102 protein-coding genes (2 of these 102 only partly in view) are annotated in these 115,343 nt (G+C 45.2%); 27 read left to right on the forward strand and 75 right to left on the reverse strand.

Translation table 11 applies throughout. The annotated features are described in order from the left end of the window. The 7 genes from NST38_RS18375 to NST38_RS18405 all read right to left on the reverse strand — a co-directional run. Nucleotides 1-1,905 carry the 5' portion of a chemotaxis protein CheA gene (locus NST38_RS18375; RefSeq protein ID WP_076250087.1) on the reverse strand. The gene continues 111 nt to the left of window position 1, outside the view, so 1,905 of the gene's 2,016 nt are visible here — the first part of the coding sequence; it begins with the start codon at nt 1,903-1,905; its stop codon lies beyond the left edge, outside the window. Nucleotides 1,906-1,919: 14 nt separating this feature from the next. After that, on the reverse strand, nt 1,920-2,345 hold the full coding sequence (locus NST38_RS18380; protein WP_017687852.1) for a chemotaxis protein CheW: 426 nt from the start codon (nt 2,343-2,345) through the stop codon (nt 1,920-1,922). A 24-nt stretch (nt 2,346-2,369) separates the two neighbouring features. Continuing rightward, a complete protein-coding gene (locus NST38_RS18385; RefSeq protein WP_076250086.1) occupies nt 2,370-3,959 on the reverse strand; it encodes a methyl-accepting chemotaxis protein in 1,590 nt (529 codons plus the stop codon). A gap of 548 nt (nt 3,960-4,507) precedes the next feature. Then, the gene (locus NST38_RS18390) at nt 4,508-5,188 is read right to left on the reverse strand and encodes a hypothetical protein (protein ID WP_076250085.1); all 681 of its coding nucleotides are present in this window, start codon (nt 5,186-5,188) and stop codon (nt 4,508-4,510) included. A gap of 207 nt (nt 5,189-5,395) precedes the next feature. After that, nucleotides 5,396-5,992 (reverse strand): cupin domain-containing protein, encoded by a 597-nt coding sequence (locus tag NST38_RS18395; protein WP_076250084.1) that lies wholly within the window; start codon nt 5,990-5,992, stop codon nt 5,396-5,398. 138 nt (nt 5,993-6,130) lie between these two features. Further along, on the reverse strand, nt 6,131-7,087 hold the full coding sequence (locus tag NST38_RS18400) for an aldo/keto reductase (RefSeq protein ID WP_076250083.1): 957 nt from the start codon (nt 7,085-7,087) through the stop codon (nt 6,131-6,133). A gap of 135 nt (nt 7,088-7,222) precedes the next feature. Beyond that, entirely contained in the window at nt 7,223-8,029 is an 807-nt protein-coding gene (locus NST38_RS18405) for a helix-turn-helix transcriptional regulator (RefSeq protein ID WP_076250082.1), read from the reverse strand. Between the two features lie 162 nt (nt 8,030-8,191). Here NST38_RS18405 and NST38_RS18410 point away from each other — a divergent pair, with 162 nt between their 5' ends. After that, nucleotides 8,192-9,730 (forward strand): hypothetical protein, encoded by a 1,539-nt coding sequence (locus tag NST38_RS18410; RefSeq protein WP_076250081.1) that lies wholly within the window; start codon nt 8,192-8,194, stop codon nt 9,728-9,730. A gap of 121 nt (nt 9,731-9,851) precedes the next feature. On the opposite strand, the gene NST38_RS18415 is transcribed toward NST38_RS18410, so the two are convergent. Next, entirely contained in the window at nt 9,852-11,414 is a 1,563-nt protein-coding gene (locus NST38_RS18415; RefSeq protein WP_076250080.1) for an FAD-dependent monooxygenase, read from the reverse strand. Between the two features lie 126 nt (nt 11,415-11,540). On the opposite strand from NST38_RS18415, the gene NST38_RS18420 reads away from it, so the two are divergent. Further along, the gene (locus NST38_RS18420) at nt 11,541-12,179 is read left to right on the forward strand and encodes a TetR/AcrR family transcriptional regulator (protein WP_076250079.1); all 639 of its coding nucleotides are present in this window, start codon (nt 11,541-11,543) and stop codon (nt 12,177-12,179) included. A 184-nt stretch (nt 12,180-12,363) separates the two neighbouring features. Here the strand turns inward: NST38_RS18420 and NST38_RS18425 are convergent, their stop codons facing one another. From NST38_RS18425 to NST38_RS18450, 6 genes are all read right to left on the reverse strand, one after another. Beyond that, the gene (locus NST38_RS18425) at nt 12,364-13,716 is read right to left on the reverse strand and encodes a glucoamylase family protein (RefSeq protein WP_076250078.1); all 1,353 of its coding nucleotides are present in this window, start codon (nt 13,714-13,716) and stop codon (nt 12,364-12,366) included. Nucleotides 13,717-14,007: 291 nt separating this feature from the next. Then, on the reverse strand, nt 14,008-14,499 hold the full coding sequence (locus NST38_RS18430; RefSeq protein WP_076250077.1) for a hypothetical protein: 492 nt from the start codon (nt 14,497-14,499) through the stop codon (nt 14,008-14,010). Between the two features lie 92 nt (nt 14,500-14,591). Next, the gene (locus NST38_RS18435; protein WP_076250076.1) at nt 14,592-14,966 is read right to left on the reverse strand and encodes a hypothetical protein; all 375 of its coding nucleotides are present in this window, start codon (nt 14,964-14,966) and stop codon (nt 14,592-14,594) included. Nucleotides 14,967-14,984: 18 nt separating this feature from the next. Further along, on the reverse strand, nt 14,985-15,674 hold the full coding sequence (locus NST38_RS18440) for a hypothetical protein (RefSeq protein WP_179087836.1): 690 nt from the start codon (nt 15,672-15,674) through the stop codon (nt 14,985-14,987). 53 nt (nt 15,675-15,727) lie between these two features. Continuing rightward, complete coding sequence (locus NST38_RS18445; RefSeq protein ID WP_047843479.1) at nt 15,728-17,035, reverse strand: SPFH domain-containing protein; 1,308 nt, start codon at nt 17,033-17,035, stop codon at nt 15,728-15,730. A gap of 195 nt (nt 17,036-17,230) precedes the next feature. Then, nucleotides 17,231-17,500 (reverse strand): DUF6809 family protein, encoded by a 270-nt coding sequence (locus tag NST38_RS18450; protein ID WP_076250074.1) that lies wholly within the window; start codon nt 17,498-17,500, stop codon nt 17,231-17,233. A gap of 253 nt (nt 17,501-17,753) precedes the next feature. On the opposite strand from NST38_RS18450, the gene NST38_RS18455 reads away from it, so the two are divergent. Then, nucleotides 17,754-18,734, forward strand: coding sequence for a serine hydrolase domain-containing protein (locus NST38_RS18455; RefSeq protein WP_076250073.1), 981 nt, complete (start codon nt 17,754-17,756; stop codon nt 18,732-18,734). Between the two features lie 84 nt (nt 18,735-18,818). Here the strand turns inward: NST38_RS18455 and NST38_RS18460 are convergent, their stop codons facing one another. Both NST38_RS18460 and NST38_RS18465 read right to left on the reverse strand, forming a co-directional pair. After that, on the reverse strand, nt 18,819-19,841 hold the full coding sequence (locus NST38_RS18460) for a serine hydrolase domain-containing protein (protein WP_076250072.1): 1,023 nt from the start codon (nt 19,839-19,841) through the stop codon (nt 18,819-18,821). Nucleotides 19,842-19,984: 143 nt separating this feature from the next. Then, nucleotides 19,985-20,578 carry a TetR/AcrR family transcriptional regulator gene (locus NST38_RS18465; RefSeq protein WP_076250609.1) on the reverse strand — a complete coding sequence of 198 codons (594 nt, stop codon included), beginning with the start codon at nt 20,576-20,578 and terminating at the stop codon, nt 19,985-19,987. Nucleotides 20,579-20,687: 109 nt separating this feature from the next. Here NST38_RS18465 and NST38_RS18470 point away from each other — a divergent pair, with 109 nt between their 5' ends. After that, on the forward strand, nt 20,688-21,701 hold the full coding sequence (locus NST38_RS18470) for an alpha/beta fold hydrolase (protein WP_076250071.1): 1,014 nt from the start codon (nt 20,688-20,690) through the stop codon (nt 21,699-21,701). 141 nt (nt 21,702-21,842) lie between these two features. Here the strand turns inward: NST38_RS18470 and NST38_RS18475 are convergent, their stop codons facing one another. Together NST38_RS18475 and NST38_RS18480 are read right to left on the reverse strand one after the other, a co-directional pair. Next, a complete protein-coding gene (locus NST38_RS18475) occupies nt 21,843-22,571 on the reverse strand; it encodes a DUF1361 domain-containing protein (RefSeq protein WP_076250070.1) in 729 nt (242 codons plus the stop codon). Nucleotides 22,572-22,600: 29 nt separating this feature from the next. Then, the gene (locus NST38_RS18480; RefSeq protein ID WP_076250069.1) at nt 22,601-23,137 is read right to left on the reverse strand and encodes a hypothetical protein; all 537 of its coding nucleotides are present in this window, start codon (nt 23,135-23,137) and stop codon (nt 22,601-22,603) included. 362 nt (nt 23,138-23,499) lie between these two features. Here NST38_RS18480 and NST38_RS18485 point away from each other — a divergent pair, with 362 nt between their 5' ends. Next, nucleotides 23,500-24,141 (forward strand): spore coat protein, encoded by a 642-nt coding sequence (locus NST38_RS18485; protein ID WP_076250607.1) that lies wholly within the window; start codon nt 23,500-23,502, stop codon nt 24,139-24,141. Between the two features lie 242 nt (nt 24,142-24,383). Beyond that, complete coding sequence (locus NST38_RS18490; protein WP_076250068.1) at nt 24,384-25,337, forward strand: hypothetical protein; 954 nt, start codon at nt 24,384-24,386, stop codon at nt 25,335-25,337. 99 nt (nt 25,338-25,436) lie between these two features. Here the strand turns inward: NST38_RS18490 and NST38_RS18495 are convergent, their stop codons facing one another. Further along, nucleotides 25,437-26,372, reverse strand: coding sequence for a sigma-70 family RNA polymerase sigma factor (locus NST38_RS18495; RefSeq protein ID WP_036613388.1), 936 nt, complete (start codon nt 26,370-26,372; stop codon nt 25,437-25,439). Nucleotides 26,373-26,404: 32 nt separating this feature from the next. Continuing rightward, nucleotides 26,405-26,851, reverse strand: coding sequence for a carboxymuconolactone decarboxylase family protein (locus NST38_RS18500; RefSeq protein ID WP_036613386.1), 447 nt, complete (start codon nt 26,849-26,851; stop codon nt 26,405-26,407). Nucleotides 26,852-27,258: 407 nt separating this feature from the next. Here NST38_RS18500 and NST38_RS18505 point away from each other — a divergent pair, with 407 nt between their 5' ends. Further along, nucleotides 27,259-28,305 (forward strand): aromatic ring-hydroxylating oxygenase subunit alpha, encoded by a 1,047-nt coding sequence (locus NST38_RS18505; protein ID WP_047843487.1) that lies wholly within the window; start codon nt 27,259-27,261, stop codon nt 28,303-28,305. Nucleotides 28,306-28,999: 694 nt separating this feature from the next. Here the strand turns inward: NST38_RS18505 and NST38_RS18510 are convergent. Further along, complete coding sequence (locus tag NST38_RS18510) at nt 29,000-29,797, reverse strand: cupin domain-containing protein (protein WP_076250067.1); 798 nt, start codon at nt 29,795-29,797, stop codon at nt 29,000-29,002. Nucleotides 29,798-29,946: 149 nt separating this feature from the next. Then, entirely contained in the window at nt 29,947-31,020 is a 1,074-nt protein-coding gene (locus NST38_RS18515; protein ID WP_143781228.1) for a leucine-rich repeat domain-containing protein, read from the reverse strand. An 80-nt stretch (nt 31,021-31,100) separates the two neighbouring features. Between NST38_RS18515 and NST38_RS18520 the strand changes: the two genes are divergently transcribed. Next, entirely contained in the window at nt 31,101-31,421 is a 321-nt protein-coding gene (locus NST38_RS18520) for a hypothetical protein (protein WP_076250065.1), read from the forward strand. A gap of 91 nt (nt 31,422-31,512) precedes the next feature. On the opposite strand, the gene NST38_RS18525 is transcribed toward NST38_RS18520, so the two are convergent. From NST38_RS18525 to NST38_RS18555, 7 genes are read right to left on the reverse strand one after another with little or no spacing between them, the layout of a single operon-like run. After that, nucleotides 31,513-32,118 (reverse strand): SMI1/KNR4 family protein, encoded by a 606-nt coding sequence (locus NST38_RS18525; protein WP_256719982.1) that lies wholly within the window; start codon nt 32,116-32,118, stop codon nt 31,513-31,515. 21 nt (nt 32,119-32,139) lie between these two features. After that, nucleotides 32,140-32,562: a hypothetical protein gene (locus tag NST38_RS18530; RefSeq protein ID WP_076250064.1), complete on the reverse strand. Its 423-nt coding sequence runs from the start codon at nt 32,560-32,562 to the stop codon at nt 32,140-32,142. Nucleotides 32,563-32,594: 32 nt separating this feature from the next. Continuing rightward, nucleotides 32,595-33,896, reverse strand: a complete 1,302-nt coding sequence (locus NST38_RS18535; protein WP_076250063.1) for a hypothetical protein — start codon at nt 33,894-33,896, stop codon at nt 32,595-32,597. A gap of 21 nt (nt 33,897-33,917) precedes the next feature. Next, complete coding sequence (locus NST38_RS18540) at nt 33,918-34,652, reverse strand: SMI1/KNR4 family protein (protein WP_076250062.1); 735 nt, start codon at nt 34,650-34,652, stop codon at nt 33,918-33,920. A gap of 45 nt (nt 34,653-34,697) precedes the next feature. After that, entirely contained in the window at nt 34,698-35,255 is a 558-nt protein-coding gene (locus NST38_RS18545) for a hypothetical protein (RefSeq protein ID WP_083684306.1), read from the reverse strand. Further along, complete coding sequence (locus tag NST38_RS18550) at nt 35,255-35,905, reverse strand: hypothetical protein (RefSeq protein WP_036672890.1); 651 nt, start codon at nt 35,903-35,905, stop codon at nt 35,255-35,257. Before NST38_RS18550 ends, NST38_RS18545 begins: the two co-directional genes overlap by 1 nt. 39 nt (nt 35,906-35,944) lie before the next feature. Further along, nucleotides 35,945-36,553: a hypothetical protein gene (locus tag NST38_RS18555; protein ID WP_076250060.1), complete on the reverse strand. Its 609-nt coding sequence runs from the start codon at nt 36,551-36,553 to the stop codon at nt 35,945-35,947. A 279-nt stretch (nt 36,554-36,832) separates the two neighbouring features. Here NST38_RS18555 and NST38_RS18560 point away from each other — a divergent pair, with 279 nt between their 5' ends. Continuing rightward, complete coding sequence (locus NST38_RS18560) at nt 36,833-37,822, forward strand: multicopper oxidase domain-containing protein (protein WP_076250059.1); 990 nt, start codon at nt 36,833-36,835, stop codon at nt 37,820-37,822. Between the two features lie 56 nt (nt 37,823-37,878). After that, nucleotides 37,879-38,580: a Crp/Fnr family transcriptional regulator gene (locus tag NST38_RS18565; protein ID WP_076250058.1), complete on the forward strand. Its 702-nt coding sequence runs from the start codon at nt 37,879-37,881 to the stop codon at nt 38,578-38,580. A 131-nt stretch (nt 38,581-38,711) separates the two neighbouring features. Here the strand turns inward: NST38_RS18565 and NST38_RS18570 are convergent, their stop codons facing one another. After that, on the reverse strand, nt 38,712-39,434 hold the full coding sequence (locus NST38_RS18570) for a ZIP family metal transporter (RefSeq protein ID WP_076250057.1): 723 nt from the start codon (nt 39,432-39,434) through the stop codon (nt 38,712-38,714). A gap of 177 nt (nt 39,435-39,611) precedes the next feature. On the opposite strand from NST38_RS18570, the gene NST38_RS18575 reads away from it, so the two are divergent. The 6 genes from NST38_RS18575 (at nt 39,612) to NST38_RS18600 (ending at nt 43,409) form a co-directional block, all read left to right on the forward strand. Further along, complete coding sequence (locus tag NST38_RS18575) at nt 39,612-40,313, forward strand: Crp/Fnr family transcriptional regulator (protein WP_076250056.1); 702 nt, start codon at nt 39,612-39,614, stop codon at nt 40,311-40,313. Nucleotides 40,314-40,614: 301 nt separating this feature from the next. Continuing rightward, nucleotides 40,615-40,848, forward strand: coding sequence for a DUF2249 domain-containing protein (locus tag NST38_RS18580; RefSeq protein ID WP_036613358.1), 234 nt, complete (start codon nt 40,615-40,617; stop codon nt 40,846-40,848). Between the two features lie 17 nt (nt 40,849-40,865). Continuing rightward, nucleotides 40,866-41,240, forward strand: coding sequence for a hypothetical protein (locus tag NST38_RS18585; protein ID WP_051447303.1), 375 nt, complete (start codon nt 40,866-40,868; stop codon nt 41,238-41,240). Continuing rightward, nucleotides 41,227-41,832 carry a DUF2249 domain-containing protein gene (locus tag NST38_RS18590; RefSeq protein ID WP_036613355.1) on the forward strand — a complete coding sequence of 202 codons (606 nt, stop codon included), beginning with the start codon at nt 41,227-41,229 and terminating at the stop codon, nt 41,830-41,832. Before NST38_RS18585 ends, NST38_RS18590 begins: the two co-directional genes overlap by 14 nt. A gap of 13 nt (nt 41,833-41,845) precedes the next feature. Beyond that, on the forward strand, nt 41,846-43,078 hold the full coding sequence (locus NST38_RS18595) for a hypothetical protein (protein WP_076250055.1): 1,233 nt from the start codon (nt 41,846-41,848) through the stop codon (nt 43,076-43,078). Between the two features lie 31 nt (nt 43,079-43,109). Then, the gene (locus tag NST38_RS18600) at nt 43,110-43,409 is read left to right on the forward strand and encodes a metal-sulfur cluster assembly factor (RefSeq protein WP_076250604.1); all 300 of its coding nucleotides are present in this window, start codon (nt 43,110-43,112) and stop codon (nt 43,407-43,409) included. 258 nt (nt 43,410-43,667) lie between these two features. Here the strand turns inward: NST38_RS18600 and NST38_RS18605 are convergent, their stop codons facing one another. The 9 genes from NST38_RS18605 to NST38_RS18645 form a co-directional block, all read right to left on the reverse strand. Then, on the reverse strand, nt 43,668-44,009 hold the full coding sequence (locus NST38_RS18605) for a cupin domain-containing protein (RefSeq protein WP_076250054.1): 342 nt from the start codon (nt 44,007-44,009) through the stop codon (nt 43,668-43,670). Nucleotides 44,010-44,152: 143 nt separating this feature from the next. Beyond that, complete coding sequence (locus NST38_RS18610; RefSeq protein ID WP_076250053.1) at nt 44,153-46,111, reverse strand: ABC transporter permease; 1,959 nt, start codon at nt 46,109-46,111, stop codon at nt 44,153-44,155. Further along, the gene (locus NST38_RS18615) at nt 46,086-46,856 is read right to left on the reverse strand and encodes an ABC transporter ATP-binding protein (protein ID WP_017687815.1); all 771 of its coding nucleotides are present in this window, start codon (nt 46,854-46,856) and stop codon (nt 46,086-46,088) included. The genes NST38_RS18610 and NST38_RS18615 overlap by 26 nt, the downstream gene beginning before the upstream one ends. 189 nt (nt 46,857-47,045) lie before the next feature. Then, on the reverse strand, nt 47,046-48,044 hold the full coding sequence (locus NST38_RS18620; RefSeq protein WP_076250052.1) for a sensor histidine kinase: 999 nt from the start codon (nt 48,042-48,044) through the stop codon (nt 47,046-47,048). Then, nucleotides 48,041-48,754, reverse strand: a complete 714-nt coding sequence (locus NST38_RS18625) for a response regulator transcription factor (RefSeq protein ID WP_076250051.1) — start codon at nt 48,752-48,754, stop codon at nt 48,041-48,043. The genes NST38_RS18620 and NST38_RS18625 overlap by 4 nt, the downstream gene beginning before the upstream one ends. 83 nt (nt 48,755-48,837) lie before the next feature. Continuing rightward, nucleotides 48,838-49,812, reverse strand: a complete 975-nt coding sequence (locus NST38_RS18630) for a sugar kinase (protein ID WP_076250602.1) — start codon at nt 49,810-49,812, stop codon at nt 48,838-48,840. A gap of 71 nt (nt 49,813-49,883) precedes the next feature. After that, nucleotides 49,884-50,927: an SPFH domain-containing protein gene (locus NST38_RS18635; RefSeq protein WP_036672907.1), complete on the reverse strand. Its 1,044-nt coding sequence runs from the start codon at nt 50,925-50,927 to the stop codon at nt 49,884-49,886. A gap of 266 nt (nt 50,928-51,193) precedes the next feature. After that, nucleotides 51,194-55,570: a glycosyl hydrolase 53 family protein gene (locus tag NST38_RS18640; protein WP_076250050.1), complete on the reverse strand. Its 4,377-nt coding sequence runs from the start codon at nt 55,568-55,570 to the stop codon at nt 51,194-51,196. Between the two features lie 254 nt (nt 55,571-55,824). Beyond that, a complete protein-coding gene (locus tag NST38_RS18645) occupies nt 55,825-56,541 on the reverse strand; it encodes a YceI family protein (protein WP_076250049.1) in 717 nt (238 codons plus the stop codon). 192 nt (nt 56,542-56,733) lie between these two features. Between NST38_RS18645 and NST38_RS18650 the strand changes: the two genes are divergently transcribed. Together NST38_RS18650 and NST38_RS18655 are read left to right on the forward strand one after the other, a co-directional pair. Further along, nucleotides 56,734-57,420 (forward strand): response regulator transcription factor, encoded by a 687-nt coding sequence (locus NST38_RS18650; protein WP_076250048.1) that lies wholly within the window; start codon nt 56,734-56,736, stop codon nt 57,418-57,420. Beyond that, nucleotides 57,405-58,871: a HAMP domain-containing sensor histidine kinase gene (locus NST38_RS18655; protein WP_076250047.1), complete on the forward strand. Its 1,467-nt coding sequence runs from the start codon at nt 57,405-57,407 to the stop codon at nt 58,869-58,871. The genes NST38_RS18650 and NST38_RS18655 overlap by 16 nt, the downstream gene beginning before the upstream one ends. Before the next feature lie 96 nt (nt 58,872-58,967). Here NST38_RS18655 and NST38_RS18660 read toward each other — a convergent pair whose 3' ends face one another. Further along, on the reverse strand, nt 58,968-59,780 hold the full coding sequence (locus tag NST38_RS18660; RefSeq protein WP_036672911.1) for an AAA family ATPase: 813 nt from the start codon (nt 59,778-59,780) through the stop codon (nt 58,968-58,970). 343 nt (nt 59,781-60,123) lie between these two features. Between NST38_RS18660 and NST38_RS18665 the strand changes: the two genes are divergently transcribed. Then, nucleotides 60,124-60,276, forward strand: coding sequence for a DUF1540 domain-containing protein (locus tag NST38_RS18665; RefSeq protein ID WP_076209985.1), 153 nt, complete (start codon nt 60,124-60,126; stop codon nt 60,274-60,276). A 202-nt stretch (nt 60,277-60,478) separates the two neighbouring features. Further along, nucleotides 60,479-61,936, forward strand: coding sequence for a 4-hydroxyphenylacetate 3-hydroxylase family protein (locus tag NST38_RS18670; RefSeq protein WP_076250046.1), 1,458 nt, complete (start codon nt 60,479-60,481; stop codon nt 61,934-61,936). 21 nt (nt 61,937-61,957) lie between these two features. On the opposite strand, the gene NST38_RS18675 is transcribed toward NST38_RS18670, so the two are convergent. From NST38_RS18675 to NST38_RS18685, 3 genes are read right to left on the reverse strand one after another with little or no spacing between them, the layout of a single operon-like run. Then, complete coding sequence (locus tag NST38_RS18675) at nt 61,958-62,524, reverse strand: nitroreductase family protein (RefSeq protein ID WP_074095588.1); 567 nt, start codon at nt 62,522-62,524, stop codon at nt 61,958-61,960. 52 nt (nt 62,525-62,576) lie between these two features. Then, nucleotides 62,577-63,383 carry a hypothetical protein gene (locus NST38_RS18680; protein ID WP_076250045.1) on the reverse strand — a complete coding sequence of 269 codons (807 nt, stop codon included), beginning with the start codon at nt 63,381-63,383 and terminating at the stop codon, nt 62,577-62,579. 5 nt (nt 63,384-63,388) lie between these two features. After that, nucleotides 63,389-63,841, reverse strand: a complete 453-nt coding sequence (locus NST38_RS18685) for a flavodoxin (protein WP_017687802.1) — start codon at nt 63,839-63,841, stop codon at nt 63,389-63,391. Between the two features lie 292 nt (nt 63,842-64,133). On the opposite strand from NST38_RS18685, the gene NST38_RS18690 reads away from it, so the two are divergent. The 3 genes from NST38_RS18690 to NST38_RS18700 all read left to right on the forward strand — a co-directional run bounded on the left by NST38_RS18690 (nt 64,134) and on the right by NST38_RS18700 (nt 66,269). Further along, nucleotides 64,134-64,997 (forward strand): class I SAM-dependent methyltransferase, encoded by an 864-nt coding sequence (locus NST38_RS18690; RefSeq protein WP_017687801.1) that lies wholly within the window; start codon nt 64,134-64,136, stop codon nt 64,995-64,997. A gap of 2 nt (nt 64,998-64,999) precedes the next feature. Then, on the forward strand, nt 65,000-65,731 hold the full coding sequence (locus tag NST38_RS18695; RefSeq protein ID WP_076250044.1) for an RluA family pseudouridine synthase: 732 nt from the start codon (nt 65,000-65,002) through the stop codon (nt 65,729-65,731). A 193-nt stretch (nt 65,732-65,924) separates the two neighbouring features. Next, nucleotides 65,925-66,269, forward strand: a complete 345-nt coding sequence (locus NST38_RS18700) for an MGMT family protein (RefSeq protein WP_036613313.1) — start codon at nt 65,925-65,927, stop codon at nt 66,267-66,269. A gap of 107 nt (nt 66,270-66,376) precedes the next feature. On the opposite strand, the gene NST38_RS18705 is transcribed toward NST38_RS18700, so the two are convergent. The 23 genes from NST38_RS18705 to NST38_RS18815 all read right to left on the reverse strand — a co-directional run bounded on the left by NST38_RS18705 (nt 66,377) and on the right by NST38_RS18815 (nt 99,662). After that, nucleotides 66,377-67,888 (reverse strand): DHA2 family efflux MFS transporter permease subunit, encoded by a 1,512-nt coding sequence (locus NST38_RS18705; protein ID WP_076250043.1) that lies wholly within the window; start codon nt 67,886-67,888, stop codon nt 66,377-66,379. Continuing rightward, nucleotides 67,885-68,331: a MarR family winged helix-turn-helix transcriptional regulator gene (locus NST38_RS18710; RefSeq protein WP_036613308.1), complete on the reverse strand. Its 447-nt coding sequence runs from the start codon at nt 68,329-68,331 to the stop codon at nt 67,885-67,887. The genes NST38_RS18705 and NST38_RS18710 overlap by 4 nt, the downstream gene beginning before the upstream one ends. Before the next feature lie 275 nt (nt 68,332-68,606). Further along, complete coding sequence (locus NST38_RS18715) at nt 68,607-69,047, reverse strand: MarR family winged helix-turn-helix transcriptional regulator (protein WP_036613306.1); 441 nt, start codon at nt 69,045-69,047, stop codon at nt 68,607-68,609. 228 nt (nt 69,048-69,275) lie between these two features. Then, entirely contained in the window at nt 69,276-71,738 is a 2,463-nt protein-coding gene (gene gyrA / locus NST38_RS18720) for a DNA gyrase subunit A (RefSeq protein WP_076250042.1), read from the reverse strand. A gap of 12 nt (nt 71,739-71,750) precedes the next feature. Next, on the reverse strand, nt 71,751-73,730 hold the full coding sequence (parE, locus tag NST38_RS18725) for a DNA topoisomerase IV subunit B (protein WP_036613300.1): 1,980 nt from the start codon (nt 73,728-73,730) through the stop codon (nt 71,751-71,753). Between the two features lie 76 nt (nt 73,731-73,806). Then, nucleotides 73,807-74,796 carry an ABC transporter permease gene (locus tag NST38_RS18730; RefSeq protein WP_036613298.1) on the reverse strand — a complete coding sequence of 330 codons (990 nt, stop codon included), beginning with the start codon at nt 74,794-74,796 and terminating at the stop codon, nt 73,807-73,809. Further along, a complete protein-coding gene (locus NST38_RS18735) occupies nt 74,789-75,754 on the reverse strand; it encodes an ABC transporter ATP-binding protein (RefSeq protein WP_036613296.1) in 966 nt (321 codons plus the stop codon). Before NST38_RS18735 ends, NST38_RS18730 begins: the two co-directional genes overlap by 8 nt. Continuing rightward, entirely contained in the window at nt 75,755-76,624 is an 870-nt protein-coding gene (locus NST38_RS18740) for a GDSL-type esterase/lipase family protein (RefSeq protein WP_036672919.1), read from the reverse strand. 295 nt (nt 76,625-76,919) lie between these two features. Beyond that, nucleotides 76,920-77,744: a CAP domain-containing protein gene (locus NST38_RS18745; protein ID WP_083669591.1), complete on the reverse strand. Its 825-nt coding sequence runs from the start codon at nt 77,742-77,744 to the stop codon at nt 76,920-76,922. A gap of 279 nt (nt 77,745-78,023) precedes the next feature. Then, complete coding sequence (locus tag NST38_RS18750; protein ID WP_017687788.1) at nt 78,024-78,482, reverse strand: GNAT family N-acetyltransferase; 459 nt, start codon at nt 78,480-78,482, stop codon at nt 78,024-78,026. After that, a complete protein-coding gene (purT, locus tag NST38_RS18755; RefSeq protein ID WP_076250040.1) occupies nt 78,472-79,659 on the reverse strand; it encodes a formate-dependent phosphoribosylglycinamide formyltransferase in 1,188 nt (395 codons plus the stop codon). Before purT ends, NST38_RS18750 begins: the two co-directional genes overlap by 11 nt. A gap of 252 nt (nt 79,660-79,911) precedes the next feature. Continuing rightward, nucleotides 79,912-80,934: an NAD(P)/FAD-dependent oxidoreductase gene (locus NST38_RS18760; protein WP_076250039.1), complete on the reverse strand. Its 1,023-nt coding sequence runs from the start codon at nt 80,932-80,934 to the stop codon at nt 79,912-79,914. Nucleotides 80,935-80,996: 62 nt separating this feature from the next. Further along, on the reverse strand, nt 80,997-81,986 hold the full coding sequence (locus NST38_RS18765) for an ABC transporter substrate-binding protein (protein ID WP_076250038.1): 990 nt from the start codon (nt 81,984-81,986) through the stop codon (nt 80,997-80,999). 131 nt (nt 81,987-82,117) lie between these two features. Then, nucleotides 82,118-83,620, reverse strand: a complete 1,503-nt coding sequence (locus NST38_RS18770) for an AraC family transcriptional regulator (RefSeq protein WP_179086515.1) — start codon at nt 83,618-83,620, stop codon at nt 82,118-82,120. Between the two features lie 348 nt (nt 83,621-83,968). Further along, the gene (locus tag NST38_RS18775) at nt 83,969-85,819 is read right to left on the reverse strand and encodes an ABC transporter ATP-binding protein (RefSeq protein ID WP_036613270.1); all 1,851 of its coding nucleotides are present in this window, start codon (nt 85,817-85,819) and stop codon (nt 83,969-83,971) included. Continuing rightward, on the reverse strand, nt 85,816-87,588 hold the full coding sequence (locus tag NST38_RS18780; RefSeq protein WP_036613268.1) for an ABC transporter ATP-binding protein: 1,773 nt from the start codon (nt 87,586-87,588) through the stop codon (nt 85,816-85,818). The genes NST38_RS18775 and NST38_RS18780 overlap by 4 nt, the downstream gene beginning before the upstream one ends. A 325-nt stretch (nt 87,589-87,913) precedes the next feature. Continuing rightward, entirely contained in the window at nt 87,914-91,600 is a 3,687-nt protein-coding gene (locus tag NST38_RS18785) for a dynamin family protein (protein WP_076250036.1), read from the reverse strand. Nucleotides 91,601-91,908: 308 nt separating this feature from the next. After that, nucleotides 91,909-92,181 (reverse strand): hypothetical protein, encoded by a 273-nt coding sequence (locus tag NST38_RS18790; protein ID WP_017687779.1) that lies wholly within the window; start codon nt 92,179-92,181, stop codon nt 91,909-91,911. A 23-nt stretch (nt 92,182-92,204) separates the two neighbouring features. Then, the gene (gene nth / locus NST38_RS18795; protein ID WP_036607558.1) at nt 92,205-92,900 is read right to left on the reverse strand and encodes an endonuclease III; all 696 of its coding nucleotides are present in this window, start codon (nt 92,898-92,900) and stop codon (nt 92,205-92,207) included. 163 nt (nt 92,901-93,063) lie between these two features. After that, nucleotides 93,064-95,802 carry an S-layer homology domain-containing protein gene (locus NST38_RS18800; RefSeq protein WP_036607560.1) on the reverse strand — a complete coding sequence of 913 codons (2,739 nt, stop codon included), beginning with the start codon at nt 95,800-95,802 and terminating at the stop codon, nt 93,064-93,066. A 72-nt stretch (nt 95,803-95,874) separates the two neighbouring features. Next, complete coding sequence (locus NST38_RS18805) at nt 95,875-96,552, reverse strand: GerMN domain-containing protein (protein ID WP_076250035.1); 678 nt, start codon at nt 96,550-96,552, stop codon at nt 95,875-95,877. Between the two features lie 35 nt (nt 96,553-96,587). Further along, entirely contained in the window at nt 96,588-97,997 is a 1,410-nt protein-coding gene (locus NST38_RS18810) for an N-acetylmuramoyl-L-alanine amidase family protein (RefSeq protein WP_341344032.1), read from the reverse strand. 258 nt (nt 97,998-98,255) lie between these two features. Further along, nucleotides 98,256-99,662, reverse strand: a complete 1,407-nt coding sequence (locus NST38_RS18815; protein ID WP_076250033.1) for an N-acetylmuramoyl-L-alanine amidase family protein — start codon at nt 99,660-99,662, stop codon at nt 98,256-98,258. Nucleotides 99,663-99,938: 276 nt separating this feature from the next. On the opposite strand from NST38_RS18815, the gene NST38_RS18820 reads away from it, so the two are divergent. Genes NST38_RS18820 through NST38_RS18830 form a run of 3 tightly spaced genes read left to right on the forward strand, consistent with a single transcriptional unit; the run spans nt 99,939 to nt 103,219 of the window. Continuing rightward, nucleotides 99,939-100,613 (forward strand): response regulator transcription factor, encoded by a 675-nt coding sequence (locus NST38_RS18820; protein ID WP_036607568.1) that lies wholly within the window; start codon nt 99,939-99,941, stop codon nt 100,611-100,613. Next, on the forward strand, nt 100,610-101,695 hold the full coding sequence (locus NST38_RS18825) for a HAMP domain-containing sensor histidine kinase (RefSeq protein WP_341344033.1): 1,086 nt from the start codon (nt 100,610-100,612) through the stop codon (nt 101,693-101,695). The genes NST38_RS18820 and NST38_RS18825 overlap by 4 nt, the downstream gene beginning before the upstream one ends. 51 nt (nt 101,696-101,746) lie before the next feature. After that, nucleotides 101,747-103,219: a serine hydrolase domain-containing protein gene (locus NST38_RS18830; RefSeq protein ID WP_076250031.1), complete on the forward strand. Its 1,473-nt coding sequence runs from the start codon at nt 101,747-101,749 to the stop codon at nt 103,217-103,219. Between the two features lie 199 nt (nt 103,220-103,418). Here NST38_RS18830 and leuD read toward each other — a convergent pair whose 3' ends face one another. The 5 genes from leuD to NST38_RS18855 all read right to left on the reverse strand — a co-directional run bounded on the left by leuD (nt 103,419) and on the right by NST38_RS18855 (nt 110,125). Then, nucleotides 103,419-104,021 carry a 3-isopropylmalate dehydratase small subunit gene (leuD, locus tag NST38_RS18835; protein WP_036607574.1) on the reverse strand — a complete coding sequence of 201 codons (603 nt, stop codon included), beginning with the start codon at nt 104,019-104,021 and terminating at the stop codon, nt 103,419-103,421. A gap of 31 nt (nt 104,022-104,052) precedes the next feature. Beyond that, the gene (leuC, locus tag NST38_RS18840) at nt 104,053-105,474 is read right to left on the reverse strand and encodes a 3-isopropylmalate dehydratase large subunit (RefSeq protein WP_076250030.1); all 1,422 of its coding nucleotides are present in this window, start codon (nt 105,472-105,474) and stop codon (nt 104,053-104,055) included. Between the two features lie 373 nt (nt 105,475-105,847). Continuing rightward, on the reverse strand, nt 105,848-107,305 hold the full coding sequence (locus NST38_RS18845; protein WP_076250029.1) for a glycoside hydrolase family 1 protein: 1,458 nt from the start codon (nt 107,303-107,305) through the stop codon (nt 105,848-105,850). 45 nt (nt 107,306-107,350) lie between these two features. After that, nucleotides 107,351-108,190 (reverse strand): BglG family transcription antiterminator LicT, encoded by an 840-nt coding sequence (gene licT, locus NST38_RS18850; RefSeq protein WP_074095604.1) that lies wholly within the window; start codon nt 108,188-108,190, stop codon nt 107,351-107,353. 36 nt (nt 108,191-108,226) lie between these two features. Then, entirely contained in the window at nt 108,227-110,125 is a 1,899-nt protein-coding gene (locus NST38_RS18855; protein ID WP_076250028.1) for a beta-glucoside-specific PTS transporter subunit IIABC, read from the reverse strand. Nucleotides 110,126-110,486: 361 nt separating this feature from the next. Between NST38_RS18855 and NST38_RS18860 the strand changes: the two genes are divergently transcribed. Further along, entirely contained in the window at nt 110,487-111,407 is a 921-nt protein-coding gene (locus tag NST38_RS18860; RefSeq protein ID WP_036607891.1) for a LysR family transcriptional regulator, read from the forward strand. A 233-nt stretch (nt 111,408-111,640) separates the two neighbouring features. Here the strand turns inward: NST38_RS18860 and NST38_RS18865 are convergent, their stop codons facing one another. From NST38_RS18865 to NST38_RS18880, 4 genes are all read right to left on the reverse strand, one after another. Then, nucleotides 111,641-111,826 (reverse strand): hypothetical protein, encoded by a 186-nt coding sequence (locus NST38_RS18865; RefSeq protein ID WP_017687767.1) that lies wholly within the window; start codon nt 111,824-111,826, stop codon nt 111,641-111,643. 91 nt (nt 111,827-111,917) lie between these two features. Next, nucleotides 111,918-112,739, reverse strand: a complete 822-nt coding sequence (locus NST38_RS18870; protein ID WP_076250027.1) for a carbon-nitrogen family hydrolase — start codon at nt 112,737-112,739, stop codon at nt 111,918-111,920. Between the two features lie 73 nt (nt 112,740-112,812). After that, nucleotides 112,813-114,435 carry an AraC family transcriptional regulator gene (locus tag NST38_RS18875; protein WP_341344034.1) on the reverse strand — a complete coding sequence of 541 codons (1,623 nt, stop codon included), beginning with the start codon at nt 114,433-114,435 and terminating at the stop codon, nt 112,813-112,815. A 203-nt stretch (nt 114,436-114,638) separates the two neighbouring features. Next, nucleotides 114,639-115,343, reverse strand: partial view of an ABC transporter substrate-binding protein gene (locus NST38_RS18880; RefSeq protein ID WP_076250025.1) — the 3' portion only. It continues 291 nt past the right edge of the window; 705 of the gene's 996 nt are visible here — the last part of the coding sequence; the start codon falls outside the window, past its right edge; the stop codon is at nt 114,639-114,641.

A 115,343-nucleotide genomic window follows, 5' to 3' on the forward strand; every position in this document is an offset into this window, starting at 1 on the left:
AATAACGACTTCCTGATTTCCTATAATCTCATCTACTGCGTAAGCTGCAATTTTATCAACGGAACGCACGATCACCAGTGGAATGGTCTTGGATTTGCGGTCTGTTCGTGGATAGTTGAGCCTGTCACACAGTCGGTGAAAAGGTACAATTCGTCCATGATTCAGGATCGCTTGTTGCCCCTGGATCATCTGAATATCTTCAGGTGAAATTCGAACAATCTCAGCAACATTATACATCGGCAAGATCAGCACACGACCCGATACTTTGACTAACAGACCTTTAATAATCGCCAGTGTGAGCGGTAGACGAATCGTAAACGTGGTACCCACACCAACCTCCGTATCAATATCAATGATGCCGTTGAGTCGCCCGATCTGACTACGCACGATGTCCATTCCAACACCGCGTCCTGATACTTCACTGACAGAAGAGGCCGTCGAGAAGCCAGGTTCAAATATGAGGTGGACAGCTTCCTGTGTTGTTAGGCGTGCAGCCTGTTCCTCACTAATGATGCCCTTGCCCAAGGCGGAAGCTTTAATCTTCTCACCATCGATACCTTTGCCATCATCCGAATAACGAATGACAACATGATTTTCTTCATGAAACGAAGTTAATGTAATACGTCCTTTGGACGGCTTACCGTTCTCCGCCCGAATCTCTGCACTTTCAATGCCATGATCTGCACTGTTGCGGATGAGATGGATCAGCGGGTCACTCAGTTCTTCAATAATCATCCGGTCAAGCTCAGTCTCTCCACCTTGAATAACCAGTTCCAGATCCTTACCCAGCTTCTGTGATAGGTCACGAACCAATCTCGGGAAGCGACTGAATAGTTGATCAATGGGTAACATCCGTGTCTTCATTACACCTTCTTGGAGTTCCTTGATTACCCTGCCCATATGATCGGATACACCACTAATACTCCGGATGAGTGGTGAAGACTCCTTACGCGCACCCGATCCACTCAGATCTGCAAGGGATGTCTGATCAATTAACAGTTCACCGACCAAATTCATCAAATGGTCCAGACGTTCAACACTCACACGAACTGTAGGTTGAGCAGCTTTCACTTTCTCATCCGGCCCAGTTGTATTTACGGTAGGAAAGCTTTGTTTCGTTTGCTCTGTTTCAGAGATTAATTCAAGTGGTGCAGACGTCGCTGCAACCTCATTGGATTCCAGCAGATATGGATTAATCTCCAGCATATGAATATCCGAGTCTGAAGACAGCTCTGCCTTAAGCTGCTGTTGGTCATTCGACGTTGCTACGATGATGATGAACTGACCATAATGATCATCTTCATTCTGCGCGCCCGGTTGACTCTCCATGAGCGAAGTAGCGACAACCGTACCACAGATGTCCTCAATGCGTTGTCGTAAAATATGATATCTGGCCGCTTTCATCATGCACTTCTGCTCCAGCACAACATGAATGGACAATAACTGCTTCCCTGACACAATAGCTACCTGTGCCATAATCGATTCTGCTGGTTGCAATTGAGGTATTATAAGTTTTCCGACTACTGCCGGAGTCTGAATTAAATCCTTTATTTCTCTTACTACTGCTCGAAAATCTGCATAGGCTTCCCCACGAATGTACTGATCCCGAAGTACCTTCATGGCGTCCAAAGAGCGGAACAATGTATCAATTAGCTCCGAAGTCATCTCTGGCTTTCTCTCCCGGACCCATTCTAGAGCATACTCCACTTCATGCGTGAGGTCGCTTAATTCACGGAAATCCATAGTGGATGCCGATCCCTTGATGGTATGAGCTGCCCGAAACAGCGTCTGAACCAGTTCTACAGAAGGCGAAAGCTCCAATGCCAGCAAAGACTGATCCATACGTTCCAGTTGATCATTCAGTTCTTCGATAAAGATGTCACGGTAGGCAGACAAATCCATCATTCATATATACCTCCCTAACCGCCCAATATTTCGTCCAGTTTCAAAATGCCCACAAGCTTGTCTTCCTGTTGACCCACACCATGGAATAAACCTTCACGGTTACGACCATATCCGCCGGTTGGCGGATGAATTTCGGAATATGTGGTTACCTTGTTCACCCGATCCACGATCAAGCCAATATATTCTTCCTGATGTCGAACTACGATAATACGCGTTGCTCTGGTGTCCGGTTCATCCGGCATACCCAGCAGGTTCCGCAGACTCATCACACATACAACCTTGCCACGCAGATTAACTACCCCTTTGATCTCTGGGCGGCTAAATGGAATATCTGTAATGCTAAGCATTTTAATAATTTCGTGAATTTCTTCGATTCGAATGGCGCAAGTCTCTGCACCTACAGACAGTTCAATATATTGTTCCTTCTGAAGTGAAGACATCGATTCACCCTCAATTCAATTTTATTAATTTGTTTTGAAGGCAGCTGCCGAATTCGCCAGTTCTTCCGCCAGACGTGCCAGAGATTGGCATGTTGCCGCTGTCTCTTCAGACGCTGCAGCGGATTCCTCACTGGAAGCCGAGATGGATTCAACAGAGCTCATCACCTCTGCGGCTTGGGCTGCTTCTTCTTCACATGCAGCAGCAATTTCGTTTACTTTCTGTGAGGAGTTATTGACCATATCAATGATCTGATCAAACGCCTGTCCAGTCATGGAAGACTGCTCAACACTGGCTACTACAGCCTGTACACTTTGTCTCGTATTTTCCTGCATTGCTTTGATGATGGCTGTAATTTCTTTGGTCGCCTCGCCACTTCGTTCGGCAAGCTTCCGGACTTCATCTGCTACTACGGCGAATCCTCGTCCTTGTTCTCCGGCACGTGCCGCTTCAATTGCAGCATTCAGCGCTAGCAGATTGGTCTGCTCAGCAATATCGTCAATCACTTCAATGATGTCACCGATTTTACGAGAATCATCTTCAAGTTTAGTCATTTTTGTATTAACAGCTTGCATACCTTCCAATGAAGTCTGTACAACAAGTCCACCTTCACGAGCAGTCTTCACCGTATCGTTGGACAGTTCAGCCGCTTCTTCCGCACTTGCAGCGACGGAGTTAATGGCAAGTGAAAGCTCCTTGAACAATTCGGAGATATTTCCCGCCTCACTGGATTGGCTTGTGCTGGTGCTCGCAATTTCCTGTGTGCTGGCTGAGATCTGTTCCGAAGAAGCAGCAACACTTTGGGAGTTCATCACGATATTGTTAATTAACTCTTTCAGATTATCGACCATCCGATTCAGTGCCGCGGCTAGTTGACCCACTTCATCTTTGCTGGAGATGTCTGACTTAAGTGTCAGATTTCCGTTGGCAACTTCTGTAGCTAGACCCAGCATGGCCATGAGTGGCTTCGAAATGGAGCGAGAGATGATATATCCAATGAGAATACTGAAGAGTACGGACAGAACCACAAGAATTATCGTTACTTTAAATGCTTGTGAATAGGCAGCCTGAGATTGTATATTCGCCTGTTCAGCCATACTTTCATTAAGGTCGATCAAATTGGTAAGGAGTTCTACAATCCTGTCTCCTTGTGGTTTAAGCTCAGATTTAAGGAAGGTATTAAAGGCACTTTGATCATCTGCGACAGCCAGATTAGTTGCTCGTTCAAACATTGTTAAATATCCTGGATATTCCGCATCAAAATTACGGAGTAACTCTATTTCTTCAGGGGTTGTTGCAAGCGGACGATAGATGGTCAGGCGATCATTCACACTCTGACGGATCGAAGCGATGTTCTCCGTGATCCGAGTTTTTTCGGTTTCAACGGTTTCGAAGCTCAAATCACGCACGTTCACACGCATTCTTTGATAATCAATCTGAGCAGATGATAATTCTTTGACAGAGATTAGATTGTTGTTATACATCTCTTGCATTCGTTCATTCGTACTTCTCAATGTTACTACAGAGTAGACGCCAAGCGCCGCAAGGATTATCGACACAACTAAAAACGCTGAGATAATCTTTGTTGCTGTTTTCAAATTTCCAAACCACTTCATGTAATCTCCTCCTAGGCATCGTAGTGTCCAGTTATGTATATAACGCTTGGTAAACCCTTCTCTTGGTCGCGCTCCAGACAACTTACGATCTATTTCGACATAAATATATTAAAACTGAATAGGAGATTTTTATTTCTATAAATTTGCACTATTATGAATTTTTATTTCAGATATAAAGAATCTTCTTTTTAATATAAATTATACTTTTTACCTATTAAATTGTTTTTTTCATTTACATATATACGTATAATCAACATTCTGCATTGACTTACACATACATCTCCATACAAAATTTCATGTGACATGATCTTCTTTTATTTATACAAGAAGTTATATAGTTCTTACGTCTAACAAATATCATTTTCCACACAAAAAATTATGTATTTTTTCTGTACACACTCAACATTTCAAGACCTAAGTCTAATAAATGATTACTTATACTGAGTCCATTTTCCCATAAAAAAAACCAAACCCGAATCAACAAAGTTTGGTTCTGAAGCGAAAAAACACACTTTAAATTAACATAAAACCCGTTTAAAACTAATTATTTATGTGTTATATAGCTGCTCCAGTTCCATTAGGCGGTCCTTAATCCTGTGCGGAATAATTCCAAACAGATTATCCCACGTCATGAACATCTCCGGTTTTAGTAAATATTCTTCGAACTCCATGGTAGGTACAAACGCTTTGGCCTGGAGATAACGCTCTACCTGATCATCGATCTGTTCATTTGTTTCAAAATAATCTTGAAACAACTCATTCACAAGTAGCCCATCACATCCAGCTTCGGCACCTGCTGCACTATACAGGTTTGGCAATAACTCAAATACAACCGGAAGTGGTGAGAAAGCATGTTTGCCAGGCTGTGAGTACAGACATACATGATGTCCAACCACATTGACCCGTTCCTTCAATAATCCGCGTAGCACCTTCCCATGAAAGCTGGCTTCACAGTCTACTACCTCTCCGTCATGACCCACATAAACCCATACATGCTCCATTTCATACAGATGTCCAATCTCATAATCCCACCAGATTGCATATTCAATTACATATTGTACTACCTCGGTCGGAAACTTAATGTCCCTTCTGAACGATGGTGAAGGCCCAGATTGATGCAACACAGAAATGCCAACAAAATCAGGATAAAAGGGTTCGGCTCTGTCAAACATCAAAATAGGTGCATAACTCATTGCAGTTTCAAGCGTATCCATTTCTGACATGTTCATTTATGAGTCCTCCGTTTTTGTTGGATGTTCATACTATACTAACAGAGAACGTAACACACTGACTCAGGCATTATGAATTTTCTCTAATATAATACCAACCCCCTCCGTGACTTCTTACGATTATTACATCGACACATAAAAAAAACCTGCAACTGTTATTCTCCAGTTACAGGCTGTGTACTTTGATAATGAATAAGGAATCTTGACTTAAGATTTCAGCTTATTGGATGGTGACACGGACGTCTTGGAAGGTGAGGTCGATTGATCAGAAACCTGCGTATCACACCCTATTGGAGGGCCAAGAATCGCATCATTTTTAATGGAAGCAACAGCTCTCGTATATGCCTCTTCATCCAAACAGTACGCGCGGTGAGCCACCTCCGGCGGTGTAGCTGCCAAGAAATCCGCTCCAAACACAATATCAGGCGTTGGTTGATCAAAGATTGTTAAGACATATACATCATCTGTCTCAGCGACAAACCAGTGAAACCAGCCTTTCGGAAATACAACAACCTGACCTGGTTTCAGACGATATGTCAATCGTTCACGCGTAAACGGATTAAAGACTGACGCTGTAATTTCACCGGTGATGACCACAACCATCTCCGTGACATTGGTGTGCCAGTGTGGCTGCACAATGATTCCTTTGCTTAAGTACACGTTGAAGAACCCATTTGCAATGGTCGGCAGCTGTTCTCCAAACAACTGGGTTACATAGTTGCGTGAATCCCTCTGATAATTGACAACCGCATTGGAATCGGCTGCCAGCGGAACATTCGGGGCTTGTAAAATCGGATTCATCATACGATCATTTCTCCTCCTTGGGCATACATCTCATTGTTGTACTGTATGCCGGAGAATAGAAAGATAATACCGTTGACACATGTTATATATTGTTTTTAATCCTGAACTTTAGGTTTCTTAGAATCTTGTATAAACAAACTAGACTTTACCAGGGAATCTGCCTCCGGCTGCAATGCCTTGGGGAGATATGTGATCTATCTGGTTCATCTCATCATCCGTAAGCGAAACCTGTAGCGCCCCTAAGTTCTCGTGAACTCTTTCCAGGTTGCGAGTCCCCGGGATCGGAACGATATGTTCTCCCTTTCCAAGTAACCAGGCCAGAGCAAGTTGAGAGACCGTGCATCCTTTTTGCTTAGCCATCTCTTGGATCAATCCAACAACCTCCAGATTTTTCTGAAAGTTCTCACCTTGGAAACGCGGATAGTGACGACGATAATCATCTTCCGGGAGATCGTCTATAGAACGGATCTGACCTGTCAGGAAACCACGTCCCAATGGGCTGTATGGAACCAAGCCTATGTTCAATTCATGCAGGACAGGCATAATCTCATCCTCAAGCTCTCGACTCCATAATGAATATTCGGTCTGCAACGCTGTAATCGGATGAACAGCATGTGCACGCCGAATGATCTCTACTGGCGCTTCGGACAGACCAATATATCGAATCTTCCCCTGTTGAACCAGATCGGCAAGTGTGCCTACCGTCTCTTCAATAGGTGTATTCGGATCAGGACGATGTTGATAATACAGATCGATATAATCCATTCCCAAGTTGTAAAGACTCGCATCTACTGATTTTTTGATGTAGGCTGGATCTCCCTTGGGGCCCTGCGTGTGTGTTATACCAAATTTGGTGGCAACGATTGCCTTGGATCTTCGACCTTGAAGCGCGCGTCCAAGCAGTTTTTCATTCCCTCCAAATCGCTGTTTTTCATACTCTCCGTATAGATCCGCCGTATCAAACATGGTAACTCCTGCATCCAGCGCACCCTGAATGGTATGTACCGCTTCGTCATTATCCGGCATCATCATCACACCCAGGCCGAGCGCAGATATTCGTAATTTATCATTTCCCAGTGTTCTTGTTTTGAGCATGAGGCTCCCTCTTTTCATCTTGAAATAGAAACGTTAACTAGAAACGTATGAACTTGAGTTCATTCTATTTCACTCCCGAGACCCCAACCACACTCTGTTTATGCTAGTAAAGAAATTACCAGTTTGATTAACTTTCTATATGGCAACAGGAACGTAAATACAACAATGAATGCCTGATTGGCTGTTCAGATTATTCATGGAAAAGATATCGTATGCATGCACAACGCCATCTGCCCGATCCGTCGTTTCAAGCAGGACACAATTGACTTGTTTTAACTCAACTTGGTGCAGGTTCCAGATCGTTCGGAAGTCTACACTTTCGTCAATCAATTGTTTCACGATTCTGCTAAATTCGGGGTCACTCGGATACTTGTCATAATACGTACGGAATACGGCTACCGAGTGCCGCGCGAATTCATCCCAGTTGTGCATACGCTCCCTGAGCGCTGTATCCAGAAATAAAATCCGCATCATTAAACGCTCATTCACATTCATCGACGAGAAGTTGAAAAGGTTCGTATCTGCAGCTTCATTCCAGGCAAGTACCTCAGAACGTTCATTGGTAATAAAGGAAGGATGAGTCAACTGGCCAATAATACTATGCCACCCTGGCTCCAGTTGCGAATACGAAGCAAGGAATTCATGTTCCGTATTAGGGTCCCATAAGTCAAACAAATGACTCTTCTCTTCCAGGGTTAAACGGAGCGCATCCGCTATACTCTGCATCACTTCTCGTGAAGCCGCCAACTCCCTACCCTGTTCGAGCCACGTGTAATACGTCGCACTGACACCAGCCAATACCGCTACTTCTTCCCGCCGTAGACCGGGTGTTCTTCGCTGTCCATAAGATCCTGACAATCCAACCTGTTCCGGTTGAATGCGGCTTCTCCGTGATTTCAAAAACTCACCCAGTTTTTTGTTACGGCTCATACTTGTATCCATAAACATCGTTCCTTTTTATAAAAGTATTCAAGCCTATTCGGCTCTATCCCAAAATGGTAGTCTCTGAATGACTTTGATATAATTCATCTATTATTAGTTCTGTAGAATACTTGGTTTACAAGTAGCTTAGCATCGATTGATGCAGAACGAAAGGAGCATAACATGATCCCCAATGTTGGAGATGTGTACTGCGTGTATGTCGAAAAATTACAACAATATACAGCCTGCCAGGTAACTGGACTGAACGAAACGGAGGGTAAAACTTCCAACACGCTTGCCTCGGTCCTTCAGTTGGATTGGACTGGTGATCAACTGCCTAATGAAATGCAGCTTCATCAGATGAAACCGTTGATCTGTAACTTCTATTTCTGGCATGATCGACTTGCCCATAGTTTCGTGAGTGCTAATGTTCCTTCACAGTATGTGCTTGCAGGCAATATCCCTCCTCTCTACACCGAGGAAACAAATACGTATGGCGGAGGCTGGCCGATCGGAGAAAGTCTCTATCTCCAGCGTGAATGGGAAGGTATCGATGCGATCCGAAGAGCGCAGTTCAAACAAGCTGCGGATGATGACAAAGAAGTGATGGTTGGCGATCGTGTAATGCGGCGCAGTACGAGTACACTCCGCGATTTCAGCCCTACATCTGCGGAAGATGTAGCCGAACTCGCAAAGCTACCTTGTCTGACACATATTGAAATGGATGGATGTACGGAATCAATCTTTCCATTTATAGAGGACAACCCGTTCATTAATGAACTTCATATCATACATCATGGTCAAACGATGCTCGATATCAGCAACAGTCACCTGACCAAACTTATTGTGGATGTCAGCGGGTTGAAGGAGTTAATTTTGAACACAAAGATGAAAAGTCTGAATTTCACAGGTGAGCTGTCTCCTGATCTGCGTATCGCGGCTTATGAAGACGGTAAATGCATCACTCTCAATGTTCCATCGGACCTGCCGCAGGTTACGGGTATCTCACGACTTGAAGCTCTGTATATCAGAGATATCACGGAACTCAATCTGGAGCCACTTGTGCAGTATTATCCTGAGCTTTCAGAGTTACGATTGTGGGGTAAACCCGGCAATGTATCCCATATAGAGTCGATTCAGCATTTGGCAAATTTGCAAACCTTCACTACATATGACCTGTTCGGCTTCAATGGTGAAGAATTCCCTGGTCCAGAGCAACTTCCAAAATTGGCTACGCTGTGGCTAACCAGCCTGCCTGCCGATGCAGCCAAATCGATCAAAACAAGATATAAAAAATTCGCTGCCGCCGGACTTGATATGGACATCACCAAAGCACGCAAACCGGAATGGCTTGCGGAGAACCTGAACAATCCGTTTCGGGATTGGGATGGGCGGGACCACATCAAGGCAGCTCACGCAAAAAAAGCAGCTCAATTGTACAAGCAGTGTTTGAAGGAAATACGTCAGTTAAGTCAAGATTTTAACAATCAGGAAGCTATGCACAAACAACTCGTCTCCATGGTTGAGAACTACACACAGACCTTCAACAAGATGGATGCCAAGACCGGCTTTATTGAAACTGTTGAGCGGGAAGAGATTTATGTTGTTCTAACGGAGTTGCTGGATCAATTACAGGAGCATTTGGAACTGCGTCAAGATGATTTGGTTAAGGTTAATCACGAGGAATTATATGAGGTATTTGATCGTTTGAGGGATTTTTAGTTTACGCAAAAAGGGTCCTGTTATGAAAATGGCAAGACCTTTTTTTTGCATGAATAGAATTTCTTGCACTCTATTTTCAAAAAGACGACGTGACTCGGGCAGAACCTTGGGTCGCTCGATCCTATGATAAGCCACACAAATTCAAGTAATTCAGGATCGATGCGGTATCATCAATGGAGGTGCGCAGGGCGATGTAACCGTCAGGACGAATCAATACAAGTTCTTTACTTGCGACATCGTAAACTCGATAGGCATTCCCTGCAGTGTCTATTATGCCTTCCGCCCCCTCCACCTTAAATGGAAGGATATAATGCAAATGGAGTGCATCGTTGGTGAAGTTCTTCAGAGAAGGATCAATGTAGTTTGCAAAAGCCAAAAGCGTCCAGTGTGGGCCGCGCAAGAGGTCAAAGACACTTCCTGCAAACCCGACGCCTTGCAGTCCCGTAGCATTAGGAGCACGATCTCCAGGAAGTAAACGGGTAGCATTTGTTCGAGCAGACGGACGGGTAAGCGAACTTGAACGATAGGAAATGAGAAGCCCGCTCGTCAGATCGTCGGATATGGTGCTCAAGGATTGGGACAACCCTCCGCCTTCTGTCGCCGTTCCTATGACGCCTCCCATTTTCTTTGTGCTGTCTTTGAGCACGGCTTGAGCCACTGGGCGGCGCTCTTCATCGTACGTGTCAAGTAAGGCGGTGTCCGCTCCGCGTATGACAGCCGCCAGCTTCCAGCCGAGGTTGTATGCGTCCTGTATTCCCGTATTCATGCCTTGACCGCCGGCCGGCGAATGAACATGAGCCGCATCACCGGCAAGGAAAACCCGGTTGTTTCGGTAACATTCAACCATACGAACGTTGACCCGGTAGATGGACAACCAAGAAGCATCCGTAAGCCGAACACGTCCGGACCCGGCGCGACGGTCAAACATGGCTTGATACGCCTCTAGCGACGGCTGCTCTGGTTCATCGATGTCTGCCGGAATTGTAGCCTGCAGTTGCCAAATATCGGTTTTTGGCAGCGGCGTCACCCCGACCATCCCCTCCGAAGAAGTCCAGATATGGATATGGTCACGATCTAACCCTTCCAATCGTACATCGCCAAGATACCATCGCTCATGATCATGTGTTTCCCCAACCAGCGGTAAGTGAATAAATTTGCGGATATTGCTTTTGCCCCCGTCAGCGCCGACTACATAACGAGCACGAATTTGCTCTTCTCCTTGTGGTGTTTTCACGGTTATCGATACACCATCCACATCCTGAACAAGCCCTACAGCTTCCATGCCCAACTCAACTTGACCGCCAAATACTGCATATCGGTCGCGCAACGCTTTTTCCACATCAAATTGAGCAATCCAGACCGGATCACGATAGGGTGTCTCAAGTTCGGCGCTGGCTGCAACGGTAATACTCGGCTTGTCCACACTTCTGCCATCTGCGGTATAATAACGAACAGGCAAGTCCACAACACCTGTATCAACAATGTAGTGAACGGCTTCCAAATCATCGATGACTTCAAGCGAGCGAGGCTGGATTCCTTTGGCGCGAGATGCAACGTTATACACGGTGCTTCGTTCAATAATACGATGGTTGACGTTTCGACGGGCAAGGTCGCAGGCAAGTGTAAGCCCTGTGGGTCCGGCCCCGACGATAAGAACATCAACAACAGACGGTATGGTATTCATGGACAAAAACCTCCTTGAGCATTGATTTGATACGCTACATTTGTTACACTACACCGTACAGTATAGTTTGTAAAGCAGGACTCTAATCCATTTCTTAAATATACATATAAGGGGGGAAACGTAAGAATGGATCATACGGAAAACAAGAAAATCCGCAAAGGCTCTTCAGACAAACGAGCTAAAATAATTACGGCGGCACGAGAGCTGTTTCTTTCAGACGGGTTTGATCGTTCCAGCGTCGATGCGGTCGCAACTAAAGCGGGAGTTTCCAAACGGACAGTTTATGATTATTATGGCGACAAACAGAATCTACTACTTGCCGTTGTGGAAGAATCCAGTTCGGCGGTTCTGGTCATGATTGAGCAAGGGATATCAGACCACCTCTGGAAATTCGAAGATCTTGAGCAGGCGCTCATCTTATTTTGTGAGCAAATCGTAGCTTCTGCAAACGGTTCGGCAGATTACAAGGCTTTGATCCGTCTGGTTATGGTGGAAGCTGCCAACCTGCCAGACTCGTTTTTTGAAAGGCTCGATAACGCAACTGAAGAGGGGATTATCAGGAGGTTTACAGCGTTTGGACAAAACGGACTGCTCGATGTGATTGATCCTAAAATGGCTGCAAAGCACTTCGCTGCATTAACGTTTTTATTGGTATTCAATCAACCGGGAAAAATCGGGACATTAGATGAGGAACAAAATAAACATATCATCACTGAAGGCGTACGCGTCTTTCTTTGCGCTTATGCCCCACAACGTAAGTCTTAAAATCGCCATTGTAAATGCCTTGTCTTTTTCCGGATAAATTCAATAATCTAATCGATCTGCGACTTCATTATCAGTGGTAAACGCAAAAACGGAACGAAGCATGCTGATACCCTGCTTCGTTCCGCCCATCTTTGTATCTTCGTCCCATTTCGTTAGTGATCTTGCTCTAATCTAAAGCAGCCCTTCATTGAATGGAAAACACTTCTTTTTTCAATAATTCTTCTGGCTTCTGCCCTATCACATCACTGTGAAAATAATCGCGGATAACGCCATCTTGAAGATAGTTGGCGATCGACACCATAATCATCCCTTGATCCAGTGCCAGATAAGCTTTTGCAAGTTCTCCCGTTTCAACATTGACTGAGTCATAGAACCCATATTTGCCAAACATTTTGAAGTTCTTTAAAGCTTTAATGTTCTTTCGAACTGCTTCAGGGGCATAATCCAGAGCAAGGAATGTTGCGTGTGCTGTTACCGTTGCTCCATCTTTGTAACCTGAGGTACCTAACGGTGTTGCTGCAAACTCAGTGTAACCTGTCGGAGTGGCAGAAGGTGAGAAGCCCCATGCGGCATACCCTTTTTCTTTGGCATATTCGATTTGCAATTCGACATGACGCTGGTTGTTCAATCCCAAAGCTTGAGTACCCAGGTCTTTTTCCTTTATGACCATACCGGGCATAAGAGCTTCAAACATACTACCTCCCCAGCTTGGTACGAACTTTTTATCCTTGTATACATAACTTCCTTCAAACACATCCACTCCATCGTACTTAACGGATTTGCCTTGAGGAATCTGAGCTTGCCAATCCCATTCTTGAGGTAATGTGCGATACATCTTCCACCAATGATCTTGAGGAACGTCACCTTTCCCAATAGCAATATAGCTGCCTACACGTGGTTCCGTATAAAACATCCCATAATGGTGGTCCGTCAGCGCGCCTTTAGCCACATCATAACCGCCGCGGAATTGGCCGACTTCAGGATCATATAGCGGAGTATAATTCATATTTGTAACCAACTTGCTTGTTTCCCCATGAAGTTCTTCATAGGCTTGCCCAACAACAATTAAACCAGCGGATAACCAGCCATTATCGACTTGGGAAATAAATTGGCCCCAATCTTTCTTCACCGAACCGTCATCCGTGTTATACCAGTTATAAAATAGGCCGTTCCACTTTTCTAACTTCTCGAGGGAATTTATAGTTGTTTGCAGGCGATGTACAGCTTCTTTCTTTGAAATAATGCCCAATTGTTGCGCTGAAACGGTACTCATCATATACATTGCGATGTTTGTGGGCGAGGTACGTTTAGCTTCTTCTATCCCGTTTTCACTGTGTCGCACTTCATCGTAAGTCAAGCCCGTGTTCTGATCCGTATAGTCCTCAAAAAACGTGTAGGTCTTATATGCAACCGCTTTCAATTCTGCTCGAAATCCAATTAAATTGCTTGAGTCACCTGCTGAAGCCATAGGAGTTAAAGCTAGATTAGCTAACAGACAAAAAGTTAAAATGAAGCTGAATTGTTTTACTTTTTTCATGATTTTCTCCCTTCAAATGGATTCGAAACGTTTCGTGTATATGTTATCATAAATTTCCCATTTTCGTAAACAATAAAATAGAACGCTTACAAATACTGATTATTATGCGGTTTATTAATAAATGTAAATTCGAAACGTTTCATTAAAGGGACTACATTAAGGCAACTCACGTGGAATTATATGACGATTTGATCGTTTGAGGGTCTTTTAGAGATTCTAAATTGAAGAGGTAAAAAGCCTGACTCCATAGGAATCAGGCTTAACCCTTTCTCGTATCCATTCTGAACCGTTCTAATTTGCTACAACTGTTGTTCCGCAATACTCGCAGTCCGTTGATTGCTTAGGAAGCACTTTTGCCTTCGCCCCACACCCCGGGCAACTCACTGAAACAGGCCTTTGTGGCTCTTCAACTTTTTCATCGGCTTTCTCTTCAGTGTTTTCCTTATTTGAAAAATTGATCTCTGTATAGTTAATTGTATTATGACTACTGTAACTCACGGTGTTGCTATTGTAACTTGAATAAGTATGTGGATTTGCATTTTCGCGATCAAGAGAACCTCCATAGTCTCCCCCATAAAAATTTCGTTCAGGGCCACGCTTTTTCTTAACACGTTTTTTCCTAAGCAATTTAATACCAAAAAACAAAAATAAAAATTCAACGATAATAATTTCAACTACAAGAACTATATTCAATTGATCTAAGAAATTCTCTTCCATAAGTAATCGTATGGGTATAGCAATGGCATAAAACATAAAAAAGAGTCCAAATAACTTCCTTAACAACACGATTCCTCCCAGAAACAACACTCTATACCTAGCGGTATACACTACAGGTATCTGTAAAAGCTGTTAAAGTGTATTTATGTTAGCTACAACTACGAAATCCTCATTGTCGTTCCGCAATACTCACAATCCGCAGACAAAGCAGGATATACCTTTACCTTGGCTCCACACCCTGAACAATTCACGGATACAGATTCTTGAGGTTCATCTTTCTCTTCATATTTCTCATTATGCTGATCTTCGTAATATTGATTATCATTAGAATTGTGATGGTATTGATCAGTGTTAGAACGAGATTTAGGTCGACCACACATTTTAATGCCCGTAACAAGTACGATAACCCCAGGGATAAAAAGAATTATCGTACTGATAATGGCTGTTTCTGTTCCCTCGGATATTAATATTAAAGATAACAAGATCGTCAGAGACGAAAGGATAATGAATATAATTCCAAAAAATCTTTTCACCGCGTTTCCTCCTGCAATTTATGATTTGCTTGTCATGATCTGTTGATTGCGCTCTTTCAAACGGAACTTTAACTGGGATAGTTGCGAAGCAAAACGTTCACTATTTACCAATTCCCCTGCTTCGCACTGATTTGCAAGCTCACTGTTCATCAATTCAATGTCCAGCAAGATCTGGCGGTCATTTTTCTCAAGGGAATCCGGAGTGATTGGGTCACTATACTTTACAAGTTCAATTAATGACTGAACGGTTTTGCGCTCCTCTTCCACAGTTAGGACGGGTTGTTGCACCATGGTATGAAGCAACTGCTGTAAGGCTTTTTCGATTAATTGTAAGTTTGCGATTTTTGTATGTTCATCTATTTCATGACGGCGCGCACTCTGAATATAGATCATAATGATTCCGCACAAAATAATTGCGATCGCAATCGTTAACGTGTGTAACAATACGAACCAGCGAAGCGCATGATCTGCTGAACCTGTTAACAACGTGTAGATCATCACACAAATCAGATAAATACCTAATACTACACCTAAAGCTGTGTAACCTGGAACAAACCGTTTAAACCGATCCATATTTTGCATGATGAACCGCGCGTAGATCCAAATAGCCGTAATCGCTACATAAGAAGCAACGAGATTCATCCAAAAAGAAAACGACAGAAGCGCATGATTAAACAGCGTAAAAGAAACGATTGATGATACTAACATGCATATTAAATAGACGACATCCAAAATCAAGAGATTGCTCCGTTTTACCATCACTATGCCTGTCCTCCTTCTTGCAGATTGTTTCCGCAATCGAGACAGAACTTCTGGCCGGGTTTTACTTCATGTTGGCACCGACTACATTTCAAGCTTAAACTTGTGCCACAGTTGCCACAGAATTTTGTATGACCGGAATTCATATGGTTACAATTTGGGCATGGGCTAGGCATCGGTTGATGACATTGGATGCATTCCAATGCGTTCTCCGCATTATCCGCCCCACATGAAGGACATGCATGGTATTTGTCACCACAGTTAGGACAGAATTTGGTTCCCTTTGGCAAGGCATGTCCACAATTGTTGCAATCTGTTGTTGCTACCGATTTTTCGGCTAATGAATTGCCACATTTGCTGCAAAAAGAGCTGTTCTCCTGATTCGGATGATGGCACTGCTTACATATACTTACTGCAGGCGTTTCCTTCGTAGACATCACTTTAGACATCTGGGACATCTCGCCACTGAAAGAACCACCCAGACCAACCCCCATGCCCATACCAAGCCCTGCGCCCATGATGTCTGACTGCATGCTTCCTTCATTCTTCGCTGCACCTTCAAGCGTATCAAACGAACGTTCTTGCTGATATGTGTAGCCAATGATATCCATCTCAGCTTTGCGTGCCAACGCTTCTCTTAATCGAATGACGGAAGGGTCTTCTTCGGGCAGATTGACATTGTGAATATACAGGTTGATTAACTCAATACCAAATTCTTCAAAAGTAGAAGCTACCGTATCTGCAAAATGTCGTGATATCTCGGCGATATATGCATTGATCTCCAAAACACTTACTTTTCTATGTATTAGATATGATGACAACATGGAGTTAATATTCATGATAATCAACCCACGGAAGTAATTAATCATATTAGCTTGGTTAAACTCAGGCAGTGTTCCCACAAGCTTGACCAAAAATTTTCGTGAATCCGAAATTTTAATTCCCATTTGTCCAAATGTTCTTACGGGAACAATAATATTATACTTGGGATCCTGGATCTGAATCGGATTCGCCGTTCCCCATTTAACGTCCAATGCGCTCACTTGATTGACATACCATACTTCTGCTGCAAAAGGTGACTTTCCTCCGAACGGAAGGTTAACGAGACGGTTCAAGATTGGGATATTCGCTGTACTCAGCGTATGCCTTCCGGGTCCAAACATATCAAGCGCTCTTCCATCCTTGAAAAGAATTGCTTGTTGAGATTGATTCACAATTAACTGAGTCCATGTTCCCAATTCAGTCTCGGGATGTTTCCAAGCAAATACATCAGGTGAGCCATCATACTTAATTACGTCAATAATCGCCATGTTTAATTCCTCAATTCAGTATTAGATTACTATAATTTACTATAAAGTTTTTTTGCTAAAACACTGATTCTACACTATTTCCTATATTTAATTATCTTTCATCTACTTGTTCCATGTTTAGGCATTGATATTTTACCATTTCTAACCTTAATACGCACTAACATAGTTCATTTTTCATATGATATTTTTCCTATATTAGCTTGTGAAACCACTCTCGATCATAATCAACGTCCCAATTTTGAAACCACTCGCAAAAGCCTCTTTTGAATGCATGGAGTGAACTTGATCCATCATATCAAACAATACCTCCAACTGTTTAAAGTCATCCTCCGAAAGCTTTTCCTGAAATTTTTCGATATAAGCTGTAATCTCCTTATTAATAGATCGATACTCCGAATCTTGAGGAACAATATTCTCCTCTGGTCTCAGGTTACCATAATATAATTCTTCTATTATATTTCCCACATCACAGACCCCTTTCTCTTATACATGTCTGGTACTCTTCTCATGACAATTATATAAGATTGACAGACAATGCTGGGAATTTATGCGATATTCGCATGTGATTCTTATAGCTTTCATAGGATATCGCATTTTGCATGCTTGCTTTGACATAATAATGTAGCGCTTGTTGAGCCCTACCTCGGGAGTATGCTAAGATAATGGACACCTATTTCTACAAAATCCTATAACAAATCAACCGTACAGAAAGGACACTATGAATCCTTCATCACTGTCACCCAAATTACAACAGATCGTTCCGCAACTGGATCTGCGAAGCTGCCTCGTCAGCATACGCGGTGAGATTATGTACGAACACTACCGCAACCACGAGGCTGCGACTGATATTGCAAAAATCAATTCATGTACCAAGAGTGTGCTATCCGCCCTCATCTGTATAGCGATGGATAAAGGCTTGTTGCCAGAGGCATCAGCCCCAATCTCTACTTTTTTCCCACAGTTGACATCCGATCCTGACCCGCGCAAACCAGCGATCACACTGGAACAACTGCTCACGATGACAGCCGGATTCAACTGGGACGAGTTCGGCGGGCAGAATTCATTCCCTCGCATGACCCGCACCGATCATTGGGTGGATTTTGCGTTGGAACAACGCTTAAGCCATGTACCGGGTACATATATGGAGTACAACTCAGGAGTATCACAGATCCTATCCGCCATCCTGATGCAAAATGCAGGTATGAACGTAGCCGAGTTCGCAGAGCGTTATCTTTTTGACCCGCTCGGAATTAAGCATTACGAATGGGAAAGTGACCCTCAAGGTGTTCATACAGGCGGATTCGGTCTTAAGATGTTACCCGTAGATCTGCTCAAATTCGGTCAGCTGTTTCTACAGCAAGGTATGTGGGAGGGTGAGTCTCTCATTTCAAGTGATCTCGTATCTCGTTCGACGCAGCCTTTTATTACAGTCACTCCACCGAATCACGGCAGCTATGCTTGGCATTGGTGGGTGGATGTCTATCCGAACGAAAGGTCTGACTCCGAAGGTATTGCTGCTGAAGACGACCAACCCAATCTCCATTATTATTACGCACGAGGATTTGGTGGTCAGTATGTATATATTGTCCCTGAGCTAGAGCTCGTTACCGTGTTAACCAATGACAAACGAAAGAAAGAGAAACCTCCGCTGGATGTTTTCCCTCGATTAATCGCCCCTGAGCTATGGAAAATGTTATAAACGGAGAACAATCCTTCTATCCTGTTCAACAATGAACCCCCAACCTTTTGGCCATAACCTGACCATTGGTTGAGGGTTTATTTGTCATGCCAAAGCTTCTTCGATAGCAATTGTTATTGGATAAGGACCAGACTCTTGATTAGAGACCACAACCAGTTGTAGATCATAGTCCCGATACACGGAAGACATGAACGACACTCCTGGATCAAACCCCATGACATGAAATTTGAAAATGTCTTCCTCTTTACGGTCGATCCAGATACCCTGCCCATAATACTCTTCATCCTCTTGATGAGCATGTGGAGTTAATAACTGCTGTGTCGCCTCTTCATTCAACAATTGGTGACCCAGCAAAGCACCCCAAAATCGAATCATATCCGGTGCCGTAACATAGGCTCCACCATCTGATCCACCTTTGACAGGAATGGAGAACATATTAGTATTCCAAGAGCCATCTTCATGATCGATATACCCTAAAGCTGTGTTACGCGGGAGCTGATCTGTTACGAAATAACCGGATTCCTTCATGCCACACCTTTTGAAAATGTGCTCTTCCACATAATCTGTAAATGACAGTCCTGAATGTTGTTCCACGATAAGTCCCAGCACAATAAAACCCGCATTGTTATAATGAAAACGTTCACCCGGAGCAGACTTCATTGGCAGATGCTGAAACATGGGCAGAAAGTCACTTAAACGCCGCATCGCGTAGACGGGTCTGTCTTTCCATAATTCTGAAAAGTCATCCATCACTTCTTCATCGAAATAATCAGGAATGCCTGACGTGTGTGTTAACAACTGCTGGATGGTGATCCCTTTGTCCCACAGTGGAAACTCCACATCCAATACATCCGTAAGCTTGGAATCCGCAGACAACTTGCCCGCTTCAATTAGTTGGCATATACTCACTGCCGTGAAAATCTTACATCCTGATGCAATCCCAAAGCGTGTGTCCACCTGATTGGCTAGCTCTTCGCTACGATTTGCATAACCACGTTTCATATTCAAAAGGGTTTTCCCGGCTTGCTGGAGTAATACAACACCCGAAAAATTCACGCGTTCCATGACTTCTTCTACTTTTGTTGTCAGCTCTACTGCATTCAACATTTTGTTGTTCACCTACTTGTCTATGTATTCATTACATTCTCATTCTTAATTCTTCGTCATATCCTGCATACCTGCCATATTTTCATAAAAAGAAGGATTACTCCCTTATAAAAGGAAATAACCCTTCTTCAGACAACGTAAGATTAAGTTTGACAAAGCATGCTAAAGTGCTGTTCAATCACTTGTTCCACTCGTTTTACCGTAAGTCTATCTGGCTGCATTAACATATGTATTGCGAGCCCATCCACCAGAGCATATAACTTCTCTATCTCCATCTCGGCATCCAGTTCAGGATGTGTCATCCCCCGCTTGTGCAACTCCTGTATTACCCATTGAACCGATCGATACATCCCTTGATGCATCTGATCACTTAACTTTTTTAATTCGGGGTACACCAATAATTTGGCTGTAAACGAAAACCAGACCTCCATTTCCATCATTCTGTCTTCGTCCAACGGGAGAAATTGCAAGAGCAGATTCTTCATATCCAGCAGTACAGATCCACTCATCTGTAATGCCTCCACCCTTTTCTGTACCCGTTCTGCAAAAAGATTCATGCAAAAGGTGAACAATTCAGCCTGTGTGGCAAAATAATGACGCATGGAACCTACAGATAGTCCCGCTTCCTTTGCTATATTCCGAACGGTAGCATGCTCAAGTCCATGCTCTTGAATGACCCGGATGGCTGCATCAGCAACGATTTTCCTTTGAGCTTCATGATCTACGATTTTTGGCATGACAACATTATACAACAAACTTCTCTTTTTGTAATACACTGTGCTATAATCTTTTTAATACATTGTACTAAAATATAAAAACAGCTGTAGGAGAGGAATTCATAAGATCATGCATACAACTACCCCAGCCTCAACACGCAAGAATTTCAGAGTTTTCACCTTCATAGTAAGGTTATTCTGCACAATACTACTACTGATAGGTGCCGCATTCCTCTATGAGTGGTTTGCTTCCTCGCAGGCCAAAAAGGACTTTCCACCTCCAGGTACGTTAGTTCAAGTCGGCGGTTACCAACTACACATTCATAAACAAGGCAATGGTTCACCGACCATACTTATGGAGGCTGGAAGTGGTGAAACCAGTTTGTCGTGGAGAGACATTCCTGTGGAACTAGCCCAACATGCAACGGTGGTCACGTATGATCGCGCAGGATATGCCTGGAGTGAATCTGCACCCACAGAACGTACAGGTGCAAATATCGTCAAAGATTTACATGCTGCTCTGGAGAAGGAGAACATACGCGGCCCTTACGTTATGGTAGGTCATTCTCTTGGGGGTATGTATGCTAGACTCTTTGCACAGACCTATTCAAATGAGGTTCAGAGCCTTGTCCTCATTGATGCGCGACCTGAGGATGATGAACGGAACACAAAGGTTTTGTTGGAACAGGCTCAGTTTCAGGGAAACCCGCCTGCCTCCTTGTTATCTTTACTGAAGGTATCTGGAGCTTTCAGATTATTTCCAGACTTTATGCTTGATGGTCTGGTTGCCAAGCAAGATCGGGATACTTTTGTTAATGTGATTGCTACCCCTTCCTATTTTCACGCCAAAGAAGAAGAAGCCCTCCACGCCCATTCAACAGAAGATGCCATTCGTGGCCAAAGTCTTGGATTAATCCCTGTACGTATCATTGCACGCGGACGTCCTCAAGACTATGCTAGTGCAGGGATTCCGGTTGACATTGGGCAGAAGCTCGAATCCATATGGCAATCGGGGCAACGGAACATGTTGAATATATCGAAGGATAGTCAGCTCATTGTGGCCACCCGCAGTGGGCATATGATTATTCACGATGAACCTGAACTGGTTGTGAAAACAATCCTTGAGTTAATCACTGATAAGTAGAGGTATTTTTATTCAGAACATCCTCCGCTGGATCCAATGTTAAAGGGCTGTTCCAATAGCCATGGGTATGACTTGGAACAGCCCTTTAAGCAATATACATTAAGATTAGATCTAATGAGTTCGGCCTTAAGAAAACATGAGTTAGCGTAACGCTTGCAGGTCCGATTCGGGACTTCCTGCACTCTTCTTCTTTTCCCGTGGAGCCCTCGTATTGATCAGATAATACAATGTGGCATAGATTGTAGTGATAAACGTGCCAAAAAACAGGCAAAACGCCAGAGACGGACGGCTTACACTTTCGTGCATCAGTTCAATCAGCATCTCGCGATTCGTCAGTGCATCCCAGCTATTCAGTCGATATACACGTCCAAGCAATACCCCGTAACTTCCCAAAGCACAACCTGCCAGTACAAAGATCCAGGATGCCCAGCGTCCAATTCGGTGATAAATCACTTCCTGAAGCTGATACATCGACAGGAATCCAAGCAGGAGTCCAGTCCAGACAAACATTAATACAACACTTAAGTCGTACCAATACGTATAGTCCACCCCATTCCCACCATAATACCGGGAACTTCTCGCTGTCAGATGAACCAGATCCGTAACAATGTAAGAAGAGTTCGGGAAAAATAACAACCATAGCAGACCACTTGCGACTGCAAGCCATGCGGCACCTTTCCATTTCACATCACTTAGAAGATAGGCTGCATAAGAGAACACAAAAGGAATCCAGCCCAAGAACAGATTCCAGATCAGGAAGCGGAAATAACGCTGATCCAGCCTATCAGCAGCTACATAGTACAATCCAAGCGTTACTATGGTGACCACACTAAGGAAAATAAATATGCGAATATAATTCAGTTTTCTCAATGATTCTGACCTCACTTGATAAAATTCAATTAGTTTCGAAAATAGCGGATGATTTCTTCCTTATTCTTTTCCACACGCAAATTCAATCCTCGTTTATCCTTTAATCCATACTGCTGTAATTCATGCCCTGGATCAAGCACCAACGGTTTAGTCGCCACATCAACCAGCAAATCCATCGTCAGTTGATAGGTTTCCCGTAACTTGTCCATCGGCAGAGAGGATTCATACCGTTTGATCAGCTCAATCAGACGTTCAGCATACACGAGACGAACCATACTGTCCGCACTCTTCAATTGTCTTGAAGCAAATGCTGTAATAGCCTTAATTATACTTGGTTCTGTTCGATGTTTGGCAATCAACGCAAGTTCATCCACCGCATCCCAATTCATGATAGACAGCTCGGAACTTAATTGTTGAATTCGCTCCCCTATCCATTGTTCCTCTAACTCTTGGGGTACGTCCCATCGCTTATAGTCGGCATACACGCCTTCTCGATGCATCTGTATAGCGCTCCCATAATGTTTGACGAACAAATCCTTTGCTACACCCCAATCGGTCTCTTCCATCCTTAACCACCACCATGCCTGTTCCTATTTGTGCGTATACTCCTAACACTTTACATAAGTTTACTACTTTCCAAGCATACTATAGAAGTTGAACTATACATTTGCACGAGAACGCAGAGGACAGAAAGAACCTGAAGAAGTGAAGCGTTCGCTAAAAGCTTTCTACAAGAAAGCTACTTCGGAAGCATAAGCTTATCACCGGATTTTCACCTTTGTAAAATCGAATTAAAAATCTGGGGATAACAGCGATCGGAAGGTTGTTCTGTCATCGGAGTGGCAAGTGTAAATATTCTTTCGTTCAACTTATATAGAATCATACCATTTACCAAAGGAGAATCAAATTTACAATGAATCCAAATTCCATGAACCCTCAGAATGTAGTACAACCCACATTGAACACCAATCCAAATGTCACCCCTAACATGAATCATGGCGGCCATGAGATGTTCGATGTGCATGAGATTCTGTCCTCCACCATTAACGTGCTGGATCAATACATGATCTTTCGTACTTTTGTGCAGAGCCAGGAACTGATTGGCATTCTGGACCGGCAGTACAACTTCATATTATCCCAGTACAATCTGACAGCAGAGTGTTTTGCATCCGGACAGAAGCCTCATCAAGAGACAGCTACCTATATGATCCCCAACATGGTACCACCGGTATATGGCCTTAAGCCATCAGCACCGAAAAAACCAAACCAGAGCTTAGCTGATGTAAAGGATGCCGGGATTAGCGGTCATATGCTGGGACTGATCAAGTCACATGCGAGTCTGCTCGGCATGTCCTGTAGCGAGATCACAAATGGAACGGTTCGCCGAGTCATCGCTTCGCAGATCCAGCATTTTATTGAGATGGCCTATGAAATTTTCATGTTCCAGAATAAAAACGCCTATTATCAAGTACCTCAACTCACTCCAAGTGATACACAACAGATGCTTCAAGCATACATTCCAGCAACCGGAGCACCTCAGATGCCTATTAACAATAAACCACTTCATTAATTAGAAAATAAAGTCCGATTCCCCAGAACAGTCTCTTCAACCCATGCGGGCTATAGGGGCTGTTCTTTCATTATTTGTAATCATTTTCCTACTGAAGACACTTGATTCGCTTACCAGAAACTGGTTTAATCAAAGACAAACCCGTACATATTCAACTTACGGATCATACATATAAAATAGGGTGAAATGCCGTTATACGAGAATTCAAATGGCTTTTTCTTCATTAATGGGGAGGTATACAAATGAGATGGAAGCAACCTGCTAAACTTGGTTTACTGGCTATGGCTCTTGGCTGTACTGCCATTGGCGCAACACTCACACCTTCAACAACACTAGCTGCACCTGTCCCCGCTTCCAAAGCGGTGTATCATCAATTCCAAACCTATCGAACAGAAGCAGTAAAGTCCACAGAAAGTCTGGTTAAAGCGCGTAAATACCTGATGAATCATATCGATAAAGTCGACCCTTGGCAGGCCACACTAATGACGCTGCAACTGGAGAACATGCAGAACGTGAAATTGGCTAATATGGACTACCAAATGTATACGGAACAATTTCAACAGGCCATATCTCAAGCCCATGAACAACTTGGTTACGAACAGAAGCTTACATATAGTCGTCTGCTCAAAGAAATTAAAGATCCGACCGTGAAGAAGCTTCTGCAGGAAGCATCAGATCTCGGGTTCAAACTGGAAACCAGTGAAGGCTTGTATTACCCCATCATCAATTATGAGATATACCAAAAGTTCAAGCCTTTTGTAAAGGCTGATATTGCTGCGTACATTGATATTATGGCTACCGAGTCCAACCAAATGACAACTTCAGATGGTGGCATTATCATCTCTTGGAACGAATTAATCCAGCGTGCATTGGAGAAAGAAGCCTTTTTGAACAACTTCCCGAATTCCAATCGTACATCAGCAGTGAAGCAAGGGTTATTTGTGGATTATCTGTTTTACGGAAGTGACAACACGCCTGCTTATGATTGGTACACGGATGAAGAAATTCGCACCATGGACCCTGTGGTGAAACAGGCTTACGAGAAAGCTTTGGCTTACCGGGAGCCCGATACGCAGAGTGTTCTTCTGGACACTATGGAAAAGATTTTACTGGTTCTCAATCAGAATAATGATGAGCTTACACCTGAAGTCAGAGCAATCATTGAACCTGTTCAACAACAATTTGCCCGTGAATAATCGGATGCTGAATCGCAAAATGTGAATGCCAAAAAAGCGGCAATCCTCGTGACAGAGGTTGTCGCTTTTAAGTTTATATATCAAGTCGTTACGTTTGGATCAAAGAGTTGAAGTGTCTATTGATGTAAGTTTGTTCGGATTTACAACGAGATACACGCCCTCAATCCGCTCTCCGGAAGCGTCCAACTCCAAACAGAGTACCTCGGACAACTGCCCTTCTTTCATCAACGCGAGTTGAAGTTCGCCATTGATCCACATCGGTACCCATTCCCTTTCACGCAATCGCGTAAGGACTCGCCGTGAGGTCAGGAGTGCAAGCACACCTTTGTGAACGTTCATTGTTCTCATAACCGTATGCACAACGCCACCGCCATCTGCTGTAAATACAGGCTGATCTGCCAGTAATTCCAGCATGGCAGAGACGTCATAACGAAGGAATGCCGTTGTAAAACGGCTCAGCAATTCACCTTTGGCTATCATATCCGCATCACTCTGCTCGATCGGCGGAAGTCTTTCGGGCAGATTTCGTCTGGCGCGGCTAAAGATTTGACGGCAGTTACTCTCCGTTTTGCCCAGCCAATCCGCTATTTCGGAATAATCATATCGGAACGCTTCACGAAGTACAAAAACAGCCCGTTCCATGGGCGATAGACGCTCCAACATGACCAGATAGGCGTAGGAGATCAACTCTTTTTTCTCCATCGTTTCCTCTGGCATGTTCGCCTCTTCACTGCCACCCATAGGCTCCGGCAGCCACTCACCAACATAACTTTCCCGCTGATTACGGGCGGAATTTAGCAGATTCAAACTTCGATTCACAACCAATTTGGCGATGTAGGATTTGGGATTACGAATATCCTGAGCAGACGTGCTCTGAATCCCCGCAAAACAATCCTGCACAATATCTTCAGCTTCTACCACACTGCCCAACATGCGGTAAGCTATTGAAAATGCATATTTTTTATAACGAATATACAACTCACCAACATCCAGAGAAGACACTTCTGGCTCATTGGCGTGGAAATTAGAATTCATAAGAAGCCTCCTCTGGCATGGTGCGTGTATTTTTAGTTAAAGCAACCCGGATACATCCCAGTTGTGATCGCAATCCGGTTCCAGTTATTAATCGTGTTAATGGCCAGGATCAGATCCACCAGTTCGGATTCACTGAAATGTTCACGGACCTTATCGTACAACGCAAGTGGTACACCATGTTCCGAGATTCGGGTCACCGCCTCAGCCAGCTCCAGCATAACACGTTCTTGATCCGTGAAGAAAGGCACTTCACGCCATACACTCAGCAATAAAATATGATCCGCATAATCTCCCAGTTTCATCAGATCTTTGGCATGCATATCAAGACAAAAGGCGCAGCCATTAATTTGGGACACTCGGATTTTTAACAGCTCATACAATACTTTATTTTCAAATTGCCCAGAAATATATTGCTCCATTGCCATCATCGCTTTAAATGCGCCTGGATTCGCTACTCTGTAATTCGTTCTTAAATTCATTTTTCATTCGCCTCCGTCATTTGGTTTACATACTGTAGACAAATGACGGCCGAGATCTGTGACATTCTTTGCGAAAATCTTTTTATGCCCACAAGAATGGTTGCTCAACTAACGAATATTCACACTGCAAATTCTAAACAGTAAACCTCCATAAAGCCATCAATCAGTAGAAGAAATAACATACTGAATGTCTGTCCTCATTCTATAAAATTAACATCTAATGTAAGAAAAATCCGCGTTTTTCCGTATTCATGTACGGTTTTTGCTGTAGCGTTTGTGCTTTCAACCAAAAGTAGGTTGGATATATTGATATTTTGACCAAAAGAGTAGTAACATACGGCTAATTAAGTTAACTTTTCTAACATAAAAAGAGAATCGTTTATTCATATCGGCAAGGAGTGTTTCCTATGATAACTTCCAATGCAAACCGTAATGTGACGTCCGAATTGCCTAGAGGCTGTACGTTCACCGCCGAAGACTGGCATGTATTATCCCAATATTGGTACCCGGTAGCCCAAGCAACCGAAGTAACAGACAAACCCCTGGCTGCTCAATTACTCGATGTGAAGCTGGTTCTCTACCGCAGTAATGATCAGGTTGTGGTAGCCAAGGATCTTTGTTTTCACCGCGGGGCTCCACTTAGTAAAGGCTGGGTAGAAAATGGCGAGATTGTCTGCCCTTATCATGGTTTCCGTTATAATTGTGAAGGAAAATGTACCGCAGTACCTGCGCACCCAAGCTCCAAGATCTCGCCTAAGCTCAAACTTATCGTGTACCCGGCAGTCGAACGTTATGGCTTGATCTGGACCACTTTGGCGGGAACGGAAGAACAGATCCCCTCCTTCCCTGGATGGGATGATCCGGATTATATCAATATTTTGCCACCCAACTTTGACATTGCTGGTTCCTCTGGACGACAAATGGAGGGATTCCTGGATGTATCCCATTTTGCCTATGTGCATACCGAAACGTTTGGTGACCGAAACAACACAGAAGTCCCCCAATACAAAGTGAAACGCGAAGGTAATGAGTTACTGGCGGAGTACTGGAGTACTGTAAGTAACTATGGCAAAGGGCAAGATCTTGTTGCACCTGAAGGTTTCCAATGGCTGCGCGAGTTTCGAGTGTTCCCACCTTTTGCGGCTTCTCTTACGGTACATTTCCCAGGAGACGACAAGCTGAATATTCTGAATTGTGCTTCGCCAATCTCTGCCCGTTATACACGTTTATTCTGTCCAATCACACGCAACTTTGACAAAGACGCTCCGATTGAAGACACAATCAAGTTCAACTTGCAGGTATTTGAAGAAGACCGCGAGATGGTCGAGTCACAGAAACCGGAGGATCTGCCCCTTGATCTGCATGCCGAGGCCCATATTCCCGCAGACCGTACTTCGATTGCTTATCGTCAATTATTGACGGAGCTTGGCTTGGGACGAAATTACACATCGTAAATAGATAGAATATAAGTTCAACTAATGAATATATTTACACTGACACTCCGATGGCAGAATAACTTTACGATCGCTGTTATCCCCAGATTTTTTTATTCCATTTTTTCATAGGGAGCATCCGGTGATAGCGTATGCTTTCGATGTAGCTTTCTTTTAGAAAGCTTTTAGGCGAACGCTCCGCTTCTTCAAGTTATTTCTGCCCTCTCCGCTATTGTGTAAATGTTTAGTTGAACTTATATAGGTGTTCTTCAATCTCAGGCAAGCTATCGATGATGGATGTCGCGCCTAAAAAGTCTTGAAGTACTATCCTGCGGTCTCTGGGGAATGGGTTGAAAATTTTCTTAGGAACTCAGGACATCTTATTTGGCCTCTAGGTCCTCAGTTAAAATTGTAAGGAACCTCAGACTCGTTATTTCCCAAAATCCCCGATAAAAACACTTCATACGGCTGTTTATTCTGATATAACGTGTCTCAGATTCTTTAGATTTTTGGGCACGCCTTAAATCCTTGATTAAGACGCCTACGATTCGTTAGCACTCCATGCTCCGGACACGTTCAGGTATGCATCGGCTTTCAGCAGGTTTGAAGACAACTTTAATCAACAAAAGAAGCGTTCCTTTGCGGACGCTTCTTTTGTTATACCTAATTTAACTGAAATACTTATGTGTATTAGATAAACCTCGCCTCAGGAACGTCATCTTTCCTCTTGATTATTCGTATTCATAGGAAGCTCTCTATAATACGGACAGCCCGGCTCATGAATAATACGTGGATCAACCCAAGTGCCCCAGTACGGAAGACGGTTTACGTAAGGTTGCATGTTTGGTTGTACATTGGGTTGTGTGTTTGGTTGTGTGTTGGGTTGCATGTTTGGCTGTACATTGGGTTGTACATTAGGCATTACGTAAGGCTGATGATTCACATTTGGAGCACTGTTAGAGGCAGGAGCAATTGAAGGCTGGCAATCTGCCGGCGGGCCAATAATCACTGTTTTTTGAATGGGAGCAAGTGCTTCTTGAACTTTTTTCTCATCCAGACAGTACGTATAAGCCAAAAGTTTTGCAGGTGTAAGACGTAAGGTGTCTGAGCCAAATATCGCTTCAGGAACCGGAGCATCAAAGATTGCGAGTAAGTGCGTGTGATCTGCAGTGGCCACTTCATAGTGCCACCAGCCTTGAGGAACGTTAGCCACCTGCCCCGGAGTAATCGGGAAATGAAGAAGCTCGTTGGTAAATGGATTAATGAGGGAAACAACTGCCGCACCGCTGATGCAGTATACCAACTCCGTTGCATTCTGATGCGTATGTGGTTCAACCACATTGCCCGTGTTGAGGAAAATATCCAGTAAAGAAACATTGCCCAGTGTGTTTAACTGCTTGATGGAAAGAGCGTTAATATAGTTGTTCTCATCCTTCTTGAATAACGGGTTATTGCTCAAATCGTAAGTAAATTCGGTGGTTGGTAAAGTGTAATCCATGTATGAGGTTGCCAAAATAAAACGCCTGCCCTTCGCTCTCGGTTTAGGTCATAACCTATATGCCAGCTTATGCCCAGCGCCCAGATACGTGAGCCCATTTCCGCCAAGTTTTCCTCGCATAACAAATATCCCTGACTCGGACATCCCGAGCAGGGCTCTATTTGTTACATGTTCTTTTTCATTTCCCAGACTTCTTCCCAATGGGTTCCAAATGGAATATTCATTAAGTCTACATACTTCAGCCAATGCATTCTTGTGACAACATCCGGAGTTCCCTCAATCAGTGCATTTGTCACCAGTAAAGCACGCAGATTCTTCAGTTTTTCCAACTCCGGGGGGAGCTCACGTATACCAGAATATACGATCTCCAAATACTTCAGCTCACTTAATTCACCAATCTCAGGCGGGATACAATTTAATCCCAACTCAGTTTGTGGTTTGGGCCTCCAACCAGGTGCAGATTCAAAAGGACTGCCACAATAAATTCTTAACTCTTGAAGTTGCTTCAATTTCCCGATTTCTGCCGGAATACACTCCAGATCCAACGTTGTAATGACCAATCTTTCCAATGAAGTAAGTTCAAACAGACTTGCAGGAAGTGAGTACAGATTCTGCTCAAAAATCGTCAACTCCTTCAAGTGCTTCAACTCCCGAATTCGTTCGGGAAGCTCACTTAAACCATGTAAGCTGATATCCAGCTTATCGGTCTGATGCCTGATCGCATCGTCCAGAAGATGATCAATTTCCTTATGACGGTCCAATTCAAAGAACAACCCTGGAATCCGCTCCATAAGTTCACTCGCTTCTTTGTATGTAATCCTCATGCCATACATATGCTCATGGGCAACCGAGAAAAAATAATCATTTCCGTCTTCTGTCATAAAGCAAAGATCGTCCGGCAATGACGGGTAACACCAATCATGAAAACGATTGGCTTCTTCTTTGAGCACTTGACCCGATTCCGGCGTACAGCGATATGTATAATAGGTGCCTTCGGAATAATAGGCTCCGCTTTTCAGCATCATCTCTTCCATCGTAGCACGTTCCACAAGATAGGGCTGCAATCTCTCTAACACACGAACTACTTCCGGTATCTCATTCTCTTCGTACCTTTGTCTGTCTACAAGCATAAAACGATCTGCCTTCTCGATCAATTCGTCAATCAACAGTTCATAGGCAGTTCCTCTTGGATCAGTGTGAAAAGCTACGGCTACCATATGTTCCCCCTCATTACTCATTAATCTTCAATCTGCTGTATCATCTGAAACCACTGTGGCATAGGCTGATATCATCAATCCAGTCATTGGAGGCTTATTACATGGCATACGGCCCTGGTTCAGTTTCATCCCCGCAATCTGCTGGTTATCCTTACCCTTATTATCCGTCACCCCCACCGTATCCTTACCCTTATCCCTATCCCTATCCATACCCGCCCATCGTTCCTGTTCCACTATATCCGATCGGTGGTCCTTGGTGGCATGGTGGATATTCCGGCGGTGGTTACCCCGGTGGACACCCTGGTCATTTCCCAGGAGGTGGCTATCCAGGCGGACCTCATGGAGGCGGGCCGGGTGGTCCAGGTGGACACGGAGGACCTCCAGGCGGAGGATTTCACGGACATCGTTTCTTCCAGTGGTAATCATTAGACTCATTCAAAGTACTTGTTCAGATAAAGGAGCTGCTTCGGCAGCTTCTTTATTATTGAAGGAATTGTCTAATCGTGCAGGATTTTAATAGGTGATCTCATCCATCATCTTCAGATTACGGTTCGACATGCTGAGGAGATCCGTGAAGGTAGGTGTAAGGTAATAAACAAAGTCCGGATCGTGCACGTACATAATAATCTGCCCATACGTGCCTTCCGCCGTTGGATCAAAATCGAGCATCAGATACAGCGAACCTCCCGCAATTGTTGCAAAAGGAATCCATGTTTTATGGAACAAATATGGTTTGATCTCCGGGTCCAGCTGGCTGATCTCTTCGGCAGAATAATACTCTTCAAGCTTCTCATCCACTTCACAGAAGTATTGTTTGGTCTCTCGAATCTCTTCCAATGACATCAGATAAAAGGGGGTACATCTGCCCGTCTCGGCATCACCCGAGTACAGCACATGCAACCCGTAGCCACTGCCGTCTTTCCTTTGGTAAAAGGCACGAAAATCGCCAGGCAGCCGGACGCCATACTCCTTTTCGAATAGATCCAGACTTTCCTCGGATGCACCTTCCCGCTGTTGATATTCTTCAAACAATTGCCGAATCTCTTGATCCTGTATTCTCTCATCTAACAAGTGATTCAGCTCGTCCATTAGCACGTTTAATGATACATTCGGCTCCAATCTCACCACACCTCCCCTACCTCAGTTCTTCTCTTCTTGTAGATACTGATGATATTCCCAAAACGCTTCTTCCTCTCCGCCGCCTTCAATTAGAATCATGACTGCGTAAGATAACAAATTAAGCCATTGTTCCATCAACGCCACCTGTTCGTCGGAAATGAGGTTGTTGCTGCGAAGCATGCCTTCGGGTTCAACGGCCCAAGCACGGGCCATATGAGTAATTCCCCATAGACATGCCATGACTTCCCGATCCAGTGAAGGCCGTGCAAGTTCGGACGCCAGAACACGCAGTATCTCCATCAACTCATGAAAATTCTCCTTAATCAAATGTCCACGGAAAGGCCGCAGACTGCCAATAAAACCGTTCTCCATCTTGGGATGACTCAGATCATCATAAAAAAAGGAGTGACATTTTAATAACATTACTGCCTCTTCACGTTCCATCCCTTCACCCCTAACTAGGTCAAAATGCTACCTCACCAGCGCAGAGGTTCTTCTCCACGCCACAACACATACCGCTCCAACTCACGAAGAGTGCCTGTACCGATCCCGTACTCGTCCATTTCTGTGGAACGAAGATCCATCACATGCAGCATGCCACCATAGGTACCCACTGCCAGCTTGGACTGCTCTGGCGATACGGCGAGAGAATAGATCGTACTGCCCACAAAATGACGCCACACTTCCTTCCCCTCGCCATTCACACAATACAGATAACCGTATGCATCTCCAAGCACCATGCCTGCCTCTATTTCAACCGCTGCATACACACGTGCATTCTCATCCATCACTGGCCAATCTTCCTTTGTTTCGTTGCCTGCAATTGATTCCAGCGGAACCTGTATGGTGACCCCGTTATAGAAATGACATGCGTTAAACCAGACAGTCTGGTTATCACTGGTGAATGCTGCATAATGAGGGTAGCTCGATTCTGGATAGAGAGAGTATGTCTTGTTCAGTTGGCGGTCCATCACCATATGATTGCTTCCTTGGCTACCATAGGCAATCCATCGACCATCCCGAGATACCGCTGCATGCCCCATATCTATCTGTGTATCCTCTAGCTCATATTCTTCGATCTCTGCCAGATCGGGATGAAGCAAGGTCAATTTATCTTGCGTTACAAGATATATCCCGTATCTTGAATGTATAAGTAGTGCTTTGCCTTCATCTATAGGTATAAGTCCTTCAAGTGTCCGTTCGGGATGCTCACAGTCCGCAAGTGATTCAATCCGAGGTAATGCCGACTGTATCCGGGCTTGAATATCTTCCCATCGATATGTCGCTATCTCCTGTCCTTCCAACTTGCGATCTGGCTGACGAATAATACGAATCCCATCCCGTCCTGCAAGCGCAAAGTCAAGTCCATCCGATGAACAACCTGCAAAAGTATATGGAGTGATCAACTGCCATCCGTGCTGATCCATCGTATATATCTGACTATTCTCCGTGAAAATTCCCGTATTACATACAATCGTTTCCTCGTTCAGATAACCTACAACTTTGACCGCTTGCATGGAAGCCTGAAACGCCTCGTTCAATGGCCACGTCGCTGCGGGTAGCTCACGTCGAAGCATCTCCAAGTCACCGTGGAGATTGGCCTGTCTCACCATCTGGAATACTTCAGTACTCATTCCGCTTCTGGAGTCTCCCTCCAGCTCGGATTCATCCGGTTGCTCTCCACACATACTTCTCCGGACAAATGCATTAACATCCCTTGCATAACGCTTGCCTTCATTGCGCCATTGTTCCGCAATGTCTTCCTTTAACCAACTCATAGGTTTCCCTCCACTCAAGCCCTATTCATATGCCGTACAATGATGTGCTTGCAAAAACAAACTGATTTCGTTATCCGTCGCCTCCTCCGCACCATTCTTTTCTTCATAGAACAGGGCAACTTCTCTCCCAGCAGCATAGTTAAATCGTAAATATCCTCCCATCGACACCATGAACATCTTGCACATGTACTCATTCTCCAACACAGCGTCCCACTTAAATTCTGTTTTGCATGTATCGGCGAGTTCCTTCATGGAGCTTCCATGTTCCGTCCCTGAAAAATGGTAAAACGTATGTTTCCGCAGCTCATTCCACGGCTCAAAGTAAAGTGGCGTTATTGGTTTATCCTGATGGTAATACCCACAATAGATCCGGTCCAGCGTTTCGCCAAATTCAGTCTCCGAGCATGTCCATAAGGTGATATTTTCATCATGACGCGGTAGCCACAACAGCCCCTCAACTTCCGGATGAACAGCAAGGAAATCTCCATCTACAGAACTGCCGATGGAGATGCACTGCTCAAGTTGATGCTGACTTATAGGCGAATCATCCGTATGTATCCAAAAATCATATTCAACAAAAGGCTTCAACACTTCTGGGTCCGGTCTCTGCACATTCATCCACCCCGTATATGTACCTTCCCCGTAGTGCTCAATCCAGGTGCGGTATGATAAAGGCAGCGAGATGCCGTGCTGTTGTTCAAAGTGATCCAGTTCCTCTGTTGGAACCGGCTTAAGTACACGGGATACAATATACATTTGTCGACATCTCCCATCTCAGTTTGGTTCATTCGTTTTCAGGATCTAAGCCAGTTCTTCCTGTACAATTTCAGTCCATACTCCTTTACGATTCAGAATGCGAACGGCAAAGGCATCATATCCATCACGCTTGACCTGATCAAAATGCATGCGCTCTCCCGTAATCAGTTCATATGCACCATTTTCATCTACATCTTCGCCAAACTCTTCATCCCAAGGCACATTGTAGTAAGCCGTCAACTCTACTTCAAATATGTCCTCACCTTCAACATCCAGGTAAGGACGAAGGGGTCTGTCATGTAGTGCGTCTTCCGAATAGGTCTCACATAACATAGCATCATAGCCGTGCTTGGCGGTATCAATGAGCAGATAGCGCTCACCCGTGACCGTATGCTCCGCATATACAAGAAGAGGTGTCGAATCATGCCAGGTAATCAGATCATCTTCAGTCAAGTCACCATAATAAAAAATATGGAATTTATCATGACCATCACTCATTTGAAGTTTGCCTTTCCACTCCACTTCATCGGACTTTATGTTCTCTTCCTTCCTAATTAATCCTTCCAGATAAGCAGGTCCCTGTTGTACACCATACTCATTCATCATCTCGCCTCCGATTTGTTCATTCGAATGGTAACCACTTTGTGTTCCTCATCCACCGTCAGTTTCACATCGATGTTCAGCTTGTCACGGAATAACGCCGTAATATTGATATACGGATCGCGGGCAGCTTCGCTACTACCGCCACTATTACGGCTCATTCCCTGATGAATGATGGATTCTACCAGCTGTTTATCTCCCTTGCCGGTGTTATTGTAGGTGTAGATCACCTGCCCATCCTGATCATACAGATTCAAAACCGTTGTGAAATCATTGGCGTTCTCATACTGTCTCTCGGTCTGTACATAGTTGTGATCTGTACGTTGATAGTTTACAGTACCAGCCAGATACGGATTGTCCCCGCCTGGCTTCACATCATACTCCTTATAAGCCAGATTAAACAGGTATTGGATATGATTCATATCAATCCGGTAATAAAACTGACGGTTATCTTCCTCTTTGTCCATCGCTGCAAAACTGTTAATCAGCGGCCAGGCCCCATAGGACTTCCCATTAACATCAACGGCGAGAGCATAGTCAGATAATACTGTCTCTTTTTGAAATACACCAAATGTCTGTAAAATAAAATAAGCCGGAATCATCAACATACCCAGAATGACTGCAAAAATAGTAAGTTTAACTCGTAGTTTCATTTCTTCTCTCCTTGCGGCTTTAACTCTTCAATTTCAGTCTCATCCAGTCTTGTGCTGAAGCTTCGACAGTGTACGAACAACCACATCCCTGTTCTTCGCATCCTTGATATAAGCCGGAATACTATGTGAAGCCGTTCGTATAGGCATATTTCCGTATTTTACACGCAGATCTGCGGAGACATAAGCGATGAGATAATTCAGATGCTCCCGATTCACAGCCCATATTATTTTTCCTCTGAAATTATCCAGGAAGTATAATTCCAGCCCAAACACAGGATCTTTCCCTGCACAAATCTCGGAAAAACACCTTTGGTATGTCGGCTTGGCGTGTAATTCAACCTGATTAACAGAACTACAATGCGGACATTCCACATGCGTCGATCGGTGAGACGTCTTCTTCTCGTCCATGACTTCCACGTTAAACCAACGTTCACATACAGCACAATTCCCCTTGGCTTTATATTGATATACTGGTTCTTCAAAAGCTTGAGCGTAACATTCGTAACACTTCCATCCCAGTTGACCATTCCGTTGATCAATCGAAGCGTGCCCACCGCATTTGGGACATTTCACATCAATCCGCTCTCCCCGTCGAAGGACCGAATAGAAACTATACTTATACGCACCTTCATCTTCGAAACGTTTCATCCTGTATCCACCTTTCTTCTGAAACTACGACATACACAGCGTCAAAATACTCAACATTTACCAATCCATCTCTCTAAAATTATATGAAACTCCGTTGCTCAGCACAACAATTGAAGACAGATTGTTGGAAATGCCTCTAATACGACATACCCAAGTGTGTGCCTCATCACACCCGTCTACACCTCAATAACGTAATCTATAACTAAATAACTACTGAAATGAAAGAAAACCTGCTTTTTAGATTGTGAAAAATATCACTTGAGTAAAGGTTGTGCAACTATGTTCTCCTTACTGAATGTATATAAATGGTCTCTCGTATTCGCTATATTCACAGCAACTCTCTCTCACTGTAGTTCAACCGATACGGTTAAACCTGTTCACCACGATGAAGTCTCCTCCTCTGCGGTCAGTCAACCCCCGGTGGACCCGATCATTCGCAGAGAAGGTACTAAGGTATATATTGAAATGACGGCCCAGGTTACAGATGTCGAAATCTCCGAAGGAGTGATATACAACGCTTGGACATTTAATGGTACCGTTCCTGGACCCGTCCTCCGAGTGACCGAAGGAGACACCTTGGTTTTCACGTTAAGAAATAAAGATTCCAGCCTGCCTCACTCCATGGATTTTCACGCTGTACATGCTGCTCCCAGCAGCAAATTTATTGATGTGATGCCAGGCGAGGAAGGCACGTTCACCTATCCCACCTCCTCACCCGGTGTATTCATGTATCACTGTGGAACCAAACCGGTTCTTGCCCATATCGCCAACGGGATGTACGGCATGATTATTGTGGAACCCAAAGCTGGATACCCTTCCGATCACTTGGTTGATCGTGAGTATACCCTTGTTCAGAGTGAATGGTACAAAGAACATGATTATGAAGCTTTTTTGAACGGGGAACCGAATTATGTCGTATTTAACGGCAATGATTATGGATTAATAAAACATCCCCTGTTAGCCAAAGGAGGAGATACGGTGCGAATCTATGTCAGTAATGCAGGACCCAATGAAGTCTCATCCTTCCACGTTGTGGGTACCATTATGGACCGTGTGTATACCGATGGGAATCCACGCAACATCCAGTATGGAATACAGACGGTTATGCTTCCCGCAAGTGGTGGAGCTGTCGTAGAGTTCACCGTGACCGAAGAAGGTGATTATGCGATTGTAACCCATCAGTTCAACCATGTAGCCAAAGGCGCTGCCGCTGTTCTGCGTGTGACCAAGGATGGAACTGATCATGGTGGACCCGCGATGTCTCACTGAGACATGACAATAGATAATGGCTATACCTATCCTGAACCATTCGAGGTGATTAAACGATGATCTGTACACACGAAGCGAAGGATGCCTGTTTCTCCAAAGTATCTCTGTTCCAGCATCTTGATCCATCCGAAGCTGCCTTGTTGATTTCCCTTCTGCATACCCGCAAATATAACAAAGGCGAAGTTGTCGTCCAGGAGGGAGAACGCTCCGATACGCTTTATGTGGTTCATCAGGGATGTGTGAAGTTATCCAAATACAATGAAAATGGCAAGGAACATATTATTCGGTTTCTGTTTCCCGGTGATTTCTTCGGACAAGATTCCCTATTACACCAAAAACCACATGTCGCAAACGCCGAAGTTCTGGAGCCTTCGGCCATCTGCTCTATCAGCAAGCATGACTTTGACCAGTTACTCGAACACGATCCGAAGCTTGCTTATCATTTCCTGCTTGCCATTACCAAGTTGCTCCGTGAAACAGATGAATGGAACAGCTCGCTAAGTGCGATGACAACGGAACAGAAGATTGCCAAGTTGCTTTTGTATTTTCATACCCGCAATCATGCAAAACATGAGATCCGCTTGCCTGTTTTCAAAAAAGATATGGCTCTGCTACTCGGGATTACACCCGAAACACTAAGTCGCAAACTTACTATGATGCAATCTCAGGGACTGCTTCAGGTTACAGGAAACTGCATCCTTATTCTTCAACTGGAGCAGCTTAGGGAAAGAATTGAACCGCCTGCCCGAAGCCAATGAATTAGGTAAGAAAACTTGCGAATGCGGAGGAAGCTGTTTTGGCAAAAAAAGAGTATCCGATCAGAAACCACTCTTTTCGGATACTCTTTTTATATAAATTCAACTCAGCGATCGGAAGCTTGTTCTGTCATCTACAGATCCAACAACAGCGACACAAGCAATCCCATGGATGCAATCAAACCCACTACAGGTCCGCCTTCTTCAAATGCCTCCGGCATCATCGTCGAGCAGATCATGGCAATGATTCCGCCACCTGCAAATGCACCAATCGCTGCACCCATCTCCTCTGGAAGCTGCTCCAGAAACAGATATCCACCCAGTGCTGCAATCGCGGAGATCAATAGTACACTAAGCCACATTAATATGATTTTGCCACGACTGTATTTGCCCTGTAGTCCAACCGTACTGGACAGACCTTCAGGAATGTTGCTGACAAAGATCGATACTACCAGGACCACACTGACACCGTTACCGTCCAGCAAGCTGGCACCAAGCATGATGGATTCCGGGATAGCATCCATTACTGTTCCTGCAAAGATCCCAAGCCCGCTTTGGTTCGAGTCTCCCGACTTTGCCGAACGTTTACGCCCCGCCCCTCCCTTTGCAGAAACGAGCAAGTCAAACAGCGTGTACACGACGGCACCCGCCGTAAATCCAATGGCGGTAGGTATTATTCCTCCATCATTCAGCGCATCTCCGAGAAGTTCAAAGGTCGCTGCACCAATTAATGTTCCTGTCCCAAAAGCCATGATCCATCCAATGACTCGTTTGGGAATCTTCAGAAACAAGGCTGCGAGTGCGCCAATGACAACCGCTGAGGCAGAGATGCCGCCCCACATGAATGCAGTCCACATCCGGGCCGACCCCTCTCTTGTTTAATCATATTCTATCATTCCATTAACCCAGGTTGAGTAATCAAAAACAGTGATGTGGCTTTACGGTGATCTATATCACCTGATGTGTTCAAAAATCACGTTATGATAAAATGATGTCGTCGTTCAGAACTATGAACACAGAGAGGAGAGATTCTCATGAGTAGGGTAAACAAAGATACAGCAGGGGAGTTTCTACAACAGTTTCCCATCTTCCAGGACCTTAGCCCCGAGGAATTAAAGCAAGTCGAAGATATCGCCATTTCCAGAAGCATTCAGAAGAAATCGGTTATTTTCAGCGAAGGAAGCGAAAAAGAAGCTGTCTTTTTTATCCGTACCGGCATTGTAAAGGCTTATAAAACCGATGAGAACGGGCATGAACAGATTGTCTCTTTCCTCAAAACAGGAGATATGTTCCCACACACCGGCTTTTTTAATGCGCACCCTTACCCGGCTACGGCAGAAGCCATTACCCCTACCGAACTACTAGCCATACCTGTCCGACTTTTCGAACGATTAATGCTGAGCACACCTTCAATTGCGATCAAAATTATGCGTGTGCTCGGTGACAAAATAAGAGAATTACAGGATAAATTGCAGGTGCTTTCTGGTCAGGATGTACGCAATCGTGTACTTTCCTTCCTTCTTATGCTCGCAGATCAGCATGGACAAATGCATGGAGACCAGATTATCATCAACCTGCCCATGACACATCAGGAGTTTGCCAACTCCATTGGAACTACAAGGGAAACAGCGAATCGGCTCTTAAACCAGCTTACAAAAGAGAATTTGCTCGAAGTGGATCGCAGCCGGATCATCATTCATGATTTGCAAGCTTTGAAGGAACAAAGGGATACGTGACCACCCTGCACCCAGCTACACTGTTTTCTCCCACGCTATTACATTACACTGTGTGTGCACAAAGAGACCTTAACGACCTTAATCGATGTTAAGGTCTCTTTCGCATGCGCAATTAGCAATATACGTATCAGGATATTGTTATTTTTGGCTTGCCCATGGCACTTTTTCCATACAGGATTCTGACTCAAATAAGGCGAGACTATGACATTAAAAAATGTGTGAGCAGGCTCACACAGCCCCCTCCTCACGTTTTCTATAATCAAATTGCAACGCCACACTATCCCATTTGGAGGAATGACACATGAACACATACGCAGCAACCATTAATGCCACGGAGTATCCACCGCATTTGAAACATAAAGTTATTTTCGAAACGTTTGATCAGTTGCAACCACAGGAATCCATGTTGCTCATTAACGATCACGATCCTAAGCCCCTACGATTCCAGTTCCAGTCCACACATCCCGATGGCTTCAACTGGGAGTATATTGAGCAGGGTCCTACAACCTTCCAGGTCAAAATCAGCAAATTATAGATTGGAGCTGAACCGCTATGGCGCACGTTGAAATCATTGACGATACTACACTCCGCATCACGCTGCGGCTGGAAGACGCTACAACCATGGTTCAAATGGCACAGCGTGAGCAAGCGGAATATGCGCAAGAGATTATCACCATTTACGAAATAATGCCTGTGTTCGAATATACTCATTTCTGTTTTTACGCCTATGACAGTGCAAGACTTTTTGAGCGTGTGCTCGGCATGGACCCCAAAGCCTACCTGTCCTTCTCCCTCGATGCGCCGGAGTCATTCTTCTATGCGCTGTACGGTGGAATGGCCGCCCTGTATGAATCAGCGCTACAGTTGGTACAGCAGGCGGATGCAGCTAGTGCAGGATCGGATGTGAACGCACATGTCTCCATCTGATGTCCATATTGTTGAATTGGATGTGCGTCCTCATCTGAGTAAAAAGTTAGAGCCGTTTCAACTGATCATGGACACGGTCAAAGGCCTTCAGCATGAAGATGTCTTTGTACTTCATGCTCCATTCAAACCAACGCCTCTGCTCGGTATTCTCAAGATGAAAGGGTACTCCAGCACATCGGAACGAAAGGGTTCAGATCACTGGGTCACCACGTTTGTGCACAAAAAAAACAAAACCGGTGCCAAAGCATTATCTGCAATGGTTTTATCTGGATCGGAAGTCGATTCTAAGCCCGGTTCAGACGAAGAATCAGCTTCATGCAATGGCCATCCAGAGGAGCAAGCTGTTGCGATTGAAAACTTTGAATCCCTACAGGCGCCCACCGTTATACTGGACAATCGCGGATTGGAACCGCCACAACCCATGATGCGAACACTTGCCGCACTGGAACGTTGCAAACCTGGGGAAGTCGTACTGATTCATAATGACCGTGTGCCAGTCTTCTTGATTGAAGAGTTAAACAATCTCGGTTGTTCCTACACCGTTGAGGATCAAGCCGATGGTACGGCCAAAGTGAGAATTGAAAAAGGGTAAGGAGGCAAAGGCCATGTCCAGGTTGCCGTTTCTTTTTATCATCACGGGCATCTTTGGATTTGTAATGTATCACGCATTCTCCCTGCTCTCGCTGACAGGCTGGCTTGGTGATGAACTCAGAGGACCCGAAGGCTGGTTTCATGCCCATCTGTTTGTGCTAGGGTGGGCAACCATGCTGGCTATGGGTGCCGTTTATCAGTTGATACATGTTATTTTGCAATCCAATATTTACAGTCTGTTTCTTGGTTATTGTCATTATTTCTTGTTCAGTATCGGAATCGTGGGCATGTTATACGGCTTCATCCGTGCAGATGTCATCTGGATTGCGGGTTCTGCTACACTCGCTCTCTCTGGCATTCTGTTGTTCGGATGGAATATGGCCGTTACCCTCATCCGTGCCTCACAGTGGAATCCGGTAACGATCAGTGCAGCTTGTTCCTGTCTTTATCTGGTTCTAACCGGGCTTTCCGGTATGCTGATGGGTCTGAATTTTGCCTTTGGTGATTGGAATGGTCTGCATGAACGATTATTCGGTGCACATATCTGGATGGGAACACTTGGCTGGTTTGGCATGTTAATTACCGGCTTCAGTTACAAAATGCTTCCGATGTTCTACCTGTCCCACGATTATTCCATTCGACTGCAAAAAGTGGTCCTGGTTCTGTGGAATGCAGCTGTAGTTACAGGTGTTGTCGCATTTCTGACAGGTATTAAGGGAGGATTGCTCTGGCTTGCGCTCTTACTTCTAACAGCAGCCCTTCTCTTCTATGTGTATCACTTGGAGCAAATTCAGGAGAAACGGCACAAAAGTAACCCAGGTCCGGGCATTCGCTGGTCTGTGTATGTAAGCCGTGCGTTTGCTGTATATGCTGTTGCACTACTGATCTATTCCTCGCAAGGGACTGAGTTGCTGCTCCATCCACGTGTTGTTCTGCTGTCTGGATGGGTATATCTCGGGGGCTGGGTGTCTCTCACCATACTTGGTTATGCCTCCAAAATCGTGCCTTTTCTATGGTGGACCCACAAATATGGCAAGCAGGCCGGCAGACCCGGAACACCGCTGATGGCAGGTATGTTGAATGAACGGTATGTCAATTGGGGTATGCTCGCCATGGTCGCTGGAAGCCTTTTGCTTGTCAGTGGAATTCTGATTAATCTGGCTGAGGTCATGATGGTTGGAGGAACGATACTGTCTCTTGTCTCCATCATTTATATAACAAATATTGCTTTGGTATTCAGACGTTAACATAAATAAGGTGGACTGGAGAGTGAACATGATGGAACAAACCACGCATTTGCTAGAATGTCTCAAGGAAGTGTATGACCCTGAATTAGGTGTCAATATCGTTGACCTAGGTCTGGTCTATGAAGTAAGGGAAGAGCCTGAACGGGTTCATGTACGAATGACGCTGACTACACCAGGTTGCCCGCTGCATGATACAATTGTCGGAGCGGTGAAATGGGTTTTGCAGGAAAATACAAATAAGAATGATATTGATGTTCAAGTCGTGTGGGAGCCACAATGGTCTCCACAGCTGATGTCAAATGAAGCCAAGGAAATGCTGGGATACTTCTAGGCAGAATGACTATAGACCGGATGAATGAACAAGTTGCTAGCGGAATACAAAGAAGCGTACTTAAGATCTGATGTTCTCAGACCCAGGTATGCTTTTTGTTTTGCGATGGAAGCCACACTTGATATACACCCCGGAGATTGCTAGAAGGACGAATGTTGGAGCAGAGTATTCTTGAATAAAAATAAATAAGGAAACTCCAGAATAGAGTTCCCCTTATATTGGTACCGATCAGTGAATCATTCTAACGATTCCTTGATCTTAGATGTCCTTTGCATACGATGCTGATGGTACTTTATTTAACACCACGAACAAACGAACCTCCTGATCTCCTGTATTATGGAATGCAAACTCCACTTCACCGCCGCAATGAATTACATCCTCTTGTTTCACCTCTTGTTCTTTTCCATCCAGCATAAGTGTGCCTGTGCCTTCAACCACCAGCAAAATAACGTCTGTGCCTGGATGTTTATGAACGGGAAGCTGCTGACCTGGCAGAAAATGAAGGACAAAGGTCACTCCACCACCCTGTTGGAATAAAACTCGTTTCGTGAAACGGTCCTCACTGAATGTTTTGACTTCTTGCAATGACGTGATACTCATGATAATCGTCCTCCTCGATATTATAATCTGTGAATACATTCATCTTATCGCAAGAAAGCCCGCGTTTCCTTGATCTGAATCAAGAAATGCGGGCAATGAACAAATCATGGGTCGGTCCTCATGACCGCTTGTTTCTAAGATGGTCACACCATCATTTTACGCAAAGAAGCGATATATCTCGAACGTATAATGATAAAATAAAACGTCTGTGCAAGTACAAAGGCACCAAATACAGTCAACACGGGCATCGTATAATTGGTAATACCGAATTCAGTCAGGAATGGCTTAACCACCACCAAAGTTTCAATGATAGCTACTCCGATCGGTAAAAAGAACAAAATGGCAATCTGAACGGTGGATGATCGTTTCATCTCCTGGAAACTGAGACCCATTTTCGAAAGAGAATGCACCATCTTTCCATCCGCTTCAAGATCGGTATGCAGTCTGAAATACAAAAAGCTTGCAGAAGAGATCGAGAAGATTAATCCGATAAATATGCCCAGGAAGGTAAAGAGTGCTGTACCCTGTCTGAATCTTTCAAAATCACCGTACCGTGTACTCAGATATCCAGACTGGTTATCCGTTGAAGCGTTGCTGCTTCGGATGGAATCCGCGGAGGATAGAAGCTGATCGCTAACCATGGCTTCCGAAGAGTGGCGATCAGGTACAGCATGACCCCATGCAGGGATCTGATACAGGTATTTACCAGATATCATATTATCTTTGATCTGTTGGGCAATCTCTTCATACTTCTCATCCGGTAGGACAACTACACCTGTAGCATAGAGTAGGGTTCCAAACTGTGGATCGATATCTGTATCCGTAACCCTAACTTCCAGCGGACTAGCATTCAGACTCAACGTCAACTTGTCTCCCTTCGCATAATTACGAAATCTGTTGCGCTTTATCTGATCCTGACCCTTCTCATTGCGGGTATCCACAAATACAGCGGACCCGGTATCCAATTCGAACATCTTTCTCCCTTGTGTCAGATTGTATTGGTTGTATTGACTAAGCGGCATAACCGAGACTGCACTCTGATCTGCATCAGACCAGAAATATTCAATATAGACTTGCTGATAATCCAAGCCTGCGGCTTCAAGTTTCGAATCAATAGCACTCATATCCAATTGCTCTGTTGGTCTGAATACGTTGTATTGAATTGCAAAATCGTTGTTTGTAAACTGCTCCCGGTTCTCCTGATCCAGTGACAAAATTACAACTGCACTCATTGAAGCAATCGCAATCACCACGGTCACCATAAAGAGCATGCGGGCATTATCCTTCATTTTATAACTCATCTCTGAGATCCACAACAGACGTGTACCATGCCATACCGTTTTACGATTACGCTTCAATAAACGGATGATGAGCACGGAAAGTTGTGAATAGAAAAAATACGTCCCGGCTATCCCTGTTACTGCTGCAATCATGATGGTTCCGCCATTTAACCCGTTACGGAGTACCACAAAACCTACTGTAAGTAATGCAAAACCCAGAATTGAGAAGAACCATGAAGCTTTCGGCTCTTTTTTAGGTTTGTTGGTTCCCGTTAGAAGTTCTAACGTCCGTTTATTTCCGATAAAAACCAGTGTGAAGAGTGAAATGCAGAAAAATAATAACAGAAAGGCCCCGATCGTAATCAGAATCGCCTTCACGGGAAAATAAAAGGGCAGATCATCCATCCCGATAAAACGAGTGGTTAACATCAGGAACAGCTTGGACAACAACATACCTCCGCCGATACCGGCAATAATGGACAGGCAGCCGATCAACATGTTTTCCAAAATGACCAATCTCCGAATCTGTGCGGGTTCTGCACCAAGTATGGTCAGAATGCCAAACTCTTTATTCCGAGATTTGAGAAAAGCACTGATGGAATACATAACAAAGAAAAATGCAAACACATATACGATAATTGAAGCGATCTGCATTCCCGTAGCGGTTGTGTCACCCATCGGCAACTCTGTCACATACGGATGATAAATGAACACCGCATAAGCGAAGAATATCATGACCATAAACACACTACTTAGAAAAAAAGCAATATACGCTCGCCCATTACGGCGGATGTTATTAAACGCGAACTGAGGAAAGCTCATGTGAATTCCCTCCCCAGAAGGATAAAGTATCAATGATCCGCTGGAAAAACGTCTGTCGATTATCTCCACGGTGTACCTCGGCTGCCAGCTTTCCGTCCTTAATGAACACGATGCGGTTGCAATAACTTGCAGCAAGCGGGTCATGTGTGACCAACATAATGGTTGTTTTCTCCTGCTGGTTAATCTGTTCAAGTGACTCCATGACCGCTTGGGATGACGTAGAATCCAGCGCACCGGTTGGTTCATCCGCCAAAACAATCGAAGGCATATTGATCATGGATCTCGCAATGGCTGTTCGTTGTCGCTGTCCGCCCGAAATTTCGTAGACTCGTTTATCCAGAATATGATCAATCCCAAGCTTCGCTGTAATGCGATGTAGTCTGCTCTCCATCTCCTTTAGTTTGACCTTGTCCAGTGTCAATGGAAGTACAATATTCTCAGCAACAGTCAGCGTGTCCAACAGATTGAAATCCTGAAAGACAAATCCGAGTTCTCGACGTCGGAACATGGCAAGTTCTTTCTTTTTCATATCAAACGGGTTCATGCCATTAATCAGCACCTTGCCTGAGCTGGGTTCATCAATGGTGGAGACCATGTTTAACAATGTGGTTTTGCCACTGCCCGACGGGCCCATAATACCCACAAACTCACCTTGCTTGATTGTCAGATGAATATCACTAAGGGCTTGAGTCTGCACTTTGCCCTGATATACTTTGTTCAGTCCCGATACCTGTAACATTTCCATGCGTAATTCCCTCCTAATCCGTCATTCTTTATACGTTAATTCTATTCTTATCCTAACTGACCTCCCGTAACGGTGCTATCGAATTACCTTAAACTTCTCTTACAACGCGTTTAAGGTTCTGTTCCCCTGCCTCCTCTATGACACTTCTGTGCATTAAAAAAAGCACCTCGCCCATGGGCAAAGCGCTCTTTACTTCGGATATTTCGAATGAATCCAGCTGAATCTGACCAACGTTCCCTCATTTGGCTCCGAAAACAACTCCACACGGTTATCCAGGCGGGCACTGATCTCACGAACCAGATATAATCCCATTCCAGTAGATTCGTGATATTGTCTGCCCCGTTCACCTGTAAAATAAGGATTGAACACGCGATGAATATCCTCGGACGAGATGCCGATCCCCTCATCCTGAATGTCCAGGATTGTACGCTCTTCCTGCTTATAGCCTGTAATGATCACTTTTTTGCCTGATTTGCTATCGGAATAGTTCACGGCATTGGTCAAAATCTGGGTGAACATGAACCGCAGCCACTTGGAGTCACTGTAGATCTGAAGGTCACCCTCCATACGGATATCCGGCGTAATGCCTCTGCGAATAAACAAACGTCGGTTCTCTGCAATGCTACTCCGAAGCACCTCATGCAGAGACAGCAGCTCTACACGAAAATCCCCTTCGAACTGTTCAAGCCGTGATGAATGCAAGACCATTTCAAGTCCTTTGCGCAGCTTATCCAGCTCATCCTGAATACTGCCAGCCGTCTCATCGTCCACATCTTCCAAGGTCAGTTGGATAATGGACAACGGGGTCTTCATCTGATGAACCCAGCGATTCATGAATACCACCTGCTGTTCCTTGCTAGTACGTAACTGCCCCATCTCGTTCTGCCGATTACGCTCCAGTTCATGTAACAATTGCTGGATGGCTTCCGCCACGACCGAATTTCCAAGCGCTTGGAAAGGCTCGTTTACCAGTTTTCGTGGTTGTTCAAGCAGACGATAATACGCTCGCAGCTGGAAGTAACGTATGATCAGATAGACCAACAGCACAACAGTACTGATCAGCATGCCATAGAGAACAATCTTCATCGGACGGCCCTCACCAGAGAGCCAGTACACACACGGAACCAGCAACATCTGTAACACATAAAATCCAACTAACATCTGGTGGTCTTTCAGGAACAGTCTCATTTCCCTTTCCCCTGTGAGGACGAATCCAGATCCAACATACGATAACCCGCTCCGCGAACCGTCTCCAAAATCTCTTCTGCACCCAGCTCCTTCAACTTCCGGCGAACACGTGTAATATAGACATTCAACGTATTATCATCGATAAAATGCTGATCTTCCCACATTTGTTCTAACAATTTTTCTCGGCTGACAACTCGCCCTGCCTTCGCCATCAGCGCTTCCACCAGTATCGCTTCCTTCTGTGTCAGCTCGGTAGAACGCTCATCATATTCCAATACAAATCGCTCAGGATAAAGGATCATGGGACCGTTCTTCACCTTCACTTCCTGTTGAACAGCAGCGTAAGAACCATAGGCTCTGCGCAGCTGACTACGGACTTTGGCAAGAACAACTTCATATTGAAAAGGTTTTGTAATATAATCATCCGCTCCATGTTCCAACGCCATAATCTGATCCATACCACTATCACGAGCCGATATGAATAAAATGGGACATATGGAATGTGTGCGTATCTGCCTGCACCAGTAGTATCCATCATATTGAGGCAAATTCACATCCATCAGCACAAGGTCCGGCTTCACTTCCACAAATTCATCCAGTACATGACGAAAATCATCTGTGACCTGTACCTGGAATCCATTTCGGGTCAGATAAGCCGCCAGTAATCCTGCTAACTTGGCATCATCTTCAACCAACAATATCGACTGCATCGTTAACCCTCTTTCCGTTTCCTGACGTCAGTGTATCACATCTAGTTACCCATTCTAGTCGGAAACGGCTTGAAAATAAAGGTTTAGACCACGAGACGTCCCCTCTTCTCTGCCAAACCAATGATGGCTTCTACCCCTGAATTAAACTCAAGAAAATCCTGCTCGACCCCATCGCTGAAAATAACACCGTCCTCCGGCATCTGGGATACAATGTGCAGTGGTTGCTTTGAATGGATCTGTCCAAACACGAGATTGGCCGCAGTCGTCCGGCTCGGAAAAGGTTCACGTACTGAAAAATATAAGTACGGCGCATCCCAGTTAAAATGATTCAGCTCTTGCCTGCTCCCATGAATGGATGCCGATGCTGTAGCGACCTCCGCTTCGGAATTCATGTTCTGCCATGCAGCGGACCCTACAATTCCGGTGGCTCCGGCCAGCACACTTTTGAACCAGCCTGTCGATCCCATGCCTGTGGATACAATGATGCCACTAGAAGATTGTTGTTCTGTGGATGAACCCAAACGCACTTCATAACGAGCCGATACATGCGTCTTCCGACCAATGAACAGATCATTCACACCATATAGATACTGTCCATCATTGAGTTCCACTTTGGCGAGAGTGACTTCTTTCAAGGTTCGTTGCTTTCGAATGACATCAGGAACAATGAAGCTTAGATCTTCCACGGTAAAAGGTAATAACACGCCATCCCAACGCATCGGGTCCGGATTCACACCGATGAGCGGCTGCTCGGTTACGTATTTGAGGGTGTTGGCTACAAGCCCATCCTGTCCAACCACGACCACGATATCTTGCTCTCCAAAGATAAAGTTGGGTACATGTTCCCGATCAATCGTCTGAACGCGGCCCAATTGACCCAGTTGCTGCTGTGCCTGCTGCACAGATAGCCGATAACGACGGTCTTCCTCCATATAATCACTGAAGTCTGCACCCAGACGTTCAATATAGAACTGAGCTTGCTGCACCGTGTTATATCGAACCACCAGCTCTTCCAGTCTGGTCCGGCGCTTCACCAGAATCAGCTTGTGTTCGCTCATTCGATCATCCGCGGTGGCCTGCTGACGTACTGATTTCCCTGCTTGCTCTGCTTGCTCTCTTCTTCCTAGCCTCATCTCGCTCGTCCTCCTTGATCTCTGCCCGGCACAGGAGACATTAATCCTTGCAACAGATCCGGCGAGATATTAAGCTGCCCAATCTTGCCTGCATTTTCAGCCAGTTCCTGGAACGCGAGTGCGATCAGCTTATCAGAATTCATGCCCATATTCGCCATTGCTTGCAGTACATTGGGCTGTACATTTTGCAATGAGTTCATCACGGCAGCAATCTCATACGCTTTGGCATCTGCCTCGGCATTGTGATTAGCAATAGTTAACTCAATCAGTTGCTGCTTACGTTCCTCCATCGCTGTATTGAACTGAAGCTGCTCCTGCTCCATCTCGTTTTGTTTCTGTTTCACCGAGCGTTCTGTCTGCAATTGGGTCTCACGAATTTGCTGTTTCTTCGTCTCTACGGCAATTTCGGTGTTCAGTTCGTTCTCTTTCACTCGTCTTTCCTGTTCAATCGATGCATTCCGACGTACATAGAGCGCTTCATCTGCCTGACGCAAAATCTCTTCCCGCGCCTGTGCTTCCAATGCACGCATCGTCTCTTTATTAGGCAGAATGGCCAGAATCGATAGACTCATCAACTCAACGCCCAATTTCTCCAACTCTTCACTTTGCACAACCTCGCGTTTCATGCTGCTTGCCAGCCGTTCACTGGATTGAATAGCTTCTTTCAGCGGCATTTGCTCAAGATGTTTCTTGGTTAGTACTTTCGCTGTGGTGATCACCCGTTGATCCAGCTTGCCGGGGTCGTCGGAGATATACCGATTTTTGCGCAAATTGTACGTGTAATTCAGGCTCTGGGTTATTTTCAAATAATCCACAATGCGATAACTTAATTGCCCCTGCACAGTAACCGTCTGATAATCCGCCGTAATCTCTTCGAACATAAACGGTACATCCACCGAGGATACGGGTAGAACCACTACCGATGTGGTCGGCTCATAATAATAGAAGGACAATCCGACACCTTGACGTTGTACCTCACCATTTTTTACTTTCATGACATATTCACTGGGTTGAAATTTCGCAAATCGGAATCCAAACATAGCTCATTCCCCATTTCTTTAATATTGTCGTTTTGATATTATCGAAATGATAACAAATGAATTCGATATTGTCAATACGACATTAACAAAATGTTTATATGCCTATTTAGAGAAAGCGGGTCCGTTATAACCTCTTTTCACAAAAAAAAATAAAGAGATCGAATCACATGATCCGATCTCTTTACCTGCTTTGTTATTTTCTATTAGTGCATGCTGATGATGCACCAGGCATCCTTCATAATAAAAACGGACGTTTTGAACTATCTCTAATACAGTTGTTCCATCATTCTGGCGACTGCAACAGCTCCCTGTGCACGGTTCGCTGTTTCTTTCGGAGCAAACGTGCCATCAGGCATGCCATTTAGCAGCCCAAGTTGTTGCATCGAGGCTACAGCTTCTTTGGCGTATGCTGCGATCTCGGCGTTGTCTAAAAACAACATATTTCCTTGTACAGAATTGGTCGCATCCTCACGCTGCACAACCTTCAGTGCTCTGTTCAGCATAACGGCCATTTCTTCTCGTGAAATACGTTCATTCGCTCCAAAGCTTCCATCTGCTCGGCCTTGAATTATTTCCATTTCCATTCCAAGTCGTACTGAATCGGCAAACCACTGCCCTTCCATCACATCCGTTGGGACTGAAATAGATGGATCCGGCTGGCGTGCATCACCAATACCTTTAATAATCATTTGCAAAAATTGTGCTCTGGTCAGTTCACCTTGCGGGGCAAAACGAGTTGCGCTCATCCCCGAAATAATCCCTTTACCGTAGAGGTTCTGTACCTCTTGGATTGCCCAATTGTGATTTTGCAGATCATTTAATGGTACTTCAACTTCTGCAATGACATAACTGCTGGATTCCAGCGGTTTGAACGTCATCGTTTTGGTCTTGTCATCGTACTTGGAATACGTAACAGGCTTCATTTCTCCACTTGTGGATATGGAATGTACAACCATAACTACATCATTTTTCTTAGGTTGTTCCACATTGGATAGAGCAACTTCAACCGCTCTGTTTGTCCATTGCAATGGCTTATTGTTCATTAACAAATTCACATCAACAATCGCATGATTACCGATCGCTGCTTTTTGCGATGTAGTCAGTGTATCTGTCGATCCTTTTGCCACTACGATATCGAACGTTCCCTCAGTCTCCGCAATGGTTAGTGGGAGTGATCTCAGAGGAACACGAACGGTAGTCTGTCCTACAACTACATCTAGGGATTGCACTTCCTCGGAACGAACCCATGCTGCCAGCTGACTTGCAGCCAATTGGAATGTGACTGTCTTGGCTCTGTCAGGCACATCTGCAATCAGCTTCAACGTACGATTTCCTACATCCATCGATTGCAGTGCCTGAGTTAATTGGGATGCATCTGGACGAATGGAATACTTCTCATCCCCGGCTGTCGTTCCTTTTAACGTGATCGATCCCTTCTCCGGTGCAGTACCCGCTCCAACTGGTGGGGTTACAGATGGATTCCCCGTCGATGGTGCTGTTCCCGGGTTGGAAGGTTGTGAAGGTACACTTGGTTCTGATGGCTGGCCAGGGCCAGGTGTTACATCTTGACGTACAAGCTTACTCACAGCATCTTGTAACGCACGATCCGCATTGCTCACATCTTGCATTGAAGATTCAACATCCAGAATGAATGCCTTCGCTTCAGAAAGTGCCTTACTAAATACATTCCAGCTTGATGTCGTGTATTCGGTTTGTTTTAATTTCTCAGCGGCATCTACAGTAGCTTGCAGTGCAGTTTTGTCTGCCGGGAACGTACCGTATGCTTCAAATTCCATGAATCCTACCCATGTGGGACCTGTTTTAATCGTTACCCGAATGTAACGGCCCTCCGTGCCTTCTGGAAGTACATGGCTAGGTGCGGTCGATACAACAACATCACTTGTGGTGTCCACTACTTTCACAAAATTTTTGTTATCGTTGGACACTTCAATCGTATATTTGATACCACCACTCCACATGGACATCTCGATCTTGCGCAGGTTTGCGACTTGCCCCAAATCTACTTGCCACAAGCTGTCAATACTCTTATCGGTCCCCCATGAAGTGTTCGGATCGTTGTCGATTGCACCTTCAGGAGAGTTGGCTTGATTGCCTCCTGTCCCTGCACTGCTTGAAGCCGTTGCCGTTTTGCCCGTTGTTAAAGCCTCCAGAGAGACCAGACTAGTAAAGGCTTGTTTCAACGTACTCAGTGCTGAATTCACCTCAGATTGGACAACAGCATTGTTATCTCGGACCTGAATCGCTGTCTGCAAAGACTGTTCCAATACAGACCAGCTCCGGCGTGTATAGGAAGATTTAGTCTGCTGCTGCATTTGTTGAATGTACTGGTGCAGTTGTGTTTTGTCCACATTGGATAGACCTTGAATGGCATCATGCAAACGTTTAACCGCTGTATTCGCATCCGTCTGTGTTGCTCTTGGATCATTCAAGACCTGATCAGCGCCTTCCAGCGCTTTGGTCAATACCGCCCAAGTGGCCGCAGACCAGTCAGGCTGCTGATACGTACGCGCTTCCGCTATTTTAGCTCTGAGCTCGTCAAGCTGCGGGGTGATAACCTGCATCTGCTGCATCACACGTTCCAATGCTGTTGTCGCTGCATCTGTATCTGCTTGAGTTACCCCGCCCGGCGTGTATGCCTGTTGGTATACATCATTCGCTGCCGAGATTGCCGGAGCCAGAGTCACCCAGCTTTCCGGAGTAAAATCAGTCTGTACCAATGATTTGGCTCGTGTAAGCGCCGCATCCAGTTGCTGGCGGTCTGCGGGCAGAAGCTCCAATCCGCGTTTGTAAACATCCAGTGATGGCAAGGCACGTCCTTCGTAGGAGTATCCACCATTCCCCGGAAATTCATCATAGTCGAACATGGCATGATTTTCCCATGCATCTCCCTCGGAATCAATCCAGCCTACATTGGCGGCAATCCATGCGGGCTCCCAATAGAAGAAGCCTGCTCCGCGGTTTTCCGGCACGTCAGCAATCATATCCATAATGCCAGCAATAGCATCATATTGCCCCTGTACCGTTGCAGGGAATGTTGCTCCCCCAACATGAAGCGCTTCATCCGATCCAATGATATTGCCGTGTGCATCCCCGTTTTTATATGAGAATGGATACGATGTCTCGGCAATAATCACGTCTTTTTTGAATTTGTCAGATACTTTATTCATGGTGTTCTGCACATCGGCAAATGTTCCATGCCAGAACGGATAATAGGAAAGTCCGATGATATCGTACTTCAGTTCGCCTTTCTCCAGCTCACTGAAATACCAGTCGAACGTATCCGCCTTGCCGCCTTCTGCGAGATGAATCATGATTTGAACCTTATCAGCGTTATTGGTGATCTCTCCTTCTACTGCACGTACAGCATCAATTCCGCTTTTCAGCAATGCAACATTTTGCTTAAAATCCACGTCGCTGCTCAAGCCGTTCAGAACACCACTGTTGATCTCATTACCGATCTGCACCATATCAGGCATGGCGCCCTTTGCTTTCATTTCTCCCACAACTTCATACGTATAGTTGTATACGGCCTGCTTCAGCTCTTCATGCGAAAGGCCTTCCCAAGCTTTGGGACGAAGCTGCTGACCCGGGTGCGCCCACTCATCCGAGTAGTGGAAATCCAGCAGGATCTTCATACCTTTTTTCTTCACCCGCTCGGCCAAACGAATGACATCGTCCTTGTCGTTGTAGCCCCCTGATTTCTGTGGATCATTCCACAGACGAAGACGCACATAATTGACACCGCGATCCTTCAGGATATCAAGCAAGTCCCTTTCAGTGCCATTACTATCCAGATACTTCCCTCCATTAGCCTCAATGGCGGTTAACGTGGAAATATCCACTCCTCTAACGTAATCCGTCCGATATCCTCCAACTGTTACAGTGGCCTCCGGTTGAACAGGGGCTCCATATACTGCACCCGTCACGGTAAAGCTACCCGCATGTGCGTACTCTGAAGGGTCGATACTTTCCCATTCCACTGGAACCGAACCAGATTTGTCGTTCGGATACTTCGCTGTCACTTTTGTTGGCAGAACAGGTGCAACCCCAGCTACTGTATTGACCTTAACGGGATCGTAACTTGTAATGGTTGCTGGATCAATTTTTTCCTCTTTTCCCCAGACTTTAAGCTCGGATATCCCGGGCCACCAATTTGCTCCCGCATAGTACGGAATTGTAACCTTCACATACTGGACAGGTGTATTGGTCTGGAACTCTTCACTGGCAACAGTCTGTTTTATTTCGTTAGTCGTTTGGTCCACAACAGTTGACCAGTTGTTACCATCATCAGATACTTCAATCAAATATTTTACAACTTGGTCTTTGTCCTTCCAAGTCAATTCCGCTCCAGATAGATCATATGGCGCACCTAGGTCTATAGTCAACCAATGAGGATTACTCTCAGAAGTAGGTGAGCTCGCACTCCAGTGAGTATTCACATCACCATCTACCGCCTTTTCTTTTTGCCCCTCATTCACTAGATCTTCCTCTCTTACCGTAACCACCTTGTTAAATGCCACGTTCACTTTTGCATCTTCTGCAGCCGCTGGACGAACCATCAACCCCAGATCACAGAACAGCATCAGCAATACCAGACACCCGCTTATGTACCTCTTGTTCACTCTTGATCTCCCCCTTTTTGTGTTTGATTGTGCATGGATCAATGAATGTTATGAATCCTCCTCATTGTAAGCGCTTAATAGTGATGGGTAACACGGTATTATCCAAAGGAAACAGCAGTTATTTTAACAATATGCTCCTGTAAAAGTTACATTTGAGCGATAAGAATCACACTATTTGTAAAAAACAAAAAAATCTGTCCGTCCACCGTAAGGCAGAACAGAACAGATTTCTATCTAGATGATCGTCGCTACACTTATTTGGAGAGTTTCAATTCAAGTTGTACCTGGATATCATTTTCAGTCGAGAGCACAACGGAGTGTGGATTTTCCATTCCGAAATCTTCGAACGTTACCATCGATGTCGCCGACAACAAGACTGCATTATTCTCATAAGCAGCTTTGGCATCAAAAGTTACTTCTTTTTCAATACCTTTAACCGTAATGGTACCATTCATTTTGATATCAACCGTTTGACCGACAGGCCATTCCGCAGGTACCCCTTCAAATGAAGTCGCTGTAAATGTAGCTTGTGGATATGTAGCAACATCGAAGAAATCGGCTTGCTTCACGTGACCATCACGCTGTCCATTCCCGGAATCAATTCCGTCCATCTCGATCTGTCCTTCTGCCTTCATCTGAGCAGCATCGTCTACATTAATTGTCCAATTCCCTGTTACCTGCTCGTCCACAAAGTTAACGGTCTCCTGCGATGTAGTTACAGAGAAATATACTTTGGAACCTTCGCTGATGCTCCAGTCTCCGTTCAGTTGCTCTGCTCCAGCAGTTTCATTGGCTACAACCGTTCCTGTGCTATCTACAGCTGTGGTGGAAGTCGCTGTGCTCGCAGGAAGCACCTGCTCAATCTCCACGTTATTCCCCAAGTAACTGTTTGTGATATAGTAACCACCGCCACCGATTACGGCAACCGCCGCTACACCTGTAATAAGCCATGCTTTTGCTTTCTTGTTCATCTCTATGTTTCCTCCAGTACATGATTGTTTAGGTTGCTTCTTGGAGTGAATCATATCAATTGAATGTGTCAGGAAGAAGTCAAGATAAGACAAGTCCCATATTTTTTTGAAATCCGTAATACAGGATTGGCTTTACGCTCTGGCTCATGTAAAATCAGTACAAGTTTACAAAGCGAAAGGAGAACGCTTTTCTTGAAATCCATACTTATCGTCGAGGATGAACAAGCTATTGCACGAGTATTGGCTGCTTATCTGAGAAAAGCAGAATTTGAAGTTCATCATGCAGCAGATGGACCGACTGCACTTACCCTTTTTGATACCGTAACGCCTTCCCTTGTATTACTTGATGTGATGCTGCCAGGAATGGACGGATGGGATCTGCTGCGGATTATTCGTGAAAAAAGTGCTTGTCCCGTGATCATGCTAACTGCACTGGATGACATTTCAGACCGTCTCAACGGACTAAATGCCGGTGCTGACGATTATATGAGCAAACCTTTTGTACCGGAAGAAGTGGTTGCCAGAGTTAATGCAGTGTTGCGCCGTAATCCACATTGGACCTCAGGTGGCGAAGAGAAGCGTTCCTTTGGAAATCTCGTCATTGATCTTGCTGCCAAGCAGGTGCTGCTGAACGGTGCAGAGGTTGCACTCACACCTCGTGACCTGTCGTTACTGTTCTTCCTGTCCGATTATCCGAATCGTACATTTACCAGAGATCATCTTATTGAACAGGTATGGGGGATGGACTACGATGGCAGTGATCGTGCTGTGGATCTATCGATTAAACGACTACGTCAAGCCCTCTCCCACTGGTCGCCAGATACGGGAGAAATTCGGACGTTGCGAGGAATGGGGTATCAATTTTGGATCGCCAACTGAAACAGAAGAAACCCAAACGAACGATATCCATTCTGTCACACTGGACACTGCGATATTTTCTCATTTTGTGCATTGGTTTCACGATTATTGTGGCAGGGGCACTCTACTGGATTCGAACAACTTCCATTGAGAAAAGCCTCAAAACCGCAGAACTGCTTGGGCTGGAGATTGCCGATCGAGTGACCAGTGAAAATAATATGCTTCGGGTTCCACCGGATCTGGACAGACTGGTAACCAAGCGAGAGAAACTATTTAATACAGATCATTATTTTTGTGTCATGATCTTGGACAACAACAATCAATTGATCTTTTCCCAGCCTAAAATGGAGCAAAAAGATGTGCATTATCGACTGTCAGACGACTATCTTGAACCGCGAAACAACAAATATGCAGGTGTAACGGTCAACATATCTGAGGGCGATCAAACCTTGGGTAAAGTGTGGGTCATGCAGTCCAAACAATCCATTACATTTGGTCCAGAGACGATATGGCTCGTGGCTCTAATCCTCGGAGGACTAATCCTCTGTGGATGGTTTACAATCTATCTCTTGTCCAAAAAGTTATCCAGACCGATTCGTCAGGTCGCCTATGCCGCTGAGCAGATTCGAGGTGGCAACTATGATGTGAGTCTTGATCTGAATACACGAGAACGTGAGATCAATGAACTTGTAAATTCATTCCGCGATATGGCCACTCGTCTCCAACAACTCGAAGAATGGCGTACACTTTCGCTGGCAGGGGTAAGTCATGAACTCAAGACACCAGTAACTTCCATCAAGGGGCTCGTTATGGCAGTACGTGACGATGTCGTGAGTCCACAGGAAGGTAAAGAATTTTTGGATATCGCTTTGAAGGAATCTGAACGCATGGAGCGAATGGTCGCAGATTTGCTTGACTATAACGCCATGGCTGCAGGAAGTGTTGCCGTTCGAAAGGAACGGACGGATCTGAAACTGTTGGTCGGTGAGATCATCTATCAGTGGAAGATTGCGTACGAGGACAAAATGCCAGAGGTTCAGCTGCATGCCCCTCCGATTAACTTTTTTACCATGGGGGATGCTCTTCGCATTCAGCAGATCATTGTCAATTTGCTTAATAACGCACTTCATGCCACAGCTCCTGAACAGAAGGCTGTCTTCGACATTTATCTAAGTACAGAAGAACAGATGCTGTACGTTGATGTTAAAGACCACGGCACAGGCATCGCAGCCGAAGAACAACCCAAAATCTTCGAACGGTTCTATCGTGGAGAACTCAAAAAACGTCGTAACCGTGGTCTGGGTCTAGGATTAACATATAGCCGCCTACTCGCTCAGGAACAGGGCGGTGAACTGACACTTGTCTCCAGCAGCCCGGAAGGCAGCATGTTCAGATTAAGCCTGCCACGCTGGACTGCAACACAAGAAGCCATGAATACTGAAAAAGCATACGGAGCAGCCGTTAAAGTATAAAGCACCTCGCTAACATGACGATTAGCCCAGAACTCCATTCAGGAGACTGGGCTAGTTCAACGTTGTTCTTTGTTGCTTTATCCAGAACGGAAGCAATCAACACTCTAATACACGTGGTCTGTATTCATCGTAAGCATCCGAGATCAGTTGCTTATGAAGTACACTACTGGCAATGATTGCTTTCCGCTTTGCTTTCAGAACGATCTGCTCTATATCCGCATAACTGCACCCGGTCAAGCGTTCACATATGTAATCTTCCAGCCGAGTCTCCTGTTCAAATGCCCCTACCAATTTGCTGATATACAATTTGCGACTCGAATCATCAGGCATACCGTAGGTCATCTTCGTATCAAACCGCCGCCAGATGGCGTGATCCAGTTGGGTTTCCAGATTCGTTGCAGCCACCAGAATGCTTTCCCCATCGAATTCGTCCAGACACTGCAACAATGTATTCACGACACGAGCCATCTCTTTCACTTCATCATTGCTCTCACGTGTCCGGCCTATGGCATCAAATTCATCCAGAAATAACACACAGGGATTCATTCGTGCATATTCGAATAACTTACGTACGTTACTCCCCGTCTCCCCAAGATGGCTATGAATGATCGCATCTAATCTCACAAGAACCAATGGCAGATCAAGGCGCTCCGCCAGATGTGATGCCGTTAATGTTTTTCCCGTACCGGGTGGCCCGAACATGACCATTTTGTTGGGGATTGATACATCATGCTCTCTGAACTTCTCTTTCATGCCCAGAATGGTGATAAATTCATTAATGATGCGTTCATTTTCAGCGGAAAATACAATATGCTGGGCTTTGCGTCTACACTCTTTCGGCGTGTAAAAAGCAGCCATATCGATCCCTTTCGCGCGGGGAATCCGGTTCATATGGTTTATTTTGCTCATGTATTCACATGCTCCTTCATTTATGGTTTCGTGTAAATGTTTAGTTCAATTTATATAGAATCAATTAGACTTAATCGTAATCATTACTATTAAATAATAACATACTACTGCCTTTTTGCAAATATAACCACAGCACGTCCACTATTTTGCCACAGATGGGGGCATTTGGTTGCAAGCTTCAATTAAATTTGCTATTCTAAGTATGCATCGTTGTGTATAACGCAAAAAAGCCCTCCGAATTTCGTGAGAGCAACAGAATTTTCCAGATTGACAAGCGGCAACTTGTTATATCCGGATTCTTTATACCAACGACTGTAATCCAATTAAAGTGAGGTTAACAATCATGGCAAAAGACGTATTGTGTGAAGTTAATTCCTGTCGTCACTGGGCTCAAGAGAACAAATGTAACGCTTCTTCGATCTACATCGTGAGTCACAGTAACAAAGAAGCAAGTCAGTCTGCTGAAACAGACTGCAAGACTTTTGAAGTAAAATAAGTAATTTCATGTAATCGACTTAAAGGAGCCCTTACCGGTTCCTTTTTTCTTTGTCTATTGTAACAAGAATGATAATTATTATCAAGCCCTATTCTGTAAAAATCCTTCTCACCTCTTCAATGCACATTGGACAGATGACCTACGTACACTACGTAAGAAGTCAGTATGCCCATGAACGATTAGAACCAAGAGGTGAATAACAATGCCTGTTAAAAGTGGCACACAGTATCGCGAACGAATTGATGCACAGTCCGTCCCTTGCTGGTACAAAGGTAACCTTATTACTGGAAAACGCTCTGAACATGTAGCATTTGCTGGTTTGATGGAGACTCAGATGCACATGTATGATCTGCAATCGGATTCTAAATTTGCAGAAACGATGACGTATGCCTCCCCGGCAGACGGCAAACCTGTGGGGATATCCTTCCTGCCTCCAACCAGTGCCGACGACCTCCGTAAACGACGCGAAGGGATGAATATCTGGGCAAATGTGCATCATGGCTTTCTTGGTCGCTCACCCGATTACATGAATACAGCCATAATGTCCTTTTACACAGGTGCCGATCTCCTGAACGAACTATCTCCCCAATATGCAGAAAATCTCAAAAATTATTATGCGTACTGCCGTGATCATGATATCACGTTATCCCATGCCTTCATTCAGCCATATGCCAGCAAAATCTCAGGGCAATTGGATGCTACTGAAGATGCTATTGCCGCAAAGGTCGTGGATCGCACCGAGGAAGGTCTCATTATTAGCGGTGCATTCATGATGGCTACACAAGCTGCCACTTCGGATGAGATATTTGTCTATCCGTCACCTTCACCCGCCCCATTTGATGACGAAAATCCATTTGCATTCTCTTTTGCTGTCCCCAATGATCTTCCAGGAATCAGTCTGGTATGCAGGGATACCTACGCAGCCGAATCCCACACTAATTATCCCCTGAGTTCCAGATATGAAGAAATGGACAATATCGTCATCTTTGACAGGGTGCTCGTTCCGCATGAACGAATATTTTTTGCAGGAAGTGAGGAAATGTCCTCGCGTCTCTTCAGTGGTAGTAACTTTCATATTCACGCAGGTCATCAGGTATTGTGTCGTTATATTGCCAAGACGGAATTTGTTCTCGGTACAATCCAGCTTCTCACGGATACGCTGGATCTGAATACGGAAGCACATGTTATAGAGAAATCTGCACGTGTGTTCGCAGGTCTTGAATCGTTAAAAGCATTGGCCTTGGCCGCGGAGGCAGGTGCAATACCAGACGGACGAGGATTTGTATTACCTGCACCCAAACCATTGATGGCAGCCAATCTCCTTTTTCCGAAACTTTATCCTGAGTTGATTGAAATTCTGCAACTCTTGGGTTCGAGCGGGGTAATTATGATCCCTCAGGAAGAAGAGTTTCAATCCGATATCGCTCCGTCACTGAATATATATCTGAAAGGGAACGATATGGCTTCTCACGAACGCAACGCTCTGTTCCGCCTGATCTGGGAGCTTGGGTCTGGTTCATTCGGGGGCAGACAGACCCAATTCGAACGATTCTTTTTTGGCAATGTCCTTACGGTATCCAATCGGTTGTTCTCCGTCTACAACAAAGATCAGACGAATCGTCAGCTCGTTCGTGATTTTCTATCCAACAACAGCAAATAAGAGAACCAATAAATTATTTTTTTAAACCAGATGGTCATAAACCGTCATCAGTTCAGAGGCTGGTCTGCTTGCATCCATATCCCGCAATGCAGGCTGGTCTCCGTAACCGATATGAAAGACTCCCAGCACCTTCTCTTCACTTGTCAAACCCATCAAATTCATAAACACAGGATGTTGTTGATAATCATTGATCTTCCAGACCGCATTCAACCCCTGTTCCGCAGCCAGAATACTAAAGCGTTTGCTCCAGGCTTTGGCCGGCAGAAGATCATCCTCACGGGCATTTCTAGGCGCCACGACAACCAGATGGGTTGGAATTGCTTCCGTGTATTGATATGTAGCCCAATCGCCGTAGCGATCAGCCAGATGGGGTGGATAGCTCTGTCTGACCGCTTCCAGATAAAGCTGTCGTCCTTCGCCTGCAAACAACATAAACCTCCAAGGTTCTGAACTCATTACATATAATGAAGGATCTGCTTCATCAAGCAACTTTCGTATAACCGACTGGGGTACTGGCAACGGACTGAATTCACAAGTTCCTGCACGTCTCTTGCTGCTGCTTATATCTTGACTTAGACCGGTAGACATGGCAACTTCCCCTCCTCTATCTGCATGATATATCGTTATCCTTCAATTGTCTTCACATCAACCATGTTTTCTTCGGTTCAATGGCTTCCGTTCTCCAGCGATCTACCTCTTCGTGGATGCGCGCTTTATCACGCGTCGTAAACTGTTCTGACTCCACCACTTCTGCTTGCGGCATGCTGTCACGTATCAAGCGAATGTAGTCCATGGAACGGATCAGAGACTGGCGTCCAGGGATGTACCTTATTTTGCGTCCTTCCAACAAGCAGTATATCTCGATCATACCCGGTAATTTTCCGAAGGCTTCCCAGCAGAATGCACTGACCATATGCTGAAATGCCTCAACTACGTTTGGATCATGGACAACCATATATTTCTGAATCAGCAGCGAATCCCAGCCTTCTGGTTGCCAGGCCGCCTGAAATATCATCGATAAATGCATGGATAATGAAGGTAACTCCGTTCTCCACTGTTCAAAAAGAATGGCTGGATGCTTCAGATCATCGTTCATTGCAATGGCGAGTGACAATTCATCCGTAATCTTGTTCTTCACATCCCAGTAATGGAGAACAGATTCGAAACCATCCGTCTTTCTGGGCCACCACTTCTCAAGTAAATACTGTACGGGTACCTCTTTGCGAACATCGGGGTCGAGACTGTAAAAGGCATTGACCGCATGGCTCACCGCATATTGTACACGGTGCCTCCATTGCAGTGGAAGACGCTGCTCAGACACTGGTTCAGGGCGGATGAATCGGTGTGGGCTGCGCAGCATTTCTTCCAATCTGTAATCTTCAAGCAGACGTCCAGGAAGGTCATTCCTTCCGACTGGCATCGCTGCCTGAACATTATGTCTTAACATGATCTTTAGGACACCTGTAATCCGGCAGCAGCGAAGCGTTTGCCAAAGTCACGGCATGTTTCTTTCTCCTGCTCAAGCGGACTGTATTCAATTTTCAACATCTCTGGAGATACCTCCGCCCCACGCTCTTGCAGCTTGGCAGCCGCAAGATCAACTGCACCGCAGAACTGCTCATATGAGGTGTCACCACTACCAAACACCGCAGCTCTCTTACCGCTCAGGTCAAGCTCATCCAGCTCCTCATAGAAATCAAGGAATTCATCCGGCAACTCCCCATCTCCCCAGGTGTACACACCGATCATGAATCCGTCATAGTCCAATACATCAGATGCATTACAATCCGTTACGGATTTCAGGTCTGCCTCGTGGCCTCCCTGTGTAATTCCTTCCACAATCAGTTCTGCAATTTCTTCTGTATTTCCTGTCATGCTCGCATAAGCCACTAACAATTTAGCCATCTATTTTTCCCTCACTTTATTTGATCATGTTATATTCTCTCTATGAAGAAAGAATGAATTTTTGATTAACAAAATCATATGTGATAATGATTATCATTGTCAAATTAAATTTTTGGTTATCTTTGTTTTTCAGTATATGGCGCACCTCGGATTTCAACACAGCTAAAATACTTCATCCTTTAAGGTCAGATGTAGTACCTTCCTCCAATGATCCCGTCCCCCAACTGGCGTCCAAGCCCTTTTTTGTTGTACAATAGTATCCAAATGACTTTTGAAGGATGGATAAATCATTATGTACGTAGCTAAGAATTGGAAGGACTATGAAGTAATCGATACAGGAGGCGGCGAGAAACTGGAGCGTTGGGGAGATGTGATTTTACGCAGACCCGATCCACAGATTATCTGGCCCCTTGAGCAAGAAACCAATGAATGGCGTCAGGTGCATGGTCACTATCATCGCAGCTCTTCCGGTGGCGGTAACTGGGATATGAAAAAGCCCATTCCCGAGCGTTGGACGATCGGATACGAAAACCTGAAATTCCACATTAAACCTACCAGCTTTAAGCACACTGGCCTGTTCCCTGAACAAGCCGCTAACTGGAGCTGGATGATGGATAAAATCTCCAATGCAGGACGCCCTATTTCTGTCTTGAACCTGTTTGCCTATACAGGCGGAGCAACGGTAGCCGCAGCTTACGCAGGCGCTTCTGTTGTGCATGTGGATGCAGCTAAAGGCATGGTTCAATGGGCTAAGGAAAATGTTCAATTATCCGGGCTGGCTGATCGCCCTGTTCGTTTTATTACGGATGATGTATTCAAATTTGTACAACGGGAACAACGTCGCGGAAATCGTTACGACGCTATTATTATGGACCCTCCTTCATATGGCCGTGGCCCTAATGGAGAGACATGGAAACTGGAAGAGAACCTATATCCTTTCTTGAAGTCATGTATGACGATCTTGTCGGATAATCCATTATTCATGCTGGTTAACTCCTACACTACGGGCATTTCCTCTACTGTTCTGCGCAACATGTTGACCATGACGATGTCTGCTCAGTACGGTGGTGACATTACTGCTGGTGAAATTGGTCTGCCAATTACACGTAGTGGTCTTGATCTGCCTTGTGGTATTCTGGGCCGTTGGGAGTCTTAATCATGTCAGAACATCGGCATGATCACGATGCGATTCCGATTCTGTTCGAAGACAACCATCTGTTAGGTATTACGAAGCCGGTCAATGTACCTACCCAGGAAGATTCATCAGGTGATCCGGATTTGCTTACATTGCTGAAGCAGGATCTGAAAGAACGATACAACAAACCTGGCAATGTTTATCTCGGGTTAGTACACCGACTTGATCGTCCTGTTGGAGGGGCAATGATTTTTGCCAAGACTTCTAAAGCAGCTTCGAGATTGTCCGAGACTGTGCGGGGACGTCATTTCCGTAAAATATATGCGGCTGTTGTACACGGCAAGTTGCCTGCACAGCAGGGAACGTTAAAACACACGCTCCTGAAAGATGCACGTACAAATACCGTTACTGTTGTACCTAAAGGTACGGCTGGCGGTAAGGATGCCGTTCTGGATTACCGTGTTATCGGCGAGACAGATCGTTACAGCCTCGTCCATATCGAACTGCATACCGGCAGATCTCATCAGATTCGGGTGCAAATGAAAGAAATCGGCTGCCCTCTGTACGGGGATCAGAAGTACGGCGCAAGCGTGAATAAACCCGGGCAACAGATTGCTCTATGGTCTGCGATTGCTGCTTTTCCTCATCCAGTTACTAAGGAAGAAGTTATTCTGCAATCTTTGCCTGCAAGAGAATTCCCCTGGGCAGAATGGCCAGCTGCCGTGTACCAAAAAGCTTTTGGACAATCTCTATAATTACGTGTTCAAAAAGACTGGTTTTCAGTACCGATAAGATGGGATTACAAGCATTTTTATCGAACAACCTCTATAAGTGCACAGGATCAGGTTACATCTGTCCATACAACGTGTCGTTCAGATTCTGTATCTGAACGACACGTTTTTTCATATTTTCAGCTATATACCTAAAATACAGAGAGGAGACATCATGATGACCCCGTTTACCAAACAAGTCGTTGCGATCATCGCGGCGATTCCCGAAGGTAAAGTGATGACTTACGGTCAGATTGCAGCACATGCCGGAAGTCCAAGAGCCGCGAGACAAGTCGTACGTATTCTGCACTCGATGAGCCGCAAGGAACGTCTGCCCTGGCACCGTGTCGTCAACGCAAAAGGAGAAATCTCCATACCGGACGAACACTCGCGCATGATGCAGGAAACAGAACTGATTAGCGAAGGTGTGGAGTTTCAACTAAATGGAACCATTAATCTCAAACAGTTCGGTCATGAGCCCGATCCTGTATTTCTTATCGATCCAACGATCCAGCCCGAATAATAAAAGTACTCTCCTCCTATCGCGCACACCAAAAAAAAGAGAACTCAGGCAGTTAGGGTTACCCCTTCGACTGCTAGAGTTCTCTTTTTGGTTTTATCTGATATTCGTTATGCAGTAGCCGTCGTTTTTTCCTGTTCTACAGTAACAGGCTCAACAGCTGGTTTTGTTTTCCGAATAAAGAACGCCATGATCAAAGCAACCACAGTCATTCCGGTAGCCACAATGAATGCATAGTTAACACCGTAAATCGTTGCATCTGCAGTAGCAGCTAACATTGCGGTCTTATCATTTGGATTAACCTGACCCGCAGCCACTGCATCCGCCAGATGTGTTTTGAGCTTACTACTCATTATGGTAACCAGAATGGCTGTACCGATCGCCCCGGCAACTGTACGCAATGTATTGGACATCGCAGTACCATGCGCGTTCAGACGTTGAGGCAGTTGATTCAGACCTGCTGTCTGGATTGGCATCATCAGCATCGACATACCGAACATACGAGCCGTGTAGATAAACATCATGTAGCCGTAGGTAGTATCGATTGCCAGACGACTCAGTCCAAAAGTTGTAATTGCTGTAATGGCAAGACCCGCAACCGAAAGCCAGCGAGCGCCCACTTTATCAAATATGCGACCTGTAATTGGAGACATAATCCCCATCAATATCGCACCGGGCATCATCAGAAGTCCTGATTCAATTGGTGAGAATCCACGAATGTTTTGCAGGAAAATAGGGAGCAGGATCATACCAGCAAACATCGCCATTGTCACGAGCATATTGATAATCGTTGTTAATGTGTACATGTTGTACTTGAAAATACGGAACTCAAGGAGCGGATGATCTGTTGTCAGTTGACGAATAACGAACAGAATCAGGGATATCGCACCTACGACGAGACATCCAATGACAATTGCACTGCCCCATCCATCGGTACCCGCATCACTGAATCCGTAGAGCAAACTACCAAAACCAAGTGTAGATAAAATAACGCCTGGATAATCCAGTTTAGGTCTGGACTGACGTGTTACGTTTTTGACAAAAGCAATACCAATTGCCGTTGCAATAATAGAGAATGGCAAGATGATGTAGAACAACAATCTCCAGGAATAATGCTCAACCACATAACCTGAAAGTGTAGGCCCAATCGCAGGAGCCAGAATCATCGCAATCCCCATGGTTCCCATGGCCTGACCGCGTTTCTCAATTGGGAAGATGGTCAGGAATACAACGGTCATGAGAGGCATCAGGATACCTGCACCTGCCGCTTGAATAACACGACCTACCATCAGAATAGTGAAGGTTGGACTAAGACCACAGACTAACGTTCCTATGGTAAATAGAGTCATGGCTGTAATGAAAATTTGACGCGTTGAAAATTTGGCAATCAGATATGCCGTAACCGGAATCAGTACACCGTTGACGAGCATATAACCCGTAGTTAACCATTGGGCTTTGTTTGCATTGATCGCGAGGTCTTCCATGATTTTAGGAAGCGCTACGTTCATCAGGGTTTGGTTCAGGAATGCCACAAAGGCACCAATTAACAATGCCGCTACAATTGGGCCTTTCTTGATGTTGTCCATCGCTGAGGATGGAGCTGCAGCAGTAGTCGTACTCATATGTTGTTCATCTCTCTTCCTTCTAACTTTTCAATCATTTGACTATGAATTCTAAGTAGGTGCTCAAGGTCTTCCTTCGATATGTCCAGAATGGGTGATACTCTTTCCATCCACAAATGGTGCGTTTCCTGTTGGGCCTGTTCCCCTTTATCCGTAATCTGAAGCTTAACGGATCGGCGGTCAGCATCCGAACGTGTCCGAACGATATACTCGCCTTTGACGAGCCGCTCCACAACAGCGCTCATGGAACTACTGCCCATATGGCATAGCTCAGCCACTTCATTGATGCCAATGGAAGGACGCTCCCTCAGGATGGATAACACCATAAACTGGATCGAAGTCAGCTCGATCTCCTTGTTTTCATTCCAAAATGCTCGAAAAAGCATTTGATTCACTTGGCGGAACGAATTAATAATATAGAATACTTCATACGTATCAGTCATTGTTTCACCCTTTTACTTTTGGAATATAATATTTCGTACACGAAATATCAGGGGAACAATTATTTATTATAACAAAAATATTTACATAGTCAACTCTTTACATATGAATTTACAAAAATAATATTAGGACATACTAACTGTGTTACATCCATGCCTTTACTCAACTAACCTGGACACAGTGTGTAGCATATGTAATTTGTAAATAAAATAACCATAGGGCTCCTGCATGAAACGAGCAGGCATTCCTATGGTTATTCAGAAGAATCAGCATGGTATCATACCGAAGTAGATAAGGCAGGCTCTTTGGTCTTGGGTGTTGTCATTTTGCCTAACAGATATACCAGCAATTGTTGATTGTGCATCGAAATGTTACTGAGAACAGAGTTCATGAATTCATTCCGGATGGTGATTCCCCGCTCTGTCTCCATTCTTCCTTTCTCTGACAGAGATACCCACACAATGCGTCGATCCTGATTATCCCGATTCCTGCGAATCAGATCATTCTTCTCCATTCGATCGAGCAGCATGGTTACAGCAGCTGGCGTAGTTGACAGATAAGGAATCAGATCCGAAGGTTTCATCTTCTGATGGTCTTCAAGTACCTCCAGAACAGCCAGCTGAGCCTCCGTTAATGAGGGTGCCAGCTCTTGATCCATATGCAATTTATAATCTTTGGTCAACCTGGACCAGCACTTGGCAAAATCGGAATTATACATCTTCCATCGCTCCTCTCTGCAACCGGTTATCACTTCACCTGCTTAAGTTTTCGCGCTCCAAAGCCGCATTCCTGCTGCCTTTTTTCAATTTCCTAGCGATCGACCGTAATCGACGAAGGTTGTTAAACTTTGCATGAATGCCCTCTTCTAATCCGCCTTCGAACAACAAAAAAAGACTTCTCGCATGACAGGATTAGCTGTTCTGCAAAAAGTCTCGTTTGTTTGTTTTTATGAAGATGATGCTGGTTGATTCTCATTGAAGTCCCTTAGAAGTTCAACGATCTCGTCCTGTTTGTCCACATGAACGATCAGCTTGCCAATATGTTTGCGCTCTGTAATCGGAACACCTTCCGAAGAGATCGGGAACAATTGGCCTTCTTTGGTCATTACAGTGATCTTACGTTGCTCTTTGCAATAAAACGCTCCAACAATACGGCTACCATTCGGTTTCACACGTTTGCCTTCTTTGAACTCGAATGTGGCAAGCCCCTTGCCTCCACGGCTCTGTATAGCGTAATCCAGAAGTAATGATCGTTTACCATATCCCAGATCGGACAACACGGCAACTTCACCTTCATCTCCTTCTACCCATAGAGCCGATACAACTTCATCTGTATCTCTTAACTGAATACCACGAACACCACCGGATACACGTCCCATTGGATTAACCTCATCCTCTCGGAAACGAATCGCCATGGCTTCTTTTGTAATCAACATAATATCTTGACCACCTGTACTTAGATGTACAGATAACACTTCATCGTCCTTGCCCACTTTACATGCCGCAACTGCACCGGAACGTTTGGTAACGTAATCCTTCAGCTCCGTTCGTTTCACCTGTCCTCTTCGCGTAACGAAGACCAGACTGTGGTTTGGCTCTTCAAAGGATTTCACAGCAAGCACACTTGCAATACGGTCATCTTTCGCAAGGGGAATGACATTCACAATGGCTGTGCCTGGATCTTTCCACTTGAATTCAGGTACCTGGTGAACAGGTAACAGGAAGTACTGACCTTTCCTCGTAAAGACAAGCAAGTTCTCAAGCGTATTTACTTCCAGAACCTGAGCGATATAATCGCCGTCTTTCACACCACTTCCGCTCCGTTCACCACCAGAACGTGTAAAGGACTGCATGCCTGTACGTTTCACATATCCCTCTTTGGATAACGTAACAAATACATCTTCCGCATTCACAAGTACTTCGAGATTAACCTTAAGTTCTTCCACTTCACCCTGGATCGCAGAACGACGGTCTATGCCGTATTTCTCACGAATCTCCATCAATTCCTTGCGGATGACTCCGATGAGCTTGCGGTCACTATCCAGAATGGATTGTAATTGTGCAATCTTTTTCATCAGTTCACCGAGTTCCTTCTCCAGAGAATTGATCTCCAGATTCGTCAAACGGTACAATTGCAACGTAAGGATGGAATCTGCTTGGCGTTCCGTGAATCCAAACATCCACATCAGGTTATTTTGGGCATCTTGACGGTTCTTCGACGCTTTGATGGCCGCAATGACCTCATCAAGGATGTTAAGTGCTTTTACCAAGCCCTCGAGCACATGCGCACGGTCTTGCGCCTTCTCCAGCTCAAACCGGGTACGGAATGTTACAACCTCCCGCTGATGGGCAATGTAAGCCTCGAGAATCGATTTCAATCCTAATTGATGAGGTGCTTTATTCACAATCGCAACCATATTGAAATTATAGGTGACCTGCAGGTCGGTTTTCTTCAGCAAATAAGCCAAAATACCTTGTGCGTCCGCTTCTTTTTTCAACTCAACCACGATTCGCAGACCTTCACGTCCGCTCTCATCACGCACTTCGGCAATACCTTCAACCTTCTTCTCAAGTCGGATGTTCTCCATCGCTGTAACCAGACGAGATTTCACGACCTGATAAGGAATTTCGGTAATGACGATCTGCTGTTTGCCACCGCGCATGTTTTCAATCTCGGTTTTGGACCGGATATAGATCCGTCCCTTACCTGTGCGATAGGCATCCAGAATGCCGTCACCGCCCATAATCAATCCGCCTGTTGGAAAGTCAGGACCCTTCATAAACATCATGATTTCGTCCAGCTCAATCGACGGTTTCTCCATCACAGCGATCGAAGCATCAATGACTTCACGCAAATTGTGTGGAGGAATCTCCGTTGCAAATCCGGAGGAAATACCGCTGACACCATTAACCAGCAAGTTCGGATAACGGGATGGCAATACAACCGGTTCTTTGGCCGTATTATCAAAATTATCCTTAAACAGAACCGTCCGTTTCTCGATATCGCGAAGCATCTCCATCGCGATGGGCGACAAACGGGCCTCCGTATACCGCATCGCCGCTGCCGGGTCATCATCCTGTGATCCCCAGTTACCATGACCGTCCACGAGCATATGGCCCATTTTCCATGGCTGAGCCATCCGCACCATGCCCTCATAGATGGATGAGTCACCATGTGGATGATAATTACCCATTACGTCCCCAACGGTTTTGGCAGATTTGCGGTAAGTCTTGTCAGGCGTATTACCTGAATCGTACATGGCGTATAGAATACGCCGTTGTACTGGCTTCAACCCATCCCGGACATCCGGAATGGCTCGATCCTGAATAATATATTTGGAGTAGCGACCGAAACGGTCCCCAACGACCTCTTCGAGAAAGGCCGGCATAAATTGTTCTGATGGACTCATTCCAAGCACCTTCTATTCTTCGTACTCTGTAAAGTCGACGTTCTCTACAATCCAGCGTTTCCGCGGATCAACCTTATCACCCATGAGCGTAGATACACGACGTTCTGCTTTTGCTGCATCAACAATCTGTACCTTCAGCATTGCACGAGTTTCCGGATTCATTGTTGTCTCCCACAGTTGATCCGGATTCATCTCACCAAGACCTTTATAACGTTGAAGCTCAACATTATTACCGAATTCCTTCATATAATTCGCCAGTTCTTCATCCGTCCATGCATATCGAACACTCGCAAGCTTACCAGACTTACGAGTAAGTTTGTACAATGGCGGCTGAGCAATATATACTTTGCCTGCATCAATTAAAGGCTTCATATAACGATAAAAGAAGGTCAACAGCAACACCTGAATATGTGCGCCGTCCGTATCCGCATCGGTCATAATGATAATTTTGGAATAATTGCTGTCTTCAACTGCAAATTCGGTTCCTATGCCCGCCCCGATCGCCGCTGTAATGGCGCGGTATTCTTCATTTTTGAGAATGTCGGCCAGCTTTGATTTTTCCGGATTGAGCGGTTTTCCCTTGAGCGGCAGAATAGCCTGAATCTTCGAGTCACGTCCCTGTTTGGCAGAACCACCTGCGGAATCCCCTTCGACAATAAATAACTCATTTCGGGTAAAATCCTTTGATTGCGCCGGCGTTAGTTTGCCGTTCAGGTTGGAACTTTCGCTACGTTTCTTGCCTGTGCGCATATCATCACGTGCTTTGCGGGCTGCTTCTCTGGCTCTGGAGGCTTGGACCGCTTTGCGAATTAACGTTTGCGCTACCTGCGGGTTTTCTTCCAGAAACCGTTGAATATTCTCGGACACAACCGAATCCACTGCACTTCGAGCGGAAGCGCTGCCGAGCTGATCCTTGGTCTGACCTACGAACTCAACCTCTGACATCTTGACACTGATGACGGCCATCATACCTTCACGCAAATCATTGCCTTCAAGGTTTTTATCTTTTTCCTTGATCATGCTGGTACGGCGCGCGTAGTCATTCATTACACGAGTATACGCAGCCCTGAATCCGGTCTCATGTGTACCGCCACCCCGAGTAGAGATCGAGTTCACGAACGAAGCCAGCGTTTCGGTATAACCCGCGTTATACTGGATTGCCACTTCGACTTCAATGTCATCCTTCTCCGCATAGAAGTGAATAACATCATGCAGCACATCTTTATTTTCGTTAAGAAAAGCAACAAACTGGCTTGCTCCACCTTCATACATGTATTCATCCTGATTGCCCGAACGTTCATCCTTGAGCACAATTCTCAGACCCGAATTCAGAAAAGCAATCTCCTGAAGACGTTCTGCCAATGTATCATAATTAAATTGAATACCGCTCTGGAACACCCGAATATCCGGTTTAAATGTAACTTTTGTACCTGTCCGATTGGTATTGCCCAACACTTCGAGACCGGAGACCGGTTCACCGACATGTTCAATCCCTTTTTTGTCCTTCCAATACTCGAATCGCTGACGATGAATCTTGCCATCACGGAAAATCTCGACTTCAAGCCACTCGGACAATGCGTTAGTAACTGACGCACCTACACCGTGCAAACCGCCTGATTTTTTGTATCCTGATCCACCGAACTTTCCGCCTGCGTGCAAAATCGTAAACACGACCTGGGGAGTAGGAATCCCTGTTTTATGTATACCTGTCGGAATTCCCCTTCCGTTATCCTGAACCGTAATAGAACCGTCCTTATGCAGCGTGATATCGATTTTGGAGCAGAATTTGGCGAGATGTTCGTCGACAGCGTTGTCGACAATTTCCCATACCAAATGATGTAAACCTGAAGTGCTGGTGCTACCGATGTACATCCCCGGCCGTTTCCGTACCGCTACCAACCCTTCAAGTACTTGAATGTCGTCCGCGTCGTAGCCTGAAGACCCCTGTCCTCCGCCTGTCGAACCTGCCGACATATCGATTTGCTCGACCATTCATGCTCCCCCTTCTTAACTTGCAACTAAAAAAATGCCTAAAATGCAAACAGATGTTTTCTTATCCTTGTCCATTTTAATTCAAGATATCCCGTTTCGTAAAGACAAGGAATGACACAATGAGTGAAGCAATGCCCCAAACACTAAGCACAATAAGGGAAAAACCTAAATTCATACCCTCGATTGGAGGTAACCCGCCAGACAAATAATTCGGAAGTTCGAGGTTAACCATGAACAAATACTTCGCGGTCTGCCAGGACGCTGCCATACTCGTCAAGATTGTTCCTGCAATCAAAGCGGCCATCATGATAACAATACTTGCAGCAGTACTGCGCACAAGCACAGATACCATAAATGCAAGCATAGCCACAATTACACTCACAAACCAGATCAGTCCTGCCTGCATGAGCATATACAGCCACTGGTCTACAGCATGCACTGCCGACATATCGACATCTGTTCCCACAACTTTGAATCCTGTGAAGATTGGCATGTTGAAGCCTTTATAACCAAAGACCGCACCCGATATGACATAACATATAATGTAGGCTGATACCACTATGATCGAAACAAACATAATCAGCGTAATTAATTTACTCAAAAGCACTTTCCAGCGTCTAACCGGACGCGTTAAAAGCATTTTAATCGTACCTGTCGTACGTTCACCAGAAACAAGATCTGAAGCAATAGCCATGATTAACAGTGGAATAAACAATCCAACCGCGTTGTTCATGAACTCCCGCGTAAAGGTGACACCGCCCGGTTCTTTGGGATTGATGTCATTCTCAAGATAATACTGCATCTGCTGGATATATACGGTTCTATATTTTTTGTACTCTTCAGGTACCCGATCGCTACCGAGCGAATTTTGATTGTCTGTGATGGCCTGTTGCAGTTCAAGACGCCAATCGCCGCCAAACTTGTCGCGATTATTCTCCGCAGATTTCATCTGGGCATACGTAAACATCGGTACGAGGACCGCAAGTACAATAAATATAATATAAAGCCGTTTTTTCTTCACCATCTTAATCGTTTCATTGCGGATCAGCGGCATGATATTACTCAATGGATTCACCTTCTGTCATTTTTAAGAATAGTTGCTCAAGCGTAGGCTGAATCCGCTGTACCCCTTCAACCTGTATACCAGCTTGAACCATCTGTTGCACCATATCAGGAATTCGATCTTCGTGCATCTCGGCAACCACAGCGTTGGGACCAAGGCCCGCAACAATGGTATCATCCATCACATCCGCAGGTCGACCTACCAGAGCAATGCCTGCATCCTGCAACATTTTTTTGCCTTGCTCCAGTGGTGAAACATGCCATATAGCCAACTTCGAATGATCTTCAATCAGTTCGCTTACACCTCCAACAGCAAGCACACGCCCAGCACTGATAATGGCTACTCTGTCACAGAGAAGCTGGATCTCACTTAACAAGTGACTGCTGACAAATACAGCCATACCTTCGCTGGCAAGCTGCTTAATAAAGACACGAAGTTCCTTAATCCCTTTTGGATCAAGACCATTTGTCGGTTCATCCAGAATAAGCAGACGCGGTCGCCCAAGCAACGCTTGTGCAATACCGAGCCGTTGACGCATACCCAATGAGTACGTTCTGACTTTATCGTGAATCCGCTGATCCAGACGCACAATATCTACAACTTCCTGAATTCGTTCATTGTCCACACCTGGTTGCATGCGAGCGAAATGCTCCAGGTTCTCCCACCCTGTCAGATATGTATATACCTCCGGATTTTCAACAATGGAGCCTACATACTTCAAAGCACGCTCAGGGTCCCGATTCACATCATAACCACAGACTTTAATTTTTCCTTCTGTTGGTTTGATCAGATCGACCAGCATCCGTATCGTCGTTGTTTTGCCGGCACCGTTGGGACCGAGAAATCCGAAGATTTCACCAGGTTTTACGTCAAATGTAACGTCCTTAATGATCCATTTGCGTCCGATCCGCTTTTTCAGATTCTGTACGGATAGGACGGAATCATACTGCTGCTCTGCCATTTAATTTCCGCTCCCTTCTGCCGGTGTATCTGCCTGGAATTCCTGTGCAATCCGAACTGCAATTTGCTCATAACCTTGTCCGTTGGGATGGAAATGATCTGACGAGAGATACTCCCCCAGATGATTTTCAAACAAATCGAATGTAGGGACCAGTGTCATCTTGTCCTCATTGTTCAAAATAGCCAGTGCAGCATCGTTCCATGCAGCCACCACTGCATTACCTGGCTTCTCCAGTTCCTTCACATCGCCAAATGGATTGTACAACCCTATGTACGCAATCTGCGCATCGGGATTAATTTCTTTGACTTTCTTCAATATCTCTTGAAGGCGCTTCGACGTTTCCGGCAAAGCCGCTGCCAGCTGCTCTGCTGTTGGCGGATCTTCCCCCTGTAGAACTTGTCCTCCCTGGAACAAATCATTTGCGCCGATCGAGAGCAAAATAAAATTGGATTGTTGCAGGACATAACGTACGCCTTGCTCATCGAGTTTTTCCAATAAAGCATCTGTTCTCAAACCGTTTACACCCAGATTATTAAGAACCTGAACGTCATATCCTTTATCTTTAAGCAGATTCCCTGCACGTCTCACAAAACCGAGTCCTTCATCATCGCCCGTGCCTCTTGCCAGAGAATCACCGATGACGGCCATCCGAATCTTGCCATCTTCCACGACAGCCGGTTCCCCCTCGATATCCTTAGATGGAGCAGTTGCCTCCTGGCCTGTAGTTAATGCGGAATCTCCCTCGGGGAAAATCACGTCTTTTATGGCGTAACCAAATCCAAATAACAACAACAAAGTTGCCAAGATGGATACTGTACTGACAGTTCTCCAGATCCATGGTGCTGAATCCAGGCTTTTTTTCTTTTTCATCATCACATCTCCACTCATGTACACCAGTCCGGGTGCTTTATAATTTATAATGACTTTACATTAAGGCGTGTCTGAAAATCCGCTTACTTCGGAGTTTTCAGACACGCCTTAATGATGCTATTCCTAAATAACATAAATGTTCTGTCGTTAATTTGCAAACTTTGGCGCTGCATTCGCAGAATTCATTTTTTATATGTCATTTTACGGAAAAAAGGTTATGCCATACACAGATTTGAACTGTGTACTGGCATAACCTTGTGGAAAAGAAAATCATACTTTCTTCATTATAAATCGATTACTTACCGATAAACTCTTGTGCCCAGTATCCGTTGTAGAAACCTACTCCGATATGCGTAAAGTTTTTGCTCAGAATATTGGCACGGTGACCTTCACTATTCATCCAAGCTGTAACAACTTCCTGTGGTGTTTTTTGTCCTTGGGCAATGTTCTCACCTGCATAGCTGTAAGTTACTCCGAATTGTTTCATCATATCAAACGGAGAACCATACGTAGGTGACTGGTGATCAAAATAGTTATTGTTACTCATATCTTTTACTTTAGCAACAGCTACTTTGTCCAGAAGTGCATCTGAAGTCAGAGCGTTCAGACCTGCTTTAGCACGCTCAGCGTTCACAAGTTTTACAACTTGAGTAGCAAAGTCGGATTGTGTGCTTTCGCTACCATTATTACTTGTATTGTTACCTGTATTACCTGTGTTACCTGTGTTACCCGTGTTTGAAGGATCTTTAGCCGGTGTAGTTTCCGGTTTTTCTTCTTGAGCTGGTTGTGTTGGTTTAGTCGGTTGCTCAGGCTTAGTTGTAGGCTCAGCAGGTTTTGTTGTTGGTTGAGTTGGTTTTGTGGTCGGCTCAGCAGGTTTTGTCGTTTGATCAGGCTGCGTAGCAGGTTTCTCTACAATTTGCCCCTCGGATACGGTGTATCCATTTTGTTTGAGCCATTTCTCAATGTAAGCTTTCAAGCTGTCTGTGCTTGTAATTTTGTACGTTGTGATAGTCTTATATGTTGAATCTGCAGCAGACGCGGAAGCAGGAAGCATTACCCCTACGGCCAGTACGGCTGTCAGACTACTCGTTACGACAGTTTTCATCCATTTCTTTTTCAAATTCATTCATCTCCTTAAGATTAGTTATTACAACTTTGTAATTAATACTCTAGCAGTATATCAATTCGACAGGAGATTGTGAACCTATAAAATATGGAAAAGTAACTTTTTTGTCATTTTTTAGAATGTTACAGATTTTACAAAAGCATAAAAAAAGACATTCGGACTAAAAATGCTAGTCGAATGTCGCTTCACCATCTATTTATCATTCACCACACAAGAATGTGCAGATCAGGATATCATGAGAATTTCCATGCAATAGAAGAAACTTTTTTTATACTATAGAAGAACTTTACTGAACCGATAACCTCTTTTCTGAAAACCAATGTGCTCATAAAAAGAGTACGTTGTTGAAGTCACTTCACGGTTTGCACCCGTGACAAACAGTTGTTTACCACCTTGCTGTCTGCCCCAATCTTCGGCACGAGCCATCAGACGACGGCCAATCCCACCACCACGATGTTCTTGACCTACAATCAGGGAAGTAATTTGTGCGGCAGGTTCTGGATAGGCATGACTTTGCACACATTGCAAGCCAATCACACCAATAATTTGTTCATCCACTTCGGCAACAAGCATGCATGCGTTTGGATTGGTTTCCAAACATTCAATACGTTCCTTCATGACATTGGTTGTTGTCGGATAGCTGACCTCTCGCATCAGTCCCGTTACCGCTTCAGCATCTCGTAGCTCACACTCTCGGATCATCAGTACAGGGGCCTCAACATTATTGGACATGATTTACCTCCACTTTCAGCATATTAGCGGCTTGCACCGCTGTTTTACGAGCTTCTTCAACATCTTGACCAGCACTTAAGGCTACAGCCATTCGGCGTCCTACTTTGGTCTCAGGTTTGCCAAATACACGAATCTGAGTACGAGGAAGAGCCAGTGCTTCTTCAATCCCGCCTACAGTAAAGTCAGATGTTTCATCATTAGCCTTCAGCGTTGCTGAAGCTCCCGGTGTCAACAGATGTACACCTGTGACCGGAAAACCAAGAATTGCACGTACATGCAGCGCAAACTCGGAACTGTCTTGCGTCACCATTGTAACCATACCTGTGTCATGCGGACGAGGAGATACCTCGCTGAACACAACACCATCCGATGTGAGGAACAATTCCACTCCAAACAGTCCATACCCGCCAAGTTCATCCGTGACGGATTTGGCAATATGACAAGCCTGCTGCCATTGCTCTGCAGTCATTGCATGAGGCTGCCAGGATTCGACATAATCCCCATCCTTCTGAATATGACCAATCGGAGGACAAAATACGGTGCCTGATACAGACCTAACGGTAAGTAATGTAATCTCACTGTCAAATTGCACAAAGCTCTCCACAATAACACGAACGGATTTGCCACGAGCCCCCGAAAGAGCAATGTTCCAGCAATCCTCCACGTCGCCCGGTGTTCGGCATACACTCTGCCCTTTGCCGGAAGAACTCATTAATGGTTTAATGACACAAGGTGTGCCAAGCTCACGTACGGCTTCCTGAAGTTGTTCCAGGTTGTCCGCAAAAAGGTAATCAGCTGTCGGAAGTTTCAATTGTTCGGCTGCAAGCCGACGGATGCCTTCGCGATCCATCGTTAGACGTGCAGCTCGGGCAGTAGGTACTACACAAAATCCCTCTTCCTCAAGCTCCAGTAAAGCTTCTGTTGCAATAGCTTCAATCTCAGGTACGATGTAATGAGGTTTTTCTTTACGGATCAATTGTTTCAAAGCTTCGGCATCCAGCATGTCGATGCAGTAAGACCGGTGCGCGACCTGCATTGCAGGTGCGTTCTCATAACGATCAACAGCGATCGTCTCTACTCCCAGTCGTTGGGCCTCAATAACGACCTCTTTTCCCAATTCTCCACTGCCTAGTAGCAGCATTTTTTTGGCTTGAGCCGTAAAAGGAGCACCCCACATGTTCTTTCCAATCCTCCCAAAGAGAAATCTTCTATATCTGTCTCTCTATTTTCGGGGTTTTGGTTAAAGATTGCAAGAGTGCTCCCTATTTTTCTTGTGAATTTTACAAGATTTTTTGTGTTTTTTCGATCAAATTTTACAATTACTGCTCACAGATTCGATACTCCTTCCATTCCTCCCAAAATTAAGGAAATGTCAAAAGAGTAGATTTTAATATTCCAGTGAACATGAATAAGCAAACAAAACCCAAGTTTAGAACCTTGGGATTTGTTTGTTTTTTTCTCTGAAAATTTCATTATGGGAGGAGACGTACGCCATCATGGGAGCATCTGGAGTCAAGTATTTTTTCGCACTATTTACAGCTAAAATCGCATCGTTGAAGGCTCCGGCAATAAGTCTGACTTTGCTATCGTGAGTTGCACAATCCCCTGCAGCAAAAACACCCGGCAGACTCGTCTGTGCATGGTGACTCATTAGAACCATTCCATCGTCCATTTCTAAGCCACAACTGGCAAGATCACTTAAATTGCTTTTATATCCATGACTAACTACGACTTCATCCACATCTAACAATACATTTTCCTGACTCTCCATATGCGTAATTACAACCTGATGGATACGTTCACCATGATTATGAAGCCGTGTGATGCTATATGGTGTTCTGACATCCGTTACATTGTTCATCTCGCTAACATTGCGTTCCATTGCACGAAACTCATTTTTTCGGTGGACGACCACTACGCTCCGTGCAAGTTGAGCAAGTTCAATTGCCCAATCTACTGCACTGTTGCCTCCTCCTGAAATGAGCACACGCTTCCCGGAAAAATGTTCTGGATTTTGCACGGTGTAATGAAGATTTTCATACTCACATTGAATCGGCTCCTGAAGCTCCAATTTCTGAATTTCTGCGATACCGCGGCCTACTGCGACAATAATTGTACGCGTATAGTGTATGTCGCCTTCAGCAGTATACAGAGCCAAAATCTCGTTGTCCAGTCGAGCGAACCGATCTACTTTGCAATTCAATTCAACCGTTGGATTAAAGGTATTCGCCTGCTGAACCAGATACTCAATCAACTTTGAACACTTCATTGGTGGCAGGCCACCCACATCCCAAATAGTTTTTTCAGAATAGGTATGCAGAAAACCACCAAGTTGGTCTTTGCCGTCAATGATCTTAACTCTCATATCACGCATCCCGGCATAAAAGGCCGCATATAATCCCGCCGGTCCGCCTCCGACGATGGTTACATCATAGATATCTTCTTCATTCATTTTAAACACACCTTGTTAATTTAGTTATGAATTCGAGATACATGTAACTTTACCCGTTTGCTTTATTTGTTTTTTGCTTCAAAAGCAGCAACAATATCATCAATGACATATTCATCGGCAAGTGGAGACATTCCCAGATTGAACCATTCCTTGCCACCCACCATATAGACGTGGTCCTGCTTAACTGCTTTCAGATTTTTCCATAACGATGAAGATAACATATCTTCAAATTTCTTTTTAATTTCCGGATTAGTCTCATCATCCAGCTGAACGATCAGATGATCTGCGTCGTATTCAGGCAGTACTTCCAAGGATACGGACATGGCAGTTTGATCTTTCGGGAAATTAGGAAGTGGATTCATTCCCAATCGTTTATGGACAAAGTTTCCTCGGTCAAGGTTCTCCCCATGAAGTACGATTTCTTTTTCCATCACTCTAATGTAGAGAACAGTCTCCTCACCAATCAGCTTATCCAATTTGGCAGCAGCTACCTTCTCCTTATCCACCAAATCCTGAATCACCTTTTCTGCCTGTTCTTCTTTGTCCAGAATTTTGGCCATATCCCGCAGTTCATCGCGCCAATCATCACGCTGTGGCAAAAGTACGGTAGGTGCAATCAGAGTAAGCTGATCATAGTCCTTTTTGGACCACCAGTCAGGGGCGATAATCAAATCCGGAGCTGCCTCCATCAGGGCTTCAAAGTTAGGCGTTCTTCCTATTCCCATTTTCATCGTGTTTGCAAATGGCTCTTGCAAGTAAGAAGGAAAATCCTCATGGTAGTTCTGTACAGCAATGGGTACGATGCCAAGTGAATATAAAAATTCTGGATATACAACGGACAAACCAACTATTTTTTGTGGGTTCACCGGAATTTCAACTTCTCCCATTTCCGTAGTCACTTTTTTTACCTGACTTGTTTCTGTTGTTGAAGAATTGGCGGTACCCGCTTCTTGTCCCTCGCTCGAGGATGCTTCGTTGCCTGCTGCACCGCAAGCCGAAATAATGAGCACCAACATCATGGTGCATAGTACCGTTAACCATCTGAATCTCATTCTTTATGTACCCCCTATATGGCATTTAGTTATGACAACGTCTAATTAATAATAATTATCATTATCATTTGATATAGGAGTAAGTATATTAAAATATGTTCAGGTATGATATTGACTATTCAGACTTTTTGCTATGGACGATCTTGCCATAACTTTAATATTTCATCCAACATAAGCTCATGAGTAAACGCAGTGTAGTCCAGCAGGACGCTCGACAAAAGCATATCCATTCTGCCTTTCTGTACCGCTAACAACGCAAGCCATTCTTCAGACTTACGCACAGCAGACCATGTCTGCCTGGATGTCTCATCATCACCCACAATCAGTAATATTCTTTCGATGTTGAGAACAGATAACTCCTTAATGGTCACTGTGCCCCGTTCCCAATAAGTCTCAGCTCCTTCGGGACCCTCCATTTGCATATCAACGTAAAAAACGGAAGCAATGCTCCTTGGGCCTAACATCTGCAACGCTTCACCATAAACTTTGAGTACAACTAATCTGTCTTTTCGTATGAAATCTGTAAGCTGATTCTTAATGATCTTTGCTTTCTCTTCATATCTTTGAAGCCACACCTCTGCAATATCCGACCTGTCCAAAAAGCTTGCAACATATCTCAAATGTTCTCTCCAATCGCCTTTTCTCCACGGGAGGTCACACACAGGAGCAATGGAATGAAGCTGTCTTTGCAAATCCGCAGACTCCGTCCCAATCGTAATAATATAATCAGGTTTAACTAATCGGAGCTGTTCCAGCCAGGTGGTCTCACTCTCTGCGAGTGGCATAACTTTGTCCGTTTCATATTTACGTCGGTAATAGTATGTCCACGGATGACTTGCCGGCGCGGCACAGGGAATGATCTGCAATGCGAGCAGTATACCAATGCTCACAGAATGAATTGAAGCAATTTTTTGTTTGCTATTACGTATAAACGCTGCTGGTGGAATGCCAGAGATTTGCTTGAATTTACGCCGGAAATACGTCTCATCCTGATAACCCACGTACGATGCCACATCCTTGAGTCGATAACTGTGATCATTTCTCATTAAGATCTGGGCTTGTTTAATTCGATATAGCGTTAAATAGTCAACAGGACTGTAACCATACCTTTTCTTGAATAAACGCATGAAATGTCGAGGGCTCATTCGTGCCACATTTGCTAATTCCTCAATGGTTAATCTCTTCGAATAATTCTGCTCCATGTAACCTTTGACATGTTGAATTGGTGAAGCCAGGTCCGTCTTTTCGGTAAAGGCCACGTCGTAAAACATGGTGTACAATAGTTCCTGAAAACGAATCTGACCATAGTACCTTTGCAAACCATCCTTCTTCAATGTGTGGTGGTAAATCATCTGACATATCACGCCAACAGCAACGGGTGAAGATGAGCTGACCTCGCCATTCACTTCATTACGTAAAAGTTGCTTCATCATTTCAAGGGCTGTTGCACCCTCCTGCTCCAGTGCGTACATGACATCAAAACTCATGTGATACACGCCTCGTTCATCCAACGAATGCACATTTGCCTCAACCAGTTGCCCCGGGAAGCCTACGTACAGTCCGCCCGCCTTTAATTCAATGAAACTGCCATCTATCTTTAACCACCCTTGCCCACTGGCTACAAATAATAACATGTATGTTTCAATGAAGTGTTTCCTCAGAAGCCACTCCGTCGCAGGATCACTTGTATAATTCACGTGAAGGAGCCTAAAATTCATATGATCCAGGTGATCCAAATGCTTTGCATTTATTTCGTTGTTGTCCATCTGCATTGATCTCCCTCCAGCCATGAACGATTGTATTGATTTCATTCTTCAAAAATATAACATACCACACTAACGAATAAAAAAAACACTCCGGCTATCCTCTAACCTGTCTTCAATGAATAAGATGCACTTATTATTGAAGGATCAAGCTAAAAAACACCAGAGTGTTATAAGTTCATATGTGTTCAGACGCTTCACAGGCGTCCGAAGGTTTCATCACAAAAATCTGTATTGAGCTTCTATTAATCCATTGTAGACGCCTTGTTTTTGGATAAGCTGCTCATGGTTACCCTCTTCTTTAATTTCACCATGATCCAGGACGATAATGTTATCTGCATTCCGTATGGTTGAGAGACGGTGAGCGACCATAAAGGACGTTCTTCCCTGCAACAGCACCTTCAACGCTTCCTGGATTTTAAGCTCTGTCTCCGTATCAATACTGGCTGTAGCTTCATCCAGAATCAGTATGCGTGGATCAGCAAGCAACGCACGGGCAAAGGATAACAGTTGTCGCTGTCCCATGGATAATACGTTCCCGCGTTCCTCTACTTCGGTATCGTATCCGCCAGGCAGCTTCATGATGAACTCATGTGCATTGACTGCTTTGGCTGCATCCTCCACCTCTTCATTCGTTGCGTCCAGTCGTCCAAATCGAATATTGTCACGAATCGTACCCGAGAAGATGAAGGTATCCTGTAATACAATGCTGATCTGGCTGCGTAAACTCTCTACCGTTACATCCCGCACATCCTGTCCGTCAATGGTGAGACGTCCGCCGGATATATCATAGAAACGACTGATCAGATTGATGATCGTACTTTTACCTGAGCCCGTATGACCAACAAGTGCAATCGATTGTCCCGCAGCCGCTGAGAAGCTGATCCCTTTCAGCGCCTGTCTGCCCTTCTCGTATTCGAACACCACATTTTCGAATGCGATATCTCCTTTAATAGAAGGAAGTGGCTTGGCACCTGGTTTATCCGCAATACTTGGTTTTTCATCCATGAATTCGAAGATACGCTCCGATGATGCCATTGCAACCAGCAACTGATTGTACATCTGTCCCAGACGGTTGATTGGGTCCCAGAAGTTGCCGACATAGTTGGCAAAAGCGACAAGTAATCCCACGGTCAACTGACCTTCCTGAATCAGGTAAGCACCAAACCAGAAAAGGATTAACGTACCGAATCCGCCGGTAATCTCAATCAGCGGTCCAAAGCCCTGGTTCATCGCTGATGCTCTATCCCATGACTTTTTGCTGGACAGGTTCATGTTGTCAAAATATTTCATGTTCTCTTTTTCCTGTGTGTAAGCCTGAGTCACTCGAATCCCCTGAATGGATTCATTCAAGTGGGAGTTTATCCGAGAGTTCTTCATGCGCACATCCTGCCAAGCCCGACGGATCAGCACCCGCAGTTTGGTCGAGATGATAAACATGATTGGCACCGTAATGATCACGGCAAGACCCAGTTTCCAGTTAATCAACAGCAAGATCACAATGATCCCGAGCAACTGTACGCAGTCGATCATGACGTTAACTGCACCGTTAGTGAATAGATCCTGAAGGGAGTTAATATCATTCGTAACACGTACCAGTACGGAACCTGCCGGTCTTTTGTCAAAGAAGTTAAAGGACAGCTTCTGGATATGCTTGAACAGATCCGAGCGAAGGTCATAAATAACACGCTGTCCGATAATGTTTGTCAATTTGATCCGGTACGTATTGGCAGCCCACTGGATGAGATACAACACAAATATGGAGCCTGCAATAAGATAAAGCATAGTCATGCTTGGCAACCCCGTTGCCGGTGCGATGGCACGGTCAATCGCCAGACTGATCAGAAAAGGTACGGACAATTTTGTAATGGTACCCAAGATCATCATTAGAATAACGAGTGGTAACAGTTGTTTCGCATAAGGTTTCATGTATGCAAATAAACGTCCAAATTCTTTCCAGTTAAACGGTTTTTCAATAATTTCATCATCCTGATACACAAATCGTTCATTCAGTTTCTTCTCAGAGGCCACTTTTGCCTCGCGCCTGTCTGCTATCGTTTCGGCACTCATGAATTCACCTGCTCCCCAGCCTCCCGCTTACCGCGGGCAATATAATCTGCATATTGAATTTTATAAACATCCTGATATGGTCCAGGCACTTCAATGAGTTCGGTATGTTTACCACGTTGTACCACGCGACCTTCATCGAGCACCAGAATCTCATCTGCATGTCGTAGTGAAGATATCCGGTGTGCAATAATAAATGTCGTTCTGCCGCGCATAACTTCCTGGAAACCGGACTGAATCTCGTGTTCTGTCTCCATGTCCACGGCGCTGGTTGCATCATCAAGTACCAGAATTTTTGGATTTTTCAGCAAAGCCCTTGCAATCGCAATCCGCTGTTTCTGTCCACCCGATAAACCCATACCGCGCTCACCAACCACCGTGTCATATCCGTCCGGGAACTCCATAATGAAGTCATGAGCCTTGGCCAGCTTGGCTGCACGGATGATCTCATCCATGGTGACGTTCTTAAGCCCGTAGGAAATATTATTACGAATGCTGGATGAGAAAAGGAATGTTTCCTGGAAAACAGAAGCGATCTGACTCCGCAAACTGCGGATGCCTATGTCTTTAATGTTTTTGCCATCCAGCTTGATCGTTCCTGAGTTCACGTTATAGGCACGCATCAGAAGCTGAATGATGGTCGATTTACCTGACCCTGTTCCCCCGAGGAAACCGATTACAGAACCGGGTGCAGCGTCAAAATTAATATCGGTTACTGCTGGCATTTTGTTGCCGTAGGCAAAGGTAACGGATTCAAATGTCACATGGCCGTTCACCTGGTCTGCCTCAACAATGACTGGATCTTGCGTTTCTTCCACATCCACTGGCGTATTCAGCAGCTCGAGCACCCGTTCACCTGAAGCTTTGGATTGCGTATAGTTGTTGATATGGAACCCAAGGTTCCACATTGGACCGATTATGTACCAGATCAAACTGAAAAAGGCAACGAGTTCACCGAGTGTCAGCGTCTTCTGTATAACCATTCTTCCACCGATCACCAGCAACAGCACGATACTCACCGAAGCAAGAATCTCCATGATCGGAAAATAGCGACTCCACAATGTTGCGGCATGAATCTGATTTGTTTTGTAACGCTCATTACGTATGGAGAATTTCTCCACTTCATAAGGCTCACGTGCAAAGGATTTTACCGTACGTACGCCAGTAATATTCTCCTGTACCGCTGTTGTCAGTGAACTGAGCGCCAGCCGCATCTCCTGAAACGCAGGGTGAATTTTGGATTCGAATCTCAGCGCAACGAAGGCAAGTAATGGGATGCATATGAGCGTGAACAGCGTAAGCTGCCAACTCATGGTCATCATCATGATTGCGCCAAATACGACCATGAAAACCATGTTAAGAATCTGGGCGAAACCAAATCCGATAAAGTTACGGATGGCTTCCAAATCTCCCGTGAGGCGGGACATCAGATCACCTGTCTTGGCCGTATCATAATAACGGAAGGATAAAAATTGAAGCTTTTCGTAACATGCATTACGAAGTCTGTACGCCAGGAAGTTACCCAAGCGTCCTCCAAAAAAGCCATGTAAAAACTGCATTCCCGCTTTCAAAATAACTACACCTAACACAGTCAAGGCAATTATGGGAACGTCTTCAAAAGTTCGCGGAACAATGATGTCATCAATCAGTATCCTCAGCATGTACGGATACACCAACCCAAGTGCGGTCGCTAAGGCGAGGAACAAGATTGATACAAATAAATACGTTCGCTTTTCCCAAAAAAAGGTTTGCAGTTGCCTAAGAACATCCATGTTTCTCCTCCTCTTATGTCGTTCAAAAATACTATGAACATTTATGAAGTTTATCACCGTACCCCATTCGCGGCAAAGCGAATAACAGACCATATTCTGCCTGCTTTCAGCTTATTGACGCATTAACGAAGGTAAATACCCACCTTTCAATCAAATGTTTGAATATTCTCTTTATTTCAGGTTGTTCGTACCAAAAAAAGGCTCCCTATATGCCTTTTCGGCAGGGGCCCTTTTGGGTTGGATTTTCGCAACATTTTCAATGTGTTGCTGTATCATTCATTTTGTTTTACAAAGACTTCCAGAGAATACGCGTTATGCCGTGATTTTAACTGCGTTCAATCTGTTCCAGTTGGTTAGACAAGCTGGTCCATTGCTCCGCCGGAATTCCGCTCTCCAGTGTATCTTGAATTCCACTTACCGCCTCGTCCAGACGTTCTTCCAACTGACGGGATTGGTGTTGCAAGGATTGACAAATCTGGTTGTCATAAAACTGAATCAGTTTGTCTTGCGCAGCAGGAAGAACTTCAATGATCATCTGTTTGAGGACAGGATCAAGTGCCTCCTGTAATCGCTGACGTCCATCTCCTTCGAAGAACTGTTTCGGATTGCGGAAATAATTCAAATAGCTTTTCCATCCAGACGGTTCTTCCAGACGAACTTCTTCAAGCACAGGTGTACTCCAGCGTTCGTTCAGTGGCAGTGACACATCCACGCCTCCAGATAACTGTCTCACCTCGTCTATACAATCCGTAACTTGCTTCATCAGCCAGGTCTGACCCGCCTGTTCAAGTCTGAGGGTGGTAGCAAGCAGTTCCTGCTCCAGTTCAATCGCAATCATGCGCAACAGTTCACGTCCACAGGCTGCAAAAGCCATCTTCAGATTGCCTCGATCCTCCCGAAGTACGGATGGATGGAATGCTTCTGCCATGAATAGACCAAGACGATAGGCAAGTCGCTGCCGCACATGGAAGAGCAATTCTGCTGTTTCCTGTGACAATTCTTCCTTCATGGATCTTGCTGCAAGTTGCTGTATTCGCTGGCGTGACTGTCCCTGGATCGTCTCCAGTTCATCCCGCCGCTGCTGCAATACTTCCTCACCCTGAGCCGCATCTTCCGCACGTTTCTTCAGCCGCTGAATGACACGTGCCATCTCTTCGGAAGCTCCACCTACGGCAAGATCGGCTAATTCTTTCCCTGCAAATTGATTGAACTCTTCCTCAAAACGAATAAAACCAGATTGCTCAAGCAGCTTCGAATCACCTGCCATCTTGCCTTCCATCGCCAGTATGCTGGATACCGGGAAGAGTCGTGGTGCCCGAATTCCATTACTGCGCAGTTGGGTACTCACATGATCGAGAACCTGCTCCAGTTCTTCCTCAGAGGAAGACAAGTCACTGGCATTCACAACAAAGAACATCTGATCCATGGCAGAACTATCTTTAACACGTCCCAACTGATTCAGGAACTGTCGATCTCCTTGTGAGAAAGCATGGTTGTAATACGTTACAAAAATGAGTGCATCCGCATTCTTCATATAATTGAAGGTTACACCCGTATGACGAGCATTCACGGAGTCCGCTCCTGGTGTGTCTACCAGTACAATGCCTTGTTCAGTCACATCGCAACTGTAATAGAGATCGATACTGTCTACAAAACAGGACTTCTTCTCGTTTGCGACAAAGTTACGATAACCGTCCAGATCCACCAGCACATCCTGACCTAACTGGTCCGCTGTTTCTTCCCAGCCGGCTGCCGCTGCCTGCAAAAAGCTGTAATGCGGGCGCCCCGCCGGATGCACATCCTGTGGTGAGAGGGAGCGTACTCGCTTCTGCCACTCCGCTCCAGGCTCACCCAGTCCGAGCAATCGGAAGGAATAGCCGAGATCTTCCTGGAAGGCGTCACGGGTCTTCATGCGGACCCGGGCTGTTCCATGCTCCGCGCCCCCGGCAGGAGCCATGATTCGGTTAATCGCCGCTGTTGTTGGATGCGGCGAGACGGGTAGTACAGCTTCGCCCAGCAACGCGTTGGCGAAGGAGGATTTGCCGGCGCTGAATGCTCCGAACAGCGCCAAAGTGAACGTGCCGCCCGCAAGCGAAGCCGCGCGTGCACGCAGATACCGTACCGCCGACCCCATGGCGGGGTACGGCTCCACCAGCGCAGCAGCGGCTTCAAGCCGTGCCGCTGCTGCGTCCAGGCGTCGGCGGCGTTCAGCGCCAGCCGCCGACGATGGCCCAGGCACCGCCGCCGCGACTGCGCGCTGCGCTGGCGGTGCCTCTTGCGTCTGTGGCTGCGCAGCCACAGACGTTGACGTGCCCGCATGCGAACCGGGAGCTTCGCCCGGTTCTGGCACCGCGGGCACGTGCGGGCCCTTCACCTCCGGCAATAGCCCGGAGGGGAGGGGGCCCGCATGGGGCAGCAGGCTGCGCAGCCCTGCTGCCTCTGCGGCGGCGCTGCGCTGGAGCGCCGTGTAGCGCGCCGCCGCCGCGGATTGCGCCAGCAGCGCTGCGCGGCTGGCGTCCAACGCCTGAAGCGCGGCTTCGCCTCGCGCTGCCAGCGCTTCCAGCATGCGGTCGGCCAGCATCATGGCCGACCTGCGATAGCGGGCCTCAATCTCGCCCCGCACATCTTTACTGAACTGAATCACATACTCTGGAGATACCTCTGCACTGGCACTGCGTTTCATCTCCAATAGTGCTTCATCTACAGCAGGCAGCTCCGTATTAAGCGCCTGCTCCCACTCCGCTCCCCATAGCTGATGGGATTCACCGAGCTGTCTAAGCATCGTACGAATATGTACCTCAACTTGTCCGGAAGCCTGATCCTGTAACAGTCTGACCAGCTCAGAAGCACGGCGTTGTTTCTCCTGCTCGGTTTTGCCACCAGAGAACAATAAGCCTACCCTGAAACCTGGTTTGCAGCTCTCCAAATAGGCGGCAGCCGACGCACGAATATCCGCAGGTGTAAGATTTGCATTTGCCAGAAGAGGTTCCAGCTCTGCCCGGAATTTCTCGCGCACTCGCGAAGGCCCGGTACGAATGTCTGCTGCTTGTTGATCAAGAAGCTCCAACTCTCGTTCCAAACGTTCAATTCCTTCCTTGCCACCAATCTCATCCAGCAGGGAATTCTCTTCGTCTTCACGTTTCTCCGCTTCTCTCGTCAGATGTTGCTCCGTTACATGACTGGCCGAACTTGCCAAACTGTGCGTAATTAACGCTTCCTTCTCTTGCATCATGTGTCCAATGAGTTCCGGAAGCACATCCCACTGGTTGTAGCGATGCTGCTTGTCGCGGAGGGAAGTAAACAACAGTCCGTCATATCTGACTTCCCAGGCCGCAAATATAGCTTCGACACCTTCGGTATATTGGTCAAAAGAGAGCTCACGCTCCCGATGCTTGTCGATCTGGTTCACGATCAAAAACAGCGGTTTGCCCCAATCCGACAGACTCTTGGCAAATGAAAGGTTTGTCTCGGACTGGACATGATTATAATCCATGACATAGAAGACCACATCGGCCAGATGAAGCGCTGAGTGGGTTGCGAGACTATGTCCGCGATCTGTTGAATCCACACCTGGTGTATCCAGCAGGACAGCATCATCTTTCAGCAGAGGAATATCATCCCATACCTCAATCGAGCTGTAAGCTCCACCATTTTTGCAATACGCCTCCAATTCCTCTGGAGAAACTTCAAGTGTCCCTGCTCCATTGTCAGCGCTTACGTTTGGAGTAGTATAAATAAGCGCTCTTGGCTTACCATTACGTATGGATACCACATTCGCACTTGTTGGCACGGGACTTGAAGGCAGCACCCGCTTACCGCATAAACTGTTGATGAGACTCGATTTGCCTGCAGAGAAATGACCACAGAACGCAATCGTCAGATGTTTCATTTCCGCCTTGCTGATTAAATCCGTTATAGCCTGTACAGCCGTATGGTCCCCTGTCTGCTCCATCGCTTCACGCAGCGGAAGCAGAGGTTTGGCCATTTCTTTTGGGTAATCTGTTCTGGACATGACTGGCCTTCCCCCTGGCTCCTCTAATTTGACATCCGTTTCGACGTCTATCTCTTTTACAACATTTATTTTAACATTATCAAGTTTGAATTTGAACGATTGGAATTAAATATACATAAATGAACGTATAAGTCCTATAATCTAAAAAAAATAAAACCGAACAAGTCGGTTTTATCTGTAATACGTTTTATACTCGGTATTTAGCAAATGCTTACGCCAAGTGTCTGTTGCATGAATGCGATGCGATCATCTTAACCACAACGATCATCATGACATTAATACAACAGAACCAATAGTGTAATCACTTCTTATGAAACTGCGTTCTCCATGGAAGGCAGCAAGATTTCAAATACTTGTCCATGTTGCAGAATTGTAATGTCTCTGCCTTTGTCTCTCATAACAACAACTTCTGGTTTAACGGACATACGCTCCAGATAATGTTCAGGTACGTCGCCAGAGTGGCTTACTGTGATGCCTTCTACTTCTTTTTCTTCATTTTCAGCCATTTCCTGTTCAACGATTTGTTCAAAGATATCGGAGAAGGCCTCAAAATTGTCAGTGTACACGGAAATGCATTTCATGATTATTCATCCTTTTCTGCTCATTAATTTATTTTTCGTTTTCGGGTGGTGACACGTTCCTTATCTTTCCTGATTTGGGACGTTTTCATACGTTTTTTCCCTTCCCTGCATATGTCCAGCAATGGACAGATATGACACGCAGGGTTCTGTGCCTTGCAATGGTAGCGTCCAAAAAATATAAACCGGTGGTGAGTTAAAGTCCACTCGTCCCGGGGTACGCGCTTCATTAGTTTCTTTTCGACTTCAAGTACGGAGTCATCCCAACCTGCAAGCGCCAGCCGCTTGGATACACGTTCAACATGAGTATCTACCGCAATTGCCGGTACTCCAAACGCATTGGAAACAACTACATTCGCGGTTTTCCGCCCGACACCTGGTAGCGTCACAAGCTGATCATGTTCCTGCGGTACATCACCGCCATACTGCTCTATTAAAATTCGGCACATGTTCTGAATATGCTTGGCCTTGTTCCGGTACAAACCGATTCGCCGAATATCCTGTTCCAACTCTTCGAGAGGAACTGCCAGATAATCTGCTGGGCTTCTGTACTTTTGGAACAAATCTGCAGTTACCTTGTTCACCGTTTCATCGGTGCACTGGGCAGACAAAAGGACAGCTACCGTCAATTCAAATGCATTGCTGTGATTTAATTCGCAATGTGCATCAGGAAACATTGCTTCCATAGTTTCGAGTATATGTCTAACCGTCGCTGCATTCATGAAGAGCTACCTCCCACAAAATGACTCCACTCTGCGGAGCCTTACTTCGAAGCTTCATCCGAGTACTTTGCGGGGACCTCAAAAAGCTTGCAAAAAAAACGTCTTGATGCGGGAAAGATCCCGTATCAAGACGGTCATTCTTTTGATCCTCGAAAAGAAACGATTACTGTTTTTGAATCTCCAGAATAACATTGTTCAGGAGATACAATACAATATTATCATTATCTCTGAGAGATTGCACGCTTAAAGTATTGTCACCCTGGTGAACAAATACACTTGATCCGAGTGCAAAACGATAGTTTGTATCTGCTGTCGTTTCCCGTTTAACCAAAATCTGGTTACCCACGCCATCATAAGACCAGAATTGTTTGCTCATAACAGTTAGTACTCTGAAGCGTGTGGAATTATCCGTATCTTTTGTCATTTCCACACGATCTCCGACCGTAAGACTAGTCAATGAAGTTAATGTGGAGCCAGATTTTACGACTTTAACAGAACCGCTAACAGGCACGGTTTCAGTCTGGCCGTTAAACTGTTTGAGCGTTACAGATGAAGCATCCACCGCTGTAACTTCAGCCAGCGTACGCTTCACGACTTGAACCGCTTTTGGCGTAGCTCCTTCAAACGTTACATTGATCAGGTTGCCTGCTGTCAGTTGTGAAGGCGTGATCGTCTGACCACTCTCTCCTGTCAGTACCGCTTGATCCACGTAGAACTGACTTGTCAACAGATCGGATTTTACTCGAATACGACTATTTGCTTCCAAGGCAACCACTTCGAATTGAGCCACAGTGTTCAGTGCAACCTTCTGCACTACATCCTGATTTGCTCCAAGCGTTACGGTCACTTTGTCACCAATCTTCAAATCTCCCAGACTTGCGCCCGATTTGTTATAGATCTCAACCGTAGGTGCTGTAGTATAAGGCACTGTAATCGTCTGATTACCAGACAACACACTGATTTTTCTGCCCGTTGTGTCAATGTTGCTGATCGTACCTTCATACTTGTAAATCACTTTAACGGACAACGCACGTGTTCCCACATAGGTCAGATCCAATTTGCGACCATCATTTAAAATCGACTCCAGACCAGCGAGTGTAGGTTTGGTCGTATTGTAATCCAGTTTGGTTTTCTCATCCAATGTAAATACAAACGGTTTTTTGTTGTTGTCCAACACGGTAAGTACCTTTGTTTTGCTGTTGTAAGATACAACCGTTACTCCGTTCATAGGTTCCATTTGACGTCCAATCACCTGAATACGCGTTACCTGGTCGTCAGAGTTCAATGTCAACTCCACCTGATCCCCGTTCGTTGCATCCGTGATGAGATCATTCAGCGTTGCATCCTGAATGCCATTGATAATAACTTCCGGCTTTTCAGTCAGCAGTTTCGCCTCAAGGGAACCCCCTTCACGTTTGAACGTTAACGTGGACTGGTTACCACCGATCTCAACCAATGTTCCGCGCACAGATTGCTCCACACCTTGAGACAATGTAATAGTTTGCAAAACGCTGTCCTTTACGGTGTATTTCACGGCACTGCCGGCTTTGAGATCAGCCACTGACATGATACGGTTTTGATATGTGATAAGCAGATTGTCATTGTATGCAAACTGTTCTGTAGCACCCGCTGCATTGACAAGTTTGATCGTTTTGCCAGAAGTGGATACTTCAGCAATTACGCCATTGTCACTCTTGTTAACAATGCCGGATTTCACACGAATAGCAACTGTTTTTTTGTCAGTCGAGAACGTCTCACGCTGTACTTCGATGATGCTATCTGCCGTAATATCGGACAGTTTGATTGCATTACCATTCTGATCGATGAATGCAGTTGCCTCATCATAACTGTACGTTTCGTAATTCTCGCCCACAAAGATACCAATTTTATTACCAGACAATGAACGTGCAAATGTACCTTCAACACTTTCCACCTGCGGTGTAGCATCAACAACTTCTACATAGGAAGCCCCACCTGCAGAACCTACAACCATAACTTTTGTATACAGCTTCACATCTGTCGCGGAAGCACGAGTTTCACTGTCTTTCGTAAAGTAAGGCGTACTGCTGTTCACTGCGAAGTTAACGGCTTTGCCGTCCACAACCAGCGTGATCTGCCCATCTTTCAATCCTGTCACATAACCCGTGGATGTGTTCGGGTACGTTGTATCCGTTAACGATTCACCACGACTGAAGAAGGTAGCCAGTTGAGCACGGGTTACGGAACCACTTGGATTGAATTTGTTGCCTTCCACACCTTTGGCCAGATCCAGGCTAACAGCCAGATTGACATAACCTTTACCACTTTCGGAAATACTTGCATTATCAGCAAATCCGGTAGATTGATTGTTTTGTGCCTTTGCTTCAGCATCCTTGTCCAATGAACGGATTAACAATTTGGTAATCCATTCCCGTGAAGCTGGTTTTTGACCCCAGGAGGTCTTGGATACATCCACCGTTGATTCTTCCGTTTTGTCAATCAGTCCCAGTTGAAGTGCCAGCGCGACATATGGCTTGAAATAATTTCCCACTTCCATGTTTGTCGGTAATGCCGCAGCCGTGTCGGTATTCAACTGGCCCTCTTGATTCATAAAACGAATTGCCATCGTTACAGCTTCTTGCTGTGTTACCGCGTCTCCTGGACGGAACAGGCCGTTGTTACCGAGAAGAATACCTTGATATGCCAGTTTGTACACATGTTTCTCAGCCCAGTATCCGACCTTGATGTCACTGAACAAACCAGTTGGTGCAGCCGTATTTGTTATTGCAGCAGTCTGACCCTGCCCCGTTTCTGTTGATTCTGCTGCCATGGCAGCTCCGCCGGCGCTAAGGGCCATCATGCCTGCAAGCACGGCTGATACTACTTTTTTAGAGTGTGATGTATGGTTATATTTAAAAGTCACCTATGATTCCCCTCTCTCATGTAAAACGACCCATATTCCGTGGATTCACGGTACAACAGTATGCTGTACAGCCTATTCGGATCTTGTCATTGGATGTTCAAGATCCACATGGCCCATCAGACTCTCTGTCTGCTGACCATCCACCAGTAAATCAAGTGATTTTACTTCATCAAACTGGAAGAACGTTTGTTTTAGAGCATCCAGTGCATAAGACTCTCCACCTGCTCCAAGACGTGCCGTATCTGGCATATGAATATCCAGCGTAAGAGCTCCATCCTTGAACTGAACAGACTTCAATTCAATTTCTTTAGACCACAGCGGAACCAGTTTAGCGTCTTTGCTCTGTTGCAGTGATTCAAAGGCAGCTTTATATTTGGCATCATCCGATGCGTATGAAATCTCTGCCGAAGCTTTGTGCAACTCCAGTTCTTCTTCATCCGTATAGAATACAGTGATCGTTTTCTTTTCATTACTTTCGGAAGTTGCCGGCTTCTCCGTAGACGTTTCGCTTGGCGGAGTAGTTGTAGTCTCTTCCTCCGAACTGCCTTCCGTCGATTCTGTAGGCGTTGTATTCTCTTCAGGCTCAGCAGTTACCGGTTCAGTAATTGTTTCGCCTTCAACCTCGGTTACATTGTTTTCAGTTCCTGCGCCTTGCGTCTGATTCGGAGCAGCTGTTGGCTTGCTTCCACATCCAGCAGCAACTGCCATAACCGTTACCAGCAAGGCTGCAATCCATATTTTCTTGTTCATTCTAACTCCGCCTCCTCAACATAAGGGCTTGTCCCTTATTTAATTCCCAGATACTCCTTGATTCCTGCAACAATCCCTTTGGCAACACTGTTCTGGAAACTCTCAGTGAACAGGGCTGCTTCGTCGCTCTTATTGCTAAGGAATCCACCTTCCAGCAGAACTGCTGGCATTGTCGTTTCACGGGTCACATGGAGACTTGCCGTTTTCACTCCACGATCTTTCAGTCCGGAAGACTGTAAAAGATACTTGTGCATCACTGTAGCAAGTGCTTTGCTGTTGGAGCGTGTATAGAATGTCTCTACACCGTTCGCAGCAGTAGGGCCACTGTTAGCATGAATGGAGATGAAAATATCCGCTTTTATGTCTTGTGCAATCTTCACACGTTCTTTCAATGCCAAAAATGTATCATCGCTGCGCGTTAACACAACGTCAATTTTGGATTCTTTTTTCAACAAGGCTTCCACTTTCAGAGCCATTGCCAGATTGAAGTCTTTTTCACGTTTACCAGTTACACCGATTGCGCCAGGATCCTGATCTCCGTGACCTGCATCGATAACGACAACTTTTTTGCCATTATTACCAACTGGAGGGGCAGGTGTACCACTTTGATTGTCGAGGTTAATCATAACCAGTCCGGAATCATTTTGCACACTGTACCCTTTTGAACTGGACAGATCGATTACAAAACGAATTGTAGATGGACTGTTGCTGTATAACGAGTAACGAATCTTCGACACATCCGGATAGCCGCTAACGACGAGTTGTCCATTCTGGTTGCTGTCTAGAGCCTGTCCTTCACTGAATGAACCAGCAAATGCGGTATTCGGCAAGTCTATAACGATTCGATCTGGTCCTGTCATCGTGAAGACGTTCGGCTTCGTACTTCCGCTTGTTGCAATCATGAAGCGGTTGTCGCTGAAGCTGATGCCGTTCACCAGTACAAGACCTTCTTGATCCGATCCTCCGCCTTCATTGCCAGAGTTCGGAGGTGTGGTTGTCCCGTTTCCGGAACCTGAATTCTGGGTAACTAATGTTACCGTCTTCGTGGTATTGTTCCAACCCACCTTAAGACCCATTTCCTCACCAATAAATCGGAGAGGTACGAGCGTAGTACCATTTTTCACGAGTGGCGGGGCATCCAAGTTTACGTTACTGCCGTTCACCGTTGCCGTCTTCTGTCCAACAATCATCTGCATGGCAGTGTTGTCTTTGCTAATAGTCACTGTTTGCGTTTGCTGCTTCCACTCCACGCTATATCCAAGATTTTCGGACACAACCCGGATCGGAACCATCACCTTGCTGTTGATAATTTCCGCTTTTGTATCCGATGGCTGTACGATTTCTTTTCCGTCTAGGATAATTTTCGTGTCTGTTGCTGCGTGACTATAGCCCGGGAATACGAGCCCAAAGACAAATAACAGTACCAAAAAACCGAACTTCTTCATCCTTCACCCCTACCATTCTCATATTTTTTTGCCGCATGTTGTCATTTTCCAACTCCGACTGACCGCTTGGGCATTACCAGACACCTATTAGACGCCCCTCGCTCTCAAAAGTTGCGAATATATTCCAACATAACAGAAAAAAAACGTTGTCAGATCAAGCTTTTTTTACATTTTAATGTCTTGTTTTTTCCTTATTTATCAAATATACATCTCTAAACAACGTAATACCCTAACCTTCATATTTGCGCACAATTCAATTTATAGTCCCAAAAATTCAACAATTCCGTCCACAATCGCCTGTGCACATTTGTCCTGGTATTCTTCCGTGAGCATGACTGCTTCATCTGTAGGGTTACTTAAAAAACCAAGTTCAAGTAACACAGCAGGCATGGTTGTTTCACGCGTCACATGCAGACTAGCCGTTTTAACCCCACGATCCTTGAGTCCTGTTACCGGTAACACATATTTGTGAAGAGTGTCAGCCAAAGTTTTGCTTTCTTTACGACTGTAGAGCGTTTCAATGCCGTTTGGTACCGGTGTAGTGAATTTGTTTCCATGAATGGATACAAAAACATCTGCCTGATTCAATTCAGCAATATCCACACGCTGTTTGAGCGAAAGTTCTGTATCATCCTGGCGTGTAATGACCGTTTGAATATTTGGGTATTTTTGAAGGGTTGCCTGTACCTTCAGTCCTACAGCCAGATTGAAATCCTTCTCATAAGCTCCTGACAAACTCACTGCACCCGATTGACGACCACCATGTCCCGGATCAATGACCACAATCGTTTTGCCATCATTGGTAGGTACTGCCGGTTGGCTTGTCGGTTCTCCACTCGTGGCTGTCAGGTCAACGAGCAAGACATTGTTATCTCCAACAGACCATTTGGCTGTAGCCGTCTGATTCAGATCCAGAACGACACGCACGGTAGAAGGCGATTTACTGAACATGGCATACCGAACTTTGGAAACTATGGATGAATCCGTAACGAGAATCTGTCCACTCCCATCCGGGTTAGAGGCTTGTCCCTGAATGAATTCCTCAGAAAATGTCGCTGAAGGCAGATCAACAATAATTCGGTCTGGCCCACCAATACTGGATACTTTGGGGCTAATATTACCGTTTGTTGCTACAATCAAGCGATCTCCGCTGAAGCTGATGCCTTGAAGCTCTGTCAAACCATCCGGGACAGGTGCCTCGACGGGGTCACTGTCACCTTCCGTTTCAACTACGGGAGGAATACTAAATAGGCTTACTGTCTTGGTTCCATTGTCCCAGCCAACACGCAGACCCATGCCTTCCCCAACAAAGCGTAACGGAACAAGCGTAGTTCCCTGTTTGATCAGTGGGGGCGAATCCAAGTTCACCACGTTTCCATTCACTGTAGCTGCATCTTTGCCAGCCGTCATTTGAATCATGCTGTTTCCTTTTTGAACCTGGACTGACTGAGTTTCCTTCTCCCACTTCACCTTATAACCCAGGTTCTCGGATACAATTCGAATTGGAACCATGACCGTTTTCCCAATATTCTCTGCAGGTGCACCCGTCTGCTGGTTAATGGTTACACCGTCGAGTACAATCGAGGGAGTGGTGTCTGCATGGGCCATGACTGGGAATAAACATAGGAACAGAAGAAAAACGACTGCTGCCGACCATTTTTTCATAACTCATCCACCATTCTTTTTGTCTTTTGAACATCCGACCTGATTCTCTGCAGCGTAACATCAATGACAATATGTAACCTTCCATAATCTACTAATCAGTTTATCAGATATTGTCTGATCATCCGGTTACAACGTTGTCATATTTAGTCGGAAACTGAGTGGCAAAAAGGTTACTTTCTCCATTCGTCCAGTACCCGAAATCATATGGAAATTACATTCCTCATCCATTTTTGCTATGCTGAGTTCAAATACTTGAATACAGGAGATTGAGACTTGATGCCTAAAATACTGATCGTGGACGATGAAGCAGATCTTCGAAAGCTACTGACTGATTATTTTGAAATTAACGGATATTCCGTGATGACGGCCAAGGACAGCAGGGAAGCGCTGCGGAAAGTGGAAAAACAACCCGATCTCGTTTTGTTAGATATCAACATGCCTGAACAGAACGGCCTTCAATTATGTGAAAAAATTCGCGACTTTGTCTCTTGCCCTATCTTATTCTTAACGGCTCGAATCGAAGATGCTGATAAAATAGCGGGATTTCGTGCCGGAGGCGATGACTATATCCTGAAACCTTTCAGCATTCGCGAGTTGGGCGCCAGGGTCGAAGCACATATACGCAGGGAACAACGAATCCAAACTAAATCTTCGGTAAGGTTTAACAATGAATTGGTCATTGATTATACGGCCAGGGAGCTCTACTACCTGGATAAGCGAATTTCACTGCCCAAAAAAGAGTTTGATATTGTCGAATTGCTGTCCACGCATCCTGATATGGTGTTTGGAAAGGAACGCATATACGAAAAGATTTGGGGCATGGACGAGCAAGGTGACAGTAATGTCATCGCAGAGCATATACGGCGGATTCGCTACAAATTAAAGGAATACGGCTGTGATAATCAAATCGAGACCGTTTGGGGAGTAGGGTACAAATGGCCAAGTTCATGACTAGACTCCTGTTTTTAAAGCGATTGTCCTTGCTACAATCTTTTATGCTGTTGTGTGTGGTCACACTCATTGCCGTGCTTGCCGTTATAACTATAGAGTTTGCTTGGGCGGAGAACCTGCGGCTGCGTTTCGGAGAAACGGATTGGGTGATGCCCTCCCTCGTCACGGCGGTTCTGCTCACCGTAGCGACTGGTATTGTCACCATGGCCGTTCTATTTTACAGATGGAAGCTAAAACGTCCGCTGGAGCTATTAAAACGAGCATCCAAGAACATTTCGGCCAACGATCTAGACTTCCGCATTTCCTATGACAGCCAGGATGAGATGGGCGAGCTGATCGCGCTATTTGAAAACATGCGCTCACAATTGGAAAAAAACCTTAAGACACTTTGGCGTTCGGTTGAAGAGCGCAAGCAGATCAATGCTATTTTTGCCCATGATCTGAGAACACCCCTGTCCGTGTTAAAAGGAAACGCCGAGCTTCTCTCCACCTATCTTCCTGAGAAGAAGTTGTCGGAAGAAAAGGTGCTGGACTTGATCCATACTATGAACCTTCACATCTTGCGTCTGGAGAGTTATGCAGAGGCCATGAACTCCATTCAGAGGCTGGAGGATGTGCCGTTGAACATCCAATCGATGGATACGATTTCATTGACGGCTTTGCTGGATGGCAGCGCTGAACAAATCGCGAAACAGTTCGGTATACGTTTCGTCTCATCCGTGGAATATGATAATGCCTCAGTACATGTAGATCCCTATCTCGTCATGCAGATTTTCGAGAATATAGTGGCTAATGGGGCGAGATACGCAACCAGTCAAGTGAACGTCCATTATGACGTTCAGGGAGGCATTATGAAGATTACCGTCTCAGAGGACGGTACTGGTTTCTCTGACGAAGCCCTGAGTAAGGCTATACTCCCTTTTTACCGAGGCGAAGTATGGGATGCGAGCGAACATCGCGGGCTGGGCCTTTACGTTTGCAAGGTGTTTTGCGAAAAACATGAAGGTAGTCTTCAGATTGCAAACGGTCCTAACGGAGGTGGAAGCGTCACGGCAAGTATTGGGACCCAAGTTGATAAATAGTTGAAAATGATCTGATAACATCTCCTTATCTTGAATTCAAGGAGTGTTATCATGCTAAAACTAAAAAAAAGAATGTATATCACAATTAGCTGTTTGTTGTTATGTACCGGGTGGGCGTCCCCCTTATCCGCCAATGAAGCCAGAGACAGGACAGAAGTGCTGCAGGAGATCGACGAATATATGAATCGGAGCATGAAGGCCAATTACATTAAGGCTGCTTCACTGGCGATTGCCAATAACGATGAGGTCTTTTACGCAAAAGGCTACGGGACATTGGCGGACGGCCAGAAGGTTACGGGCAACACCCCTTTTCCCATTGCTTCACTAAGCAAGTCCTTTACTGCATTAGCCGTTCTGCAGCTGGTGGACAAGGGTCAGATCGACTTGGATGCGACTTACGCTTCCTATTTTCCAGAGCTTTCTCCACAGGACCCCCACGTTCTTGATATCACGGTCCGTCATTTACTGAATCAGACAAGTGGTCTCAATGACAAGATTAATCCCGATATGACAAAGACTCCGCAATTCCAATCACTGGCTGAAGCGAACCAATTATTAAACACGGTTCAACTTGCCCATTTCCCCGGAACAGCCTACAGCTATCATAATCCCAATTACGTGCTTCTGGCGAACCTCGTGGACAGTGTTAGCGGAGAGCGGTTTTCGGATTATCTGAAAAAACATATTTTTGAACCGTTAGGAATGAATCATACCTTCAGTGTCAATACAACGCAGCAATTCTATGAGAATAATACTATCCCGCTAGGACATTACCTGAGCTTGGGACGCGCTATAAGTCAATCCGAACCGCTTTGGTTCATTGAGGGTCCCGCCGGCATCGTTTCAACCGCAGAGGACATGTCCCTATGGATGCTTTCCCAATATAATGGCCGCCTCGTTTCCCCTGTGCTGATGAAACAATATCATGCCTCAGGAGCGATCGGTCCGTACGGCATGGGCTGGCTTGCAAACCAAGATGCGTCTAACGGCCAAACGATCTCCCACAGCGGCATTTTCTGGACCTACAAGTCCGAAGAACAGGTTTATTTGAACGAGCAAATGGGCATTGCCGTAATGTTTAATTCTGGTATAAACGCTTATGTGAATTACTCTTCATTTATTGATGGAATAGCGGACATTATGAGGGGGCAGGAACCCCAAACCTCTTTTGTAAACGGTCGGAATATGGAAATGATTATGATTGCACTGATCATCGCTACGCTTGCATGGGGCATCTACGTCTATTTTCGCATACTTCGGAAAAACAACCGCCTAACGATCAGCAAATTGATTATGATCACGGTTGGTAGACTGATCCCGGTTCTAATTCTCTTATCTCTGTCCCCCTTGGTTACGTTTATCGGCGGAGGACGTGTGCTACCTTGGTTTGGCATCTGGACTACCCTATCAACTCCAATCATATGGCTTATGGTATGGTCACTTGTGAATTTCGTGCATTTGGCTTGTTATATCTACGTCTATTTTCAGAATACAAAAAACGCCCCATTGGAGCTACCTCAGTAATCGATTTTTAGGTTCCTCTATTTAGTCGGCTGTTATAGTATCTGTTGAAGTATTCGGTCAAGAAAAATCAGGAGTTCTATGTATAGCTGACTTATTAAGCTAATTTAGCTTCTGATATTACAAAAAGCTTCTGTCTCACCGATGGGAACAAGGTCCCTTTGGCGAGGCAGAAGCTTTCTGTTATGCAATACTTTAACGATTAACCGAACAGTTTTGCCGCGTGGCGTTGTTCGTAAGCAGCGATTTCATCATCATGTTGAAGAGTCAGACCGATATCATCCAATCCTTGCAACAGGAATTGACGACGGTGCTCATCCAGATCAAAATCGATATGCAGTCCGTATGCATCAGTAATCGTTTTGTTTTCCAGATTTACATTCATCTCATAGCCTTCATGTGTCGCTGTACGTTGGAACAAGTCTTCAACTTGCTCTTCTGACAACTTGATTGGCAAGATTCCGTTCTTAAAGCAGTTATTATAGAAGATGTCTGCATAAGATGGAGCGATGACACAACGGAATCCATAGTCCAAAATCGCCCATGGCGCATGCTCACGGGATGATCCACAGCCAAAGTTGGCACGTGAGATCAGGATGGATGCCCCTTCATAACGAGGTTTGTTCATTTCGAAGGAAGCATTATTGTTGCCCTCTTCATCAAAACGCCATTCATAGAACAAAAATTGTCCAAATCCGGTACGTTCAATCCGTTTCAGGAACTGTTTTGGAATGATTGCGTCTGTATCTACATTGACCCGGTCTACCGGTGCAACAATGCCTTGTAATGTTTTGAATTCTTCCATATTAAACGTTCTCCCTTCTGTCTGTTATAGATTAGATCGCTGCTTCTGTTTTGAAATTCCAGTCCCGTACGTCCACAAAGTGACCCTTAACTGCTGCTGCTGCTGCCATTGCCGGAGATACCAGGTGCGTACGTCCTCCGCGTCCTTGGCGTCCTTCAAAGTTACGGTTGGACGTCGAAGCACAACGTTGACCTGGCTTCAATACATCCGGGTTCATCGCCAGACACATACTGCATCCCGCATCACGCCATTCAAATCCAGCTTCCGTAAAGATTTTATCCAAACCTTCTTGTTCAGCCTGAATTTTAACACGTCCTGAGCCTGGTACAACAATTGCTGTAACCTGACTGGATACCGTGTGACCTTTAGCCACTTGTGCTGCTGCACGCAGATCTTCGATCCGTCCGTTGGTGCAAGAACCGATAAATACATAATCAATTGGAATCTCGGCGATTGGTGTTCCCGGTTCAAGTCCCATATATTCAAGCGCTTTTTCAGCCGCTTTGCGTTCGTTTTCTGTAGGCAATTCAGCCGGAACAGGAACTTTCGAAGAAATGTCGGTTCCCATACCTGGGCTTGTTCCCCAAGTTACTTGCGGAATCAATGTCTCCACATCGATTTCAACCACATGGTCGAACTCGGCACCTTCATCTGTTACAAGTTGTTTCCAACCCTCTACAGCTTCATCAAACTTCGCACCCGCTGGTACGTATTCACGTCCACGCAGATATTCAAATGTTGTTTCATCCGGAGCGATCAATCCTGCTCTTGCTCCACCTTCGATGGACATGTTGCAGACCGTCATACGCTCTTCCATGCTCAACTCACGGATGGATTCGCCTGTGTACTCAATAACATAACCTGTTGCAAAGTCTGTACCGTATTTGGCGATGACTGCGAGGATCATATCTTTCGCGGTTACACCCGGGTTACGTTTGCCGACAAAACGAACTTCCATCGTTTTGGCTTTTGCTTGTTGCAAACATTGAGTTGCCATAACATGCTCAACTTCACTTGTTCCGATTCCGAATGCCAGTGCGCCAAACGCACCGTGTGTGGACGTATGACTGTCACCACATACAATCGTTTTGCCCGGGTGAGTCAGACCCAGTTCAGGTCCCATAACGTGTACAACGCCTTGATCAATCGTGTCCAGATCATACAATTTCACGCCGAAGTCACGGCAGTTTTGCGAAAGTGTATCAATTTGTTGTTTGGAGATAGGATCTGTAATGTTGAAACGGTCTTTCGTTGGAACGTTGTGGTCCATTGTTGCAAATGTCAGTTCAGGGCGACGAACTTTACGTCCGCTGAGACGAAGACCTTCAAATGCCTGTGGAGAAGTTACTTCGTGCACCAGATGCAGATCGATATACAGAATGCTTGGTTTGCCTTCTTCTTGATGAATTACGTGATTTTCCCAAATTTTCTCAAACATCGTTTTTTTACTCATCATTTTCACCTCATTATAAGTTCGGTCCTTGGAAGAGCCTCTGTTTTCTTTAAAAAGTGAAGCTCTTGAATGACATAAATATATCACCCTGTCCTTCATTGTTCCAAGATATAATATCTATAGATGTAATAGGTTTAACCTATAATGAGAGAAAGACAAATAAACCACTGCTCGTCGCAGAGGTTTCAATTGATAACAATTATCATTATCAGATAAGTCTTATACTACGTTTCCGTTGCTTCGCTGTCAATGCTTTTTATCTAGAACATAAAAAAACAGCCCTGAATCCAGAGCTGCTTTGCTAGTTTCTGTTATGAAATGAACATTATCATATCAACACCTTCTTATAGAGAGTGCTTGTCCGACTACTGTATTACAAACCGTTTTTTGCAATCACATCTTTGTACCAATAGAAACTCTTCTTTCGTTTTCTCTCCAGTGTTCCATTGCCGTCATTATCCTGATCTACATAAATAAAGCCATATCGTTTCTCCATCTCTGAAGAAGAATAACTAATCAGATCAATTACTCCCCAACTGGTATAGCCGAGCAGTTCAACACCGTCCAGAATCGCCTCATACATCTGTTCAATGTGAGAGCGAAAATAATCAATACGATAATCATCCTGAATGCTACCATCCGCTTCAATCGTGTCTACCGCCCCAATTCCATTTTCAACGATAAACAAAGGCACCTCGTAACGACTATACAGTTCATTCAGTGAGATGCGCAGACCTACCGGGTCAATCTGCCAGCCCCAATCATTCGTTTGCAGATACGGGTTCTTCACCCCTCCAGTTGTATTGCCACTCACCTGCTCCAATCGGTCGCCATCCACACTTGATACCAGGGACATATAATAACTGAATGAGATAAAGTCCACAGTGTGTACTTTAAGAATCTCTTCATCCCCCTCAAGCATATCCAGGTTAATCCCTTTTTCGGCAAAAAATCTCTTCGTAAAGTACGGATACGCTCCACGCACCTGTACGTCCGTAAACATAAGATTGAATTGATTATCCCGGGAAGCAACAAGTACGTCTTCGGGATTACATGTATGAGCGTACGTTGTCAGTTTGGTCAGCATACATCCGATCTGGGAACCGGGAATGATCTCATGACAGTATTTCACTGCGAGTGCACTCGCTACAAATTGATGGTGTAACCCCTGATATACAGCCTGCTCCACATTTTCGAAACGCTCCGGAACAATACCACCACTCGTAAACGGATGACGAACAATGCTGTCAATTTCATTAAATGTAATCCAATACTTCACTTTGTCCTTATAACGGGTGAACACCGTTTTGCAAAAGTGAACAAAATACTCGACGACTTTCCGATCCGTCCATCCACCATGGTGATTCACCAGATACATCGGCATCTCATAATGCGACAACGTAATTAATGGTTCAATCCCTTGTTTCAGCATGCCATCAATAACGCGGTCATAGAACTGCAAACCGGCTTCATTCGGCTCTGTTTCGTTGCCATTCGGGAAAATTCGGGTCCAAGCAATAGATAAGCGCAACGTTTTGAGACCCATCTCCCCAAACAGGGCCAGATCCTCCTCATAGCGGTGGTAAAAATCAATGCCTCTGCGTTTCGGATATTCTCTGTCCGAGCTAGACTCCATCGCGGTTTTGATCTGTTCTTCATTGATCGCATTATGCTTTTTATACTCACTCTTGGCTACACCTTTTCGATAGATAGCAATGTCGGCTGTAGACAGACCTTTGCCATCCACATTCCACGCTCCTTCTGCCTGATTGGCAGCAATCGCTCCTCCCCATAGAAAATCTTCTGGAAACGTTCTTGTCGTATTGGTCATTGTGTATTCCTCCTTGGATTATCTCTGTAATTCTTTCATTCTTGCTCAATTGCGACTCATGACCCGATTGATATGAATAATCAAATACATCATCTCTTCATTGGAGATCGTATGTTCAAACCGAGCTTCAATATAATCCTTGATTAGCAGTACGCAGGCTTCTTCCTGGGGATATTTATTCGCGATCTGCTCAAAGAGCTCATGATCCTGTGTGTTTAATGTTTTATGCTCAAAAAGCCGTTGAATGAAAAACTGCAAATGGGTCAAAAAGCGTGAATAGTTGATGCTGTGTGTATCCAGCTCCACGTGATAGTGAATTTTGATAATATTGAGTACATCCTTGACGGTATTGGTCATCATCATGACCTGATTCATATTGTCATCATTCTGCTGCGCATTAACGAGATGAAAGGCAATATTCGCCGCTTCCTCTTCAGGCAGGGAGAGTCCAAGCTGTTTTTGAATGAGAGACAGACCATGCAACCCGATGCTGAACTCCTGCGGATAGAACTTTTTCACTTCCCACAACATTCGGTTCTGGATCGTCATATTGTCCTTGAATCGCTTCATGGCCATATACAGATGATCCGTTAATGCGACATAGAGATGATCACTCAGATGGCGGGACAATGTATGTTTGGCATGGGAGATGATTTCGTCAGCCAGAATCAGATATTCTTTTGGCGTTTCCTTCATCAGGGCGGTGAGATCCGAAGAGATCGTTTCATTTTCAAGGACATAGATCTTCTCGATCTCATCCTCGCCCACGACATCTCCCGGTTTGCTCCTGTAGCCGATGCCCTTTCCCATCACAATAATTTCCTTGTCATCCTCAACACGTCTGGCAAGAACAATGCTCGAATTCAGTATTTTTATGACTTCCATATCAGGCTGCCTGCCTTTCATTCATATTTCAGCGAGTTATAACACCGTAATTAATGGTTTCCCCGGTCCTGTTGTCGCCGCAGTTTCATTGCCCAGTATCTCCAGATAATCTGATGAATTGGTCACAATTACAGGGGTCGTCGTGTCATAACCTGCCGCTTGTATAGCTTCAAGATCAAATTCAATCAGGAGTTGACCATGAGAGATCTGTTCTCCTTCATTCACTTTTACATCAAAATGCTGGCCTTTCAGTTTCACCGTATCCAATCCGACATGAATCAGAATTTCTACCCCCTCTACCGATCTCAGACCGATGGAATGTTTAGTGCGGAACACCGTCTCAACGGTACCATCAAACGGGGCAAACACCTTGCCAACACTTGGCTGAATGGCCATACCTTGTCCCATAGCTTCTTGCGAGAAGGCCTCGTCCTTCACCTCTCTTAATGGCAGAACTTTACCTTCCAATGGAGCAAAAACGATCTTTTTCGATTTGATCCCTTTGGATGGCTGGATTTCAGATTCGCCTCTCGCTTTGGTTGTAGGACTGCCTGCTATCGACACTGCTGTTGGAACAACATCCTGAAATCCAATGACATATACAGCGACAAACGCGACAATGGCAGAGATCAGCATGGTAATGATCGCATAGATAATATTCATATGATCTTCACTGATAAACATAGGCATAGATGCAATCCCCGGACCCACGGCAGCATATGCCTTGAGATTCACAATACCTGCGAACAACCCAGCGACTCCGGCGCCGATCATGCAGGCAAACAGCGTTTTCTTGAGCCTTAGATGTACACCGTACAGAGCAGGTTCCGTGATACCGAATACACCTGAAATTCCTGCAGACAAAGCGACTTGTTTAAGCTTGATGTCTTTGGTTTTGAATGACACCGCCAGTGCGCCTGCTCCCTGCGCCATATTGGATGCCAGCATCGCGACCAGCACCAGTGTTTCATATCCAGGTGAAGCCAAGGCTGCGAAAATAATGGGATAAAATACTTTATGCATACCGAACATGACAATCAGAGGCATCAGTATAGCCATAATGACAACGGTCAACCATCCAATCTTATCCTGAATCCAATAGATCAGGTTGGACATTCCCGTTCCGAGATACATCCCCAGAGGTCCAAGTACAATCAGGGCAACTGGAGCAACAATGAGAATAACAATCAAAGGTTTAAGGAAAATTTTGACCGGTCCTGGTGAGATCTTGTCCGCGAACTTTTCAATGTAAGACATGAACCAGACCGTTAAAATAATCGGTACCACGGATGTCGCATATTGAACGGATGCAACAGGTATGCCAATAAAGGACACCGGATCTTCACCGCCAAGCAGACCAATCATATTCGGGTGTAACATGATTCCACCAAACAGAACGGCAACAAAGGGGTTCGTTTTAAATCTATTTGCGCTGGAATAGGCCAGTAGAATCGGAAGAAAGTAAAAGGCAGCATCAGACATGACACTCAAAACGGTATATGTCTGGCTCTCTTTAGACATCAGGCCGGTCACGGTCGCCAGTAGCAAAAGTGCCTTAAGCATGCCCGAGGCAGCAATGGCTGGGATAATAGGTTGGAAAATGCCTGCAATGACACTGGCAAAAGTATTAAACAGTCCTTTGGGGCTATAATCCGCTTTTTGTTTCTCCTGAATTTCGTTTGATTGCCGAGTATCCATCATCTTGGCAAGTTCATTGTAGACGTACGCGACGTCATTACCGATAATAACCTGATATTGTCCGCCGCTATTCACTGCGCCAATAACACCATCAAGGCTCTTAATTTCTTGGGTCTTCGCCATATCCGGATTCTTCAGGGTAAGTCTGAGCCTGGTAGAGCAATGAATTAACGTGTTGATATTATCATTGCCACCGACCAGCTCCATAATCGATTGGGCTAATTGTTTGTGATTCATGGTGCACCTCCGTTTCTTGATGGGAACAAAAAAAGACCTAAAAAGGGTAGGAAAAGAGAAACTCTTCCCACCCAATCTAGGTCTTGCCTGCCGAACAGTAACACGCCATCGTTGGATGAATGTTATTCAATTATATGAACGAAAAAGAATATGAACATTTGAAATGGTTCTGTGCTAACACTTGAAACTGGCACACATGAAAACGTTGATTTTGTTTTACCCGGGTAAGCAGTTCTTATTAAGCGTTTTCAAAATCAGTATAACAACTCTTCTGATGGAGTGCAAGCGGTTAAGCGAAATTAATGATTTCTTCATCTGTAATGATATAATGGTGGCATAACGAAAGGAATGACCGATGACGATGGAATTCAGACAACTTCAATATACGCTGCAAATTGCGGCCGAACGCAATTTCTCCCGGGCAGCAGAGAAGCTACATATTGCCCAGCCTTCATTAAGCCAGCAATTATCCAAATTGGAAAAAGAATTGGGTGTGCTACTGTTTCAGCGTAATACAAGTACCGTGGAGTTAACCCATGCGGGTGTTACGTTTGTCGAGCAAGCCCAGAAGATCGTAGATGCTGTGGAGCTATTGCGTCAGGAAATGTCCGATATCTCCCAGCTTCGCAAAGGTAAAGTCGTTGTAGGCAGCATGCCGATCACGGGATCACACCTGCTCCCACACGTGCTTCCTGCGTTCCAACAAGCTTATCCCGAGATTGAGGTTACCTTATTGGAAGACTCCGGGCTTACGCTTGAGAAATTGACAGCAAGTGGCAAAGCAGATCTCAGTCTGTTATCTCTTCCTTTACAAGAGCCAAGTCTCGCCTATGTTGCCATTGGAGAGGAAAAGATTGATCTGGCAGTTCCCCCGAATCACCCTTTGGCACGCAGGGCAGATCCGGAACATCCGCTTCCTGTGCGAATTGAAGAGCTTCGGGATGAACCGTTTGTTGTGTTGAAAAAAGGGCAGGGCTTCCGCAAACTTACATTTGATCTCTGTGAGCAGGCTGGTTTTGATCCCCAAGTTGTGTTTGAGAGCACAAATATTGAAACCGTTCAGTCGCTGGTCGCCACTGGTATGGGCATTACACTGGTTCCACGCTTTATCGCCCGTGCGCCGCGCAGTGAGTTCGTGCCTGTGTATGTGCCACTTGCTGAGCCTACTCCTAGCAGAACACTTGTTGTGGCTTATCGTCAAGGAAGAGTGCTGTCGAAGGCAGCCGAAGCATTCATCCATACGTTTCAACAAACCGTGGCCGAACTGTCAAAGGGAGACTAAAAAATTTCTCCTATGGGTATGGGTACATTTCATACTGAAACAAAACAAAGGCTTGACCCTTATGGGCCAAGCCTTTGTCATATACTCGTTTCCCGCATCCGCAGGATAGAGTTCTTACATTGCAATCACAGTAACTGGTTACAGTACAATGTTGCTTGTTAAGTTGTTTAGCTCAATGCTAATTTATAATGTTAACGTAGAAACGTACATAAGAAAACTTCATGTCTGGCGGTTTATTTACGCAAATTACGATCGCTTGTCAGCCTGTTTTGCTGATTCATTACACGGCCTTCGTCCTGAACAGTTGAATCAGGGGGTGATAGCCCTCCTGCTCCATTCTCTAAGAATGCCCTTAAGTGATCTTCCCTTGTGTTATCCTGTTCCAGTCTCCTGAGCGTATCTTTCACATGGTTGTCCATTGATTGATCATCCTCCTTGGTGACGGGATAGTTATCATTACCCGCGTCCTGGAAGAATAAACACTTTTTCTGAAGAATTTCATTTCAGTTTTTATTTTCCGCCAAAATAAACGCCAGGTCGACGGTCTTCAAATACGGGAATCCGTCCGCGAACCTCATCTACCAGAGATGGACGAATAATTCCGGTCACGATCTCTTCCCCTTCGCCACCTTCAGCCACAATCTCACCCCAAGGATCAATGATGAGGGAATGTCCGAAAAATTCGGTCTCTCCCCCTTTACCTACACGGTTACATGCGATCACATACATCTGATTCTCAATCGCTCGTGCGGTAAGCAACGTACGCCAGTGGTGCAGACGAGGTTTCGGCCATTCGGCGGGTACAATCAATGCCTTGGCACCATTCAAAGCAAGGGTGCGGGCAAGTTCCGGAAACCGGATGTCATAACAGATCGAAGCACCCGCTGTAAGACCGTTCTGCAATTCAAAAATTTCAGGTTCCGCACCTGGCTGTAAATATTTCTCTTCGTCCATCAGACGGAACAAATGTAATTTATCGTATCGTGTTACCTGTTTTCCTTCACGATCATAAGCGTACATTGTATTGTATATTTGACCATCCCGTTTCTCAGCAATTGAACCGCCAACGATGGATATTTGATGTTTTTGAGCAAAAGCAGACAGCCATTCCCGAGATTTCTGGCCTTCCGGGTCAGCGAGTTCATGAATTTGAGTCAAAGCGTATCCGGTATTCCACATCTCAGGTAACACAGCCAGCCCCAGATCCGGATATTGTTCTACCGCACGCTCAAGCAACGTCTGCATATGTTTATGATTAGCCTCAGGGTCTCCGAGTTGAATATCGCCCTGAATCAGGGCTACACGCATTTCTCCCTGTTGTTTTTCTGTCATGACAAGCACTCCTCTGAACCGTAATACCTGCTATCATAGCTTGATCCTCTTGAGGACTGCAAGCCTGTTTTTATTATGAACTTGCACACAACAACTCAGGGAGCAGGGTCAACAATCGATCACTCGTGAGCGCATCACCCACATTCCATGTTGACTCCTCCACAGGATATACCCGTCCATTCTGCACAGCCGGAAGGGCCTGCCAACTGGGACTTTTCATCAGCATCTCTGTAGCCTGTCTTGCCACAACTTCCTCAGGCAGCATAACAAACACATGATCTCCCGCGTACTGACGTACCGCTTCAGCCGAGATTTCCTTATAGGCTCTGCCTGCCACAAGTGCTTCCTTCACTTTGGTCACTGGCCTGAATCCCATTGGATGATATAACATAGGCGCCAGACCGATATTGCCCATAACAAATAATCGTGCACCCCGATGGTATGTAAATACGGATGCCGTTTCCCCCTCTTCAATCACAGTATGGATCTTCGCCCACATCTGCTCGGTACGCTCCGCATAGGAGGTTAGCCATTGTTCAACCTGCGGTTGTCTGCCAAACCAGCTGCCCAATCTGCGCATTCGTTCTTCCAAAGTGGCATGTGAATTGTAAGCAAGCGTCGGTGCAATCCGGTAAAGTTGTTCATACTGCTGTTCATTGCTGCTATCAAAAATAATCAAGTCCGGCTTCATGATAACAGCGGCTTCCACATTAACCGGAGCGACCGCGTCATATGTCCGTTCTTCCAGCAACTGAATGCCCAGCATCAGCATATCCCCAGCGCAATCTCCGTAATACATAATTCGCTCCGGATTTACTGGAATATTCACATCATGACCCAACCAATCATGTACTAATGTCTGCTGCTGAATCGATCTGTCATATTGACGAGGAGATAATCCGGTCATTTGGCGAAAACGCCTGCTGAAATAATACTCATCCTTAAACCCCACGCGGCTCGCTATATCCCGAAGTGGTTCATCTGATTTGCGAAGCCAGTCCTTGGCATGTTTGATGCGAACATGATTCACATAATCGAGCGGCTTGTGACCCGTGAGTTGTCTGAAAAGGGTCGTATATTGTACAGGTCTGATCTCCGCAAGTCGTGCCAGTTTCTGTACAGTGATTTCTTCAGCATAATGGTCGTCCACATACTGAATCGTGCTGTGTAGTCTTGTCTCCATACTCTGTTCCGTCTTTGGAGAAGTGTACCGGGTAATGATCATCTCCATCCATTTTTGGAACTGTGCATTCAGATGGCTGTATTCAGCATCTGTTTTATAATTCCGAATGACATACATCTGCTCCAGCAACCCACTTAACGGAGCATAGGGATAACCATTCAATTGGTTTCTGTGCTCAAATAGAGCGCGGGTAAAGAGTTCGGGATCACCCGTCAACACATGAATAACATCAAAAGCCATTATGATATATTTCAATTCCGAGTTATTACGATGTTCAATCTGGTACCCCTCTCCCGGAGAAAGTGGATAAACACATCCCGTAGTAAACGGAAACTGTTCATGCCCTATATATAAACGCCCATCCCCTTCTTCACAGATCAGGAACGCATGTTTCTCGCAAGCAACTTCCAGCATCACCTGTTCAGGTGGTTCAATTCGACGTACCAGATGATCCAGCCGAAACATGAATGCTGAAAAGAACAACGCTCCCCCATCGGCATCCAAAGCCTGCATGTCGGTTCACCTCGTTTTTTCTAAAATGAGAATGATTATCAATCATTCTGTATGGTCTGATTATAAGCTAGAGATTGTTAATAATCCAGATATGAGTTTATTCAGCAAAAAAGAGCGTTCAACGAAATGTTGAAGGCCCCTTTCACTTTTTTTATAACTGCATTACTCAAAGGTGTTACTGCTGCCTCACTAGCTCGTCACCATTATTGAACCATCTGTTTTGGCAGCTCTTGTAACAGCCACTCCCTGGAAAGGGCATCACTAGAAGCTTTTACGATATTAAAACGATATACTTTTCCTTCTTTCACCGCAGGCAGGTTCTTCCAGATTGTACTATCCAGCAATTCCTTGGTGGATTGCTTCGCATCGTCGGTCACAGGATCCAGAATAAATATCCGATCACCGGCAAATTCAGATAATTTTTCAGTCGAAATCTCTACAAATCCCATGTCTTCATCCAATACTTTCTGGATTTCCGCGGTTGGCTTCAGCCCGTCTTTTCCGTATAACAACTGTGGCAATCCTGCACCCGCCATGACAAACAGACGATTCCCGGGATACATGGTGAATACCGAAGCAGTCTCCCCTTCTTTTAATCCGTTCTCATGAAGTTGCGTCCACATCTCTTCCGTCGCTTTTTGATGAGCCGTAACCCATTCCTCCGCTTCTTGCTTCTTATTCAACAAATCGCCAAGGATACGCATGCGATCTTCTATTAAACCAAACGAATCAAATGTAACCGTGGGTGCAACCTTTGCGATCTGATCATATTGAGCCTCGTCACTGTTGGAGAAAATAATCAGATCGGGATTCAGGTCTAACGCCTTTTCCACACTGATCGGAAATCCTACATCTTCTGACTGAGCAACCTGATCATCAAATACGGTTCCCTCTTGACGAAGTATGCC

This window comes from Paenibacillus sp. FSL H8-0104 (assembly GCF_038050215.1).
Lineage (GTDB): Bacteria > Bacillota > Bacilli > Paenibacillales > Paenibacillaceae > Paenibacillus > Paenibacillus amylolyticus.

Excerpts from the sequence above, each read along its gene's own strand:
- NST38_RS18380 (WP_017687852.1), bottom strand. The coding sequence starts at position 2,345 with ATGTCTTCACTTCAGAAGGAACAATATATTGAACTGTCTGTAGGTGCA.
- NST38_RS18385 (WP_076250086.1), bottom strand. The coding sequence starts at position 3,959 with ATGAAGTGGTTTGGAAATTTGAAAACAGCAACAAAGATTATCTCAGCG.
- NST38_RS18390 (WP_076250085.1), bottom strand. The coding sequence starts at position 5,188 with ATGAACATGTCAGAAATGGATACGCTTGAAACTGCAATGAGTTATGCA.
- NST38_RS18395 (WP_076250084.1), bottom strand. The coding sequence starts at position 5,992 with ATGATGAATCCGATTTTACAAGCCCCGAATGTTCCGCTGGCAGCCGAT.
- NST38_RS18400 (WP_076250083.1), bottom strand. The coding sequence starts at position 7,087 with ATGCTCAAAACAAGAACACTGGGAAATGATAAATTACGAATATCTGCG.
- NST38_RS18405 (WP_076250082.1), bottom strand. The coding sequence starts at position 8,029 with ATGGATACAAGTATGAGCCGTAACAAAAAACTGGGTGAGTTTTTGAAA.
- NST38_RS18410 (WP_076250081.1), top strand. The coding sequence starts at position 8,192 with ATGATCCCCAATGTTGGAGATGTGTACTGCGTGTATGTCGAAAAATTA.
- NST38_RS18415 (WP_076250080.1), bottom strand. The coding sequence starts at position 11,414 with ATGAATACCATACCGTCTGTTGTTGATGTTCTTATCGTCGGGGCCGGA.
- NST38_RS18420 (WP_076250079.1), top strand. The coding sequence starts at position 11,541 with ATGGATCATACGGAAAACAAGAAAATCCGCAAAGGCTCTTCAGACAAA.
- NST38_RS18425 (WP_076250078.1), bottom strand. The coding sequence starts at position 13,716 with ATGAAAAAAGTAAAACAATTCAGCTTCATTTTAACTTTTTGTCTGTTA.
- NST38_RS18440 (WP_179087836.1), bottom strand. The coding sequence starts at position 15,674 with ATGTTAGTATCATCAATCGTTTCTTTTACGCTGTTTAATCATGCGCTT.
- NST38_RS18445 (WP_047843479.1), bottom strand. The coding sequence starts at position 17,035 with ATGGCGATTATTGACGTAATTAAGTATGATGGCTCACCTGATGTATTT.
- NST38_RS18455 (WP_076250073.1), top strand. The coding sequence starts at position 17,754 with ATGAATCCTTCATCACTGTCACCCAAATTACAACAGATCGTTCCGCAA.
- NST38_RS18460 (WP_076250072.1), bottom strand. The coding sequence starts at position 19,841 with ATGTTGAATGCAGTAGAGCTGACAACAAAAGTAGAAGAAGTCATGGAA.
- NST38_RS18465 (WP_076250609.1), bottom strand. The coding sequence starts at position 20,578 with ATGCCAAAAATCGTAGATCATGAAGCTCAAAGGAAAATCGTTGCTGAT.
- NST38_RS18470 (WP_076250071.1), top strand. The coding sequence starts at position 20,688 with ATGCATACAACTACCCCAGCCTCAACACGCAAGAATTTCAGAGTTTTC.
- NST38_RS18480 (WP_076250069.1), bottom strand. The coding sequence starts at position 23,137 with ATGGAAGAGACCGATTGGGGTGTAGCAAAGGATTTGTTCGTCAAACAT.
- NST38_RS18485 (WP_076250607.1), top strand. The coding sequence starts at position 23,500 with ATGAACCCTCAGAATGTAGTACAACCCACATTGAACACCAATCCAAAT.
- NST38_RS18490 (WP_076250068.1), top strand. The coding sequence starts at position 24,384 with ATGAGATGGAAGCAACCTGCTAAACTTGGTTTACTGGCTATGGCTCTT.
- NST38_RS18495 (WP_036613388.1), bottom strand. The coding sequence starts at position 26,372 with ATGAATTCTAATTTCCACGCCAATGAGCCAGAAGTGTCTTCTCTGGAT.
- NST38_RS18500 (WP_036613386.1), bottom strand. The coding sequence starts at position 26,851 with ATGAATTTAAGAACGAATTACAGAGTAGCGAATCCAGGCGCATTTAAA.
- NST38_RS18505 (WP_047843487.1), top strand. The coding sequence starts at position 27,259 with ATGATAACTTCCAATGCAAACCGTAATGTGACGTCCGAATTGCCTAGA.
- NST38_RS18515 (WP_143781228.1), bottom strand. The coding sequence starts at position 31,020 with ATGAGTAATGAGGGGGAACATATGGTAGCCGTAGCTTTTCACACTGAT.
- NST38_RS18520 (WP_076250065.1), top strand. The coding sequence starts at position 31,101 with ATGGCATACGGCCCTGGTTCAGTTTCATCCCCGCAATCTGCTGGTTAT.
- NST38_RS18530 (WP_076250064.1), bottom strand. The coding sequence starts at position 32,562 with ATGGAACGTGAAGAGGCAGTAATGTTATTAAAATGTCACTCCTTTTTT.
- NST38_RS18535 (WP_076250063.1), bottom strand. The coding sequence starts at position 33,896 with ATGAGTTGGTTAAAGGAAGACATTGCGGAACAATGGCGCAATGAAGGC.
- NST38_RS18540 (WP_076250062.1), bottom strand. The coding sequence starts at position 34,652 with ATGTATATTGTATCCCGTGTACTTAAGCCGGTTCCAACAGAGGAACTG.
- NST38_RS18545 (WP_083684306.1), bottom strand. The coding sequence starts at position 35,255 with ATGAATGAGTATGGTGTACAACAGGGACCTGCTTATCTGGAAGGATTA.
- NST38_RS18550 (WP_036672890.1), bottom strand. The coding sequence starts at position 35,905 with ATGAAACTACGAGTTAAACTTACTATTTTTGCAGTCATTCTGGGTATG.
- NST38_RS18555 (WP_076250060.1), bottom strand. The coding sequence starts at position 36,553 with ATGAAACGTTTCGAAGATGAAGGTGCGTATAAGTATAGTTTCTATTCG.
- NST38_RS18560 (WP_076250059.1), top strand. The coding sequence starts at position 36,833 with ATGTTCTCCTTACTGAATGTATATAAATGGTCTCTCGTATTCGCTATA.
- NST38_RS18565 (WP_076250058.1), top strand. The coding sequence starts at position 37,879 with ATGATCTGTACACACGAAGCGAAGGATGCCTGTTTCTCCAAAGTATCT.
- NST38_RS18570 (WP_076250057.1), bottom strand. The coding sequence starts at position 39,434 with ATGTGGACTGCATTCATGTGGGGCGGCATCTCTGCCTCAGCGGTTGTC.
- NST38_RS18575 (WP_076250056.1), top strand. The coding sequence starts at position 39,612 with ATGAGTAGGGTAAACAAAGATACAGCAGGGGAGTTTCTACAACAGTTT.
- NST38_RS18580 (WP_036613358.1), top strand. The coding sequence starts at position 40,615 with ATGAACACATACGCAGCAACCATTAATGCCACGGAGTATCCACCGCAT.
- NST38_RS18585 (WP_051447303.1), top strand. The coding sequence starts at position 40,866 with ATGGCGCACGTTGAAATCATTGACGATACTACACTCCGCATCACGCTG.
- NST38_RS18590 (WP_036613355.1), top strand. The coding sequence starts at position 41,227 with ATGTCTCCATCTGATGTCCATATTGTTGAATTGGATGTGCGTCCTCAT.
- NST38_RS18595 (WP_076250055.1), top strand. The coding sequence starts at position 41,846 with ATGTCCAGGTTGCCGTTTCTTTTTATCATCACGGGCATCTTTGGATTT.
- NST38_RS18600 (WP_076250604.1), top strand. The coding sequence starts at position 43,110 with ATGGAACAAACCACGCATTTGCTAGAATGTCTCAAGGAAGTGTATGAC.
- NST38_RS18605 (WP_076250054.1), bottom strand. The coding sequence starts at position 44,009 with ATGAGTATCACGTCATTGCAAGAAGTCAAAACATTCAGTGAGGACCGT.
- NST38_RS18610 (WP_076250053.1), bottom strand. The coding sequence starts at position 46,111 with ATGAGCTTTCCTCAGTTCGCGTTTAATAACATCCGCCGTAATGGGCGA.
- NST38_RS18615 (WP_017687815.1), bottom strand. The coding sequence starts at position 46,856 with ATGGAAATGTTACAGGTATCGGGACTGAACAAAGTATATCAGGGCAAA.
- NST38_RS18620 (WP_076250052.1), bottom strand. The coding sequence starts at position 48,044 with ATGAGACTGTTCCTGAAAGACCACCAGATGTTAGTTGGATTTTATGTG.
- NST38_RS18625 (WP_076250051.1), bottom strand. The coding sequence starts at position 48,754 with ATGCAGTCGATATTGTTGGTTGAAGATGATGCCAAGTTAGCAGGATTA.
- NST38_RS18630 (WP_076250602.1), bottom strand. The coding sequence starts at position 49,812 with ATGAGCGAACACAAGCTGATTCTGGTGAAGCGCCGGACCAGACTGGAA.
- NST38_RS18635 (WP_036672907.1), bottom strand. The coding sequence starts at position 50,927 with ATGTTTGGATTCCGATTTGCGAAATTTCAACCCAGTGAATATGTCATG.
- NST38_RS18645 (WP_076250049.1), bottom strand. The coding sequence starts at position 56,541 with ATGAACAAGAAAGCAAAAGCATGGCTTATTACAGGTGTAGCGGCGGTT.
- NST38_RS18660 (WP_036672911.1), bottom strand. The coding sequence starts at position 59,780 with ATGAGCAAAATAAACCATATGAACCGGATTCCCCGCGCGAAAGGGATC.
- NST38_RS18665 (WP_076209985.1), top strand. The coding sequence starts at position 60,124 with ATGGCAAAAGACGTATTGTGTGAAGTTAATTCCTGTCGTCACTGGGCT.
- NST38_RS18670 (WP_076250046.1), top strand. The coding sequence starts at position 60,479 with ATGCCTGTTAAAAGTGGCACACAGTATCGCGAACGAATTGATGCACAG.
- NST38_RS18675 (WP_074095588.1), bottom strand. The coding sequence starts at position 62,524 with ATGTCTACCGGTCTAAGTCAAGATATAAGCAGCAGCAAGAGACGTGCA.
- NST38_RS18680 (WP_076250045.1), bottom strand. The coding sequence starts at position 63,383 with ATGTTAAGACATAATGTTCAGGCAGCGATGCCAGTCGGAAGGAATGAC.
- NST38_RS18685 (WP_017687802.1), bottom strand. The coding sequence starts at position 63,841 with ATGGCTAAATTGTTAGTGGCTTATGCGAGCATGACAGGAAATACAGAA.
- NST38_RS18690 (WP_017687801.1), top strand. The coding sequence starts at position 64,134 with ATGTACGTAGCTAAGAATTGGAAGGACTATGAAGTAATCGATACAGGA.
- NST38_RS18695 (WP_076250044.1), top strand. The coding sequence starts at position 65,000 with ATGTCAGAACATCGGCATGATCACGATGCGATTCCGATTCTGTTCGAA.
- NST38_RS18700 (WP_036613313.1), top strand. The coding sequence starts at position 65,925 with ATGACCCCGTTTACCAAACAAGTCGTTGCGATCATCGCGGCGATTCCC.
- NST38_RS18705 (WP_076250043.1), bottom strand. The coding sequence starts at position 67,888 with ATGAGTACGACTACTGCTGCAGCTCCATCCTCAGCGATGGACAACATC.
- NST38_RS18710 (WP_036613308.1), bottom strand. The coding sequence starts at position 68,331 with ATGACTGATACGTATGAAGTATTCTATATTATTAATTCGTTCCGCCAA.
- NST38_RS18715 (WP_036613306.1), bottom strand. The coding sequence starts at position 69,047 with ATGTATAATTCCGATTTTGCCAAGTGCTGGTCCAGGTTGACCAAAGAT.
- gyrA (WP_076250042.1), bottom strand. The coding sequence starts at position 71,738 with ATGAGTCCATCAGAACAATTTATGCCGGCCTTTCTCGAAGAGGTCGTT.
- parE (WP_036613300.1), bottom strand. The coding sequence starts at position 73,730 with ATGGTCGAGCAAATCGATATGTCGGCAGGTTCGACAGGCGGAGGACAG.
- NST38_RS18735 (WP_036613296.1), bottom strand. The coding sequence starts at position 75,754 with ATGGCAGAGCAGCAGTATGATTCCGTCCTATCCGTACAGAATCTGAAA.
- NST38_RS18740 (WP_036672919.1), bottom strand. The coding sequence starts at position 76,624 with ATGAAAAAGAAAAAAAGCCTGGATTCAGCACCATGGATCTGGAGAACT.
- NST38_RS18750 (WP_017687788.1), bottom strand. The coding sequence starts at position 78,482 with ATGTCCAATAATGTTGAGGCCCCTGTACTGATGATCCGAGAGTGTGAG.
- purT (WP_076250040.1), bottom strand. The coding sequence starts at position 79,659 with ATGTGGGGTGCTCCTTTTACGGCTCAAGCCAAAAAAATGCTGCTACTA.
- NST38_RS18760 (WP_076250039.1), bottom strand. The coding sequence starts at position 80,934 with ATGAATGAAGAAGATATCTATGATGTAACCATCGTCGGAGGCGGACCG.
- NST38_RS18765 (WP_076250038.1), bottom strand. The coding sequence starts at position 81,986 with ATGAGATTCAGATGGTTAACGGTACTATGCACCATGATGTTGGTGCTC.
- NST38_RS18770 (WP_179086515.1), bottom strand. The coding sequence starts at position 83,620 with ATGTTATTATTTGTAGCCAGTGGGCAAGGGTGGTTAAAGATAGATGGC.
- NST38_RS18775 (WP_036613270.1), bottom strand. The coding sequence starts at position 85,819 with ATGAGTGCCGAAACGATAGCAGACAGGCGCGAGGCAAAAGTGGCCTCT.
- NST38_RS18780 (WP_036613268.1), bottom strand. The coding sequence starts at position 87,588 with ATGGATGTTCTTAGGCAACTGCAAACCTTTTTTTGGGAAAAGCGAACG.
- NST38_RS18785 (WP_076250036.1), bottom strand. The coding sequence starts at position 91,600 with ATGTCCAGAACAGATTACCCAAAAGAAATGGCCAAACCTCTGCTTCCG.
- NST38_RS18790 (WP_017687779.1), bottom strand. The coding sequence starts at position 92,181 with ATGAAATGCATTTCCGTGTACACTGACAATTTTGAGGCCTTCTCCGAT.
- nth (WP_036607558.1), bottom strand. The coding sequence starts at position 92,900 with ATGAATGCAGCGACGGTTAGACATATACTCGAAACTATGGAAGCAATG.
- NST38_RS18805 (WP_076250035.1), bottom strand. The coding sequence starts at position 96,552 with ATGAACAAGAAAATATGGATTGCAGCCTTGCTGGTAACGGTTATGGCA.
- NST38_RS18810 (WP_341344032.1), bottom strand. The coding sequence starts at position 97,997 with ATGAAGAAGTTCGGTTTTTTGGTACTGTTATTTGTCTTTGGGCTCGTA.
- NST38_RS18815 (WP_076250033.1), bottom strand. The coding sequence starts at position 99,662 with ATGAAAAAATGGTCGGCAGCAGTCGTTTTTCTTCTGTTCCTATGTTTA.
- NST38_RS18820 (WP_036607568.1), top strand. The coding sequence starts at position 99,939 with ATGCCTAAAATACTGATCGTGGACGATGAAGCAGATCTTCGAAAGCTA.
- NST38_RS18825 (WP_341344033.1), top strand. The coding sequence starts at position 100,610 with ATGACTAGACTCCTGTTTTTAAAGCGATTGTCCTTGCTACAATCTTTT.
- NST38_RS18830 (WP_076250031.1), top strand. The coding sequence starts at position 101,747 with ATGCTAAAACTAAAAAAAAGAATGTATATCACAATTAGCTGTTTGTTG.
- leuD (WP_036607574.1), bottom strand. The coding sequence starts at position 104,021 with ATGGAAGAATTCAAAACATTACAAGGCATTGTTGCACCGGTAGACCGG.
- leuC (WP_076250030.1), bottom strand. The coding sequence starts at position 105,474 with ATGAGTAAAAAAACGATGTTTGAGAAAATTTGGGAAAATCACGTAATT.
- NST38_RS18845 (WP_076250029.1), bottom strand. The coding sequence starts at position 107,305 with ATGACCAATACGACAAGAACGTTTCCAGAAGATTTTCTATGGGGAGGA.
- licT (WP_074095604.1), bottom strand. The coding sequence starts at position 108,190 with ATGGAAGTCATAAAAATACTGAATTCGAGCATTGTTCTTGCCAGACGT.
- NST38_RS18855 (WP_076250028.1), bottom strand. The coding sequence starts at position 110,125 with ATGAATCACAAACAATTAGCCCAATCGATTATGGAGCTGGTCGGTGGC.
- NST38_RS18860 (WP_036607891.1), top strand. The coding sequence starts at position 110,487 with ATGGAATTCAGACAACTTCAATATACGCTGCAAATTGCGGCCGAACGC.
- NST38_RS18865 (WP_017687767.1), bottom strand. The coding sequence starts at position 111,826 with ATGGACAACCATGTGAAAGATACGCTCAGGAGACTGGAACAGGATAAC.
- NST38_RS18870 (WP_076250027.1), bottom strand. The coding sequence starts at position 112,739 with ATGACAGAAAAACAACAGGGAGAAATGCGTGTAGCCCTGATTCAGGGC.
- NST38_RS18875 (WP_341344034.1), bottom strand. The coding sequence starts at position 114,435 with ATGCAGGCTTTGGATGCCGATGGGGGAGCGTTGTTCTTTTCAGCATTC.